Genomic DNA, 102,147 nt, shown 5'->3' with positions numbered 1-102,147 from the left:
TTGCCGGGCTGGCGAACGGTGTAACAACCCCCCCCCCCCCCGCGGGGGGGGCGGGGGGGGGGGGGGGGGGGGGGGGGCCGCCCCCCCCCCCGGGGGGGGGGGGCCCCCCCGGCCCCGCCCCGCGCCACCTCATAGTTGCCACGGGTTGATCCCCGTTTCACACTCCGACCCCGCCGAAGACCGATCCATCGGACCGAGCCTGAATCCCCGCCATGCCCCAACGCCAGGCCCCACCAGGACACGGCCCCGCCCCACGACCGGCATGCATGATCCGCACGAACCCGAAAAGACGCTTTGGGATCAAAAAACAGGTACGCCACGGCTGAGGCCTGCCGGACCCCGCGGGCCGAGAAGTGGTGGGTCGGCGGGGGCTGGGGCGATCAGCTATCGAAGGCAGGTCAGAACGAGCCTCCGGCGGGGGCGCTCAGGCTCCAGGATGGAGGAGGCGCCGTACGCGAGTGCCGGCAGAGTGTGGCGAGCGTGCGGGTGCTCCCATCCCATCTGCCATCGACCCAGGCAGAGCCGAGCAGACGCGGCCCATGGCGTCCAGGTCGTTCGTACAGTGGCGCGCTCCACCTGGACGCCATGAACCACGCCCGCTCCACGGTGTGTGGGCCGACGGCAGACGGGATGGGAGCTGGGGAGAGTGGGTGGTGAGGTAGCGGCAGTGAGTACAGTTCAGTCCCGGCAGGAATGATCAACAGACAGGACCGCCTGATCCCGTTTCCACGTGGAGCACTGGTTACCCGGAGTGTTGGAAGAGGTATGTCATGTTCGCGGTGATCTATCGTTGGCGGCTGCATGAGGGCAAAGAGCAGCAGTTCGCGTCGAGTTGGCACCGCATGACAGAGGAGATCCATAAGCGCTGCGGCAGCTATGGATCACGCCTGCATCAAGCCGATGACGGTACCTGGGTGGCGTACGCACGCTGGCCAGATGCCGCTACTCGCGAGCGGTGCCAGGGCGTAGATCCCGAAGCCCTCTCATCGATGCGTGAGGCGATGCAGAGGCTTTCCCTGAGATTCGATGCCAGGTGATCGACGATTTGCTGGCCGAACCTCGCAGCGTGGCCCACTGACAAGGGCGCCGCGCCCGCTGGTGCCCGTGCCGGAGAGCGTACCTGCTGGTCCAAGACCTGCGGCTGTACGTCCGGGGAAGCACCACCCTTTGGGCGCCCGCCGCCGGTGCCATGTTCTTGATCGCACGCTTCGACAGATGCGGCAGCGAGGGCTCGCAGGTAAGCGGCAGTAGGTGCCCGCTTGTCAAGGCAGCCTCAGTGTCTGACACCAACGGCTGACACCAACAAGCACGAACTATGGCGGTCAATGCCGGACCGTCACGACCGGCGATTCGGCGACCATCGGGGGACGACGAGGACGGTCGTGCCCTCATGATCGACCTGATAAGGATGAGGCCAGACCTCAAAGCCAGTGCCCGTAACGGCCGCCGTCCCCAATCGATGGACGGCGGCCTGCCGAGCCGCCCAGTCATTCCGGGTCTACCGACGTCACGCCTATGACTGCTGCATCGGCTACAACGGCAGCGAACTGCCTACGAACCACGGCAAGAGCGGTCCACCCAGACAACAGCACGAGTGCGCCCGCCGCAGGCCACAGGCCACCCGCCAGAAAGCCAAAAGCCGTCAAAGAAGCACCGCCCATGGCTACGGCAGCAGCGGCCGACTCGCTCCGAAGCTGTCGACGGGAGCGTCTGCTCGCCGAAGGCTTGACGAGTTGACGGCCAAGGAAGACCTGCACGGCGTTGATCACTGCCAGCAGAGCAGCAAGAGCACCGAAGATGCCGGAAACGAGAACGAAGGCGAAGGGCATGGCGTGAAGCTACACACTCAGAACTCGAACCCCACGCTCGGGTAAGGATGAACGCCAGGACCAAGATCCACCGACGCCCGATCGCACGGATGCGACCTCGTGCCAGATGCTTGCCAGATCCTCCGGGGAATCAAGGGGAACGTCGTGTTGCGGCAGGGGAGTCAGGAGACGGAGACCCGAGTGGATCTGTGATGCCGTACAGCAACGAAGTACAGCAACCCCAGCAACCGGCAGCGCCCAGCACCGGCCCCCATGGCCCTCACGGCGGCCTGTAAGACCTCCAATGACCGATCTCTGAGAGCTACGGATCAAATGCTGACGGCCCCCATGGAGCCTGCGAGAGACTAGGCCCATGGGGATCGACCTGGAGCTGCACTCCGCACGGCCAACGCGAAACTGGCGCAAATCCCGAGCAACACTTCTGCGTAGCTCGTACGGGCATGGGGACGCGTTGGCCGATGCGCTCGGCTCCCTGCAACTGCTAGGGGTGCCTGGGCGGCTCACCGCTGTTGATCCGTACGGAGACACGTTGATGAACGAGCAAGAGGCCGCCGTCGCACTCACCGAGATCAGCAGTCTGCGTCAACAGTGCAGCGATCAGCACCAGGTTGCTGCACTGGACGACCTCGCAACGCAATTACAGCAGTGCGCCAACACCCCCGGCAGTTACCTGTGGTTCCAGGGCGACTGAACGCGTGCCACAACCGTGCCAGAACGAGCGGGGAGTCACGGGGAACAGCAGCGTCCTCAGGCCGTGAAGCCCACGCCCTGTGGAGGGCTCATTTCGCAGATCAGCCACCGCGTCGACCAACCTCGCTCCTAAAGCGCGGCTTTGCCGCCAAAGGCCGTGATCCGGCACCATCCGGGGCCGTCTCTGGGCCGTCCGAAGGTGGCCCAGGACGACAGACGATGACAGTTGTCGACGGCTCTGCCCCTGCTCAGAGATGGCGGGTTGGGCGCCGTCGCAGGTGCTCATCCGTGAACGTAAGTTGAGGAACTCCAGAGCTTCGGCGCAGGATGACCGGCATGACCTCCAACGGCCGCCGCCCCCTCCTCAACCGCCGACTCGCCGAGTTCGGCACGACGATCTTCGCCGAGATGTCGGCCCTGGCCCTGAGCACCGGTTCGATCAACCTGGGCCAGGGCTTCCCCGACACGGACGGGCCCGAGGAGATCAGGGAGGCGGCCGTACGGGCGCTGCGCGACGGGCGCGGCAACCAGTACCCGCCGGGCCCCGGCGTGCCCGAGCTGCGTACGGCGATCGCCGCGCACCAGAAGCACCGGTACGAACTGGCGTACGACCCGGACCGCGAGGTGCTCGTCACGGCCGGTGCCACGGAGGCCATCGCGGCGTCGCTGCTCGCGCTGGTCGAGCCCGGTGACGAGGTCATCGCCCTGGAGCCGTACTACGACTCGTACGCGGCCAGCATCGCGATGGCGGGCGGGACCAGGATCCCGGTCACGCTGCGCCCGCACGAGGAGACCCGCGACGGAGTCACCCACCGGCGCTTCCGGCTCGACCTCGACGAGCTGCGCGACGCGGTCACCGACAACACCCGGCTGCTGCTCGTCAACACCCCGCACAACCCGACCGGCACCGTCCTGACCCGCGAGGAGCTCGGGGAGATCGCGAAGCTCGCCGTCGAGCGGAATCTCCTCGTCATCACGGACGAGGTGTACGAGCACCTGGTGTTCGACGAGGCCGAGCACCTGCCGCTGGCGTCCTTCCCGGGGATGCGGGAGCGGACGGTCACCATCGGCAGCGCGGGAAAAACCTTTTCCTTCACGGGGTGGAAGGTGGGCTGGGTGACGGGCACACCGGACCTCGTCACCGCCGTACGGTCGGCCAAGCAGTTCCTGACGTACGTGGCGTCGGGGCCGTTCCAGTACGCCGTGGCCGAGGCGCTGGCACTGCCGGACACGTACTTCGCGGCGTTCCGTGCAGACATGCGGGCCAAGCGGGACGTGCTGGCGGCCGGGCTCACGGAGGCGGGGTTCAAGGTCTTCCAGCCGGCGGGCACGTACTTCATCACCACCGACATCCGGCCGCTCGGCGAGTCCGACGGCTTCGCCTTCTGCCGCGCGCTCCCGGAGCGCGCCGGGGTCGTCGCCATCCCGAACGCGGTCTTCTACGACCACCGGGAGGCGGGCGCGCCCTTCGTGCGGTTCGCGTTCTGCAAGCGGACCGAGGTGCTGGAGGAGGCGGCGAAGCGGCTCAAGGCGGCCGGGTAGCACGGGGGCGCGGGACGGTGGAGAAGGCGCGCCGAAGTGGGGGAACCGTACCCGCCCAGGCGTGTAAAGCTCGCAAATACCCCGTAAGGGACGCACAGTTCGGGTGTGACCCACGCCAGTACCCTTCCGGCCCCCGCCGCCCCGAAGCCCGATGACGGGGGGCACGGCCGTCTGGCGCGCCCCGCGCACGGTCTGCCCCCTCTCGCGCAGGCGCTGGCGCTGTTCGCGACGGCGCGACTCGTCGGCGTACTCGTGCTCGCCGGAACCGCCTGGGCGGGCGGCAAGCGCCCCCTCGCCCTGCTCGGGCGGTCCTGGGACTCGCTCTGGTATCTGGGGATCGCGGCGCACGGCTACGGACGCACCCAGTACTTCAGGCCCACCGTCGTCCACAGCGACCTGGCCTTCTTCCCGCTGTATCCGGGGCTGATCCGCGCGGTCACCACACTGACCGCGCTGAGCGGCGGCGGGGCGGGGCTGCTGGTCGCCTGGACCTCCGCCGCGGTCGCCGCCTGCGGGATCTACGCGATCGGGGCCCGGCTGCACGGCCGCGCCGTCGCCACCGTGCTGGTCCTGCTGTGGGGCCTGCTCCCGCACTCGATCGTGCTGTCCCTGGCGTACACCGAGCCCGTCCTCACCGCTTTCGCCGCCTGGTCGCTGTACGCGGTGCTCACCGGGCGCTGGCTGTGGGCGGGCACGCTGGCCGCGCTCGCGGGCGTGTCGCGGCCGAACGGGCTCGCGGTGGCCGCGGCGGTGCTGGCCGCGGCGGCGTGCGAGGTCTGGCGGCGGCGTGGACGGGTTTCCCACAGGCTGTGGACGGGCGCCGCGCTCGCACCGGTCGGCTGGGGCGGCTATGTGCTGTGGGTGGGCCGGCGCGAGGGAGATCCGCTCGGCGGCTATTTCGAGGTGCAGCGGTTGTGGGGATCGCGCTTCGACTTCGGCGCCGGTGCGCTTCGCTTCGTCCAGCATCTGCTGATGCACGGCGACCGTTTCGTGTTTTCGATGACGATGGTGGTCGTGGCGGCGGCCGTGCTGCTGTACGGACTGCTGATCGCGGACCGTGCCCCGCTGCCCTTGCTCGTGCACAGCGGGGTACTGCTGCTGATCGCGCTCGGCGGCTCCGGGTTCTTCGAGTGCAAGCCGCGCTTCCTGCTGCCCGCGTTCCCGCTGCTGCTGCCGCTCGCCCGGGCGCTGGTGCGCACGGCAAGAGCCCGGCCCTGGCACGCCGTCCTGGTGGTCGGCGCCCTGGCCGGGCTCTCGTTCGCCTACGGCGCGTACCTGGTCGTCATCGCGCACACGCCGCTGTAAAACCTGGTGGGAGGACTACTCCTCGTCGTCGTCCTCGGGCTTCTCCGCCTCGTTGACTTCCTGCTCGAGGCCGAGCTGCTCGACGAGCCACTTGTCGAACTCGATGGCGGCCCGCACCCAGCTGACCGTCGACGATACGAAGTGCTCGAGGGCGACGCCGGTGCCGATCAGCATCTGTGCCTCGCCGATCAGGCGGACAGTGCCGTCGTCGTGCGTGTGGCTGTAGACCTTCGGCCACAGCGTGCGGCGGTTCCAGTCGTCGATGGACTCCAGCAGAGTCGGCTTCTCGTCGATCTGGTGCGGCCGGTCGTAGAACGTCCGCACCGAGAAGACCTGCTGGTCCCCCTCGCCGCGGAACATGAAGTACGTACGGAACTCCTCCCACGGCGCCGCGAGGTCACCCTCGTCGTCGACGACGTACTTCAGCTCCATCTGGTCGAGGAGCTGCTTCACGAGGTCCTGATCCGGGACGACGGGGCCCGCCGGTCCGCCGGGCTGCGGCTCGGGCTGGCCCCCGAAATTCGGAATCGAGGACGGGTCGATGCTCACCGTGTATTTCCCTTCGTACGGATGCTGCCATCCTCCCCCATCACGGGCGGTCAGTGGCAACCCCCACAGGCAAAGGCACGGACACCACCACCACGCGTGTGTATCCGCTGCGGCCAGTGACGACGGCGCCGCCGGGACCGGCGCCGTCGACCGCTGAGAATCAGCCCGTCCGGGCTACTGCGCGGCTGCCCCCACGATCAGGCCGGCCCCGAAGGCGTCCACCCGGACCGTGTCGCCGTCCTTGACCTCGCCCGCGAGAATCTCCTTGGCGAGCCGGTCGCCGATCGCGGTCTGGACGAGGCGGCGCAACGGCCGGGCCCCGTAGGCCGGATCGTTGCCCTCGTCCGCGAGCCAGGCCAGCGCCGCGTCGGTGACCTCCAGGGTGATCCGGCGCTCGGCCAGCCGCTTGGCGAGGCGGCCGATCTGGAGCCCGGCGATGCGCTCCAGCTCCTCCTTGTTCAGCGCCGAGAAGACCACGAGGTCGTCGAGCCGGTTGAGGAACTCCGGCTTGAAAGAGGCCCTCACGACCTCCAGGACCTGCTGCTTCTTCTCCTCCTCGGAGGTCAGCGGCTCGACAAGGAACTGGCTGCCCAGGTTCGAGGTCAGGACGAGGATGGTGTTGCGGAAGTCGACCGTACGGCCCTGTCCGTCGGTGAGCCGTCCGTCGTCCAGCACCTGGAGGAGGATGTCGAAGACCTCCGGGTGCGCCTTCTCGACCTCGTCCAGCAGGACGACGCTGTACGGGCGCCGGCGCACGGCCTCCGTGAGCTGGCCGCCCTCCTCGTAGCCGATGTACCCGGGAGGGGCGCCGACCAGCCGGGCGACGCTGTGCTTCTCGCCGTACTCGCTCATGTCGATGCGGATCATGGCCCGCTCGTCGTCGAAGAGGAAGTCCGCGAGGGCCTTGGCCAGTTCGGTCTTGCCGACGCCGGTCGGGCCGAGGAAGAGGAAGGATCCGGTGGGCCGGTCCGGGTCGGCGATGCCGGCGCGGGTACGGCGTACGGCGTCGGACACGGCCCGGACGGCCTCGCTCTGGCCGATGAGACGGCGGCCCAGCTCCTCCTCCATGCGCAGGAGCTTCTGGGTCTCGCCCTCCAGGAGGCGCCCGGCCGGGATGCCCGTCCAGGAGCCGACCACGTCCGCGATGTCGTCGGGGCCGACCTCCTCCTTGACCATGGTGTCCCTGGCGGCTTCCTCCTCCGCCTCGGAGGCCTCCTCCAGGTCCCGCTCCAGGGTGGGGATCTCGCCGTAGAGCAGCTTGGAGGCGGTGTCGAAGTCGCCGTCGCGCTGGGCGCGCTCGGCCTGGCCGCGCAGCTCGTCGAGCTTCTCCTTCAGCTCGCCGACGCGGTTGAGGGACTGCTTCTCCTTCTCCCAGCGGGCGGTCAGGCCCCGCAGCTCCTCCTCCTTGTCGGCAAGGTCGCGGCGCAGCTTCTCCAGACGCTGCCGGGAGGCGGGGTCGGTCTCCTTGTCGAGGGCCAGCTCCTCCATGCGCAGCCGGTCCACCGCGCGCTGGAGTTCGTCGATCTCGACGGGGGACGAGTCGATCTCCATGCGCAGCCGGGAGGCTGCCTCGTCGACGAGGTCGATGGCCTTGTCGGGCAGGAAGCGGGAGGTGATGTACCGGTCGGAGAGGGTGGCCGCGGCGACCAGCGCGCTGTCCGCGATCACGACCTTGTGGTGGGCCTCGTAGCGGCCCTTGAGTCCGCGCAGGATCGCGATGGTGTCCTCGACGGACGGCTCGGCGACCAGGACCTGCTGGAAGCGGCGCTCCAGGGCGGGATCCTTCTCGATCCGCTCGCGGTACTCGTCGAGGGTGGTGGCACCGACCATCCGCAGCTCACCGCGGGCGAGCATCGGCTTGAGCATGTTGCCGGCGTCCATGGCGGAGTCGCCGCCCGCGCCCGCGCCGACGACCGTGTGCAGCTCGTCGATGAAGGTGATGATCTGCCCGTCGGAGTCCTTGATCTCGGCGAGGACGGTCTTCAGCCGCTCCTCGAACTCACCCCGGTACTTCGCCCCGGCCACCATGGCGCCGAGGTCGAGCGAGACGAGCCGCTTGTTCTTGAGGGACTCGGGTACGTCGCCCTTCACGATCCGCTGGGCGAGCCCCTCCACGACGGCGGTCTTGCCGACGCCGGGCTCGCCGATGAGGACGGGGTTGTTCTTGGTGCGCCGGGACAGCACCTGCACGACCCGGCGGATCTCCTGGTCCCGGCCGATGACCGGGTCGAGCTTCCCGTCGCGCGCGGCGGCGGTGAAGTCCGTACCGAACTTTTCGAGCGCCTTGTACTGGCCCTCGGGATCCGGGGTCGTCACCCGGCGGCCTCCCCTGCTCTTCTGGAACGCCTCGAGCAGCTTCTTCGCACTGGCGCCCTGCTGGGAGAGTACGTCGCCGCTCGGGCCGCCCTTCGCGGCGATCCCGATGAGGAGGTGCTCGGTGGAGAGGTACTCGTCTCCGAGCTCCTTGGCCTTGTCGGCCGCCTCGGCGATGACGGCGAGCAGTTCGCGGTTGGGCTGCGGGGGCGCGACGGTGGATCCGGTCACGCTGGGCAGGCCGGCGAGGACGCGCTCGGCCGCGGCCCGTACGGCGGCCTGGTCGGCGTCGACCGCGGCCAGCAGGTCGGTGATGTTCTCGTTCTCCTGGCCACCGAGCAGCGCGAGCAGCAGGTGGGCAGGGGTGAGGTCGGGGTGCCCCTCGGACACGGCCCGGCTGGTGGCCGCGTTGATCGCGTCCCGGCTCCTGTTGGTCAGCTCGGCGTCCACGTTCGCGTTCTCCTCCTCAATACGACCCTGATGTACGGACTGACTCGCCCAACGTACACAAAGTTGAGTCTATTCCACTCAAGGACAGCCGGGGAAGCCATGGCGCTCACGGATGGGGATACATTTCCGACCATGAGTGCATACCCGGTGGACCCCCACGATCCCGACCCCGCGTACCTCACCTTCTGGCGGGAACGCCATCTGTGCACCCTCACCACCCTCCGGGCCGACGGCAGCCCGCACGTCGTGCCCGTCGGGGTTACATACGACCCCGAGGCGGGCCTGGCTCGAGTGATCACCAACAAGTCCAGCGCGAAGGTCGGGCACGTACTGGCCGCGGGGGCGCAGGGGGCGCGCGTCTCGGTCTGCCAGGTGGACGGGCGCCGGTGGGCGACGCTGGAGGGGCGCGCGAGGATCGCCACGGAGCCCGCCCGTGTCGCGGAGGCGGAGCGGCGGTACGCGGAGCGGTACGGGAGGGTGCCCTCACCGAACCCCGACCGGGTGGCGATCGAGATCACACTGACCTCAGCGATGGGACACGGCTGACGCACCCGGGCACGGCCGGTCGGCCCCGGCACGGGACACGACTCACGGTCCCCGGCACTGGAACGCGGCCGACCGGCCCCGGCGCGGGACACGACTCACCGGTTCCGGCGCGGGACACGGCTGATCGGCCCCAGCGCCGGAACGCGGCCGACCGGCCCTGGCATGGGACACGGCCGACCGGCCGCGGGCGCGGAACGCGACCGGCCGACCCTGGCCACAGGACGCGCCCGGCCAACCCCGGCCCCGGAGCACGGCCGATCGACCCGGCGACGGCTCGCGACCGACCGGCCCCGGGCACGGAACGCGACCGGCCGACCGACCCCGGCCACAGGACGCGACCGGCCAACCCCGGCCGCGGGACGCGGCCGATCGACCCCCGCCACGAAACCCGACCGGGCCTGCGGCGCGGTTGACCGGTCCCGCCCACGGGACATGGCCGACCGGTCCCGGCCGTGCGGAACGGCCGATTTCAGCCGTTGTGGAGATGGCATGGAGATGGGCGGATACCTGGACCTTTCGCCCAAAACTGCAGCGGCGTCACCGTGTTCAGGTCACGGTGACGCCGCTGCGGGGGGAAGTACCTGCGCGATCTACTACGACGGGGGAATCGCGTCAGGCACTGCGGGGGGTGGCTGAGATGGTCCTTACGTCCGGGACTTCCGGCTCGGCCAGCTGGTGGTCACGCTGGTCGAGGTTCACAAAGATCATTCCGTATCGAATGGCACATCGCACGGGCTGCGGCGCGCCGCGCGGGCGCCGCAGACACCGGTACGCCCGGACGTCCTCGTCGTCATCCCGGGTGACGACGACCGGCTCTCCGAACACCGTCACCATCAACGAGTCGCCAGTGTGGGGAATGGCGGTGGCCAGGTCGATGAAGTGCCAGCCGGATCGGTAGGCGGTGGCCATTTCTCGACGGAAGGAGCGGTCGTCGGGTGGAGTGGTCACGTCAGTTCCCAGCCCCCTCTGCCGTGTCCACGGGCGTGGTGGACACAGCGACCGCCGGCCACTTGCTGTCCGCTCGCGTGTCGCTCTTCGTACCGGATAGGCCACTCAGAGCTCCGATGGCCACAACGGCAGAGAAGGCAGCGACAAGCACTGAGCGAAGCATTCTGTTACGCATAGTCGGCTTCGTCCTCACTTGAAGGTCCCCTCTTCCCCCGTCGGATACGACGATGGCTCATTCGGGCACGTCATGGCCACACAATCGGTGCATCATGTTCCTGCACGTTCAGGACCCTGGGGGGTGGAGATTTGGTGACGAATCGGACTAAAGCGACACATCCCCATGCGGTGACCGAACTGTGCGAGGAAGGTGGCCGACTTTATGCGCACGCCCTGCGCACCGGACGTATCGCCCGTGAGGACGTAAAGTCGGCTTCCTGTCTGATGGAATTGTCCCTGCTGCACCCTGATCCCGACGACCCGGACTGGCTGCGACCCGTACCTCCGGCAGTCGCCCTGGCTCAGCGACTCAACCCCATAGAGCACGAGATAGCCGAGCGCAGGCGATGGTCAATCGAACTGTCCGATGCTTTCGAGCCGTTCATGGCGCTCAGCACGCAGACGACGGCGACCACGCACTCGATCACCGTGCTGGAGGGCGGCGACCGCATCAACGCGGCGCTCAACCTGGCCACGGCCCAGTGCCAGACCGAGATGCTCACGGTCCAGCCGAGCAACCGGTTCTCCGAACGCAGCGTCATGCAGGGGCTGGAGCGCGACAGGCCGCTGACGGAGCGCGGCGTGCGCATCCGGACGCTCTACCAGCACACCGTCCGCTACGACCTGGAGCGGCTGGCGTACGTGGAGCAGCTCTCGAACGGCAAGGTGGAGTACCGCACCATCGACGAGCTGGTCGAGCGCCTGATCATCTGCGACGAGACCGTCGCCTTCATCCCCACCCGTGACGACCAGCAAGTCGCCCTGGAACTCCGCAACCCGGGACTCGTCCGCTACCTGATCAAGGTCTTCGAGTTCATGTGGGGCCGGTCCGTCCCGCTGAGCGCCGGCGCCCCCTATGAAACGGCGCCCGACGGCATCACGGAGATCCAGCACTCCATCGCCAAACTCCTCGTGGAGGGGCACGTCGACGAGGCCATCGCCCGCCGCCTCGGCATGAACGTCCGCACCTGCCGCGCCCACATCGCTAAGCTGGCCACCGCCCTCGGCAGCGGCAGCAGGGCCCAACTCGGCTACCTCATCGCACAGTCGGGGATCCTTGACCAGGATCGCTGAGTGAGCGAGGAGGTGCACCACACATGACAGCCGAGGCACACAGCCACGGAGTGGACGAGATGTGCGAGGCCGGCCGCACCCTGCACGAACGCGCGTTGCGCAACGGCGGCGTACTCACCCATGAGGCTGTCCACATCGCCGAACTCACCGCGACCCCGGGCAGCGAGAGCCGGGCACGACTCGGCTACCTCATCGGGCGGTCGGGGATTCTCGACCAGGATCACTGAGCGGCAGCAGTTCCGCGGCGCGCGGAGGTCCGTCCAGGCCCGCCTGGGCGATCCGCACGCCCAACTGCGTACGACTCGCGGCGCCCAGGGTCTCCGAGAGGCGCGCGATGTGCGCCCGGCAGGTACGGACGCTGATCCCCAGCCGCTCCGCGACCACCGCGTCCTGATGTCCCTCCGCGAGCAGCGCGGCGATGGACCGCTCGCGGTGGGTGATGCCGTCGATGCCGGTGTCCGGGAGCGGCGCGGCGAGCGGGATCGCGAGGCGCCACAGCCGCTCGAAGACCGTGACCAGGTAGTCGACCAGTGCCGGGTGCCGCAGTTCCAGCGCGATCGTGCGGTCGGAGTTGGCCGGGATGAACGCCACCTTGCGGTCGAAGAGGATGAGCCTCTCCACGACCTCGTCGAGGGTACGGGCCTCCGCGGTTCCCCCCATCAGCTCCATGTAGTTGTGAAGGCCCTGGCCGTGCCGGGCCACGTGCGTGTACAGGTCACGCATCCGCACACCCCGTCGGCGCATCTCCAGCGCCCGGTGCAGCCCCTCGGAGAGTTCGTCCTCGCGCCGGATCCCGCCGGGCTGCACGGTCAGCACCTCGGTCGTACAGGCCTCGGTCGCCTCGTCCATCGCGGCCCGGATCCGCGGCAGCCCGTCCAGGACGCGGATCGCCACGCCCTCGCCCGGCGCCTGGACGCGTCCGCCGAGCCCGCCGTACCACTCGAACGCGGCCACGGCGTCGCCCACGCGCGCCTGGCCGGCGCTGATTTCCTCGTACACGCCCCGCAGCAGCCGTGTCATGACCTCCTGCGGCGAGGTCGGCACTAGCCACCCCATGTCGTCGGGGTCGGGGTGGAGCAGCGCCAACTCCAGGAGACAGGGCACCGCTTCCGCGTCCCCGCGCGGCACGCGTCCGCGCCGCACGGCCCGGGAGTACACCCGGTCCCCGGCCTCGCACAGTCGGTCAGCGCCGTGCGGATGCCTGTCCGTCCCGTGCCCGGCCATCTCCCACCCCTGGCTCCAGCATCCTCGCGATGCGACGCCTCCGCGCCGTCCGCAGCGCAACTATGCGCGGCCCCGACCGCCATCGCAACACGGCTGCCCTCGTCACGCGCCCCCTCTCACCCACATACGTCCCGGAATATCCCCGCCTCCGTGGGGCGCTCTGCAACAACATGATGGTGGTGGTGGTACCGCGCGGTCCGGTACATCGTGGAGGCGTGGGACAGGGCGATCACGGCGCACTGACTGGCCCTGGCCGAACGCGCCCCGCTCGGTCAGGGCCGAGACGTCTGAGCGGCCGGGTGAACTGCGCTCCCTGGCAGACCGGATGGCCCGCACGTTCACCGTCGGCCCCTGAAGCGCACTCGGTGAAGGACCCGTTGGGCCTCCTCCAGCACCTCAGGCCGCGGCCCAGCTCGTGAGCAGGGCCTCGCGGGCCGCCCGCCAGGGCGTCACGCCGTCGCCCTCGACGCTGCCCCACTCCAGCAGCCGCGCCACGTCCGCCGTACCGTCCACGAACCGGTTCAGCAGCGCCACCGACAGCTCGTACTCGGACTGGACGTACCCCCCGACGGCCGCGGTGTACACCGTCAGCTCGGCCTTCTCCTCGTCCGTCCGTACGTGGAGTTCGAACGCGGGCGGTGCCTCACCGCCGCCCGTCGCCACGTCGAGGACCGTGTCCATCACGTTGTTCACCAGCCACCGGGTACTGGAGCGCACCCGCACGTCGTGGACGGTGACCGCGCGGACGTCCGCCCAGGGCCAGAACCCCTCCTGGCCCGTGCCCACGGCCTGAAGCCCCTCGGGGGTGAGCCGCACCCCGCGCCCGTACCCCTCGGGCTCGGCGCCCACGAACACGCTCTCCTTGGTGATCCAGAACAGGCCGATCATGGCCACGGGCTCCTCCTGCACAACGAGCACATCAAGTACGACAAACACGGTCCCCCTCTGAGACACCGGCGGGCCCGGAATGGTTCAGCCGGGACGCGAGAGTCAGGACTGCCGAACACACGTACAGATGCCTTATGTTGCTCCTCGTGACGGAACTGGTCTTGCGCGCCCGCCGCACCACGGCCCTCTTCGACCGGGACGCCGTGCTGTTGGACCGGGGAGGGAATCGGCTGCGTATCCCCCTCGTCGCGATCGAGACCGTCCGTACAGGCGGAGGATCGAGGCGGCGCGTCATCGAGATCGTCCTGACCTCCGTCGGCGCCAACCCCGTCGTCCACACGCTGAGCCCGCCGAACACCACCGCCGCGACCGCGTTCGCCGACGCGGTCAACGCCGCGCTGCCCGTCCGGGACTCCGTTGAACCGCGTGCGGACGGGGCGACGTTGGTGACCACCGTGCCCGTGCCACCGCGGACGGAACGGAAGGACCGCTGGACGACATCCCGCGAGCGGAGGGTGCAATGGGCGTTCGGCGCGCTGTTCGCACTGGGGACGGCCCTCGCCGCGGCCACCGGGGAGTGGCCGTTCGTCGTCCTCTGGGTCACCTCCTACGCGCCGTTCCTCGTCGGGTGCGCGCTCACACACATCGTGTACCGGGCCACGGTGGACTGGTGGCTGCTGCGGCGCCGCGGCATCACCGTCCTCGCCGTCTACAAGGACCGCGACTACGTCGGCGATGTGCTCGTCAAGACGTACTCGTTCACCGACACGGCAGGCGCGGAGCGGACGTTCAGCGGAAGCGGCCGGCTCGTGTCGAGTGACCCGGAGCGGATCGAGGTGACCTACGACCCCTGCGCCCCGAAGCGGATGACCACGCGCGACGGGCCCGCCGTACGCACGCTCTCCGTCCTGGCGTATGTGCTCCTGGGCCTGCCCGTCGCAGCGGTGACCGCCGCGTACCCACCCGTCTCGCTCATCGTCCTGCTGTCCGCGCTCTAGGGCCTGTCCGGCGGTGTGTCCCTGTTGTCCCTGTTGTCCTCGGCATCGCCCTCCCGTAACCGCCTCAAGCGCGGCCGGTGCGGCATCAGGTCGCGTATGCGGGACTCGCCCGCGCCCACCACGGGCAGCCGTAACTCTTCGGTCTGCCGCTCGGGGAAGCGGAGCAGTCGCGCCGGCGGCACGGGGAAATCCTCGCTGTCCGGGTGCTGGCCGGGACCGTTGGAGGGCCCGGGGCCGTCGGGCCGGTCGGGGGACGTCGCTCGGGCATGTTCGGTCCAGCCCGCGCGGAACCAGCCCAGCTGGTCCCGCTGCACCTCGTCATCGGTGAGGATGCGCACGCCCTCCGTACCGGCCCGCCGGATCTTCTCCCCCAGCTCGATCAGCAGGCCGCCGACGGTGTACGCCACGGCGTCCGGATCCGGTGCGGTGGCCGGTCCGTCCGTTCCCTCCTCCGGTGGGCGTGGATCACGTGCGTGCGAGTCGCGCGAACCTCGCGCACGCGGGTCGCGCGCATGCGGGTCTCCCCCCTCGTGCCCCACCTGCACACCTCTCTTCACCGCTGCTCCGAATCCCCCTGCCGAAGCGTCACTCTCGTCTGCGTTCCTCCGGCAGGAACTGGCCAACCACCTTCACGAAAAGTTCTTGCAGCTCCGACGGAACTCCGAGCAGCCGTGCCGCCTCCGCCGGGCTGAGTGACGCAGCCGGGCCCCCGGCGGTTTCGCCGATCCGCGGGTCGAGCGGAAGATCGTCCTCCGACAGCCGACCGGACCGGATCAACATGTCCCTCAAGGGAACGGCCAGAACCGTCGCCAACCGGCGCATCGTCTCCAGATCCGGCATGCTTTGCCGCTGCAACAGCCGGCTGACCGCGGCCCGGTGGACCCCCGCGTCGTCGGCGAGCTTGGACTTGCCACCGCCCCGCGGGCTGTCGATGTCGTAGCCACGCCTGCGCATCAGTCCTTCTATCCAGACCGCGAACTCCTCCAGGCCGTCGGCCCTGGGCGTTCGGCCACTGTCGGCACGATGGCCCTGGTCGTTGTAGGCGTTGGCCCACGAGCTTGCACCCATGTGGTGGCTCTCCCCTCGTCGCGAGGGAAGAGTACCGAGCGCGCGCGCACCTCTGGGAGTGCGCGCTCGCACGCATTCGTAAAGTTCTGACATGCGCGAGCGCTCTCGTTGCGGCATATGCGGCTGGTACAGGCGCTGTTGACACCTCCCGAGTGGACTCCGACCCCGGCGCCGACCCTGATTCCGGTCCAGCGCGACTCCGGAGCGTAGTCACTTGCGCACGCGCTCGCACCGTGTAACTCTGATCGCGCGTTCGCAACTGTCGAACATATGTTCCCACACCTGGGGAGGGGTTGCACGTGCCCAACCAGCCGACCGCATCCGCCACTGCCATGAGCTGGTGCTTTCCCTCTGTACGCGAAGAACTGGACTGGCGCCGCGCCGCAGCCTGCGCCGATCTTCCCGAACACTCCGTGTTCACCCGCATCCCCTCCGAGGCCGAACCGGTATTGCGCGCCTGCAATCAGTGCCCGATCCGTCACGAATGCGAGACGGTCGTCGATCCCGCCCACACCTGGTTCGACGGGGTCAGCGGGGGACGGCTGTGGCGCAACGGGCGCGAGGTGTCGCGTGGGATGCCGCAGTCGCAGGGCGCACCGGGGGGAGCCGCACGATGAACCGCGAACTGCCCGGTGCCGTCTGGATCGCCTCGCTCGTCCGCCGCTTCCCCGACCTCGTCGACGAGTTGACTCCCGCTGCCCACGGGGGGCTGCGGGAGCGCCGCGGGGTCGGGCCTGTCGCGGGGACGACCCTGCCCGTACGGCTGCACATCTCGGACGCCGTACGGGACATCACCGACGGAGTGGTCGAACTGGAGGAGGCCGTACGGGAACGGCTCGGGCTGCGGGCCGTGCCGCCCGCCCCCGTCCCGGTGCGGCTGCGCCGGATCGCCGGCCTGCTGGAGCGCGTCGCCGCGGACTCCGTCCTCGCCGCACATGTGGAGGACGAGACCCGGCGCATGGCCGCCCGTTGCGCACGGGCGCTCGGCGACCCCGAACAACTGGTACGGCTGCCGGGCCGCTGCCCCACCTGCGACTCGGTCTCCCTCCGGGCCTTCCCGGAACGCGCCGAGGTGCGCTGCGTCAATCCCGTGTGCGGACAGGTACTCGAACCGGAGGCCTCGTGAACTCCCCCCTGATCACCACCGAGTTGGCGGCGGACGAGGCCGGGGTTTCCACGGCCACGATCCGCAAATGGGTCCAGCGAGGCCACCTGCGCCCGGCCGACACCCGGGGCCGACGCCGGCTCTACCGCCTGGAGGACGTGTTCGCGGCGGAACGCGCGACGCACCGGGCGGGCAGGAACCGCTGACCGTCCCTCCCCACCCATCAAGGGCCCCGCCGCGCCGCGGCGGGGCCCTCATGGTCCTCATGGCCCTCATGGCCCTCGTAGTCCACGCCTTTGCTCCGACCCGGGGGCGCGCGCTGCGGGCCGTGCGCGGTGGGCCGTGCGCGGTGGGCCGTGCGCGGTGGGCCGTGCGCGGTGGGCCCGAACATGCCCGATGAATACCCGTACCGAATAGACCAGTTGCACGATCCGGGCGGTCGCGTCACACTCGATGCAGCGGCAGAGCTGCGCCCACCCTCAGCGGGGGCGACGGACCTGCCGCTTTGTGTTGCCCGGAAACGGGCCCCCGCCCGGCACGAAGCCGGGCCCCGAAGGGAGCGTCCATGTGGCCATCCTGACCTTTCCCGACGCCGAGCAACTCGTCGTCGACTTCCTCAAGAACCGGGCCGAGCTGACCGGTGTCGTCGTCGACAGCCGGCCGCCCGCCGGGTTCGACGGCACCCAGAAGATCGTCCTCGTCTCGCACATGGGCGGCGCCTGGGTCGACGACCAGCATCTCGACCAGCCGCTGCTCGACCTGGAGGTGTACGGCCCGGACAAGCCCACGGCACACACCGTGGCGCTGTCCGCCCGTGCCTGCGTGCTGGAGCTGGCCGACACCGTGTACGGCTCCGCGGCCGTCGTCGACGTCGCCGAGACCGACGGGCCGCGCTGGCTGCCCGACTACACCCGCTCGGCCGCCAACCGCTACCGCTCCACGATCCGGCTCCTGCTGCGCCTCGGCTGAGCCCGCCCCACCTCGCACCAAGGCCTCACGTCCCTTACGTACACAAGGAGTTCGCATGGCTACGAACAACGGCAAGGAAATCCGTGTCGCCGGTACCGGCCGGATCCTCGTCGCCCCCGCCGGTACCACCGCGCCGGTCAAGTCCGACGACGCCTGGCCGGCCGGCTGGGTGGAGCTGGGGTACACCTCCACCGACGGCATCAAGCTCAACAAGAAGGACAAAATCGACCCGGTCGACACCTGGCAGTCGGCGAGCCCGGCTCGCTTCGTCTACTCCGACCGCGATCTGACCGTGAAGTTCCAGCTGCTCCAGATGAACAAGAGCACGCTCTCCTTCTTCATGGGCATCCCGGCCACCAACATCGCGCAGACCTCGGTCGGCGGCACGACGGTCGTGGACACCTACGAGTTCCTGGTCCCGAGCACCCCGGCCAAGGACGAGCGGGCGCTCGGCATCGAGTTCACGGACGGAACGGACGCCGTGTACCGCTTCATCCTGCCGCGCGGCCAGGTCACCGAGACCGAGGAGATGGGCTTCACGCGGACCGGGTCGGTGAAGCTCGGCGTCACCTTCACCGCGCTGGAGGCGGAGACCGCCAACCGCGAACTGGCCAAGTGGATCATGAAGGACAAGGCGTACGCCGCCCTGTGACGGTCCTTGCGATCCACCTTCCGTGACGGGCGCCCCGTAGGGCTCGTCACCCGGGGCGGCGGGCTCCCCCACCCGTCGCCCCGGCCCCTCTCCACGTACCTCTGACAAGGGAGATCCCCGATGGCCGGATTCAACGTCAACGCGGCCCGCGCCCAGCGCCTGGAGGCGCTCGGGCGCAGCTGGCCCTTCGAACTCGACGACGACAGCTTCGAGCTGCCGACCGAGCTGACCCGTACGACCGCGCGCGAGCTGCGCGGCCTCGACGACAACGACGTGGACGGGCTGCTGTATCTGCTGCTCGGGGAGCGGCAGTTCGCACGCTTCGAGAAGCACGACGTCACGATGCAGGACATCGCGGCCATCCTGGAGGCCTACGGCAAGGAGACGGGGCTGGGCCTGGGGGAAGACTGAGCCTCGGCGAGCTCGTCGAAGAGCACGCCGAGGCCCTGGAAGCGGATCTGCTCCGCCACTACGGGGTCGACCTGCTGGACTGGCACCGCGGCCACCTCTCCTCGCGTCGGCTGGCGGTCCTGGTCCAGCATCTCCCGAGGGACAGCGCACTGGCCCGCGCGCTGCACGGCGAGGCCGCCGACTGGTCCCTCACGGACCATCTGCTCGCCTCCGTCGTCGACCAACTCGCCGAGGCCAACTGGATGTTCGCGACGGTCAACCGGGACGAGGACAGCGAACCACTGGAACACCCGGAGCCGGTACCGCGTCCAGGGCAGTCCGCGCATCCGATGTCCGGCGGGGAAAGCGAACGGGGCGACGGGAAAGATCACCGAATGCCCACGAAGGCCGAACTGGCGGCGTTCTTCCACTGACCCAGCCGTCGTCGGCCTTCACCTGAGAAGTCATCCGGTGGCGACGAGCCCGAGAATCGCACCGACCACCAGAACTCCCATGGCGGACGTAATGAGCGTGTCATATCCGATACGACGCTCGGCCTCGAAAGAAATCATGGCCCGTCCCGGTTTCCTCCTGTCGTAATAGACCTCGACTTCGTCATCCACCTCCAATGGGGCCGCCGCATATTTGGACGACCGCACCAGAAATTCAGAGTCCCCCGTCGGCGAATACCGCACGACGGCACCGACATAGCCACCGGCGGGCCAGAAGTGTTCGACACACACGCCTACGGTCCGGCCGCCCGCCGACTCCAGCGCACGCCCTCTGAGCAGTGCGAACAGATTAACGCAAACAACCAGAAGCGGAACAAACAAGGCAATTAAGAGAAACATTCTGATGGCGAGCATCGCACCCCTCGAATCAATCGGGCACACATTTCCCGAAACGGACGAATTGTGGCATCACTTGAATCTCGCGTCAAGGCACTGGAAGACAGTGCCACGAACCAGAAGGTAGCCGCTCACGACTATCAGGATCTCAAAAAGGAGATCACCGCAGTAGCCAGCGACCATACGGCTCTCAAGGGTGAACTCATCGGCCTCGTGGCCTCCTTCACCTTGATCAATCTGTCCCTCCCCTCGCTGTTCAACCTGGAAAAACTGCTGGAGTCGAAACTCCGTATCGGGCACAACGAATGGGGCCTCATCAGCCGCATCCCGGCGTCCCCCGTCGGCACAGGGGCGCGCGGACCCATCGGACCGCAAGGGCGGCAGGGGGCGGACGGACGAAGGGGACCCCGCGGTGAGCGGGGAGCGGCGGGGCCACGCGGCCCACGAGGGGCCCGAGGGCCGGACGGCCGCGCCGGCGCCCGGGGTGTCCAGGGCCCCGACGGGCGTCTCCCCTCCACCGCGGAGCTGGAGCGCATGACGCGTGCGGCCGAGACGGCGACGAGCTCCTTGGAAGGCGCGATCCGCCGGGCCAACAGCCTGGGCTCCACCCTGGGCGGCTGAGTCGACCCACGCATGGAAGGTGACAGACATGACTCTCAGACAATCCGTGCTCAACGTGGCGGACAGTCTCCAAAGGCTCCGCGGTGGGCTGGACAGCACGGCCAGGGCGATGAGCGGACTGCAGCGAGGAGCCTCCGCCGCGGCAACGCCGCTGGCGCGGGTGGACTCGGTATTCACCCGGGCCAACACCGCCGTGGGCAAGCTGCGTGGCTCACTGACCAGCACCAACACCGCCCTCGGTAAATCCAGGAGCGCCACCGACAAGTTCAAGACCTCCCTCGACAAGCTCAAGTCCTCCGCCGACAAGACCAAGGCCGCCCTCAAGGACGTGAAGAACCAGGCCGACGCGGTCGAGAAGTCCGTGGGGAAGGCCGGGAAGAACGCCGACAAGGGCGGGAAGTCCATGGGGGGCCTGGGGAAGGGACTCAAGGGGGCGTCCACCGCGCAGAAGGGGCTCAACCTCGCGATGAGTGCCAACCCGTTCGGGCTGGTCATGACGCTGCTCACCCCGCTCATCACGCAGTTCGTCAACATGGACAAGGTCACCGCCCTCGTCCGCAAGGGCCTCACCGCCGCCTGGAGTCACATCAAGTCCTCCTCGCAGTCCGCCGCGAAGATCCTCGGGCCGCTGTTCAAGGGCGTGGTGAACGGGTTCCTGACCCCGACCCGGATGCTGGTGCGCGGGCTCAACGTCCTCATCGGCGGCCTGAACCACGTGAAGTTCAAGGTCCCCGACTGGGTGCCCGTCATCGGCGGCAAGGGCTTCGCCTTCGATCTGTCCCCCATCCCGGTGCCGCAGCTCGCCCAGGGCGGCATCGTGCGCGCCCGCACCGGCGGCACCCTCGCCCTCGTCGGCGAGGGCGGCGAGCACGAGGCGGTCATCCCGCTGTCCCGGCTGGAGCGGATGCTCGGCTCCGGCGGCGGCCTGCGCCGGCTCGCCGCCGCCGTCGAGGCGCTCGCCGACCGGCCCGTCCAGATCGACGTGGACTCCCAGACCATCGCACGCGCCGTCCAGCTCGGGCAGCGCAAGCTCGCCCGGAGGTGAGGCAGGGACATGGCAAGGAATCTCTGGATCGGCAAGCCCGGACTTCTCCGGGAGATCGACCAGGCGGCCAAGAGCTGGGACCGGTCGGCGGAACTCAACGTCACGGAGTTCAAGTCCCTGGAGGGGCGGATCACCACCGTGGCCCCGGCCCGTACCGTCCGCCGGCTCAAGTTCTCCTGGGACTCCCTCGCGCCCGACGACGCCCAGCACCTCTCCCGGCTCGCCCGCCGGATCAACGGGCCCGGTCTGCTGGGCAGCGCGCAGACGTCGTACGGTCCGCTCGCGGTGCTCGACCCGGCCTCGGTGAACCTGCTCGACCCCTACCAGGCCGCCGCGCAGAGCGAGAGCAACGGCACCGACCACTGGTTCGCCATCACCGGCACCCTGGTCGTCAGCCCCCTGACCGGGGACACCGTCGTCGCCGACTTCCAGGAGAACACCCGGATCGGCTGGCGGCACGGCGTGTGGACCGGCTGGCCGGTGATGCCCGGCATGCAGGTGTCCTGGCTGGTCCCGGCCGACTGGAACCCGGCACTCGCCACCGCCCAGCTCGACTGGAAAGCCGCCGACGGGGCATATCTCAGCAGCTCGTCCGCGAACGGACCGAGCGTCTCCGGCATCGCCCCGGCCGGGGCCGCCTTCGTCACCCCGGTCGGCGGACCCGGCGCGGCCGGTCCCGCGGGGCTGGCCGGAGCCTGCCTGACCATCGGCGAGGCCCCGGCCGCCCACGCGCTCGGGGAGGGCTGCCCGGCGATGTCCATGACCGCGTACAGCGACGTCCCGTCCGCCCGGCTGCCGTACCGCAACGTCAGCGTCGACCTGGTGGAGGTGCGCGGTGCAGAACTCTGACGAAACGCTCGCCGCCGCGCTCGCCGCCACCGAGCGGATCCCGGCCCACTCCACCCGGCTCGGCGGCCGGGAGATGGGCGGCCAGGTGCAGTCCTGGAAGGTGGAGCGGGCCTACAGCACCGATCTGCCCGAGGCGCTGCGCGCCTTCTCCGGGAGTGCCTCGGCCCAGCTGGAGCTGTCGCTCGGCGGCAGCGGTGCGCCCGCGCCCCGGCTGTACTCGGCCTGGTCGGCCCGCGGCAGCGGCGACGTCGTACGGCCCGGGCAGTCCGTGGTCCACGCGGCGGGCGCGAACGACCGCACCGTCCCCGCCTTCCGCGGCGCCGTCCGGTCCCGCACGGCCGCGTCCGGCAGCGACACCGTCACCGTCCAGGCGCTCGACGGCGCGGAACGGCTGCGCGGACCCGCGCAACTGCCACGGCCCTACCACGGGCTGCGCTACGGGCAGCCCGTGGCGACCGCGACCTGGTGCGTCGACGAGATCCTGCGCCAGGGCGGCATCCACAGCTGCCCGCCGCCCCGCGCCCCCGGCGTGGCCGACGACAGCACCCGGCCGTTCACCGCGCTCTATGCCGCACTGCACGGCGGTTTCAACGCCACGTACGGCCAGCCCGAGACCTTCCCGGCCCCCTCCGCGTACTCCTGGGTGCGGGACGGGGCGCCGTACGAGATGGCGCTGATGCCGAAGGCGGCGGGGCTCACGGCATCCTGGATGCCGCGCTCCCGCTTCGTCGTCGCGGGGAAGGTGTTCCAGGCCGAGCTGCATGTGAACACCGCCCTCGCGGTGGGCAATGAACTGGAACTCAAGCTGATCTTCGACCGCAGCGCCGGCGCGTACGGGAACTACGCCCTGAACGTCTACTTCGCCACCGGCGTCGTGAAGATCACCTCGGGCACGGTCGGCGGCGGCGGTCTGGTCGCCAGTTGGACCATTCCCAAGCTCGCCTCGCTCAAGGGCGTGTGGCACCTCGGGTTCACCGTCGACACCCGGGCCGGTGCCGTCGGCGGGAACACCCCGGCGACCGTGTACCCGCGGCTCACCGCACCCGACGGGGAGTACGTCACCCCGCCGACGGCCCCCTTCACCTTCTCCGACGCCTCCTCGGTGCAGCCCCCTTCCGAGCTGTACCAGATCAGCCTGAAGACCGACGTGGCCGTCGAATGCCTCCAGGTCACCGACCGCTCCTGGCCGGACCTCGACTCGTACACCGCCGAGGAGTGGGAGCAGAAGGGCCGCTGGGCCAAGGGCGCGGTGCTCGACGACGCGACGGTGCCGCTCTACGACGTGCCGAAGATCTCCGGCTCCCAGTGGGACGCCCTCACCGAGATCGCCCGCGCCACCATGTCCACCGCCGAGTTCGACGAGCAGGGCGTCTTCCGCTGGCGCGGGCCCGGCCGGTTCCGGACGGTGCCCGCCGGGCCCGATCTCACGGTGACCACCCGGCGCGACATCGCCGCCCTCACCGTCTCCGAGGAGATCGACGCCTGCCGCAACCACTGCGAACAGCCTTACCAGGACTGGACCGGCATCAGCCACACCTACAGCGACACCGTCACCGACACCGTCGTGCGGGAGGTCAGGCCGGGCGGCTGGGTGGAGGTCGCGTACGCCATCGCCGAGGAGGAACTCGACGTCGGCCCGCTCCAGATCGAGGACGACGTGGCACCCGTCGGCGGCCACCGGGTCCGTTTCGGCAGCGCGGCGGCCGGCGGCACCTCGGTGAAGGGCGCGGTGACGGTCAGCTCGCGGCGCGACGGCCCGAACTACCTGGTGCGGTTCGCAAACCACGGCACGGCGAGCGTCTGGACGGTCACCAAGGACGGCAAGCCCTCCGTGCAGATCGTCCCGCAGAAGCGCACGGGCGATCCCCGGCAGCGGTCGTTCGCCTGGTACAACACCACCAGCCAGGCCGCCTACGGCAAGCAGGTCTACCAGGCGCCCGCGACCGACTGGGTGCAACAGCAGCAGGTCGCCTCGGACCTCTCGCACGCCATGCTCGACGCCGGCCGTTACCCGGTCCCGGTGCTCGGCGAGGTCGAGGTGCTGCACGATCCACGCATCCAACTCGGTGACGTGGTGCGGGTGGTGGACACCAGCGGGGCCACGCTCGACACCCTCGCCTGGGTCGTGGGCATCCGCACCACCTGTCAGGCGGGGGCCGCCCCCCAGCAGACGCTGACCCTGCGCGGTACCTCCTACAACGGCGTTCCGACCGACTCCGGGCTCACCCCGGACCCGCCGGTCGATCCGGAGTACGGCAACCAGCGGACGTACGCCCTGATCGACGCCCAGAACGCCACACTCGACGCTCTGACCACCAGCAGGATCACCTACCGCGAACTGCTCAAGGCGCCGGGAGGTGCGGCATGAGCGAACTGCCCCCGGAAGAACCGCGCGTGGAAGAACCGCGCGCGGCGGAACCACCGCCGGAGACCGCCGACGACGACGCGAACGTGGCGCATCCGGTCCCGGTCGACAGCGCCGCGACCCGCGACGGCGACGGCGGCACACCGGCCGGCTCACTCCCGCCGTCCCTGGGCGACTGACCGCCCCCTCGTCCCGTACGCGCGCCCCGTACGCGATCAGTCGTCCCGTACGCACTCCAGGATCCAGGAGGAAGCCGTCATGGCCCTGCTCACCCCGCTCGGCAGCCTGCCCTACCCGCAGCCGGCCGACGCCGCGAACATCCCCGTGCACATCCAGTCGCTCGCGGAGGCCGTCGACGGCCGCACCGTGCTGCGCTTCGCGGACGCCGCGACCCGCGACGCCAAGGTGACCGCCCCGGTGGCGGGCATGCTCTGCTGGCTCGGCACGCCCAAGCAGTACTGGTGCTACACCGGCAGCGCCTGGACGCAGCTGGCGCCCGGCCCGGTCCACAAGGCCAACACCACGGCCGGTACGACGACGTCGACGGCGTACGTGGAGACCCTCACCGGCTCCACCGGCGACCCGACCACCGTCACCTTCACCGCTCCGGCCTCCGGCGCCGTGCTCGTCTCGGTGGGCGCGCGCATCAGCAGCAGCGCGGCCACGGCCTGCCACATGTCGGCGAACATCCGGCTGAACACGACGGTCGCGCTCGCCGCCGCCGACACCCGCGCGGCACTCGCCGTCGGCACCAACCAGTGCTCCGTCACGACCCAGTTCCAGGTCACCGGGCTCACCGTGAACGGCGTCTACACCGCGACCGCCGCCTACAAGTCGGCCGCGACCACCAGCACCGCGACCTTCGCCAACCGATTCATCACCGTAACTCCCGTGATGTGAGGCACACATGGCCACACCACTGACCGCCGACGCCCTCGCCCGCGCCCTGCGCGACGAGGGCGTCGCCCTTTCCGAGAGCGACAACTGGCGCACCCACAACCGCAACAGCCGAGGCGCCTGGGGCCCGGTCCACGGCGTCATGCTCCACCACACGGCAGGCACCGACAGCCTCCGCCTGTGCCGCGAGGGCACCGCGGACCTGCCGGGCCCGCTCTGCATCGGCCTGATCACCAAGGACGGCACCGTCCACCTGGTCGGATACGGCCGCACCAACCACGCCGGTTCGGGCTCGACCGCGGTCCTGGAGGCCGTACGGGCCGAACGAGCCGTACTGCCGGCCCCCGGACCCGACGCCGTGGACGGCAACGCCCGCTTCTACGGCTTCGAGATCGAGAACCTGGGCAACGGGCGGGACCCCTACCCGGCAGCCCAGCTCGCCGCCGTGGAACGGCTTTCCGCCGCGATCTGCCGCGCCCATGGCTGGTCCGCGTCCAGCGTGATCGCGCACAAGGAGTGGACGCGCCGCAAGATCGACCCGTCGTTCTCGATGTCCGGGATGCGGCAACGGGTGGCGGCCCGGCTCGGCTCCCGACCGGTCTCGTACGAACCCTTCCCCGGCGCCGCGTTCTTCGCGCTCGGCCGCCGCAGTCCGCTGATCACAGCCGTCGGCGAACGGCTGGTCGCGGAGGGGTGCGGGCGCTACTCGACCGGCCCGGGCCCGGTGTGGACGCAGGCCGACGTCCTGTCGTACGCGACCTGGCAGCGCGGGCTCGGCTACGTCGGCAAGGACGCCGACGGCACCCCGGGCCGCACCAGCTGGGACAAGCTGCGCGTCCCGCGCGCCTAGGGGGCCGGACGTACCCGAGAAGCACTGGAGCACCCGAAAGGAGCCCGGAGATGAGCGACGCCGGCCGCAGAACCCTGCGTACGACACTCCAGACCCTGTTCGCCCTGATCACCGTCCTGCCGCTGGTCGCCGACGACCCACTGATCCGGGACGTACCCGAGCTCACGGCCGTGGTGGGCGGCGCCGCGCTGCTCAGCCGGGTGATGTCGATGCCCGCGGTGGACCGGCTGCTGCCGGGGTGGCTGCGCGGGCCCTCCCGCGGAGAAACCGCCGATGCCGACGACTGAGGCCGAGAGCGTCGCCCTGGAACTGGAGCGGCTGCGCCGCTCGGTCGACGTCGGGTTCGCCACCACCCGCGGCGACCTCGCCCTCCTCCTGCAACGCGCGGACCAGACCGACAAGACCCTCGACGAACACGAGTCCCGCCTCGACGCCCTGGAACGCACCCGCTGGCCCCTGCCCTCCCTGGCGGCCGCCACCTCGTGCACGGCGCTGGCGCTGACGATCTGGCAGTCGATGGGACGCTGAACCCCGGTCCGCCGAACGCGCGGGAGCCCCTCGCCCAGGGCTCCCGCGCGTTCGTCTACTTGAGGCCGATCGCCGTGCAGTCCGCCTTGGTCGAGGCCGTGCAGATCTGCTTGACGGTGTAGATGTTGTCCTGGATCACCGTCTCCTTGATGTTCGCCTTGGTCAGGGCGACCACGGGCATCAGCTGGGAGGGGATCTTCTTGTTCGTGGGGCTGTCGACCTTGTCGCGGGTGAGCGCGTCGAACTCGATGCCACGCCCCTGGACCTTCGCCACGGCCATCTCGGCCGCCGCGGAGGCCTCATCGGGGTAGGACTTGTAGACGCTCATGTACTGCTCGCCCCGGACGATCCGCTGCACCGCGTCCAGCTCGGCGTCCTGGCCGGTGACCGGCGGCACCTTGCTGACGCCCATGGTCTTCAGGGCGTCGATGACGGCGCCCGCGAGACCGTCGTTGGCGGAGTAGACACCGGCGATGTTGCTGAGGCCGATGGCCGAGATGGCCTTCTCCATGTTGGCCTTGCCGACGGCCGGATCCCAGTCCTTGGTGTCGTACGACTTGGAGATGACGACCTTGCCGTTGAGCTCGCCCAGGGCGCCCGACTTGAACTGCGCCGCGTTCGGGTCGGTGGGCGAGCCGTTCATCATGACGATCTTCTTCGTGGAGGCGTTGGTGCCCAGCGCCTCCAGGAGCGCCTTGCCCTGCACCTGGCCGACGAGCTCGTTGTCGAAGGAGATGTACGCGTCGATCGGGCCCTGCGCCAGACGGTCGTAGGCGATGACGGGGATGCCCGCGTCCTTGGCCTTCTGCACATCGCTCGCGATGGCCTTGGAGTCCACCGCGTCGACGAGGATCACATCGACCTTGTCGTCCACCATCTGCTGGAACTGCTGGCTCTGCTTGGAGGCGTCCTGCCCCGCGTTGGCGTAGTCGACCTTGCCCTTGCCGTTGGTCAGCTTGGCGACCTGCTGCTCGATGATCGGGTAGTCGAACTTCTCGTAACGGGTGTTGGCCTTCTCCGGGAGGAGCAGGCCAACCGTGATGTCGTCACCCTTGGTCGGGCTCGCCTTGGTGTTGCTGCCGCCGATCCCGTCCACGACACCGCAGGCGGCGAGGGAAACGGTCATCGCGGAGCAGGCCAGGGCTATGGCGGTACGACGAAGCCGGGTGTTACGAGTGTTCACATCAGGTGCCTTCCGGGCGAGGTAGCTGCTTTGCGACCCAGGTGGCTGAAAGCCAACGCGGCGATCACCTCAGCGTCAAGGAGTAACCACTTAACGAGATGGCAACAGCATTCTGTGTTCCCCAAGTGAACACGATGGGAAGGGGGTGCGCCGCCACTTCCACAGAACCCCTCTGATTGACTTGCGTCACGCGCTCCCCGGCGACATACAACCCACCCCCGCACCCGGGAGTCTCGAAGGTGGCCGCGCACACCGCAGCACGAACCAGGGGAAGCATGAGACCAGTTGGGCGGAGTGGACCGGCGCTCGCCGCGACGCCGACGATCGCCACCACCGGGGGTCTGCTCGCCGTCTCGGGTGCGCCCGCCTCCGCCGCGAGCAGCTGCGCATCGCCGGTGTACAAGCGGCAGTTCTATGCGAACACCACCTTCTCTGGCATACCGAAGAAAACGGACTGCGATGCCGCGGTCAGCGAGAACTGGGGCACGAAGGCACCCGCCTCCGGCCTCCCGAAGGACAACTTCGGCGTCCGCTGGACCGTGACGAGGGACTTCGGTTCGGGAGGCCCCTTCGCCCTTCCCGTCACCGCCCAGGACGGCATCCGCGTCTACCTCGACGGCACCCGCAAGGCCGACCTCTGGAAGAACGTCTCCTCGACGGTCAAAAAGACCGTCAACGTCACGATTCCTTCCGGAAAGCACACCCTCCGCGTCGACTACGTCAACTGGACCGGCGCCGCCAACGTCTCCTTCGGCTACACCCGCCGCACCACCGCCACCGTCGACAAGGTCAAACCCCTCACCCCGAGCGGGACTTCCGTCTCGTACGACACGGCGGGCGGCAACGCCAAGCTGAGCTGGGCGAAGAACAAGGAGATGGACCTCGCGGGGTATCGCGCCTACCGCCGTCCGAAGGGCAGCGCCACCTGGACGGGAGTGGGTACGACGACCGCCACCTCGTACACCGACACGACCGTGCCCGCGACCGGCGACACCTACTCCTACGAGGTCCGCGCCCACGACAAGGCGGGCAACGAGTCGGCGGGCAACGCGGACCAGGCCGTGACCACCCTCGACCGGACGGCGCTCGCCGCGCCCGCCGGGCTGATCGCCACCTCGGTGTCCCGCGGGCTGCAGCTCGACCGGAACGGGGTCACGGGAGCGGTGTCCTACCGCGTCTACCGGGCGACGACCGAGAACGGGGTGTACGCCCGGATGGGCAGTACGGACAAACTCTCGTACCTGGACACCTCGGCCGTCGAGAGCGTCGCCTCCTCCTACCGGGTGACCGTTCTCGACGCGGCGGGCAACGAGTCCGCGCGTTCCGCGGCCGCCGCCGGCGAGCGCGAGGACCTCACCCGCCGCCCGCCGTCACCGGGCTGACGGTCACCCCGACCGCGTACGGCTTCGAGCTGGAGTGGGACAAGAACCCGGCCACCGACCTCGGGCGGTACACCGTCTACTGGGGCGAGCTCTGGGGCGACGAGGGCAACCGCCTGACCTGGTCCGGGCTCGGAGCGGGCCAAGAGGAGTCCGCCGAACCCGCGCAGGGCTTTCGCATCTATCGGTGGAACCCCGCCACCGCCGCGTACGAGAAGGTCCACGAGGCCTCGGCCGGAGCGTTCGAGTACTTCGACACCGGCACGAAGCGCGGCACCACGTCCTCCTACTGGGTGACCGGTGTGAGGGCCGACGGCACCGAGACCCTGCCCGCCGGCGACTGGACGGTCACCGAACCGGCGCGGTGAGCCGAGGAACGCCGAAGGGGGTGGGGAGGTCGACGACCTCCCCACCCCCTTCGGTAGCTGGAACTAGTCCGACTGCCTCTTCGGACGCCAGACCACCAGCGCGCTCGTCTGCTGGACCTCCTGGTACGGGACCAGGTCGCGGCGGTACGAGGCGTGCACCGCGGCCTCGCGCTGCTGCATCGCGGCAGCGGCGCCGTCCAGGGCCGATTCCAGTTCCGCGACGCGGGACTGGAGGGCGGCCACCTGGTTCTCCAGCTCGATGATGCGCTTGATGCCGGCCAGGTTGATGCCCTCGTCCTGGGAGAGCGCCTGCACCGTGCGGAGCAGTTCGATGTCGCGGGCCGAGTAACGCCGGCCCCGGCCGGCGGTGCGGTCCGGGGAGACCAGGCCGAGGCGGTCGTACTGGCGCAGGGTCTGCGGGTGCAGGCCGGAGAGCTGGGCCGCCACCGAGATGACGTAGACCGGGGTCTCCTCGGTCAGTTCATAGGGGTTTCGACGACGGCCGTCCATCTGCTCATGCTCCCTTCGCGGCCTGGAACAGCTCGGCCCGTGGGTCCTCGCCCGCGGTTGCCTCGCGATACGCCTCCAGGGCGTCGCGAGCCTTGCCCGACACGTCCGTGGGGACCGCGACCTCGACGGTGACGAGGAGGTCGCCACGCGTACCGTCCTTGCGGACGGCACCCTTGCCGCGGGCCCGCATCGTACGGCCGTTGGGCGTGCCCGGGGGCAGCTTCAGGGTGACCGGGGGGCCGCCCAGGGTCGGTACGCGCACCTCGCCGCCGAGTGCCGCCTCCGCGAAGGTGACGGGCACGGTGACGGTGAGGTTGTCGCCCTTGCGGCCGAAGACCGGGTGGGCGTCCACATGGACCGTGACGTACAGATCGCCTGCCGGGCCGCCCCGTTCGCCGGGTGCGCCCTTGCCGCGGAGGCGGATGCGCTGGTTGTCGCTCACCCCCGCCGGGATGCGGACCTGCATCGTGCGCGAGGACTTGGCGCGACCGCTGCCGTGGCAGATCTCGCAGGGGTTCTCCGCGATGAGACCGCGGCCCTTGCAGTCCGGGCAGGGGTCCGTGAGCGAGAAGCCGCCGCCGGAGCCGCGCGCGACCTGACCGGTGCCGACGCACGTCGGGCACACGCGCGGTGTGCCGTTCGCGTCGCCGGTGCCCGAACAGGCCTTGCAGGGCGCCTGGGACGTCATCCGCAGCGGGACCGTCGCGCCGTCCACCGCCTCGGTGAAGCTGAGCGTCACCTCGGTGTCGATGTCCTGGCCGCGCCGGGGCTGGGTCCGCGTACCCGTGCCCGCGCCGCCGCGGTTGAACAGGCCCCCGAAGACGTCACCGATGCCGCCGCCGAAGCCACCGGCACCCCCCGCTCCGCCCTGGGCGCCGCCTCCGAAGAGGTCGCCCAGGTCGAAGTTGAAGTTGCCGCCGCCCGCGCCGGGACCCGGACGGAAGCCGCCGTTGCCGAAGAGGGCGCGTGCCTCGTCGTACTCCTTGCGCTTCTTGGGGTCTCCGAGCACGTCGTTCGCCTCGGAGATCTCCTTGAAGCGCTCCTCGGCCTTGGCATTGCCCTTGTTGGCGTCCGGGTGGAACTCGCGGGCGAGCTTCCGGTACGCCTTCTTGATCTCTGCCTCGGTGGCGTCCTTGGGGACGCCGAGGACCTTGTAGAAGTCCTTCTCGATGAAGTCCTTGGTGCTCATCCTCGACGCCCCTCCTCTCTCATGCGTTCAACGTCAGCCCTCGTCCGGGCCACCGCTCTCCTTGTCGTCGGCCGCCTCGGCGGAATCCTGGGAGTCCGCCTTGCCGGTCTGCGCCCCCGGCTGGGGTTCGGCGACCGCCACCCGCGCGGGGCGGATGGTGCGCTCGCCGATGCGATACCCCGGCTGCAGAATCGCCACGCACGTCGTCTCCGTGACGTCCGGCGCGTACGAGTGCATCAGGGCCTCGTGGATCATCGGGTCGAAGGGCTCGCCCTCCTTGCCGAACTGCTGGAGGCCCATCTTCGCCGCGACGGTCTCCAGCGACTCGGCCACCGACTTGAAGCCGCCGACCAGTTCGCCGTGGTCCCGCGCGCGGGCGATGTTGTCGAGCACGGGCAGGAGTTCGGTCAGGAGGTTCGCGATGGCGATCTCCTTGACCGCGATCCGGTCGCGCTCGACCCGACGGCGGTAGTTCTGGTACTCGGCCTGGAGCCGCTGGAGGTCCATCGTGCGCTCGCCGAGCGCCGTACGGACCTGGTCCAGCTGTGCGGTCAGACCGGCCATCTGTGCTGCTGATGCGTCCCCGGCCGGGGCCGCCGCCTCCTCCGTGGAGGGGGTGGCGGCCTGCGGCTCGGCGTCGTCAGGGGTGGCGCCGGAGGGGACGTCAGGCTTCTCTTCGAAGCCCGGGGTCTCCTCCGTCACGCGGCACCGTCCTTACGGTCCTCGTCGACGATCTCGGCGTCGACGACGTCGTCATCGGCCTTGGCCTGCTCGGCGCCGGGGGCACCTTCGGCGCCACCGGCGGCCTGCGCGGCCTGGGCGTCGGCGTACATGGCCTGGCCGAGCTTCTGGGAGACCGCGGCGACCTTCTCCGTGGCGGTGCGGATCTCGGCGGTGTCCTCGCCCTTGAGCTTCTCCTTCAGCTCGGCGATGGAGGCCTCGACCTCGGTCTTGACGTCACCCGGGACCTTGTCCTCGTTGTCCTTGAGGAACTTCTCGGTCTGGTAGACGAGCTGCTCGCCCTGGTTGCGGGTCTCGGCGGCCTCGCGGCGCTTGTGGTCCTCGTCCGCGTACTGCTCGGCCTCCTGGCGCATCCGGTCGACCTCGTCCTTCGGCAGCGAGGAGCCGCCGGTGACGGTCATCTTCTGCTCCTTGCCCGTGCCCAGGTCCTTCGCGGTCACGTGCATGATGCCGTTGGCGTCGATGTCGAAGGCGACCTCGATCTGCGGGACACCGCGCGGGGCCGGCGGCAGACCGGTCAGCTCGAACATCCCGAGCTTCTTGTTGTACGCCGCGATCTCGCGCTCGCCCTGGTAGACCTGGATCTGGACGGACGGCTGGTTGTCCTCGGCGGTGGTGAAGATCTCGGACCGCTTGGTCGGGATCGTCGTGTTCCGCTCGATGAGCTTCGTCATGATGCCGCCCTTGGTCTCGATGCCTAGGGACAGCGGGGTGACGTCGAGGAGCAGGACGTCCTTGACCTCACCCTTGAGGACACCGGCCTGCAGGGCGGCGCCGATGGCGACGACCTCGTCCGGGTTGACGCCCTTGTTGGCGTCCTGGCCGCCGGTCAGCTCCTTGACGAGCTCGGCGACGGCGGGCATGCGGGTGGAGCCACCGACGAGAACGACGTGGTCGATCTCGGAGAGGTTGATGCCCGCGTCCTTGATGACGTTGTGGAACGGCGTCTTGCAGCGCTCCAGAAGGTCCGCGGTGAGCTGCTGGAACTGAGCGCGCGTGAGCTTCTCGTCCAGGTGCAGCGGGCCCTCGGCGGAGGCCGTGATGTAGGGCAGGTTGATCGAGGTCTCGGTGGACGAGGACAGCTCGATCTTCGCCTTCTCGGCGGCTTCGCGCAGACGCTGGAGCGCCATCTTGTCCTTGGCGAGGTCCACGCCGTGACCGGAGCGGAACTGCTGCACCAGGTAGTCGACGACACGCTGGTCCCAGTCGTCACCACCGAGGTGGTTGTCGCCGTTGGTGGCCTTCACCTCGACGACGCCGTCACCGATCTCCAGGAGGGACACGTCGAAGGTGCCGCCACCGAGGTCGAAGACGAGGATCGTCTGGTCGTCCTTGTCCAGGCCGTACGCGAGGGCGGCGGCCGTGGGCTCGTTCACGATGCGCAGGACGTTCAGGCCCGCGATCTCGCCGGCCTCCTTCGTCGCCTGGCGCTCGGAGTCGTTGAAGTAGGCCGGGACGGTGATGACCGCGTCCGTGACCTTCTCGCCCAGGTAGGCCTCGGCGTCGCGCTTCAGCTTCTGCAGGATGAAGGCGCTCATCTGCTGCGGGTTGAAGTTCTTCCCGTCGAGCTCGATCTTCCAGTCCGTGCCCATGTGACGCTTCACGGAGCGGATGGTCCGGTCCACGTTCGTGACCGCCTGGCGCTTGGCCACCTCGCCGACGAGCACCTCACCGTTCTTGGCGAAGGCGACGACGGACGGCGTGGTCCTGGCGCCCTCTGCGTTGGTGATGACGGTGGGCTCGCCGCCTTCAAGAACGCTGACGACGGAGTTAGTCGTGCCCAGGTCGATGCCGACCGCACGTGCCATTTCAATTCCTCCAGCAATGACTTGAGTGGAACGGACTCAAGTGTGCACCACTCTCATTGCTGGGTCAACAGACATGAGTCGCAGGGGCTCAAGTCTTATCTCTTGCTTACACGCAGGTGTGCTTGTACACGTGGTTCGACCTGCGGCTTCTCGGTCAACCGACTCCCGGACGCGGGGACATGCCGTCCCCCGTAGGTGGGGATCCGAAGCAGCGCGAGTACGCCGACACCGGCGCCGCCCGCCACCCACAACGCCGCCGTCGCGCTCACCCATCCCATGTCGATCAGCATCCCGACGAGTGCACCCGCGAAGCCGGTGACCCCCACGACGATCGCGGCGCCCCGAGGCGTGACACCGAGGCGCCGCAGCCGGTGGACCAGATGATCGGGGGCGCCGCGCAGCAGCGGACGCCCGGCCCGCTGCCGCGACACCAGCACCAGCACGGCGTCGGCGGTCGCCACGGCCGTCAGCGCGAACGCGGCGCCCACGCTCGACCCGGCCCCCCGCCCGGCGTGGACCAGTACCGCCGCCGAGGTCAGCACGAACCCGACGAACAGCGCGCCGCAGCGCCCGGGCACGATCCGGGCCGGGGGCCAGTTGTGCATCAGGAACCCGGTCAGCGCGGCGGCCAGCACGCTCAGCAGCGCCGCGAGCCCGTCCATGACCTCGGCAGCCGCACAGCCGCTCAGCGCGAAGGCGGTCGCCACCGCGACCGTCCCCATCACTCCGTCGGCGTGATCGAGCGAGGTGAAGGCATGGGTGGCGAGGGCGATCCAGCCGACGGCCACCACCCCGACCACCGGGCCGAGCTCGCCGTAGGGCACGGTCAGCGCGGCGGCGCCGGTCACGACGGCCGCCTGGAGCGGAACCCGCACAAGAGGCGGCGGGGGCCACAGGTCGGCGACGAGCCCGAGGGCACCGACCCCGATCCCGGCGGCCAGCAGCCTCGCGGCCGCCGGCCCCAGTGGCGCCACGTCCGTCCAGTCCCCGACCCCGGCGACGAACGCCGTGACCGCCACCACCGCGACCCCGCCGAGCAGCGGCACCGCGCGTGCCCGCCGCCGTTCGACCACGCCGAGGCGCAGGGCGAGGAGCCGCAGCAGGGCGGCGAGTACGGCGGCGAGGAGCAGGGCGGAGGCGGCGGCGACGATTCCGTACAGCACGCAGCCAATTTAGTGTTAAATGTCGTAAATACGCCGCAGATCACACGATCGGGTTTACGTGTCGGCCGGAGACCTCGGCACCTGTCGGCCGGTGACGTGCGCAACTGCCGGTCGGTGACTTCGGCGACTCAGGTGGACCTCAGCGACGCAGATCACCGCACCGCTGGCTACAGTGCGGCGGAAGATATGGGTAGTCTCAGACGGACTGCATAAGTTACCGCTTAGTAATCGGCTGAAGGTCGGCCTTCAGCTCCCTCCCTCGCAGGCCCGAGGAGCCCCCAAATGCAACTCGCCGCGATCATTGTGTCGCTGGTACTCGCCGTGGTCGGCGTGGCGCTGTTCTCCCGTGCCATCGCGCAGATCTACCGGTTCGTACGGCTCGGCCAGGACGTCCCCGCGGGCACCCGCACCGACGACTGGACCGCGCGCACCGTCACGGTGGTCCGGGAGTTCCTCGGCCACACCCGGATGAACCGGTGGGGGGTGGTCGGGGTCGCGCACTGGTTCGTGGCGGTCGGCTTCTTCTCCCTCGTCGCCACGCTGGTGAACGCCTTCGGGCAGCTCTTCCAGGCCGACTGGGCGCTGCCCATCATCGGGCACTGGCTGCCGTACGAGATCTTCGTCGAGTTCATCGGCCTGATGACGACCCTCGGCATCCTCACGCTCATCGTGATCCGCCAGCTGTCCCGGCCCGACCGGCCGGGCCGCAAGTCCCGCTTCGCCGGGTCCAACGCCGGCCAGGCCTACTTCGTCGAGTCGGTCATCCTCATCATCGGCCTCGCGATCATGACCCTGCGCGGCCTGGAGGGTGCCCTCGCCGACGTGCACGGCTACGAGGCCGCGTACTTCGCCTCGTACCCGATCGTCGCCGCCTTCAAGGGGACGAGCGTCGGCACGCTCCAGAACCTGATCTACCTCACCGCGATGATCAAGATCGGGACGTCCTTCATCTGGATGATCACGGTCTCCCTCAAGACGGACATGGGTGTCGCCTGGCACCGCTTCCTCGCCTTCCCGAACATCTGGTTCAAGCGGAACGCGAAGGGCGAGACCGCCCTCGGCGCGCTGCTGCCGATGACGAGTGACGGCAAGGCCATCGACTTCACCGACCCCGGCGAGGACGACGTCTTCGGCGTCAGCCAGGTCGAGCAGTTCTCCTGGAAGGGCCTGCTGGACTTCTCCACGTGCACCGAGTGCGGGCGCTGCCAGTCGCAGTGCCCCGCCTGGAACACGGGCAAGCCGCTCTCCCCCAAGCTCCTCATCATGTCGCTGCGCGACCACGCGCACGCCAAGGCGCCCTACCTGCTCGCGGGTGGCGGCAAGAACATGGAGGGCGAGGAGAAGGCGTCGGCGGAGCAGCTGGCCGACGTGCCCGCCGCCGCGCTCGCCGAGGCCGAGCGGCCCCTGATCGGCACGTTCGAGGAGAACGGCGTCATCGACCCCGACGTGCTGTGGTCCTGCACCACGTGCGGCGCGTGCGTCGAGCAGTGCCCCGTCGACATCGAGCACATCGACCACATCGTCGACATGCGCCGCTACCAGGTGATGATCGAGAGCGCGTTCCCGTCCGAGGCGGGCACGATGCTCAAGAACCTGGAGAAGAAGGGCAACCCCTGGGGTCTGGCCAAGAAGCAGCGCCTCGAGTGGACCAAGGAAGTCGACTTCGAGATCCCGGTCGTCGGACGCGACATCGAGGACCTGTCCGAGGTCGAGTACCTGTACTGGGTCGGCTGCGCCGGCGCCCTGGAGGACCGCGCCAAGAAGACCACGAAGGCCTTCGCGGAGCTCCTGCACATGGCGGGCGTCAAGTTCGCCATCATGGGCGGCGACGAGAAGTGCACCGGTGACTCCGCGCGCCGTCTCGGCAACGAGCCCCTGTTCCAGGAGCTCGGCATGGAGAACGTCGCCGCGCTGAACATGGCCTTCGGTGAGGATGACGAGGACGAGTCGACGAAGAAGCCGAAGTCGGCGAAGAAGATCGTCGCGACCTGCCCGCACTGCCTCAACACGATCGGCAACGAGTACCCGCAGCTCGGCGGCGACTACGAGGTCATCCACCACACCCAGCTGCTCCAGCACCTCATCGACGAGGGCAAGCTGCTGCCGGTCACCCCGGTGGACGGCCTCATCACCTACCACGACCCCTGCTACCTGGGCCGCCACAACAAGATCTACACGCCGCCGCGCGAGATCATGTCGGCCGTCCCGGGCCTGCGTCAGCAGGAGATGCACCGCCACAAGGAACGCGGCTTCTGCTGCGGTGCCGGTGGTGCGCGGATGTGGATGGAGGAGCGGATCGGCAAGCGCATCAACAACGAGCGCGTCGACGAGGCTCTGTCCCTCAACCCCGACATCGTCTCGACGGCCTGCCCGTTCTGCCTCGTCATGCTCACGGACTCCGTGAACGGCAAGAAGAACGACGGCCAGGCCAAGGAGTCCATCCAGGTCGTGGACGTGGCCCAGCTCCTTCTCGACTCCGTCAGGACGCCGGTCGATCCGGCGGGGACGGCCGAGGCGGAGAGCGAGCCGGAGCCTGAGCCGGTGAAGTAGCCGGGCCTTTCGAGAGAACGACACCCCATGTCCCCGGTTCAGCCCGGGGCCATGGGGTGTCGTCGTATTCAGTTCAGGTGATTCGGGTGATTCAGGCGATTCAGCCGTCGGCCGCGGCTCTCGGCGACGCGGAGTGCGTCATGGAGGGCCCCGGTCAGGCACTCGGCGAGGAAGCGGAGATCGCCCGGCGGGGTGTCCGGGAGCATGTCGTGGGCGTGCGCCAGGAGTTGCGTACCCATACCGAGCTGGATGGACTCCGTGGCGTCGGCCAGGCGGGACACGGGTCCGCCGTGGTCGTCGGTGATCAGATAGCAGGCCTTGTCCTCGGCACCGGACCAGGGCAGCAGACGTGGCTCTCGTCGCGCTTCCGCGTCCATCAGGCGACCTCCAGCCCGTGGATCCAGTACGGGCCGGGCGTGTCCAGCCCCAGGGTGGCCAGGGCCAGTTCGCGGCGCCGCTCACGCTGCTCGTGGACGGTCACGTACGGGCGTACGGCGACGGTGGCGGTGCCGTCGAGGGGGATGTCCAATCCGTACGGGCTGCGGTGGGCGGGGAGCGGGGTCCTCGGCCTTGACGGGACGGCGCGTGCCGGGCGGGGCGGGCGGACGCGGTGCGCGCCGCGTGGGATGAGCAGGAGGCTCACCCAGGCGGTGAGGCGGTGGATAAGGTCGGTCATGTCATCAGCTCCGTTCAGGGTTCAGCTGGTGGCCGTGCCCCGGGACGGCTCCATCCGTCGTCGGGGTTCTTCGATCACCCTACTGCGGTGTACTGCCGTATGAGCGGTTAACTGTGAATCGCATGGAATACGGTCGTCTGCGCATGGTGGTGCGGTGATGGAATTTGTTGCCGATATCCCCCGCTGGCGCCAGGTGGCCGAGGTGATCCGCCGCCGCATCGAGGACGGGACCTACCCGCCGCGCACCCGTATCCCCTCCGTCGTGGAGATCACAGCGGAGTTCGGCATCGCTGCCGTGACCGCGCAGAAGGTGCACAAGGGCTTGCGTGCGGAAGGGCTCATCTACACGGAACCGGGCCTCGGCTCGTTCGTCGCCGAGCAGCCCGCGAAGCCTGCGGACTCGTAGCGCGGGGTTCGGGGCGCAGCCCCGAGGGATGGGACGGGTAGGGGCGGCGGGGGCGAAAGACATCCCCGCCCCAGCCGGAGTCCGTACGCGCGAAAACCGCGACGCCGAGCCCGGTCGCGTGCGGGCTCGGCGTCGCGGTGGACGTAGGGGCGGCTACTTCGCGGAGCGGCCCCGCTTCGAGTCGCCCGTCACGTTCGCGATCCACTTGAGGAAGTCGCCCGGGTCGACGTTCGAACCGTGCCCCTCGTCCCAGTAGTAGAGGTGGTTGACGTCGTCGCCCAAGCCGTCCAGCGCGGCGGCGAGGTTCGCGGAGACCGTCAGCGAGGTGTCGGAGTCCTTGGTACCGAGGCGGATCCACCAGTGCCTCGACCGGCCGGGGTTCTCCTCCCCGATGTGGTGCATCGGGTTCATCAGGTCGAGCTTCTCGGGGATGTCGCTCGCGACCCGCTTGGTGGCCAGGCCTGTGGTGTCGTTCTTCGCGCCGTACGCCGTGAAGTGCCGCGCCTCGGTGGTGCCGGCGCCGAACTCGTTGTTCTCGCCCGCGGACAGGTCGAACGCGTCGAAGGCCGGTGTCGTCTTCTTCCGCGCGCCGACGTGGGTCAGGAAGTCGGCCCAGGTGAAGGTCGCCCTGCCGCCGGACCACGTGATGAACGTGTTCGCGGCCAGGTACGTCGCGCGGTCGGCCTCCGACAGCGCCGCCAGGTACTTCGTGGCGGACGGCTGGAGGTAGGTCTCCACCATGTAGGCGTCGTAGTTGCGGGCCGTGAGCGGGCCGAAGCCGTTCAGGCCCCGCAGCCTGAGGGAAGCCTGGTACTCGGCGAACTGGGCCCGCAGCGCCTTCGACACCGTCTGGTCGACGACCTTGCCGGTGCTCGCCGTGACGTTGGTGCCCCAGTTGAACTCGTACGCGCCGTCGGCGTGCTCGAGGTCGGTGATGGGGCACCAGGCGCCGGTGGCGAAGATCGCGTCGGAGGCGTCGGCGGCGCCGAGCTCCTTGAGGTACTTGTCGTAGACCGGGCTGTCGCCGGACGCGCCGAGCAGGGAGGACAGGGCGCCCCCCGCACTCGTACCGGTGGAGACGATCCGGTCGGTGTTGCCCGGGATGACTCCCTTGTTGGCGCGGACGTAGCGGACCGCGGCCTTCAGGTCGACGATGGCGGCCGGGGCGGTGCCGTAGTACGTGCCGGCGGAGTCGGTGAGGGTCCGGCCGCGCGCGCCGGGCTCCACGACGACGTAACCCGCCGCCAGGCCCAGCTTCCCGAGGTTGACCATCCCGCCCTGGGCGTTCACCATCGCGTTGCCGCCGGACTGCACCTCGCCCGTGCCCGCGCTACTGGAGGCTGAGGGGGCGGCGGACGCGCTGGGGGACGCGCTGCCACCGGCGCCGCCCGTGGGCATGCCGCCGGTCATCTCGGCGCCGCCCACGCCGGTGGCGTCCGCCACGGACGACGGCATGTAGCCGCCCACCGAGTTGGCGAAGACGATCGGAGCGTTCGTCGCGTCCACGGCCTTGCCGTCGATCGTGACGGGGACACTGACGTTCAGGCTCTGGTACTTCGCGTCCACCGGACGTGCGACGTAGGTGATGGCCTTCCAGAAGTGGTACACCACCGTGTGGTCGGTGCCGTCGGCGTCCGTGATGGTCGTCGTCAGCTCGGTGTAGGCGCCCTTGTCGAAGACCAGGGAATCCGACGCACCCGAGGACTTCGAGCCCGTGCTCGACGCGTTCGCGCTCAAGGCGAAGCCGCCGACTGCGGCGACTCCGGCGGTCGCGCCGATGCCCATGACGACGGTCCTGCGCTTCACTGCCCTGTGCTTCACGGAAGCCTTCTCCCTGTTCACGGCGGCCATGAGGCAGCCGAAACGGCTGGTCAGGGGCTTGCGGGCCGCTTTTCACGCCGGGCGTCGCCCCCGTTTGTCCGGTCCTTGCGAACGTAAAATGAGCCGCTCAACATTGTCAACAATTCTGTAAAACTCATCGCTGACACACAGCGCTCAGCAAGGTGGCGATACCGCTCCCGTCGAATCCGGCGCATCATGGCGAGGTTGTTGTCCGTGGGGCGGATGAGGTGAACGGTGGGCGAGGGAAAAGCCGGTGTACGGGCCGCGGCGATCAGCTGTGTACTGCTGCTCGGCGGATGCGCGGGCACCGGGAACAGCGGTTCCGCGCGACACGAACCCGTGACCGTCGCCAAGGCCCCGGCCCAACTCCCCGTCCCCCGCGGCAAGGGCGGCAAGGCCGCCGACGACTTCAACGGCGACGGCCGTCGCGACCTGGTCCTCAATGACCTCGTCAAGAGCCCGGACGATGCCCACGGCGACGACGCGGGCATCGGGATCGTCTACGGAACCGGAACCGCACAGGGACTCGCGCCCGGCGCACGGCAGTTGCTGAACCCGGCGCGCCAAGCGGCCCGTACGAAGGGCCGGTCGCCCGCCGTCTTCGACGCGGAGGCGAGCTGCGACCTGGACAGGGACGGTTTCACCGATCTCGTCGTGTCGACGGACCCGCCGTACGACGGGCAGGGCCGGCCCCCCGTCCCCCTCCAGATCCTCTTCGGCTCCCCGGCCGGACTCACCGGCAGGGCGGTCGAGCTGGTCATACCGGCGGCGGCCCGCGCCGGCAACGACTGGCCCGACCAGCCCGTGTGCGGCGACTTCGACGGCGACGGCGCCGAGGACCTGGTCGTGCACGCCTCGGACGGCCGACTCAGCTATCTGCGCGGCCCGTTCACCAGGAAGGGCGCCCCGCGCGCGGCGGGCAGGCCCCTCCCCTCACCCGGCACCGTGCCCACCGGACCCGCCCTCGACGTGAACCGCGACGGCTACGACGACCTTCTCGTCCGTACGGCGGAAGGCCCCGCCACGTCCGCGCTCGTCCTCGGCGGCCCGGCCGGCCCCACCCGCACCGGCACCGCCCTGCCGAGCGGCATCGACGTCGCCCTCGGCCGCTTCGGCAGGGGCCGCGCCCTCGACGCGGCGGTCGGCTCCATGGACGGAACGTATCTGCGCTACGACCTCCCCACCGCTGTACGCGACAGCATCAGCACCCCCGGTTCGGTGCTGGACGCCGGGGACTTCGACGGGGACGGCGTGAGCGAACTCGTCTCCAGCGGAGCGGAGTTGCGGATCCTGCGGGGGCGTACGAGCGGACTGTCCGCGACGGGGATGGTGACCGTGCCGCCACCGGGCCGGGGCACCACACGGGTCCTGACCGTCGCCGACTTCACGGGGGACGGGCGGGCGGACCTGGTCGTGCGGACGTACGACGGGGAGACGAAGGACACGGTCGCGGTGTACGCGGGCAGCAAGGAGGCGCTGGTGACGGCGAAGCCGACGGTCACGTTCTCCACGTCCGAGTTCCTGGGAACCTCCTGAACCGCCAAGACCACCCACCTCGTTGGCCCCGGAACGGGCCCCGGAAAATAATCAAACTCACGTACAACCCTCAGCCCCCGTTCAAGGTCTTCTGTTCGCCGACCATCCCCCGAACCCCGGGACAACTCCCGGTGAACGCGGGCGGTCCGCACCCCATTGACTGGGAATGCCCGCCAGGCATCCCCGCATGCCGCAGGAGACCCCCGCATGCACAAGCAGTACCCGCAGCACCGCACTCACGCCTTCAGACTCGCCCTCGCGACGGCCACCGCGGCCGCGCTGACGGGCGGTCTGCTCACCTTCTCCGCCGCGACGGCGACCGCCGCGGACTCCACGAAGGTCCCGCAGGCCGACTTCAACGGCGACGGAATCGGCGATGTCGCCTTCTCCGCCTCCGGCGCCTACGTGAGCGGTCAGAAGACCGCCGGCCAGCTCGTCGTCCTCTACGGCACCCACAGCGGCGTGTCCGGCGCCAAGCGCTCCACACTCAGCCAGAACACCGCCGGGGTTCCCGGCACCGCCGAGGCCGGGGACGCCTTCGGCGCCGACACGGCGTACGCGGACTTCAACGGCGACGGTTACGACGACCTCGCCGTGTCCTCTCCGCACGAGAAGTTCGGCAACGACACCGACGCCGGTGGCCTCGCCGTCCTCTGGGGCTCCCCGAGCGGCCTCACCGGCAAGGGTGTGGCCATCGCCGACCCGGCCGGCTCCTCGCACGACTACTGGGGCAAGACCCTCGCCGCGGGCGACTTCGACGGCGACGGCAAGGCCGACCTGGCCGTCGGCAACTCCTCCAGCACGATCTACGTCTATCGGGGCGGCATCACCTCCACCGGCGCGGCCGGCCTCGCCCGCACCACGATCAAGCCCCCGATCCAGTCCGGCGGCAACGCCCTCGGCCCACGGAACCTCACCGCCGGTGACATCAACGGCGACGGCCGCACCGACCTGGTGGTCGACGGCTTCGAGACCAAGACCGACTACGGCTGGAACACGAACTACTACGTGCCCGGCACCGCGAGCGGCCTGAACGTCTCCGCCGCCAAGGCCCTCAAGCCCGGCATCATCACCGCCATCGGCGACATCAACAACGACGGCTTCGGCGACATCGTCAGCGGCGCGTCCTGGGACAACAAGACCGAGGACGGCACGACCATCCCGGACTCCGCGCTCGGCGGAAAGGTGAACATCACCTACGGCTCCGCGTCCGGCCCCGCCGCCACCACCGGAATCACCCAGAACACCGGCAGCGTGCCCGGCAGCTCCGAGAAGGCCGACAACTTCGGCTACGAGCTGGACCTCGGCGACATCAACGGCGACGGCTACCAGGACCTGGTCGTCAGCGCCCCGTACGAGGACCTGAGCGGTGTCGCGGACGCCGGCATGGTCACCGTCCTGTACGGCTCCGCGCACGGCGTCAACACCTCCTCGGGTGCCCAGGCCTTCGCCCAGAGCACTCCGGGCGTCCCCGGCAACGACGAGAAGTTCGACCTCTTCGGCCTGGACACGAAGCTCGACGACGTCAACGGCGACGGCAAGGCCGACCTCCTCGTGGGCTCCTACGAGAACGGTGGCGACGGCAGCGTCACCTACCTGCCCTCCAACGGGTCCAAGATCACCACGACCGGCTCCCGCGCCATCTGGCCGGCCGACGCGGGCGTCTCGACGACGGGCACACCGGCGTTCGGCGCCAACTTCGCGGACTGAGTCCAGCCGCCCTTCAGCCGGGCCCGCACCCACGGGCCCGGCTTCCGCCCTCCCGCAAAACCCGGGGCCGTGCCCCCGTAAGGGACACCCGTGCTCCTCCCCTTAGGGGATGTCACAGCTCGGACCCAAACCCCCCTCCGATGGCCCGCACCCCGCACGTCACAGTGCGGGACCAGGTACGTTCGATTACGTGGCTGGATTCAGGATCGGACGCGGCCGGGACGACCGAGCCCCGCAAGCGCGACCGCAACAACACCGACCGTCGTACGGACAGCAGGCTCCGCAGGGAGGCCAGCAGCCGTACGGCTACCCGCCCGCGCCCTCGCAGCAGCAGCCGTACGGAGGGCAGCAGTACGGCGGCGGACAGCAGGGCGGCAGCGGACAGCAGGGCGGGCAGCCGGGCTGGCCCCAGGCGAACGGCGGCGGTCACGGCGAGCCGGAGTACTTCGGCGACGGTCACCCGCAGCAGGGCCCTGACCCGTACGCGGCGAACAGCCCTGGTCACACCCAGGCCTTCTCGGTCGGCGAGGACCCCTACACCCAGGGCGGGACCTACCGCGCCGGCCAGGCGGCGGCCCCGCCGATCGGCCCCCGTCTGCACTGGAAGGACCTGCTGAGGGGCATCGTCACGGCCCCCAACCAGACCTTCCTGCAGATGCGCGACTACACGATGTGGGCCCCGGCCCTGATCGTGACGTTCCTCTACGGCCTGCTGGCCGTCTTCGGCTTCGACGGCGCCCGCAAGGACGCCATCAACGCCACCCTCTCCAACGCCGTCCCGATCGTCCTGACGACGGCCGTGGCGATCGTCATCAGCACGTTCATCCTGGGCGTGGTCACCCACACCCTGGCCCGCCAGCTCGGCGGCGACGGTGCCTGGCAGCCCACGGTCGGCCTCTCCATGCTGATCATGTCCATCACGGACACCCCGCGCCTGATCGTCGCCATGTTCTTCGGCGGCGACGCGTCCTTCGTGCAGCTCCTCGGCTGGGCGACCTGGGTCGCGGCGGGCGCCCTGCTGACCCTCATGGTCAGCAAGTCCCACGACCTCCCGTGGCCGAAGGCACTGGCCGCGTCGGCGATCCAGCTGATCGCGATCCTGTCGATCATCAAGCTGGGCACGTTCTAGCGAGGACACGCGGTACACCGCGTACGGTCGAGTACGTACGAGAGGGCCCCCGGCACGGAACCACTGCCGGGGGCCTTCTCCATCCCTTGCCGGAGCGAGTCGCCGTTCGGGTTCGGGCAGCGGCTGGTCGGTGGATCGTGGCGCGGTATGACGGTGTGTCTGTAGGGCTGCACAGGGCGGGTGTGGCTTGATCGTCGGGCGGTCCCGGCAGGGACCTGAGCATCAACCGACGTCCGCGGCACACCCTGAGTGCCGCGCTCTTTGTCGAGGAGTCCCCCATCGTGAGACCGACCCTGCAACATGCCGTGCTGCGACGACGTGGTGCCGAAGCCACTGGTGAGCGGCTGCGGCGTCCGGCCCGGCGTGCTGCCGTCCTGCTCGCCACGGTGGCGCTGCCGGCGGCACTGGTGGTGCCCACGGCCACGCCCGCTGCGGCGGCGGCGCCCGTGACCGTCACCTTCAACGCAGGCGCCAACCAGCCCTTCACCGTCCCGCCCGGCGTCACCCAACTGACCGTCACCGCCACGGGCGCCGCGGGCCAGAACGGGCCCAACGGCGGCGCGGGCGGGACCGGCGCCACCGTCACCGGCACCGTCACCGTGCCGCCCAGCACCACCGCCCTCTATGTCAACGTGGGCACGGGCGGAGGCGCCGGCGGCGGATCGGCGGCTGCGGGCGGCGCCGGCGGCGGTGCCAGCGACGTGCGCACCTGCAGCTCGGCCGCCCCCGGCTGCACCCTGACCGGCGTCCCCGGCACCGACCCCCGTCTCATCGTCGCGGGCGGAGGAGGCGGCGGCGGAAGCGGCTTCCCCGGATTCCCCGTCGTGGAGGCCACCGGCGGAGACGCCGGAATCACCGGGGGGGCCGGCGGCCAAAGACCGAACAGCGGCCAGGGCGGCGGCGGCGGAACCCAGACAGCCGGCGGCACGGGCGGCGCCGCATGCGCCTACGCCGGTACATCCGGCACTCCGGGCACAGGCGGTGCGGGTGGTAACGGCGGAGGCGCCTTCGGGGCCGGCGGAGGCGGGGGCGGCTGGTTCGGTGGAGGTGGAGGCGGAGGCTGCAACAAAATCACGAACCTCCCCTCGCTCAGTGACGGTCCCGGTGGCGGTGGCGGCGCGTCGAACCGCGTCCCCACGGGTGGTACCTCCGGACCTGCCGCGGGGCCGGCCAAGGTGACCATCACCTATGAGCCGGTGCCCCCCACCTGCGCGACCGCCACGCCGACCATCACCGGCACCAACAACAGTGACTTCCTGGTCGGCACGCCCGGCGACGACGTGATCTTCGCTCTCGGCGGCAGCGACGTGGTCGACGGCCGCGGTGGCAACGACCTCATCTGCGGCGGCGACGGCAACGACCAGCTGTCCGGCGGCGACGGCAACGACCGCATCGAAGGTGGCAACGGCGCCGACAGCCTGAACGGCAACAACGGCAACGACGCCCTCTTCGGCGGTCCCGGCAACGACGCCCTCTTCGGCGGCCCCGGTACCAACACCAACGACGGCGGCACCGGCTCCAACGCCTGTTTCAACCCCTCCACCGGACCCGGCTGCCCCTGACCCACCCCGCACACCGCCGACCTGATCGGCGAACATCACAAAACCCACGGACACCAGAAAGTCCACGGACATCGGGCACCCGAACGGCCCCCGACCGATTCACCTGGTCAGGGGCCGTTCGGCCTGCGGAGACGGTTACCCTGCGTCAGGGCAGCGATCCGCGCTTCAACATCAGCAAGCTCGGACGGAGCCGGTCGAGGCCGGCGAGGGCTCGAAGAAAGCACCACCCGAGGCAGCCACAGCCGGCCGACGCGGCGGATTTCGCGTGCCGAATTCAAGGTGCCGGACCGGTTCACCGACCGCCGCTGGTCCCGATCTGGATCCTCGTCAGCGCAAACAGGATCAGCAGGTCGAGCGTCATCACGAAGATGGACCACGCCGGATAGTACGGAACGAACATGAACTGGGTGATCAGGCTGACCCCTGCCACCGCTGCGCCGGCCCCGCGACCCCAGCTCTGGTTTGTCAGAACCCCCAGGCCGGCAATGACGAGTGCCACTCCGATCACCAGGTGAATCCAGCCCCAAGCTGTCAGGTCGAACCGGTAGGCGTACCTGGACGCGGAGAACAAGGTGTCCTGTGCGATGCCGGATGCGCCCATGAGAATGCTGAGCGGCCCGCTGAGCATCATCGTGGCCCCAGCGAACATGGACGCGCCGTTGATCATTTCGCTGCCGTCGGGCCCCCCGTGCCCCCGCCGTGTCCTGTTCGGCACCGTTGTCATGGCCGCAGCCTCCCTGTACAGCGCGGTCACCGACGCACACTGCCCGTGCGTAGTCAGCCACGCTCCCCTGACAGCATCACCGCATTCCTTCGGCACCGCGACTGCAACCCGCGTCACCATCACGGCATTGCCGCAGGCGCCGCAAAGGGGACGCGTACCCCGTCGCACCAGCTTCCGCCCGTCGCGTCCGGTGATACTCAGCCATGAGCAGATGCGCCGAGGTCATCGTGTTGGCCAGCGAGGCAGAAGAGATCATGGAACCGCTGACCCGGCGGGACGACAACCGCGAGTGGTCTGGACAGTTCACCAATATCGGGCACGGCATGTTCGGCGGCTGGGCCATCGAGTTCGCGCGACGGAGCAGCTGGATCGGACTCCTGGAACACCTGGAGTCGCAGCCTTGGCCATCCCCACACTCGGTACAAGTACTGATCCACGACGAGGAGGACGACTGCTTCGGCCTGTGGATGATGCACGATGGCCGACTTGTGGAGGTGCCGCTGCCGCGCACCAGCCGCTACTTCTGGCGGGACCACTACACGGGCAAGGTAGACCCGGACTCCCCCGGGATTCTGATGCGCACGGACAGGTCCGGTGGCTCACCCGAAGGGGACTGACTGCCCGACCAGCCAGTCGCGTCCGACATGGCTTCTGCCCCATGCCCCCACCGTCAGGAAGAGGCAGATCAGAGCGCTTCTCGAGACGGCGTGATCGGCTCGCCCGCCTTACGTACTACTGGCAAAACACTCCAGGGGAAGTTGATCCAGTCGTCGGTCCGCTTCCACACGTACTCGCACTTCACCAGCGAGTGGGACTTCTCATAGATCACGGCGCTGCGGACCTCGGCGACGGTGTCGACGCAGAAGTCGTGCACGAGCTTGAGCGTCTTGCCGGTGTCGGCGACGTCGTCGGTGATCAGGATCTTCTTGTCGGAGAAGTCGATGGCGTTCGGGACGGGAGCGAGCATGACGGGCATGTCGAGCGTCGTACCCACACCGGTGTAGAACTCCACGTTGACCAGGTGGATGTTCTTGCAGTCGAGGGCGTACGCCAGTCCACCCGCGACGAATACACCCCCGCGGGCGATGCTGAGCACTATGTCGGGCTGGTACCCGTCGTCGGCGATGGTCTGGGCGAGCTCACGGACCGCGACCCCGAACCGCTCGTAGGTGAGGTTCTCGCGCCCGTCGGGCACGCTCATGTCCGCGCTCTCCCCGCTCCCGCTCACACCTGGGTCCGATGGAAGTTGAGGAAGGACCGGGAGGCGGTCGGCCCGCGCTGGCCCTGGTAGCGGGAGCCGTACCGGTCGCTGCCGTACGGGAACTCGGCCGGCGAGCTCAGCCGGAACATGCACAGCTGCCCGATCTTCATGCCCGGCCAGAGCTTGATCGGAAGCGTCGCGAGATTGGACAGCTCCAGGGTCACGTGCCCGGAGAAGCCGGGGTCGATGAACCCGGCGGTGGAGTGCGTGACGAGCCCCAGCCGCCCGAGCGAACTCTTGCCCTCCAGCCGCGAGGCGAGATCCACGGGAAGCGAGATCACCTCGTACGTGCTGGCGAGCACGAACTCCCCGGGGTGCAGGATGAACGGCTCGTCCCCCTCGGGCTCGACGAGCCGAGTCAGATCGGCCTGCTCGACGGAGGGGTCGATGTGTGGATAACGGTGATTCTCGAACACCCGGAAGTAGCGGTCGAGCCGCACGTCGATGCTCGAGGGCTGCACCATGAATTCGTCGTACGGGTCGATGCGCACCCGACCGGCGTCGATCTCGGCCCGGATGTCCTTGTCTGAGAGAAGCACGCCCCGAGGATACGCGGGGACTGTCAGCATTTCGCACAGTCCCCGCGCCCCAGGTCCTACCGCTGGTCCTCCTGCTGAGTCCTACCGCTTCTCGAGCGTGACCGGAACGACGCTCCGGAGCCGCGCACACCGCGGACACCGGACCAATCGACCGGGGCCGAGTCGCTCGGCCTGCTGCATCGGGAACGAAGCGGTGCTGAACACGTGCCCCTCGGCACAACGGACGACGGTGCGCTCCATCAAGTCCTCAGAGTCCCTTCCCCAAGAGCCGCGTCTGACTGACGACGAAAGCCACATTACGGGATCAAAGGGATGGCCCTCCAAGCGGCACTCCGGTCCCGCCCAGGCCCTCTTCCACCCCTCCACCGTACGCCCCAACTCCCGCCCCCCGCACCCATGTCCACCCCCCGAAACGCACACCGGCCCCTCGGCTTCAGCGCCAGGGACCGGGCATGAGGTAGAGTGAGCGGGCATTGGACACCGGGTGACCGGCGTCTTACGCGGGTGTAGTTTAGTGGTAGAACATCAGCTTCCCAAGCTGAGAGTGCGAGTTCGATTCTCGTCACCCGCTCCAGAGAGAAACCCCAGGTCGGTGGCCTGGGGTTTGTTTGTTGTCTGGTCCGATTCGGGGTAAGCATGCCCTTCGTGTGCCCTAAGTTCCGGCATGTGGGCCGCCCGAGGGGTGCTCAGGTGCCACTCCAAGCCACTCGCACCCCATTCGTCTCACATGGTGAGATGTATTCCGTGTGACCCGCGCCGCGACGCGCGCAAAGGACGGTCAAGTCACTTAAGCAAACGGCTGCTTGCGGGCCAGACCGTAGCTTGGGATCACTCGGGACTGCGATTCCGTCGATCCTCAGCGGCAGCGTGAGTGGGTGGTTCACCATGCGCGCCGTGCCCCTCGGGTACGACCGGTCGGGGCGGTGTGATCGCTGGCACTCATGCCAGCCACCGAAGGGCCGATCAGTCGATGCGGTCGCTCAGGCCCAGCACCCTCGGGAAGTCACTGGGGAAGTCTCTTGGCATGCCCGGCACGTCGATGGTGCGCCCGTACACGCCGGCCAGGAACTCGACGGCGCCGACCGGGAACTCGATCCAGTCCGCGTTGTCCGTGCGGACGACCACCGGCCATGCGTCCGGGTCCGGGGAGCTCGTCCTCCAGTAGAAAGAATCCCCCGCATTGGAATCCGCCCAGCCGATCAGGCCTCCCGGCTGCGGGAAGGGAACGTAGCCCTCGGTGTCGCCCATCTCGTACAGATCCTGAAGGATCTCGTCCTCCCTTGCCCCGGACGCCCATGACACCTCGGTGCCGGGCAAGGGAACGGACACCATGAGGAAGTCGTCGACCACCAGCACCGGGTACGCCTCCGCCAGAGAGCGGAAGTCCGAGGGCAGCGCCGTCCCGAGGACCGCCTCGAGGGCAGCCCAGTCCACGCTCCGTCCCCCAGGCACACGCCACCGTGTCATCGACGCAAGCGCGGCCTCCAACTCTTCGACCCTCAGCATGCCGTCTGCCGATCCGTGCTGTTCTGGACCACGATGGTGTCGAACCATACTTCCGAACTGGGCGTCCCAGCACTTGCCGTTGACCGCCATCCGCGTACCCGATCTCCAAACGGTGCCGAAGAGCGGCGGCGCTTTCGACCTCCGGAGCGACGGTCAGATCCAGGTGGGCACGTGCCCCTCGGCATAGCGGGCGCCGAAACCGCCATGGGGCAGGATCTCGTCGATGGCGGCCAGGTCGGCCTCGGTCAGGGTGACGTCGGCGGCGCCGGCGTTCTCCTCTATGCGCTGGGGGCTGCGCGTGCCGGGGATGGGCACGACGTGCTCGCCGCGCGTGAGCAGCCACGCCAGGGCCAGTTGGGAGACGGTGACGCCCTTGGACGCGGCCAGGTCGGCGAGCCGGTTGACGGCCTCGACGTTCTTCTCGAAGTTGCCCGGAGCCCAGCGCGGGTCGGAGTTGCGCATGTCCGTGGCGTCGTATTCCCCGGCGGGCTTGGCGGTGCCGGTGATGAAGCCGCGGCCCAGCGGGGAGTAGGCGACGAAGCCGATGCCGAGTTCGTCGAGGACAGGGAAGAGCTGCTCGACGTCCCGCTCGAACAGGGAGTACTCGGTCTGCAGGACGGAGACCGGCTGCACCGCGTGCGCGCGACGGATGGTCTCCGGGCCGGCCTCGCTCAGGCCGAAGTACTTCACCTTGCCCGCGTCGATGAGTTCCTTGACGGTGCCGGCGACGTCCTCGATGGGCACATCCGGGTCGACGCGGTGCTGGTAGAGGACGTCGATGTGGTCGGTGCCGAGGTAACGCAGGCTGTTGTCGGTGACCTTGCGGATGTTGTCGGGGCGGCTGTCGAGGCCGAATCCCTCGGAGAGGTTGGACAGGTCGAAGCCGAACTTGGTGGCAAGGACCACCTCGTCACGGAAGTCCTTGACCGCCTTGCCGACCAGGGTCTCGTTGGAGCCGGTGCCCCAGCCGTAGAGCTCGGCGGTGTCGAAGAAGGTGACGCCCAGGTCGTGGGCGCGCTGGATGGCTGCGACGCCTTCCTGCTCGTCGCCGGGGCCGTAAGCCATGGTCAGGCCCATCGAGCCGTAGCCGATCGCCGAGACCTCCAGGCCCTGGCCACCGAGTGTCCTGTGCTGCATGACGCACTCCTCAGGTCAAACCAAAATGTTTGCTTTGACCGTACGCCCTGCGGGTGGCCCTTGCCAAACAAATCTTTTTGGTTAGGTAGGCTTACGACATGGCCTCTTCGACCAGCGCAGACTCGACCCGTGACCGCATCGTCGCCGCGGCCCGGGCCGAGTTCGCCCGGTACGGGATCGCCGGCGCACGGATCACGCGCATCGCCAGGGCCGCGAAGACCAGCTCGGAACGCCTCTACGCGTACTTCCGCAGCAAAGAGGCCCTCTACGGGTTCGTCGCCGAACAGGAGATGGCCGCGGTGGCCGAGGCGACTCGCCTGGACCCCACCGACCTGCCCGAATACGCCGGGCGCGTGCACGACTACTTCATCCGCCACCCCGACCGCTTCCGGCTCATGAGCTGGGGCCGACTGGAACTCGCCGGCGACGACGCAGACGCCGCCACCCAGGAAGCCGTCCGCCGGAAGGCCGAGCAGCTCCGCAGGGCCCAGGAAGCCGGCCACCTGGATCCCGCCTGGGAGCCCATCGACATCCTCGTCTTCGTCAACCAGATCGCCATGGCCTGGGCCGGCCAGCTCGATCTCCTGGACGCGGCGGCCGACCAGGTCCGCGACCCTTCGCCGGCGGCCCGGCGTGCCGCCGTCGTCGCGGCCGTCCAGCGCCTCTTTCCCGCCACCACGGGCGACACCAGCGCCGACGCCCCGGGCAGTGGCAGCGCGTAGCCGCCCTTTGCGCACCACTCGGTCGTCGGTCCCGGTACGCCCTTGACCGCCGCGCGGTCGGCGCGGATCGAACCGCTGCTTCCGGACCGGGCACCGAAGCGAGGCGGCGGTGTCCACCCCGGGGAGGCCCGCGTCGCGGGGGGCCGCTCCGAGCCACCTCCGCCTCTAGTTGCTCGGCCGCCCCTGAGCCCTCCTCCATGTGCTCTTGCAACGGAGACCTTCCGGCCAACGCTCGCGACGGCGTGCCCATAGCGTGCCCTGAAGACCGGTAAACCACGGTCAACAACGGTGCTGCCCCCCTCTCAGCTGCGCGAGCGTCCCCTCGCCGTCAGCACCCCTTGGTAAGAGTCGGGTAAGATCCGGCCACTTGTGCGAGGGCACGGACCCTCGTAGGGGAGGGAACATCACGTGGGCAGACACGCCCTGAGACGGGGCGGTCTGGCCGCCGCCGTCTCCTCACTCGCGGTCGCCGTCGTGGCCGCGTCCGTCGTCGTCCTGTCGGAGGGCGGCGGCTCCGCGGAAGCGGCCGAGGCCGAGGCCGGCACCACCGCGATCACCTTGGCCGACCCCAGCTCCACCACACCGCGCACCGACCGCCCGTACGCCGCGGGCGACTCCGGCTTCCTGCACCGGCAGACCGGCAGGACCGGACTGCTGTGGACCGACTACGCGACCGGCAGGACCGTCACCGTCGAGAACGCCAACGGCGTCTACACCCCGGGCACCGGCTGCACCTACATCGGCTCCGAGTGCCGTGACGCCTGGTACGGCTCGGACAGCGACCTGGTCGCTCTGCCGACCACCGCCAACGACGCGTACGCCACCCTGTGGGATCCGGCGACGGCCACCTCCAGGAAGGTGAGCTGGAACGGCTCCCTCCAGTACGGCCAGGGCTACTACCGGGCCCTCGCCGGCGACACGATCGTCACCACCCACTCCCTGATCGACAAGGTCGACGGCGAGTGGCGCACCCGCAAGGTCACCGGTGACGCGACGAGCGTGGGGACCGAGGACGTCCTCGCGGCGGACTCCGCCGGTGTGCTCTGGTCGTTCGGCACCGGCAGGATCAGCTACATCGACGTCGATTCGGCCGTGAACACCTATGCGTTCACCGACGCCACCTACGCCTCGCACTACGTGATGAGCGAGGACCGCATCGGCTGGTACCAGGCCGGCACCGCCGAGCTGCACCTGAAGTCCCGCACCGACCTCACCGCCGCCGAGCGGGTCGTCACGCTGCCCGCCCACCCGGGCGCGCTCGACGGCGACCCGGTCCTGGTCGGCGACTGGCTGCTGCTGCCGCTGTCCTCCAGCTCGCTCGGCTCCCGGCTGCTCGCGGTCAATGTCGACGACCCCTCGGTACAGCAGACCCTGCTGGCGAGCGCCGGCGAGTACACGCTGACGGCGGGTGACGGCAGTGCGCTGGTCACCGGCGGCACCGACGCCACCGACTGGTGGGTGCGGCGGGTGAGCCAGGCCGAGGACGGCACGCTGCAGCTGACGAAGGTCCAGCAGGCCCCGGCGGTGGAGAACGCCAAGACGGGCATCGCGCTCAGCCGCGGCAGCCTGAGGGTCGCCGAGGACGACCCGAAGGCCACCGCGGACACCACCTCCGTGCGCACCCTCACCACCGACGGCTCCGCCACGCTGACGGCGTCCGAGGCCACGGCGAGCGGCTCGATCTACGAGGCCCTCTGCCCGTACGAGGGCACCACGTGCTCGGCGCTGTGGGGGAACCTCGACGCCCGGGACGTCTACCTCGACGCGAACGGCGGCACCGACGAGGGCGAGGGCCTCGGCGACGACCGACTGGCGGAGATCGGCGGCCACGATCTGGACTTCGGCAGCCAGGGCGGCCACATCGTCGACGTCTCCGACGACTACGCCGTCTTCGACTCCGGCGGCACCACCCCGGCGCAGTACGTCGGCGAGTTCGGCCAGGGCCAGAAGCTGAAGCGGTCCGTGCGCGCCGCCGCCCTGAACGGCTCCACCCTGTGGAGCGCCGGCACCGTCGGCAAGCTGACCTCGTACAGCATCCCGCAGGCGAAGACGCTCACCACGGTGACCGTGCCGGGCCTGGCCTGCGTGCCGAGCGAACTCCAGGCGGCCGGACGCTGGGTGTACTGGGCCTGCGGGACGGACTCGGCGGGCGTGTACGACACCAAGGCCGGTACGTCGAAGGCGGTCACCCCCGGCGACGTGCTGCTCGGCGACGGCTTCACCGTCCGCCACGACCACGGCGCGGACACGCTCGTCCTCACCGAGGCGGCCACCGGCACCACCCGCACGATCGCCTCCGGCCTGGCCGACAAGGGCCTGACCGTGGACCGCCGTTACCGTTGGACGGTCGACGAGTACACCGGTCTGGTCGCCTGGTTCGACGACTACGAGCGCACCCACGTCACCACCACGGGCATCGCCCCGTCCGCCGTGACGGCCTTCGAGACGTCGGTCGGCGACTACGTGGCCCCGGGAGTGTCCTTCCAGGGCGCCTGGGTGCTGTCCCGTCCGGCCACCTCCTGGTCGCTCACCTTCACCTCGGTCCAGAGCGGCGCGAACGGCAAGATCACCCGCACGCTCACCGGCGGCGCGACCCCGGGCCGGGTGACAGCCACCTGGAACGGCAAGACGGCGAGCGGGAGTTACTTCCCCAACGGCCACTACACCTGGACCCTGAAGGCCACCGGCCTCGGCACCGCCATCCCGAACACGGTGACCAGCGGCGAGGGCTACCTGCAACGCGGAGCCGCCGTGCGCCGCGACTTCGTCAGCCCCGAGGGCCCGGACGGCCGCGGCGACCTGCTCACCCTGAACTCCTCGGGCGGACTGACCTTCCACAGCGGTACGGGGACGGGCAAGTTCGGCGACAAGTACACGGGCACCGGCTGGCCCACGACCGTCATGGCGGTCCCCTTCGGCGACCTCAGCGGCGACCGCTGCAACGACGTCCTCGTCCGCTACAGCAGCGGCGCGCTGCGGCTGTACAAGCCGGGCTGCGGGGCGGCGGTCAAGCCGTCGACGTCGTACACGACCCTCGCGACCAGCGGCTGGACGCAGTACAACGCCCTCACCTCGCCCGGCGACGTGAGCGGTGACGGACGCCCGGACCTGATCGCGAGGAACTCGTCCACCGGAGCGGTCTACCTCTACAAGGGGACGAGCGACGGCAAGCTCGCCTCCCGCGTCAAGCTCTACGACAACTGGAAGGGCTACAAGAAGATCATCGGCACCGGTGACATCACCGGCGACGGCAAGGCCGACCTCCTGGCCCAGGACACGTCCAACAACGTCTACCGCTACAACGGCAAGGGCGACGGCACGTTCGCGGCCCGCGTCAAGGTGCTGTCGAACTGGGGCGGCTCGTACAACGCGGTCGTCGGGGTCGGCGACATCACGGACGACGGCAGGCCGGACCTGGTCTCCCGCGACACCAGCGGCAAGGTGTGGCGCAACAACGGCGACGGCAAGGGCTCGTTCGGCCCGCGCACGCAGATCGCGAGCGGCTGGAGCGGCTACAAGTTCCTTTCGTAGGCGGTGGGTTTGGTCCTCCAAGGGCGCCCGGGGCTTGATGCCACCGGGCGCCTTTGCACGTCCCGCCTCATGCCGGGGCGCAGTTCTCGTCGCACCCCGGGAGGGCATCCGCCGACTTTCCACCCCGGTGCCCTGTCCGGGCCGGGACGACCGGGCTGAGCGGCTCCGTCGTCAGCGGGTGCTCGTGGTGCCGATGTCGACGATGTGGTTGTAACGCTCCACCAGCACGAAGAGCTTGGTCTTCTGCGTCGTCTCCCCGCTGCCGAAGGTCAGGGTGACGATGACCTCATGGCCGTTACCCACGGTGCCGTTGTCGGTCGCCGTCCACTTCGTCGGGACGTTTTGGGCACGCAGGACGCCGTCCGCCCCGTTCTTCTTCTCCCAGGTCGTGAGCCGCTTGGCGAAGTCGGGTGTCAGGTAGTGGTTGCGCAGCGCCGTGGCCAGCGTGATGTCCGGGTCCGTGTAGTCGCCCTTCGCGTCGATGTACGCGCCGTAGAAGTCGGCGACCCGGGTCACAGCCTGGCCGGACATGCCGCTGACCGACTGCACTGCGGCGGTGGACCTCTTTGCGGGCGCATGGACGGACGCCTGTGCCGGCATCTGTGTCGACACAGCGAGTCCGACAGCCAGGACGAGGCCGGCGGCGACGGCCGCCCGGCGGCTCGGGCGACGGTGTGCGAGGGACTTCCTGCTCATGTGGGTCTTCCTCTTCTGGTCCGTAGGTGGTTGCTGTCGGCCGGTTGCGGTTTTCGTGCCGAAGGCGCCTGCCGACGGCGGAACCGTTCCACCCCTGCTGAACTGCGAAAGCGCCCGCCGACCGTTCGAGCAGATTCAGCAGGTGGAACTGCTGGAGATCTTTATTCCGGTGACGCTGTAAGCGTTCGTGAACGCGGTCTCGAAATTCGGCGGCAGGCAGATCGAGGTCCCGTCCTGGAGCCGTAGATACGCCACGTCGTCGTTCCGGGTGTTCACGACGTGGTAGTGCGGGCGGGATCTGACCGTCTGGTAAGAACTGGTGACATCGCGGTACTTCGTGATCGGCGTGCCTGCGTCATAGGCGTGCTCGTCCACGTAGAAGCAGACATAGGGGTACGGGCAGCCGTGGGTGGGGGCCTCCGCTTGGGCAGCCGATGCGCCGGTCACGGACATGGCCGCGGCGGCCACGACCGCGCCCGCGAGGCCTGCCGCCTTTCGGATGACGGACTTCATCAAACCTCCAAGAATCAGGTAGACCGTCTGACGCGACAGCCGTGGATCGTGATCCGTCGCTGATGCCGCCGTTCCACCGTGCGTGCCTGCGTGTCGGACGTCGCTCAACGCCGGTTGGTCCTCCACAGCCGTGGCCGGTGCGACACCAAGAGCATCAGCGGGCAACGGAGTCCGGCGCAACGACTGCCGCCCCTTTGGCGACGGTGGAACCATCCCAGCCCATCTGACGTGCAGAGATATGAGTACCTGGGATACGGGATCGCGGGCGGAGGACGGAGGAAGGGTGTCGATGCGGGACGATGTCGAGGAGTTCGCGGCGCTGCTGCGCCGGCTGAAGGACCGCACGGACCGGAGCTACGGCTCCCTGGCCCGCCGCCTCAACATGAACACCTCCACACTGCACCGGTACTGCGCGGGCGAGACGGTGCCGCAGGACTTCGCGCCCGTGGAGCGGCTCGCGGCCTTCTGCGAGGCGACACCGAAGGAGCGGCTCGAGCTGCACCGGCTGTGGTTGTCGGCGGTGGCGGCTCGGCAGCGGGTGTGTACGGCCGATTCGGCGGCGGTGCCGGCACCGGACCCGGCCGGGGCACTCGTCGAGGAGAGCGGCTCCGAGGAGCAGCCCGGGGATGGTCCCGACCCGGACGACCCCGCCCCTTCCCCCGCTGCCCGCCCCTGGTATCGCCGTCGGCGGGTCCTGACGTCCACCGCCGTCGCCTGCGCGCTGCTCGCCACTCTGGCCGGCATGTCCGTCCTGTCGGACGACCGCTCCTCCGAGGCGGACGCCTCCCACCCCGCGGGCTCGCGGACGACCGCCCCCGACGCACCCCACCGTTCGACGAAACCGTCGGCCATCGCCTCCGCCTCCCCTTCCGGGAGCTCCGCGTCGCCCGGCCCCCGGCAGAAGACCCCCACCTCGGCCGCGCGGCAGACCACCGGCCTGCCCCTCGCCTGGAGCGCCGACTCGCTGGTCTGGGACAAGGGCTGCGACCACGACTACGTCATCGACAAGCTGCCCGCACAGGTGCCTCCGCCGCCGGTGGAGCAGGACGCCGGGGTGTGGGCGGCGACGCAGGGCGCGGTGCACGGGCGGCATACGATGGTGCAGATCTCGGTGCAGGGGCAGTCCCCCACGGCCGTGGTCCTGAAAGCGCTCCACGTACGCATCGTCAGCCGCGGCAGCCCGGCCCCCGGGAGCGCGTACGCCATGGGCGGGGGTTGCGGCGGCGACCTCACGCCCCGCCGCTTCACCGTGAACCTCGACGCCGACCGCCCCATGACCCGCCCGAAGGACGGCGTCGACACCGAACACACCATCCCCGCCGTGCACTTCCCCTACCGCGTCTCCGCCGAGGACCCGGAGGTGCTGCTGGTCGACGCGACGACACAGGACTACGACGCCCGCTGGTACCTCGAACTCGACTGGTCCTCCCAGGGCCGCACCGGCACGATCCGCATCGACGACCATGGCCGCCCGTTCCACACCACCAGCATCAAGGCAATGCCGCACTATTGGTACGGCACGAACGACGCAGGCGGACGTGCCTGGGTCCCGTACGACGGCTAGAGACGAGTAGCTCCGATTGCGGGGTTCTCAGATGCGGGGTCGAGAGGCGCGTCGTCTGGCGTGAAATCGTGGACCGGATGAGGTGTGCGCACGCAAGGCGAGAACGAGGGCGGCGGCGAGACTGCCGACGAACTCGGGCAAGGCGGCGCGGAGTACTACATCCACCCCGCGTCGTGCGACCGCGCTGCGGCGAGCTGTTCCTCGCACAGTCGTAGCCCTTGTCGCCGTGGAGTTTGACGGGCCGTCACCGACGAGGTCCGGGGCGGGAGCGGATGGGCGCGATGCCCCGCGCAAGGGGTTCGAGGGCCTGGCTCCCGACGGGGATCTTCCGCAGTCATCCGTCGTGAACCAGTGCTAGAGTTCGCCCGCTTGTTCGGGGGGATGGGGCCCTCCGTCGGGGAGGGGAAGCAAGTGGTTCGGCATACCTTCATGCGTGGCTCCCTTGTCACGTTCATCGGGTTGGCGCTCTGTGTGTCCGCTGTGCCGCTGGTGGCGCCCGCGCACGCGGATACCGCAACGGAGGTCATCGTTCCGGCCACCATGCGCACGGCTCCGCGCACGACGTATCTGCAGAGCGCGGGGGCTTCCGGCTTCCTCGAGTACCGCTCCACCGCCGAGGGTTCCGGTCTCTGGTGGACCAGCTACGACGGCAGCCGAAAGCCGGTGGAAGGTGGCGAGCGACTCGGGCCGCGCACTGCGGGTGCGTACGGCACCGGTTCGGACGTCGTCGCGCTACGCCCGTCCCAGAGCACTGGTGGGCAGGTCCTGCTCCGGGACATGGGAACCGGTACGACTCAGACCGTGGCCATCCCGGCGGGCCAGAGCTATCTGCAGACGTACGGACGTACCGTCCTGACCAGTACGTCGACAGGTGGGGAACGAACCCAGCTGTTCCTGCTGCACAACGAGAACGGCAGCACGGTGCAGAAGCCCGTGACCGGACTCCCGGACGGGACGGTCTTCCCCTTCTTTCCCAAGGGTTCCGCCTCCGGCATCCTCGTCAACTACTACGGCCCGGACCGGGTCCTCCAGTACGCCTGGGTGGATGCGGAGACCGGTGCCGCCACGAACGTGCCTCCACTGGTGGCGAACCTGGACACCGTGGTGGGATCCGACTACCTGGTGAGCTGGTACGGCACGTCCCGGGTGCGGGTGTACGCCAAGGGTGCCTACGACGCACCGACTCACGAGGTCGCGTTCCCCCACACCTCCGAGAACAAGATCCTCGGCGTCGTCGGTGACGCGCTCGTCGTCGCGCGGCGCAGCGGCTCCTCCGTCTGGAGTGTGTCGGCGCTGCCCTTCGACGGCTCCGCGGAGCTGCCCCTGTTCAAGCGGGCGGATCCCGCTACCGTCATGGCCCCCGACGGCGGCCTCGTCCTCGCCGGCGGGGAGTCCTCGCTGGACTACGGCATCGCCAAGGTCGAAGCGGGGGCCGACGGTCTGCCCCGGGTCCGCCGGATCGTGGACCTTCCGCCGGTGCCCGTCGGGATCGAGTCGCTCGATCTGAGCGACGGTGAGTTGATGACCTACGAGTCCGGCGACGGGGCGACGCACCTGTACAGCCGCTCGCTGGGCACGACGGAGGCTCTGACGGCGGGCACGCGCACGGACCGGGGAGCGACCCAGAGGTGCGGGGTCACGGACGGGGACTTCGGGAGCTGTCCCGACCTGATGGGTACCGGTGATGGTCGGGCGGTCATCCAGAACACGGCCGGGGAGGTCTCCGTGCTGGACCGGGGTCAGCCCCTTCCCGGCACCGTGGTGACCTCCGGCCTTCAGGACAACCAGGGCCTCGTGGACGTCGCGGGCCGGTATGCGGCCTGGCGTGGGCCCACGCCCGCGGGAGACGGCCTGGTGGTGACGGATCTGGACACACGGAAGGTCGTGCTCACCCGTACCGGCGCGGCCGGTGCGGCCCCCTCCGCCCTGTGGGGGGAAACGCTGTGGACGGCGGTGGACGGCACCGTCACGGCCACGGAGGTGCGTTCGGGCAGCACGATCACGTCGTTCCGGGTGGTCGGCAGCGGCTGCGGGGTGGGTGGCTTCCAGGCTGTGGGGCGCTGGGTGTACTGGTCCGGCTCGTGCGCTCTTCCCCAGGGCAGCGTGCAGAAGGCCTTCGTGTACGACACCCGCAGGAAGACGCTCATCGCCGTGCCCACCGGCGGACAGACGCGCCTGGGCGACGGCTTCCTGGTCACGCGTGACTCCACATCCGGAGCGCTGACCCTCACCGACGTCACGAGCGGCTCCGCGGTGAGCCGGACCCTGGCGGCCAAGGCCGGAAAGTGGGACGTCGATCCGTACACCGGCCTGGTCGGCTACGTGGACCCGGCCTCCCAGGACATCCACGTCCTACGGAGTGGCGTCCCCGCCACGGACATCGCGGTCCTGGGAGCGAGGACGGAACCCTCGGTCGGCCTGATGGACTCGTCGTCCTCGTGGGACGGCACGTGGTGGCTGTCGAAGCCGGCCGCGTCGTGGACGCTGGTGCTCAGGAACAAGGCGACCGGTGCCACCGTGCGCACACTGTCCGGTGGCGCCGCGCACGACGCGTTCCATGCGTCCTGGAACGGCAGGACGTCGACGGGCGCGTATGTGCCGAACGGCACGTACAACTGGACGCTGACGGTGGCCCCGGCCGACAAGCACGGTGCGTCGGCGACGGCGTCCGGCACGCTGAAGCTGACCGGTGGTACCGCGGTGAGACGCGACCATGTCGGGTCCGACGGCGTCGGTGACCTGCTCACGCTCACCTCCCAAGGTGCACTCTCCTTCCAACGGGGCGACGGCGCCGGGAAGTTCTCGACGAAGACCTCGGCTTCGGGATGGCCTGCCTCGATCACGGCGGTGCCGTTCGGAGACCTGAACGGGGACCGCTGCAACGACGTGCTCGTGCGGTTCAGCAGCGGTGCGCTGCGGGCGTACCGCCCGGGGTGCGGCAAGGCCCTGACGACCTCCACGCCGTACACCACGCTGGGAACGTCGGGCTGGAACCAGTACAACGTGCTGACCTCACCGGGCGACATCACCGGTGATGGCCGGGCGGACCTGATCGCCCGCCAGGCGTCCACCGGTGACATCTACCTGTACAAGGCCACAAGCAGCGGAAAGCTCTCGGCACGGGTGAAGATCTTCTCCAAGTGGTCCGGTTACAAGAAGATCATCGGCGTCGGTGACCTCAACGGTGACGGGTACGGGGACCTGCTGGCGCAGGACACGTCGAACAAGCTGTGGCGGTACGCGGGCACGGCGACCGGCGGCTTCAGGGCGCGGGTCAAGGTGGCCGACAACTGGGGTGCCTCCTACAACGTCGTGGTGGGCGCCGGCGACATCACCGGGGACGGGAGGGCGGACATCGTCTCCCGCGACACCTCCGGCAAGCTGTGGCGCAACAACGGCGACGGCAAGGGCTCCTTCGGTCCGCGCACCGGGATCGCCACTGGGTGGCAGGGCTACAAGGCCCTGTACTGACCGTCCGTGACAGGTCGCGTCCCAGGGAGTGCCCGTCGAACCACGAAGGCGGCGGCGTCGTGTGTCGTCGAGCCACCGCCGGGGAGAGCCCTCGGCTTCGCCGTCCCCCGACGAAGTCCGCCGGGGCTTCTGCGGAAGCGGGCGGGGCTTTCGGCCCCGCCCGTGGTCGCGAGGGTCGCCTCAGTGGCGCGCTCGTGGCAGCGCCCGCGTGCGGCCGAGGTTTCCCAGCCGTGGAGCGGAGGGCTTCGGTATGCGGGCGGCCGAGCAACCCATCGCCCTCGGCTGCCTCCAGGCCCCGTCGAGAGGGTCGGGCATACCGCGTCTCGGACGTGGCCACCGCACCACCCGGAGGCTTCGACACGCTCCGGGAGTCCTGCGGTGGCCACCAGTGACGCCGAGGGGAAGGTCACCGGCTGTCCAGTTGGTTACAGCCCGACCGGGTTGAGGTAGGTAGCCGGGTGGGTGGCGCCGTCCTGCTTGAGGATCTGGCCGCCGAACGGCCACTTCAGGGTGAAGTGTGTCGTCTCGTTCGGCGGGGTGACCAGGAACTTCGCCGGAACGAACTTCTCCTTCTGCGGCGTGGACGCGGACACCGGGAGCAGCGTGATGCTGAAGTCCACCGTGTCCCCCTGCTCCAGGGTCATCTTCTCGGGCTTCGCGGAGGAGCGCGCCAGCGACCAGGTGCCGTCGGTCTTCTGAGCGCCGATCATGTCGACACCGGCGAAGCCGGACAGGGTGCAGGTGTGCTTGCTCTGGTTGGTGAACCAGATGTACGCCTGGGTCTGCTTCGTGGTCTGCCCCATCTCCGGCTTCGCGTCATCCCCCGTGGCGAAGCCGGCCTTCAGGTCGGCGGTGTGGCAGCGGGGCGGTGCGGCCTTGGCGGGGGCGGCCGAGGCCGGGATGGCGGCAGCGGCAGTGCCGGCGACGACGATCGCTGCAACGGCCACGGCGGTCAGCTTGCTCTTCATGGAGTTTCGGGTTCCCCTCTAGTACGAATCGGCTCTCATACGAACCGGCGCGCGAGGTCAGTGCGCGCCTGCACACCTGAAGATGTGCAATACCCGGGGGAGGTTCGCTGTGCCGGAGAACCCTCATGAACGATCGAGATCAATTCCCGTTCCGCCGTCGAAGTTGCCCTAAAGGGCAGACCCGAAGAACTCTGCCGTGACGAAACAACCTGGTGAACGCACCTGGCCGCAAGCCCGCTGCGGTGCGTGCACCGACGAGATCGACCGGATGCTCACCGAGCCGCTGTCTTCGTCTCATCTGCACGCTATTGCACAGCTGTGACAGTGAGCGCACAGCTCCAGCACCCTCTGTCGGAAGACTCCTCTCATCGCGAAGGGCGGCAAGCCGAGCGGACCGGTTCAGGTCCCGGGGACGGCGGGCGGTTCCCGCGAACTCTCGTCGCAGCGTCATTCACTTCCCTGGGGGAACCTCGATGTCCGCTCGTAACCGTCGCAGCACCGCAGCCGTCATCACCGCGGGTGCCGCCGCACTGCTCACCCTGTGCGGCACGGCCGAAGCCGCGTCCGCCCGGACGGTCACCGTGCCCAGGGGGCTGACCATCAGCGACGGCACCCGCCACGTCGTCGTCAACGGCAAGTCGATCGACTTCGGCACCGTCGTCCGTGACCTGGCCTGGAACCCCAGCGGCAGCAAGGCCGCCTTCATCGACGGCCACGGCAACCTCGTCGTCTCCAACCCCGACGGCAGCCACCGCGTCACCGTCGCCGCCAACCCGGGCGGGCAGACCTGGTCCCACCCCACCTGGCAGGTCGCCGCGGCCGACAGGACGAACCAGATCCCCGCGAAGAACAACCTCATCTTCGCCGCCAAGATCCACGGCAAGACCGTTCTGGAAGGCGTCAAGGCCACCAGCAACCACGGCAAGCCGGCCAAGATCAGCTTGAACGGCTACGCGGGAGACGGCGCCGTCCCGCAGACCGACAACGCCTGGCCCAACGTCGGCGGGGCCTACGGCACGGCCGTCTACGAGAACACCCACACCGGCGAGGTCTACCTCCGCGACGACTACCTGCGTCAGCAGGGCGGCGCGCTGGCCAAGGGCTCCGAGCCCGCGCTCTCCCCCGACAATGAGGAGGTCGTCTTCGTCCGCTCCGTCCACGGGCACGACCACCTCTTCGTCGAGGACTTCGGCGGCAGCACCAACGTCGTCAAGGACATCACCCCCGGCGCCACCACCAACTACACCGAGCCCACCTGGTCGCCCAACGGCAAGACCATCGCCTTCCGCGCTCCCACCGGCACGTACACCGTCACCAAGACCGCCCACGGCTTCGGCAAGCCCGTCAAGGTCTCCAAGCACACCGGCCTGCCCGCCTACCGCGGCTGACCGCCACCCGACCTGCCGCCGGAGCGGGCGAGTTCGGCCCGTAGCTCCGCCAGGTGCTCGTCGGCCGTGTCATGCGGCAGGTACTCGACCACATCGAGAAAACGGAACAGGACCTGGGACGGGGTGACGGCGAACTCGTAGTCGCCGAAACCCACCACGGCACCCAGCTCCCCCCGAACGGCACCCCGGACGACATGCGCGGTCATGTCGTCCGGGCTTTCCGCTGTCAGCCCCCGGCGCGCGTTGGGGCGAGCCAGGTACGGGCAGACCATCGAGGCGTAGAGCATGCACGCGCGGTGCCCCGGACCTTCCAGTGTCGCCGCCATGTTGCGGTACGGCCGCCCGGCGGCAAGCGCCTCGCGAATCGCGGAACTCTCCGCGGCGCCGACCACCCGCCACACCGGACCCTTGGGCATCAGGGTGTTGCAGACGGAACACAGACGCTGTCGCGCGCACGCGGCGCTGCGCCCGTAGTCGGTGATCGCGAACTGGGGCTCGTCGCCCTCCCACGGGGTGATGGCGGGTACGGGATAGCCACGGCTGTCACGAGGTCGGGCCTCGACGGTCGCCGGCATGGGAACGGAATCGAATCGCACACCTCATGGTGAACCAAAGGCCCGCGCCACCGCGACGGTTGCTGGCCATGAACCGGCCCAGTAGCGGCCCGGTGTCCTCCTCGCACCGCTGCCGCACCTCACGATGCCGTGCCGGGAAGCCACCCCAGCACACCGTCGGAGGCTGGATTGCAGAGCCTGTCAGTGGCGCTTAGCGTGAGGTAGGGGACCCCAGGGGCTCTCCGGTGCGGTGCGTACGGACGAAAGGTCGCTCATGCCACAATCCATGCGCGCGCTCGTAGCCGGAAGGGTCGGCGAGCCGGCCGATGTCCTGCGGCTGGAATCCCGCCCTGTTCCCCTGCCAGAAGCCGGTCAGGCGTTGATCCGCGTGAAGGCGACTCCGATTCACGCCAGTGATCTGCACGTGCTGCGCGGCCGCTACGGTTTCTCCCCCGAGTTCCCCACGGTCGGGGGTCACATGGAATGCGTGGGCCGTGTTGAGGCCCTGGGCCCGGATACCGAGGAACTGAAGATCGGCGCGCGCGTGGTGGCCGTTGCTGTCCCGGCGGTACCCGGGCCGCAGGTGGCCGGCACGTGGCAGGAATACCTTGTTGCCCCTACACGAAGGCTCCTGCCGGTCCCCGATCATCTGAGCGACTCCAGCGCCTGTCAGCTCGCCGTCAACCCGTTGACCGCGCTGCTCCTGGTGACCCGCGAACTCGACGTACAGCCGGGCGAATGGTTGTTGCAGACGGCCGCGGGCTCCACCGTCGGCCGGCTCGTCATTCAACTGGCCAGGCATCTGGGTGTACGCACGATCAATGTCGTGCGGCGGCGCGATGCCGTCGAGGAGATCAAGGCGCTGGGCGGCGACGAGGTCATCTGCACTGAGGACGAGGACCTGTTGCAGCGTGTGTCCGAGATCGCAGGACCGGCCGGCGTGCGCAAGGCCATCGACTGTGTCGCGGGCCATGTGGGTGCCCAGGTGTCCCAGGCACTGGCTCCGGGAGGGGAGGTCGTGGTCTACGGCGCGCTCTCCACCCATCGGCAGACCGACCCGGCAGCGCTGACGATCCCGCTGTCGGCACGCTCGGTCATCTACGAGACCAAAGCAGTCCGTGGCTTCTGGCTGAACCGCTGGTTCGGCACCACCTCACCGGCGGATGCGCTGCGCGCGCTGTCCGAGGTCCGCGGTCTCGTCGCTGATGAAGTGCTGAGCATCCCCCAAGGCGAGCCGTTCCCGCTCGAACGCTTTGCTGAGGCCATCTCGTTCGCCGAAGCACCCGCACATGGCGCCAAACCGCTCTTCGTCTTCGAGGACGGCCGGGACGAGGACGACAGGCAGGACGCGGCAGGACAGCTCGGAGGCCGAGCGGGCTGACGCTCGGTCAGGCCGCTCGGCCTCCCTTCGGTACATGGCGGCTCACGGTCCGGGCGGGCGGGTCAGCGGGTGACCATCACGGCGTCCAGGGCGACGGTGGATCGTCCGGGTGTGCTGCCGGGGAGGATCCGCAACTGCACCTTGTGGGTCGTGATCGCGGTGCCGAGTGTGCGAGTGAACACCACTTGCCGGTAAGCGGCCTTCGCGGCGTAGGCGTTCACCGTACCGACCGTGCGACGGCCCGAGGGCTTCGGCCTCATGAAGGGCTGCCGGGGCGGATCGTGAGGTAGGTCCACTGACTCCATACGCCGGTGGTCTGTGCGTCCTTGGCCGGTGGGGTGTAGTGGCCGCGGATCCGGTAGCGGTCGTTGCTCGCGAAGAGCTTCAGAGCCCGGCTGTAGCCGTACCACCCGTCGTCGTACAAGGGCACGCACCTCTGTGAGGTGGCCTGATGCCAGGCCCCCGAGTAGTAGTGCTCGAGGTACATCGTTGTGCAGCCACCGGACTGATGGGGAGTGACCTGGAGGTCGAAGCCCATGGTGACTTCGGACTTGTAGAAGACCTGGTAGGTGGTGGATCCGATGCGGGTGGTCGCGAGCGGCCACTGCATCTGCGTCCGGACCGTCGGCGTGAGGGTCGCGGTGGTGGTCGCCGTGCGCGGCGCGTAGTGGTAGTCACCCGCGAAGGCCGCGCTGAAGACGGTGTTGCGGGTGACCTTGTAGTACGCGACGAGGTTCCCGTGCGCGTCGGCCTTGCCGCTCTTGAGCTGCGCCCGCGGCTTGCCCGCGGGCTGGTCGTACAGCGTCACGAGACGGGAGTTGTACGTGGTCCCCAGGTGCGCGGTGACCTTGACGGTCGCGCCGGAGTGGTACGACTTCGCGTCGGTCGTCACGCTCAGGCTCGGAGTGGTTCGGGACACCTGTACCTTCGCCGACGCCGTGACCGGTAGGTAGGACGTGCCACCGTCGTAGGTGAAGGCGTAGGTGTTCGCACCGCCGACCTGCGGGGTGTCGTGGAAGGCGAAGCTGCCGTCGGCGGCGAGGGGCACGGTGCCCGCCGAGTAGCCCGAGGGGTGTGCCAGGTCGGTCTTGACGACGTGGACCGCGCCGGTCCTCACCTGCGCGTGCGGCCAGGTCAGACGCCCGGTGACGGTCGTCGGCGCGGCTCGGCCGGCGGTGGAAGGGGCGGTCGCCGTCATGGTGGGCGCGTACTTCGCGACGGGCATGTCGAAGGTCTGGGCGGCCGGGCCGTAGTGGCCGCTTCCGGAGTAGTCGACGCGGAAGCTCAGTGGACCGGTGAGGGGAGCGGTGCCGGAGACGTAGTAGGAGCCGAAGAAGTCGGCCGGCCCGCGTGCCGGGGTGGTCGTCGGGTCCGGGATGAGCACGCCGTCCGGATCGGCGGCGTCGTAGCGGGTGATCCGTACGGCGCCCGGAATCATGGATTCTCCGGCGCCGAGGCTGAGGGGCGAATCGAAGCCCGCCCGGAACGAATAGGCCTCGCCGGGGGCGAGCGGAGTGGTGGTCGCTCGTCCGTTGAGATGGACCCACGCGGTTTCCGGGTCACGCACCGTCCGGAGCCTCGGTGTTCCCCCGGAGGCGTCCACGCCCACGGCGTAGAGCCGGCTCCCGTCCGGTGCCCAGGCGAGGCCGTGTACGGCCAGGCTCACCGGATACCCGTAGGTGTACTGCTGGTAGGAGCCCTCGCCCGTTTCCGGGGATGTCTCGAACGCGTAGGAGTTCTCGCCGTTGGCCACGGTGCCGTCCGGGGCCACGGCGACAGCACTGGGGCCCACCGGCGTGGCGAATCGCCCGTCCACCGCCAGATCCGAGGTGCGGTACCGATGGTCGCTCGCGCCCAACCAGGACGAGACCGCCAGGTGCAGCCCGTCCGCCGTGACCGCGAAGTCGCTCAGGTCGGGGACGGGCAGCGCCTTCGCGGCCTGCCGGGTCAGCACACCGCCCACGGCCCGGTAGGTGACGAAGGCGGAGGTGTCGCCCGTCTGCACGGCGGCCGCGAGTACGCCGGAGGGTGTCGGGGTGGTCGCCAGCATCGGTGATGCCGGCCAAGTGCCGGAATCCTGCCGCAAAGTGACCGTACCGGACCCGTCGACGGACCCGATGCCGCCGTCGCCTGCCGTGCCGTACCCGAACCAGACGGTGCCCCCGGCGACGGCCAGCGAGTCCGGACGGGTGCCCGCGCCCGTGCCGTAACGAGCCGACTCGGTCAGGTTCTCCGTGCTGATCGCCGCGATCGCGTCCTGGTCCGGGAGAGCCGCGTACAGCGCGGATCCGTCGCCGGACAGGGCGAGACCGGTGGCACCCGGCTCACCACCGATCATCGTGGGGTTCCCGCCGTCCAGGTCGGTGACGAGAATGCCGTCGGTGCCGGCGCCGCCGCTGATGAACAGGTGTCCGTGCGGAGCGTCCACGACCATGTGCGCGAAGTGCGCGATCGGCAACGGTACGTCCGACGCCGCGTACGAGTCGACCGCGCCGGGACCGATGACGGTCGTCAGTCCCAGGAGCAGCGCCGCGGCGGTCGGCGGCGAGAATCGCACCAGTTTCATGAAAGGCCCCCACATAACCTTCACGATCAAGGAGCGCAACCTAGCACGGGGAAGGCCGGGTCCCGGCAGGGGGTGAAGGTCAGGAGCCGGTCCGCGGCGCACGTGCCGTCGCTTTCCAAGTCGAGGGCCCTCACGGCGCATTGGGGCGGCGGACCGGAGGGGGCCGTGGAGAGCCAAGAGACGGGACAGGCCGCCGGAGCAGGCTCCTGCCGGTCGGGCAGGGGTGGGTGCTTCCCGGCTGGGGGGATGCCGTCGTTCCCTCGATCAGCGGCCCGGCCGCGGTACCGACGCCTCCCCCCAGGCATCCCACCCCGGTCTCAGGGGGCGATCTTGTCCAGGCGAGCAGACAATGAGCGCGAGGGAAGCCGGAACTTGGTGGCGCGGCTGAGGGCCGCCTGCCCCTCGGTCGAACGCCGGTCCCGGAGGGTGCTCAGGTGATGTCGGACAAGAGAGCCGAACGCATAGCGGATTTCATCGGGCCACTGATCGGGCCACTACGGGTGGAACCGGGGTCGAAGGTACGCCTGGCCCGGGACTTCGATCCTCGCTACAAGGCCGGTCTGAAGAAGCGGGACGGGATCGAGCTGCTGCGGACCGGGGTGTCGGTGCTGGCCGAGTACCAGGAGCGGCTGGCCGCCCAGGACACGTACGGCGTACTGCTCTGCCTCCAGGCACTCGACGCCGGAGGCAAGGACGGGACGATCCGCCACGTGATGAGCGGCGTCAATCCCCAGGGCGTACGGGTCAGCAGCTTCAAGGTGCCCTCCACCGAGGAACTCGACCACGACTACCTGTGGCGTTACGCCCAGCGGCTGCCCACCCGCGGCGAGATCGCCATCTTCAACCGCTCGCACTACGAGGAGGTTCTCGTCGTGCGAGTCCACCCTGAGAACCTGGTCCGGCAGAAGCTGCCGGACGACACACTCGGGCCGGGCGTATGGGACCGGCGCTACCGGGAGATCAACGACTGGGAGCGCTACCTCACGGACAACGGGTTCAAGGTGGTGAAGATCTTCCTGAACCTGTCCAAGGAGGAGCAGCGCACCCGCTTCCTGAAGCGGATCGACCTGCCGGAGAAGAACTGGAAGTTCTCCGCGGCCGACGTCCGGGAGCGGCGCCGGTGGGACGACTACCAGCACGCGTTCTCCGAAATGCTGTCGGCCACGAGCACGAAGTGGGCGCCGTGGTACGTCGTGCCGGCGGACCGGAAGTGGTTCGCGCGGATCTGCGCGGCGGCGGTCCTCGCGCACACCCTGATGGACATCGATCCTCAGTACCCCGAGGTGGGGGAAGAGGCGCGGAACGAGCTGCTCGTCACCAAGCGGGAGTTGGAGCAGGAAGCCCCGGCCGGGGCCCCGGCCGATCCGTACGCCTCCCGGCATCCGTCGGCCGCTCAACCCACCATCCGCGGCCACGGATCGGAGGCAGAACGATGACGGTGCGGTCGGATTCCGTGGGAGAACAGCCTCGGGCTGCGGGGGACAGCTGGTGCACGCACGCTCCTGAGGAGGTCTTAGCGGCGTTCGGCGTCGATCCCGCGGTCGGTCTCTCCCCGGGACGGGCCGCGCAGCTCCTGAGCGCGCACGGCCCGAACTCGCTGCCCGAGGAGAAGCGAATTCCGGCCTGGCACCGGTTCCTGAGGCAGTACCGCAGTTACATGCAGATCGTCCTCGTGGCGGCGGCGGTCGTCTCCCTGCTCATCGAGCAGTGGACCACCGGGATCCTGCTGATCGTCCTGACCCTGCTGAACGCGGTCGTGGGCCTGCGTCAGGAGGGCAAGGCCGAGAGCGCGATGAACGCGCTGCAGTCGATGATGAAGGCCACGGCGCGGGTGCGCAGGGACGGGACGGAGTCCGAGATCCCCTCCGACCAACTGGTCGTCGGCGACATCGTGCTCATCGCCGCCGGGGACCAGGTGGCGGCGGACGGACGCATCATCGAGGCCAGCGCCCTGCAGATCGACGAGTCGGCGCTCACCGGCGAGAGCGTTCCCGCCTCGAAGGACGCCCGCACGCTGCCGGGCCTGGGACCGGCACCCGGCGACCAGACGAACATGGCGTTCATGAACACCCCGGTCACCCACGGCAGCGGCGTACTCGTCGTGACCGCGACCGGCGCCGGAACCGAAGTCGGCAGGATCTCCGGGATGCTGTCGGCCACCGAGAAGGAGGTACCGCCGCTCACCAGGGAGCTCGACGCTCTGACCCTGTGGATCACGGGGGCGGCGGGCCTGACCATGATCGTGATGTTCGCCCTGGGGCGGCAACGGGACCAGGCCTGGGACGTTCTGTTCGTCAGCGCGGTCTCGCTGGCCATCGCCGCCATCCCCGAGGCCCTGCCGACCGTGACCCAGGCGATCCTGTCCGTCGGCAGCCTCAACCTGGCGAAGTGGAACGCCATCGTCAAGGAACTGCCGTCGGTCGAGACCCTGGCGTTCACGTCGGCGATCAACTCGGACAAGACCGGCACCCTGACGATGAACCAGATGACCGCCGTCGAAGTCGTCACTCCCACCGACCGCTACACCGTCTCGGGCACGGGCTACGGACTCGAGGGGAAGATCCACCATGCCGCGGGGTCCGCCACGGGCATCGAGGACGCGATCCTGCCGTATGTGGTGGCCAGCGACGCGAAGCTGGTGGACGGCAAGGTGGTGGGTGATCCCACCGAGGGCGCGCTGCTGGTGCTCGGGCACAAGGCCGGGCTGGACATCGACGCCACCAGGGAGAGGCTTCCCCGGCTCGCCACGCTGCCGTTCGACCCGGGCTACAAGCTGATGGCCACCTTCCACTCGGCGGTCGACGCCTCCGGGCGGCAGGTCGTCCGATGCTTCGTGAAAGGCGCGGTCCCGGCGGTGGTGGTGCGGGCCGCCACCGCGCTCGCGGCGGGCAGGACCATCCCGTGGGACGCCGAACTGGTCGCACGTGCCGAGGAGCAGACCGAACGGATGGGCGGCGAGGGTCGCCGGGTGATGGCCGCGGCCACCCGTGACCTGGACCCGGCCGGCTTCGATCCGGACGGCGACCTGCTCGCGTACGTCACCGAGCTGCGGATGACCAGTCTCGTCGGCATGGTCGATCCGCCCCGCGAGGACGCCAAGGCCGCCATCGCCGGCGCCCAGGCGGGGCACATCCGGGTCCGCATGGTGACCGGTGACGACGTCACCACCGGTGCGGCGATCGCGCGGCAGCTCGGCATTCCCGGCGAGGCGGTCCTCGGCACCGATTTCGCCGCCATGAGCGAGGACGAGCAACTCGCCCGTATCGACGGCATCGGTGTGGTGGGGCGCGTCGCGCCGGAGCACAAGGTGCTGCTCGCCGACACGCTCAAGAAGAAGGGCGATGTCGTGGCGATGACCGGGGACGGCGTCAACGACGCGCCCGCCATCAAGGCCGCCGACATCGGCATCGCCATGGGCAGCGGCACGGATGTGGCGAAGAACGCCGGACGCATGATCCTCTCCGACGACAAGTTCGCCACCATCGTCTACGCCGTGGAGCAGGGCAGGAGAATCTACGACAACCTCACCAAGTACATCCGATTCGTCCTGCTCCTGCTGGTCACCTTCGTACTGACCTTTCTCGGCGCCACCGTCTTCAACATCGCCGCCGGTGAACCCTTCACCCCGCCGCAGGTGCTGTGGATCCACTTCGTGGTCAACGCCTCCTTCGGCTTCGCGCTCGGCTTCGACCGGGAGAGCCCCGGGCTCATGCGACGCAGGCCGCGCCCCCGAGGGGAGTCGGTGCTCACCCGGCCCGTACTGGTCACGGTCGGAATCGGCGGACTGGCGATCACCGTCGTGCTGCTCGGACTGATCAAGCTCGGTCAGGCCCACTTCGACAGCGTCGAGATCGGTCGGTCGATCGCGTTCACCGCCTTCGCCCTCTGTCTGATCGTGGCCGCGTTCGAGTGCCGCAGCGAGACGGATTCGGTGCTGACGACGTCCACCTTCGACAGCAAGCAGATGAACTGGGTGGCACTGGCCCAGTTCGCCCTCGCGGTGCTGGTGACCCAGCTGGACGGCTTCCGCCGCATCCTCGGGACGACGCAGATCAACGCGCGGCAGTTCGGCTGGGCGCTGCTGGCCGCCGTCGCACTCCTGCTCCTGTGGGAACTGGGCAAGCTCCTGGCCCGTCGGTCACGAGGCACCTGACGCGCCGCGCTGGGGGGCGGCGGCGACGAAGGCGGTGCTACTTCTGATGGTCCCGTCCCTCCGGGCGGGAAGGCGGCCACTTGTCGAGTGTCTCGTCCGGCGCGAGCCGGGACAGCGCCTCCGTCAGGCGCCCGCAGGCCTCTCCGATCTCCCGGAGGGTGCGCTTCTGCTCGGTGATGACCGCCGAAAGCAGCAGGGCCGTCAGTGACACGGTGCCGTTGAAGGCCTGCAGGATGACCATCTTGGCGAGGAGATCGTGACCGGCGAACGGCCCCGACCCGGCGGCACCCGCGTCGATCGCGATCACGGAAGCGATCAGCGCACAGGGCGCGGCGCCGACCAGCTGGAAGCGGAAGGCGGCCCAGATCAGGAAGGGGACGACGAGAAAGAGAAGGGCGACCGTGCTGTGCGTGGCCAGCACACTCACCGCGGCCGTGCCACCGAGCAGGGCGATCGCCTCGACCCAGCGCAGGACAGGTGCGCCGCGTGGCCATCGGACGGTGCGCGCGGCCAGCAGCAACGGCGCGATGACCAGGACCCCCATCGCGTCGCCCGTCCACCACACCGACCAGGTCGGCCAGAAAGCATGGGCCGGCAGCGCGCCGGAGGCCACCAGGGCCGCCGTACCGACCGTCGCGCTGATCACCATCCCGCTCAGGGCCCCGAGGAAGACCAGCGCCAGCGCGTCCTGCAGCCGGTCGAGTGCGGTGCGGAACCCCACACGCTGCAGGAGGAGGTAGGCGCAGACCGGAGCGAGGGTGTTGCCGGCCGCGATGGCGAGCACGGGGAGGATCGACGGCCCGAGCAGCACGTTCACCACGAACGCTCCGAGAGCGATTCCTGGCCACATGCGAAGGCCCCAGAGCATCAGGACGACGACGGCGACGCCGGTGGGCGGCCAGAGCGGCGTGACCTGCCCTCGTACCAGTTGCTGCTCCAGCCCGATCTTGGCACTGACGTAGTAGGCGGCCGCGACGGCAGCCAGCTGCAGGCCCTTGACGGTGTACCGCCGGAGCCGCTCGCCGTGCGCCGCATCGCTCATCCTCGCCCACCACAGCGATCAAACGGGGCGAAGCGTGCCGCACCGGGGTCGTGTCTGCCACGCCTGCCGCTCATTTTTCGCCCTGCCGCTGTTGCTGGGACCCTCCGGAACACCACTCGTCCCGGAGCCCTCCGTAACGGAGGACAAGGACCGCGGCGTCGTCGCTGTGGCCGGTGAGATCCGCCACCTGGATCACCTGCGCGGCCAGCTCGTCGGGGTCGGTGTGACAGGCGCCGTTGACCAGGCCGGCCACCTGGTCGAGGCCTTGCTCGATCGGATAGCTGGGGCCTTCCACCACGCCGTCGGTGAGCAGCACGAAGGCACCCACGCCGGTGAGCGGTCGGCGGGTCGACGGGTAGCTCTCTCCGGCCTGGATGCCCAGCGGCAGACCGCCGTCGTTCAGGACGATGTCGCAGCAGCCGTCCGCTACGGCCCAGACGGCGGGGATGTGCCCGGCGCGGGCGTCGGCGAGCTCGCTCGTGACCGGGTCGAATCGCAGGAACGAACAGGTCACGAACAGCCCGCAGTCCATGGCGACGAGCAGGTCGTTGGTGCGCCGGAGCACCTCCGCCGGGTCCGTGGTGGCGGTGGCGACGGCGCGCAGACAGGTGCGCACCTGCCCCATGAGAGCCGCGGCCTCGACATCGTGGCCCTGTACATCTCCGATCACGAATCCCACCGAGCCGTCCGGCATGAGGAAGCCGTCGTACCAGTCGCCTCCTATGTCCAGGCCGTCCCGTGCAGGTGCGTACCGTCCCGCCACGTGGAGGTATGGCAGGACCGGCAACTCGGCGGCGAGGACCTGGCGCTGCAGCGCGGCAGCCAGTTCCACGCGGGCCTGCTGGACCTTGATCTGGTCCAGGATCCGGCCGGTGAGATCACCGAGCGTGTTCAGCAGCTCTGCGGTCCCACTGGACGAATCGGTGCGGCGGCGAGGCATGGCATCACACTTCAGTTTTTTCCGCATTTGCGCCGTAGGTCACGATTTCACGGTACCCCTGTTACAGGCAGCGCATCCTCCCCGCGCACGCCGCGCAGTCACTGCTACGACCAGCCAAAACGGAGCACTGCGGTCAGCTCACGGTGTCCTTCACCGCGGGGCTGTACGCGGCGGCGGAGGTGGCCGGGACCACGGTGCCGAAGGAGGCGGCGGCGATCTGCTGGACGTAGCGGATCTCGGTGCCGTCGAGGTTGGTCGGGTTGACGGAGTAGATGATCTTGCGGGAGAGGTCGCGGGTGGCGAACACGCCGCTGGTCCAGCCGGGGCGGGAACCGGTCTTGCCCCAGACCACGACACCGTTGGAGGCCTTCACCCTCATGATGCCCATGGTCATACAGGCACGCCCGGCGTCGGCCTCGGTGCGGCACTGGCTGCTGTGGAAGCTGGGGACGTCGGGGACGGTGAAGAGCTCGGCCTGCTGCGCCGAGGGGAGGAAGCGGCCACGGAAGAGAGCGGTCATGAAACGGTCGAGGTCGGCGGGAGTGGAGATCATGCCGCCCTCGGCCCAGGGCCAGGGACTCTGCTCGGTGACATCCACCGGGTGCGTGGTGCCGTCCGGGGACATGACCGTCAGGTAGCCGTGGGAGTGCGGGCCGGGCAGGCGCGGGTCGTCGGCGTCGGGGACGTAGGTGTCGCGCAGTCCGAGGGGCCGGGTGATACGGGATCGCACCTCGTGGGCGAAGGTGTGCCCGGTGATCTTCTCGACGAGCAGGCCGGCGACGTAGTAGTTCATCCCGTTGTACTGCTGCGCGGTGCCCGGCGCGAACTGCATCGGCTGGCCCGCCATCAGGTCGACCACCTGTCGCGGGGTGAAGCTCTTGAGGCGGTTGGCGGCGAACCACTCGGGACTGCCGTCGCCGAAGTCCGGACTCGCGACGCCGCGCGGCAGGCCACTGGTGTGGTTGAGCAGCTGACCGACCTCGACGGGCGGCAGGTCGGCGGGCAGGACGCCCGGCAGGTACTGCTGGACGGGCTTGTCCAGGTCGATCCGGTGCTCGGCGGCGAGCTGGAGGACGACGGTGGCGGTGAAGACCTTGGAGATGCTGCCGATCCGGAGGTGCGCGCCGGGCGGGACGCCCCGACCGGTCTCCAGGTCGCCCACGCCCGAGGTGCCCGACCAGTGGCCCGCGCTGCCGGTGATCCGCAGCAGCGCACCGGTGACATCCCCGTTCGGCAGGCCACCGATGGCCGCCTGGAGCTTGACCGGGTCGAGCCCGGGTAACGGCGCGCGGGTCGCGGCGACGGTGGCGGGCGCTGGTGCCGGAGTGACGGCAGAGGCGGGAGCAGCCGTACCCGCGGCCAGGGCGACCAGCACAGCGCCGGACGCGGCCACGGTGGACCAACGGGTGCGGGCGGCAGAGGAGTTCACAGTGAGGCTCTCCAGAGTGACGGCGATCGGGCCGGCGGACGAACGGCCCGGCCACGAGTCTCTTCCGCCCCGGCACCCCGGCTCATCAGGGAACGCCCCTGAGCGAACCCTGACCACACCCCGACGACTGACTGCGGGTCAGGAGAGGTCGAGGCCGCCGGCCACCTCGGCGACGGTGAGCACGTCACCAGCCGGTGGGCGTCCTCGTCCTGATCCGGCTCCTGGAGCGTTCGCCCTGCTTCGCCGCACTGCGCCGGGCGATCGACTCCGTCGGCCCGGACAGATCCGCGCGCCGGCACTGTGGACCAACGACCGGATGGACCGGGTGGAGAAGGCGCGGAAGGACGACGACGCTGCGAAGGGCCGTGCCTGAACGGACGCGGCGGTGGGATCCACACGGGCCGGCCGCCGGGCAACCGGCCCCGGGCGGTTATCAGTTCGGGAGAAGTTGCTGGCCGCCGTCGATGTCGTACGTCGCGCCGGTGAGCGCGTCGTTGCACATGATGTGTACGGCGAGAGCGGCGACGTCGGCCGGACCGACCACCCGTCGGATGGGAAGCGTGGTCCGCAGTTCCTCGCGCCGGGCATCGAGCCGGTCCCCCAGCAGCGAGGCCGACAAGGGTGTGTCGACGAATCCGGCGGCGATGAGATTCACCCGGACCGGCGCCATCTCGAGCGCCAGGTTGGCCACGAGGGCAGGCAGAGCCGCGGTGGCGGCCGACGCCACGGCCATGCCGACACCGGGGCGTCGGCCGCCGGTGCCTCCGATGAACAACAGGGTGCCACCGGCGCGGATCTTGTCACGGCTGTAGAGGGCGACCCCGAGGGCCAGGGCGATGCGCTCGTCGAAGGCGCGGCGGGCGTCGGCGAGGTCCATGTTCTCCAACGGCATGTAGTAGGGGCCGCCTGCTGTGACCAGTACATGGTCGACCGGTCCGGCCAGATCCTGGAAGAACCGCTGGAGGCGGTCGGTGTCGGTCGCGTCGAACGCGGCCGTGCCGACGGGTTCCAGCTCCAGCGCGGCCTTCCGCAGCCGTTCCGGGTTACGGCCGACCAGGACCAACCGGCCGCCGTCCGCACGTACCTGGCGGGCGGCCTCGAGTCCGATACCCGCGCTGGCACCGATGACCACGACCGTCCGGTCGGCGAGGTCGGACCGGCGGTGGGTGCCGGGAACACCGGGTGCGGCGGTCATGAGGAGGGTCCGTCGTCGAGAACGGTCGCGCCATGGCTGTGGCCATGGTTGCTGTCTGCCATCCCTGCCTCCGGATATCGGCCTGGTCCTACGGTCGCGGGCACGTGGTGTCAGCGGGACGGACTCAGCTGCCTGATGAGGCGTCAAGGGTGATGTGGAAGGTGAGGTTCCGTACCGCCTCCCCGGCGGGGACGGTGTGGACGTAACCCCGCGCCGAACTGAAGGTGCCCGAACCGCCGGTGACGGCGACGTCGACGGAGCGGGCCGGCGGCAGACGGAGCAGCGCCTGCGAGGTGATCTGCCCCTTCGGCAGAGCGAAGGTGCCGACGCACTGGAGTTCGCTCGGATCGAGGTGGACGTAGACGCAGAGCACGCTGTGGTCGCCGATCTTCTGGCCGCCGCGGTACAGGTCCTCGGCGATGACGAGCTCGTCACCCCGGCTGAGCCCGTCCTTGCCCAGGTCGATGGATTCGGACTGGGTTTGTTTGGCGACCAACTGGAATGTCTGCGTGCGCTGTTGGGTGTCCGGTCGGCTGGGCGGGGTCGATGTCGCGGCCGACGCCGGCGGGGCGACGACGAGGGCGGCGGCCAGGCCCGCGACCGCACTCAGGCAGCGCTGACTGATCCTGCGCATGGTGGGTCTCCCACGGGGGGCGGATATGTGCCCTTCCTTCCCAACGTACCGGTTCGTACGTCCCCTCGCGCGACGTCGCCCACGGGACCACCCACAGCGTCTCCCGCGGCGAGGCGGCGTTCGCTATGTGGCTCGCCAGCCGGGTTCGAGGCGGTCAAGGAGGACGCGGAAGGCCGCGTCGGCCTCGTCCCAGTCGCCGTCGGCCAGGGGCCCGACGACGAGACCGAAGCACGCGTCGACCAGCAGGGCGGCCTCCGTGCGCGCTCGCGCCTCGGGCAGGCCCATGTCGCGGAAGACGGAGGTGAGCAGGCCCGTCCACTCGCCGAGCAAGTCGCGCATGACGGGTCCGTACCGGTCGGGGTGGAGCAGACCGGTGACCATGACGGTCGCGACCGCGCGCGTCTGCCTCAGGCGGTCGCGACCGCCCGCGTCTCCCTCTTACGGGCGCGGTAGGCCGCGGCCTTGATCTTGTTGCCGCAGGACTCCATGCCGCACCACTGCCGACGCATGCCTCGCGAGCGGTCGACATAGATCCGGGTGCACTCCGGGTTGCCGCACTCCTTGAGCAGCGGCACGTCCGGTCCGCCCAGCAGCTCGACGGCGAGCCGCGCCACGGTCGACAGTGCTTCCTCCGGGGTCGCCGCCGTCCACCGGCCCACCGGGGTGAGCTGCGGTGTCGCCGGGGCGTTTTGGGCCGCGGCGTTCAGCACGGCCAGGGCCTCGTCGTCGTACGCGTCGCCCAGCCGGCGGGCGGTGACCAGCGCGTAGACGGCCTCCCGTACCGCCGTCGCCCGCCCGACGTCGGAGTCCTGGCTCCCGGAGACGGAGTCGACGACTCCGGACTCCCGGTACCAGGCGTCGAGGCGGTCCGGCGAGGCGAACATCTCGAACCGTAGCGAGCGGCGGGCGCGGAGTGTCGCGGCGAAGTCGAGGGCCGGGTTTCCGCAGACGAAGACGTGATCCAGATTCACATCACCATCTTGACAGGTGATGCGCGAGGCCGGAACATCTGGGCATCATCACCAGTTGAGTAGGTGACTGGTCGATGTCGACGGCCGGCGTGCACCTACCGGAGCGAGGTACGCGAGATGACACGGACAGAGCGGACGAAGACGGCCCCCGACGCCGCGGAGGCGGCACGCCGGGCGCGGTTCGGCACGCTGCCTGAGCGCGTTCGGGTCGAGGACACGGTCGAGGAGCGGCCCGCCACGGTGCCCGATCCGGCGCGAGACGCGTACAGCGCGGACGAGTGGCTCGTCCGTTACTGCCTGTGAACAGAAAGGAGTCCGGGATGACGACGAGAACACCACAGGCCCTCAAAGCGCTGACAGCGATCCTGGCAGTGCTGGTGATCGGCTTCGGCTGCTTCACTCAGGTCTTCTGACCACGCAGGATTCCCCATGCTCCCCCGAGTGCCGCGTGTCCGGTGATCCGTTACGCTGACCGCCGCTGACCTCAGGGGGAGACATGTTCGGCAAGCGGCTGCTGGTGGCCGGAGCGACCGCGATTCTCATAGCTGGGCTGGGCGCGTGCGGCGGCGGTGGGGGCGGCGCACGCGGTGTGGACCCGGGAGCCGTGGCCGATGCCGGTCAGGGCAGTGCGGGCGCCGCCCAGGAGGCCTCGCCGAGCCCGGACACCGTCTCCGGACTCAAGGACTCGGTCCGCCATCTCCCCGCGAAGACCACCAGGGCCACCCGCCCGCACCTGGTCAAGAAGTGCACGTCCGCCACCCGGCAGGTCAGGCACACGCAGCGCACGGGCACGGGCACGCACAGGACGACCCGCACCTGGTACACCACGGAGCGGTACCAGAGCTGCAAGAAGGTCCGCGGGGGCACCGAGACGTACACGCGAACCGTCCGGTCGCAGCGGTGGTGCGTGCGCCTGGACGACGTCGAGGGCGACACCGCCAGGGACGACGTCTGGTACCAGGTCACCCCCGCCACCTACGACGAAGCCCGCGGCGTGGACGAGCACGCCCGCCTGGAGTTCACCCCGGCCGGCACCGGCTGCTGACCACCCGCTGAAGCGGATGACGCCCCGGCCGTGATCCCGGGCCGTGTCCACGCCCGCCCCACCCCGCCGGACAGCCCGGTTCCGGGGCGGCAGCGTCATGTCGCATGGCAGCTCGTGGAGAACCGTCGCCGGAATGGCGGGATGATGGTCGGCATGCGCATCCGTATCGACGCCGTCGACCTGCCCGGCCGCACCTGTCCGGCCCCCGTCGGCAGCGGTGCGCCGACGTACGGCAACATCCACGTGGCCGTACAACGCCGGGACCGTCCGGCCGAACTCCTCGAACCGCAGCCCGGCGACGCCGCGTCCGCGACCTGGACCCTGGAGTGCACCGCGCTCGCCTCGCCGACCGGCACGGACGTCAAAGGGCCCTACGTGCAGGACCGTCTGGGCCGCCGGTTCATCTACCTGTCGTGGGGCACGGTCGACGAGTCGGGCGTCTTCAGCATGTTCCGGCGCGCCAAGCTCATGCTCGACGTCGTCCCCGCCGAGGTGCTCGCCGCCGCCGCGCGTGAGGGCCTGCTGGTCGGGCGCCTCGGGCTGACCGACGCTCACGGCAACCCCCTGTGCGCGCGGGTCGAACCCCCGCGCATCACGTGGACCGCCGAGACCTGGACCGCCGAGCCCGCCTCGTAGCCATCCAGGGCGGTCCCGGCCAACCAGGCTGCAGGGCAGGCCTGTTGAGGACCCTCAGCGGGTCGCGGTGCCCTCGTCGACCGGGCGGGCCGACGCGGTCTCGGAGGCGCTCTCGGACCGGGGCGCGGCGGAGGGCACGGTGGAGGGTGCGGAGCCGTCGTGCTTCATGGCGCCGGTCTCGCTCTTGAGGATGCGCATCGACTTGCCCAGCGCGCGGGCGGTGTCGGGCAGCTTCTTCGAGCCGAACAGCACGATGATCACGATGGCCACGATCAGCAGGTGCCAGGGTTCCAGTCCGTTGCGGAGCATCCCGCCCACCTCTTCCCTTCACTGTTGCTACGTTGCGCAACTTTACAACCATCGGAGGGTGCCGAGCGTCCCCTACGTATGAGTCGGACGGATGAGAGCACACGTGTGACGACCAGCGACCAGGCGCGGCCGCCGCGCCGCAGACGGGGCCCACTGCGGATCGCCCTCGTCGTGGCCCTGTCCCTGCTCCTGCTCGGCACGGCCGGACTCGGCTGGATCTATCTGAAGCTGAACGGCAACATCGACACGTTCGGCGCCGACGGTCTCTCCAAGGACCGCCCGGCCGGTTCGACGAAGGGCGAGAACGTCCTCGTCATCGGCTCGGACGCGCGCACGGACGGAAACAGCGCGCTGGGCGGCGGCGACAAGGGCGACATCGGCCGTTCCGACACCGCGTTCCTGCTGCACGTCTACGCCGACCACCGGCACGCCGTCGCCGTCTCGATCCCCCGCGACACACTGGTCACCCTCCCCCCGTGCAAGCTCCCGGGCGGGAAGTGGACCAGGGCGCGGCCGAACACGATGTTCAACGAGGCGTACTCCGTGGGGCAGACGGCCAAGGGCAATCCGGCCTGCACCCAGAACACGGTCGAGAAGCTGACCGGCCTGCGCGTCGACCACACCGTCGTCATCGACTTCAAGGGCTTCGCGGCACTGACGCGGGTCGTCGGCGGGGTGAAGGTGTGCCTCCCGCAGGACGTGTACGAGAAGGACCTCAACCCCAACCGCGCCACCCGGGGTGGACTGCTCTTCAGGAAGGGTGAGCAGAAACTCTCCGGGCAGCGGGCGCTGGACTACGTCCGCATCCGGCACGGCATCGGCGACGGCTCCGACATCGGCCGCATCAAACGCCAACAGGCCTTCGTCGCCAGCCTGGTGAAGAAGGTGAAGAGCGACGGTCTCACCCCCACCGGACTGCTGCCGCTCGCCGACGCCGCGACGAAGTCGCTGACCGTCGACCCGGGGCTGGGTACGGCGAAGCGGCTGATCTCGTTCGCGATGTCCCTGAAGAACATCGACCTGCACGACACCAAGTTCGCGACCATCCCGTGGCGTTACCAGGGGGAGCGGGTCGCGATCGTCCAGCCTGACGCCGATCAGCTGTGGGCCGCGCTCAAGGCCGACCGCACCCTCGACGGCACCGACGCCGGTGGCAAGAAGGGCGAGCAGGGCGGGCCGACCGCCACCGCGGCCACCTCGCCCGACGCCGCCGCGGAGGTCTCGGGGGACGGTATCGACGTCGCCGTCTACAACGGCACCACCACGCGCGGCCTGGCCTCGCGCGCCGCGACGGCCCTCACCGAGCACGGCTTCACCGTCACCCGTACCGCGAACGCGGTCGACCGGGACCGCGCCGACACGGTGATCGAGTACGGCGCGGGCCTGCGGACCCGGGCCCAGACGGTCGCCCGGCTCTTTCCCGGCGCCGAACTGAACTCCGTGCCGGGCGCGGGCGTCGACGTCGTCCTGGGCCGGACCTACGCCGCCAAGGGCAGCACGTCGGCCCCGGCCTCACGCGCGTCCACGCCCACCGCCCTGCCCACTTCGGTGGCGCGTGACGCGCGCTCCGCCGACGACGACGTGTGTTCCAACCTGTCCTACGGATAGACCGCGTCCGCCGGAGACGGAGTGGTCCCGGACGAAGGAGTGGTGGACGAAGGCGTGACGGACGAAGGCGTGGCGGGTGAAGGCGTGGCGGGTGAAGAAGTGGCGGGTGAAGGCGTGGCACGTGGAGGGGCGACGTGCGAAGGGGTGGCCTGCGGGGTGTTGGCCGCCCGCACGATGACGTAGAGGGCCAGGGCGAGGACCAGCAGAGTGACCCACCGCCACCGCGTCCAGGATGCGGCCATGTCCCGCCTTCTCTCTTCCGCCCGTTCACCGGTACGCCGAGGCGAAGCGCTTGGAGGGAAGAGTAAGCCCGCGTCACCCTCCGTCGTGGCTGCGCTCGCCGCGCGCCCCTTGATCACTGGGGGAGATCATGCCGTCGTCCTCGGAGCGACGGCGTTCGTAGCGTGACCGGGCGGCCACCAGCCCCACCGCGTACAGGCCGAGGACCGCGGCGAGCAGCAGGTAGTAGAGGGCGGGCAGTGCGGTCATGCCCAGCGGCGGGCCGAGCGGGGAGAGTGGCAGCGCGAGGCCGGCGGCGGTGAGGGCGGTCGCGCCCCAGCCGACGGGACCCGGTTTCCGCCGGCCCTCGGCGCCCCGGCGGCCGAGCCGCAGCAGGAGCATCACCAGCGCCTGGGTGAGCAGGTTCTCGGTGAACCAGCCGGAGTGGAACACGGACTCGTCGTTCGCCGTCCCCGGCCCGTGCACGGCGAGCGCGAGGACGCCGAAGGTCGCGAGGTCGGCGACGGCGTTCAGCAGGCCGAAGCCGGTGATGAAGCCCAGCAGGTCGCGCGAGCGCAGCACGGTGGGGCGCTTCAGGGTGCCCGGCGCGGGGCGGTCGTAGGCGAAGGCGAGCTGGGCCGCGTCGAAGCACATGTTCTGCACGAGGACCTGCGTCGGCAGCATCGGCAGGAAGGGCAGCAGGATGCCCGCCGCGAGCATCGCGATCACGTTGCCGAGATTGGAGGAGAGGGTGACCCGCAGATAGGTGCCGATGTTGCCGCTGGAGTAGCGGCCCGCGGTGATCGCGTGCGAGATCGCGGTGAGGTCCTTGTCGGCCAGCACCACGTCGGCGCTCTCCCGGGCCAGGTCCGTGGCGTCGCGCGGGCAGATCCCGACGTCCGCGGCGTGCAGCGCGGGCAGGTCGTTGACACCGTCGCCGAGGTAGCCGGTGGCATGTCCGCGTGCGCGCAGCGCGACGGTGATACGCGCCTTGTGCTCGGGCGTGCAGCGGGCGAAGACGGTGGTGCGGTCGGCGAGTTCGCCGAGTTCGGTGTCCGTGAGACCGTCGAGGTCGGCGGCGGTACGTACCTCCCCGGGGGCGAGGCCCAGGTCGCGGCAGGCGCGGGCGGCCGTGCCCGGGTGGTCCCCGGTCAGTACCCGTACGGCGACGCCCTGGCCGGCGAGCACCCGCAGCGCGTCGGCCGCGCTCGGCACCAGTGCGTCCCGCAGCGTGACGAACCCCTCGAAGGTCAGGCCGCGTTCGTCAGCCGGGGTGTAGTCGCGGTGGCGGGCGGGGCGTACGGCGGTGGCGACCGCCAGGACGCGCAGCCCGTCGTCCGTCAGCTCGTGGGCGCGGGCGAGCAGCCGTGTGCGCTCCTGCGGATCCAGCGCACAGCGCTCCAGTACGGCTTCGGCGGCGCCCTTGACCAGGAGGGTGTGGGAGCCGAGGGTGCCGGGGGTGCGTACGACGGCGGTGGTGAGGCGGCGTACGGGATCGAAGGGCAGCGCCGCGATCCCGTCGTACGCCGTCAGGTCGTCCTCGTCGGCCGTGTGCAGGAGCGCCTCGTCGAGGGCGTCGGGTGCCGGCAGGTCGGCGAGTTGCAGTGTCCACCAGGCGGCCGCGGCCGCCTGGCACAGTACTTCGGGCGCGTCCTTGCCGTCCGCGTCCAGCGCGCGGTCGACGACCGGCCGGTCCTGGGTGAGGGTGCCGGTCTTGTCCACGCAGAGGACGTCGATGGCGCCGAGGTCGTGGAGCGCGGGCAGCCGCTTGACGATCACTCCGTGCGTACGGGCCAGCAGCGACGCCCCGCGGGCCAGGCAGGTCGTGATGATGACCGGCAGCATCTCCGGGGTCATCCCGACCGCCACCGCGACGGCGAACGGCAGGGTCTCCAGGCCCCGCCCGCGCAGGGCCGCGCCCGCCATCAGGACCAGCGGCGGGGTGAGCAGCATGAACCGGATGAGGATCCAGGAGATGCCGTGCACGGACCGGTCGAAGGCGCTCGCCTCCCGCCGCCCCGGGTCCCGGTGGCCCTCGGCGAACCGCGTGTGCGCGCCGGTCGCCACGACCACGGCGGTACCGCTGCCGGAGGCGACACTGCTGCCCTGGAAGCACAGCTGCGGTTGTTCGAACAGCTCTCCCGCCGTGGGGCCCGGCGCGTCGACCGGGTACTTGGCGACCGGCGCCGACTCTCCGGTGAGCGCCGCCTGGTACACGGTCAGCCCACCGGCCCGCAGCAGCCGTACGTCGGCGGGGACCAGGTCGCCGGGACCGAGCCGGATCACGTCCCCCGGCACCAGCTGGTCGACCGGGAGGTCACGGTCGGTGGGCACTGCGTCCGCGGCGGTCCTGCGCAGCACGGTGGCGGTGCTGGCCACCAGGTCGCGCAGCGCCGCCGTCGAACGGTCGGCCCGGTGCTCACCGGACGACCGCAGCACACAACTGACCACGACCAGTACGGTGATCACGCTCGCGGTGCCCCACGAGGCCACGAGCGCCGAGACCAGGCCGAGGCAGAGCAGTACGGCGGTGAACGGATCCCGCAGACTGCGCAGAAACCGCTCGAACCAGGGAACGGGCCGCCGGGCCGGCAGAGTGTTCTCCCCGAACCGGGCGAGGCGTTCGTCGGCCTGCGTCTGTGTCAGCCCCCGTGGGCCGCTGTCCAGCCGCCGGAGCAGCTGGAGCGCGGTCGGCTCGCCGTGTTCCTCCCCGCCCGAAGTTCCTTGAAGGACCCGGGGTTTCTCCGCCGCCGGGCCGTCCGCGGAGGCGGAGCACTCGGCGCCTCCTCCCGCCGTCACGGACGTCTCAGCCACCGATCCCGCGCAGCCTGCGTACGGGTGCCGATGCCTCCTCGGCCCGTGCGGCCAGCTGTCCGACCATCACGCGCACCACGGTCACGACATCGGGACCGTCGACGTAGTAGACCTGTCGGCGGCCTTCGCGCCGGGAGCGGACGAGGCCCGCGAGCTTCAGCTTCGACAGGTGCTGGCTGACGGCGGGCAGAGCGCCGCCGACACGCTCCGCGAGGTGGGTCACGTCGCTCTCGCCCTGCGCGAGGGCCCACATGATGTGCAGCCGGGGCGAGGAGGCCAGCAGTCCGAACGCGGCGGCCGCGTCCGCCAGCACCTCGGCGGGCGGATCATCGAAGCCACCGGCGTATGCCGTCACAGTCTCTTCTCCCGTCCCGCCCCGGGCATCCGTGCCCGCGTCCGCGCCGACCCAGTTTAGGCGCCTGTCCCCAGGGCGCCGCCGCCGAACCGGCAGCTGCTCACGGTGCCGAGTCCTTGGTTCCGGTGGCTGCGCGGTAGGCCTGGGTGGGGGTCATGGCGACGCCGTCGAGACTGACGGTCTTGTAGGGGCTGACCTTGGCGCAGGTCTTGGACTGGTCGGCGGTCTCGGCGTGGGCGTTGGCGGTGGCGGTCTTGGTGTCGGCGGGGGCGGGGGCGGGGTAGGCGGTGCCGCTGGTCCAGTCGGTGCCGATGACCAGGGTCAGACCGGTGCCCGTGGCGTCGCTCTGCTTGAGGTGGGAGGACGGCAGGCCCAGGGCCTTGGCGGCGGTCTGGGCCTCGGCCTTGTGCCCGCTGCCGTAGGTGAGGGTGGTCGTGGACGTGGTGCCGGCGGCGTTGCCGGTGGTGGTGCCGGAACTGAATCCCTTGTCGAGCAGGGCGGTGGCGACGGCCGAGGCCCGGCCGGTGACGGTGGTGCCGTTCTCCACGGTGACCGCGATCTGCGCGGCGGGGACCGTGGAGGCGGAGGCCGGGGCTTTGGCTGTCGCGGAGGCCGCGGCGGTCTTGTCGCCCGACGAGTTGGTCAGGGACTGGTCGTTCGCGATGGTGGCGAACAGGCTCTGGGCCGTGGCGGCGGGCACGAGCCGGTTGCTGTCGCCCGGGTCCGGCGCCGTCTGCATGGTGGTGAAGGTGATGCGCTTCGCCGGGACCTTGTCCACGTCGGCGGCGAGCCCCATCAGCTTCCTGATGCTGCCCAGACCGGTGTCGACGGTGAGGGCCTTGGTCGCGGCGTCGGCCAGCCGGTAGACGGCGGTCGGGTCGGTGAGGGTGCCGGCGCTCTTGAACTTGCGGATCATCGAGCTGAGGAAGAGATGCTGGGAGTAGGTGCGCCCCAGGTCGCTGCCGTCGCCGAAGCCGTGCCGGGAGCGGACGAACTCCAGGGCCGCCACGCCCTTGAGGGTGTGCGTGCCCTCAGCGAGTTTCAGGTGTGAGTAGGTGTCGTAGACGTCCTTGTCGACGCAGGCCGACACCCCGCCCACCGCGTCGGACATCTTCACCACGCCGGAGAAGTCGAGCTTGACGAAGTGGTCGATGGGGATGCCGGTGAGCCGGTGGACGGTGGCCACCTGGCAGGCCGGCCCGTACTGCAGGGCGCTGTTGACCATGCCGGTGTAGCCGTTCGTGGAGACGCCGGTCTCGGTGTCCTTGCAGGCGGGGACGGTGGTCACGGTGTCGCGGGGGATGCTCATCACGGTGGCGTTGGAGCGGTCGGCGGATATGTGCATCACCATCTCCACGTCCGCGTTGGACCCGGACTGCACACCGGTCCGTGAACAGCCGCCGCCGAGCTTGCAGTCGCTCGCGTTGGTACGGCCGTCGCTGCCCATCACCAGGAGGTTGATCGGGGTCCTGCCGAAGGAGTCGGCCTTCTCCTTGCCCGCGCTGTCGCCCGAGCCGTCGGTCAACGGAACGCTGTGGAGATTGCCGTTCAGATGCTCGTAGAACCACCACCCCGCCCCCGCGGTGGCCAGGACCAGCACCGACAGCGATATCGCGGCCGTCCGCAGGATCCGCCTGCCCCGGCCCATAGGCCGGGCCCGGCGCCCCGCGCCGGGCTTGGGACGCGCACGGGATCCCGTCCGGGAGGGCGCGGAACGGGGGGGCGCATGACCGGAGGTCGCGGAACCCGAGGTGTGGCGCTGCCGGGGCACCCCGCGTGCGTGGCTGCGTGTGGCGTGGCCGGCGGGGGCGTCCCCAGGGTCAGTCATGTTCGCACTCCCACGACGGTCGGGCCGTTCAGGCATACGTCAGGCGTTGCGGGGACGCCTCACTTGCACGGTTGCGCAATATAACAACCCGGCCTGAGACCCGGCGCGGCTCCCACCCACCACCCCTAGAGAGGGCTCCGGACGCGCGGGCGTTCCGACGTCCGGAGTCATCGGTCGTCACAGCGGTCCCGACTCATGACCGAGATGTGGTGAAGTCGTGGTGAGCACTGGGGTCCGGGCCCGCTATGTTCGGTGCGATCATCCGAGATGCGGAGCCGGTGTGCAGAAGACTGATGAACGGGCCGTGGGTGCGGACGGACCGTCCACGGCGGCGGACATGGCCGTCGCGGTCCCCGCGGCGAGGGCGAGTGCCGGCGGTCCCGGGCGCGACTGGCCCCGCCACTGGCCCCTTCTGCTCGGAGCGTGCGCGCTGTCCGGGCCCGCGCTCTACGTCCTCGGCCGGTGGATGGAACAACCGGCCATGCAGGCCTGGCGGACCGTCTGTCTCGCCGTCACCGTGCAGGCGCTGCCGTTCCTGCTGCTCGGCACGGCGCTGTCCGGCGCGATCAACGCGTTCGTGCCGGCCCGGGTGTTCACCCGGCTGCTGCCCCGGAAGCCCGTGCTCGCCGTCCCGGTCGCCGGAGTCGCCGGAGTCGTCCTGCCCGGCTGCGAATGCGCGTCGGTGCCGGTTGCCAACAGCCTGATCGGCCGGGGTGTCACCCCGGCCGCCGCGTTCGCGTTCCTGCTCTCGGCGCCCGCCATCAACCCGGTCGTGCTGACCGCCACCGCCATCGCCTTCCCCGGCCACCCCGAGATGGTCCTGGCCCGGCTGCTCGCCTCGCTCGCCACCGCCGCCGTGATGGGCTGGCTGTGGCTCTTCCTGGGCCGCGACACATGGCTCAAGCCTGTCGTGCGGCACACCGGGCACCAGCCCGAGCAGAGCCGCCTGCGGGAGTTCCGGCGCGGCTTCCAGCACGACTTCCTGCACGCGGGCGGCTTCCTGGTCCTCGGGGCCATGGCGGCGGCGACGTTCAACGTGGCGGTCCCGCGCACCGTGCTCGACGCGTTCTCCGGCTCTCCCTGGCTGTCGGTGCTGTTCCTGGCCGCGCTCGCCATCCTGCTCGCGGTGTGCTCCGAGGCCGACGCGTTCGTCGCGGCCTCGCTCACCGGTTTCTCGCCCGTCGCCCGGCTGGCGTTCATGGTCGTCGGGCCGATGGTCGACCTGAAGCTGATCGCCCTTCAGGCGGGCACCTTCGGCCGGGCCTTCGCGGTCCGTTTCTCCACGGCCACGACGGTCGTCGCGATCCTGTGCAGCGCGCTCATCGGAGGAGTCCTGCTGTGAAACGCCCCCTCCAGGTGACCCTGCTCGTCCTCAGCGGCCTCGGCCTGCTGCACGCCTCGCTCTTCACCGACCTGAGCCTCAGGTTCGTCAAGGAGGGGATGCGTCCGATGCTGGTCGCGTCGGGGGTGCTGCTGCTCGTGCTGGGCGTGGCGGAGGCGTGGTCGAGCCAGAAGCCGGGCAGCGGCGACGCCGCCGACCGCCACGGTCACGACCAAGACCATGACCAAGACCAAGACCAAGACCAAAGCCACAGCCACAGCCACGACCACTCCACCGTGCCCCGTATCGCCTGGCTGCTGTTCCTCCCCGCGCTGAGTCTGCTCTTCTACGCGCCGCCGGCCCTCGGCGCGTACACCGCCGCGCGCGAGGCGCCCAAGGCCGTCACGGAGCAGAGGTACTTCGATCCGCTGCCCGCGACCTCGCCGGTCCCGCTGACGCTCACCCAGTTCACCAGCCGGGTGCAGCAGGACCACAAGCGGGACATCGGCGGCCGTAGCGTCCGGATGACCGGTTTCGTCACGCCCGACAAGGGGGCCGACGGCTGGTACCTGACCAGGATCATCTTCACCTGCTGCGCGGCGGACGCCCAGTCCGTGAAGGTGCGGATCCACGGGGCGGCGGCGCTGCCCGCCGACACCTGGGTGAGCGTCACCGGGACGTGGCACCCCGGCGGAACTCTGGGCACGAGTTCCGCCCCGGCCGCGCTGGACGCCCGTACCGTCAAGAAGGTCGCCAAGCCGGTGAACGCGTACACGGACGCCCTCCCGCTGTTCTAGGCCGGCCGTCCCGCTACGCCGGCCGAACCAGGCCCACGTCATACGCGAAGATCACCGCCTGGACCCGGTCCCGTACGCCGATCTTGGCGAGGACACGGCTGACGTGGGACTTGACGGTGGACTCCGCGAGGGACAGGCGGTCGGCGATCTCGGCGTTGCTCCAGCCGGAGGCGATGGCGGTCAGGACCTCGCGTTCGCGGTCGGTGAGGGCGTCGAGCCGGCGCTCCTGCTCGGGGGTGTGCCCCGGGCGCCGCTCGGTGTAGGCGTCGATGAGTTTGCGGGTCAGGCCGGGGGCGATCACGGCGTCCCCGGCGGCCACCGCACGGATTCCGGCGACGAGTTCGTCGGGCAGCGCGTCCTTGAGGAGAAAGCCGCTGGCCCCGGCGCGCAGCGCGGCGTAGGCGTACTCGTCGAGGTCGAAGGTGGTCAGGACCAGGACGCGGGAGCGGCCGCCGGACTCCACGATGTGACGGGTGGCCTCGATGCCGTCCATGCCGGGCATCCGGACGTCCATCAGGACGACGTCGGGGCGCAGTTCGGCGGTCGAACGGACCGCCTCGGCGCCGTGGGTGGCCTCGCCGACCACGGTCAGGTCGGGGTGCTGTTCCAGGAGCATGCTGAAGCCGAGGCGTTGCAGGGCCTGGTCGTCGACGATGAGCACGGTGGTCATGCCGGTTGGTTCTCCGTGGGAGCGGTGGTGGGGATCAGGAGGGCGCGAACGGTCCAGCCGCCGCGGGTGTTCGGGCCCGCGGTGACGGTCCCCTGGTAGAGAGCGGCCCGCTCGCGCATGCCGACCAGGCCGCGTGCGTCGTCCCGGGCGGCGTCGGCGCGCGGGGTGCGGGGTGGGCCGGTGTCGTCGACGGTGAGGCGGACGCGGTCGCGGTCCACGCTGACGCCGACATGCGCGGTGGTGTCGGGCGCGACGTGCTTGAGGGTGTTGGTCAGCGCCTCCTGGACGATGCGGTAGACGGCGAGTTGGATACCGGGGGCGAGGCCCGTCAGGTCGCCCTCGGTGTCCAGGGTGACAGTGAGGCCGGCGGCCCGGACCCGTTCCAGGAGGGCGGCGAGGTCGGCGAGGCCCGGTTGGGGGGCGAGCGGGGTGCCGCCCGGCTCGTCGCTCCCGTCCCCTTCCTCACCGATGACGGCGAGCAGGCGGCGGAGTTCACCGAGGGCGCCGCGTCCGCTGTCGGCGATGATCCGCAGGGTGTCGGCGCCGCGCTTGGGGGACTTCTCGGCGAGCCCGGCGGCACCGCCGGCCAGGCCGACGATGACGGCGAGGGTGTGGCCGAGGATGTCGTGCATCTCCCGGGCGACGCGGGCGCGTTCGGCGGCGGCGGCGAGCCGGACCCGCTGGTCGCGCTCCACCTCCAGGCGGACGGCGCGTTCGTGCAGGGCCCCGACGTACGCGTTCACGACCCGGCCGACCAGGCCCGCCGCGGCGACGGCCGCCACCAGGGCCGCCTGCACGATCGCCGACACCGAAGTCCCCAGGAACGGGCTGACCGGCTGGTCGGCGGCGCGGGCGACGACCCCTACGGACGTCTGTGCGACGGCGATCGCCATACAGACCACCAACTGGGCGGGCCCGACCGTGCGGCCCACGTTGAGCAGCGCGACGATCCGCCCGGCCTCGGCGCCCGTGCTGACGTCCATGACGAGGCCCACCACGCCGACGGCGGAGGTGAGGGCGAAGACCAGGACGGGCCGCTGCTGCCGCCACAGCAGGGGAACGCAGTATCCGGCGATCACCGCCAGCACCACAGGGACGCCGCGGCCGTTGCCGTCCGCCGTGTCCCACAGGGCCGGGACGCCCAGCGCCGCGCACAGCAGCGGCGCCATCACCCGCTTGACCCACGGATGGGCCAGGTCGGCCCGTCTCACCCGGGTGAGCCACTGCAGGACCGCGACGTCCGAGCGGTGCTGCGCCCCGCCCAGCAGTGCCTCGGGCGTGACAGGGCGGGAAGCCGGCCCGGGCGCGGTCGATGCGGTCACGTCGTACGCCCTCTCGGTACGGGAAGCCGTCCGCCGAGCCCCCGGGGGAGTGGGGATCGGCGGACGGGGCGCGATGGTCACGGCCGGTACGGCCGTACGTCCTGTCGCGGATCGTACGGCCGGCAGGTCACCGCCTTGCGGTGGGAAGGGGCTCGGCGTCCCGCGTGCCCTCGGTGTCCTGCGCCTGCGCCTTCGTCTTCGCCTCCGCCAGCAGATGGCGCAGTTCCTCGCCCTCGACATCCACGTTGGGCAGGACGCGGTCCAGCCATCCCGGCAGCGACCAGGCGCGGCGGCCAAGCAGCGCCATGACGGCGGGCACGATCGTCATCCGGACCACGAAGGCGTCGAGGAACACGGCGACGGCGAGACCGAGGCCGATCGACTTGATCAGCGCGGTGTCGCTGAGCAGGAACCCGGCGAACACGGAGATCATGATGACCGCCGCGGCCGTGACCACGCGGGCGCCGTGCCGGAAGCCCGCGACCACCGCCTCGGTGGGCTCGGCACCATGGACGTACTCCTCCCGCATCCGGGTGACGAGGAAGACCTGGTAGTCCATCGCGAGCCCGAACACCACACCGACCAGGAAGATCGGCAGCAGGCTCACGATCGGCGCGGTCTCGTCGACGCCGAGGGCGCCCGCGAACCAGCCCCACTGGAAGACGGCGACCACGACGCCGAGGGTCGCCAGGACGCTGAGCAGGAACCCGGCGGCGGCCTTGAGCGGGACCAGGACCGAGCGGAACACCAGGAGCAGCAGCACCAGGGCCAGGCCGACGACCACGGCGAGGTAGGGCACGAGGGCGTCGCCGAGCTTGGCGGAGATGTCGATGTTGAGCGCGGTGGTGCCGGTGACCATCAGTTCGGCACCGGTGTCCGCGTGCAGGGCGGTGCCGCGGTCGCGGATGGCGGAGACCAGGTCGACGGTGTCCTGGCTGCTGGGTGAGCTCTTCGGGACGGCGCGGATCAGGGCGACGTCACCGGCCTGGTTGAAGGTGGCGGGGCTGACCGAGGCGACGCCCGGCATCGTGCCGAGCAGGGTGACCGCGTCCTGGGCGGCGCCCTTGGCGTCGTCGCTCGTACGGGCGTCGACGACCACGGTCAGCGGCCCGTTGTAGCCGGGCCCGAAGCCCTTGGTGATGGTGTCGTAGGCGATGCGCTGGGTGGAGCCGGGGGCGGCCGAACTGTCGCTGGGCATGGCCAGTTGCAGCGACAGGGCGGGAATGGCCAGGGCGAACAGGGCGGCCACCGCGACGGCGAGAACCCTGACCGGGTTGCGGGTGACGAACCGCGCCCAGCGCACGCCCGCGGGTTCGCCCTCGCCGCGCTCCTCGATCGCCCGCATCCGGCGGGTCTTGAGCTTCCCCTTCATGATGCGGGGACCGGCGAAGCCCAGCAGGGCGGGCAGCAGGGTGAGCGCGATGAGCACGGCGATCGCGACCGCGCCCGCGGCACCGAGACCGATGTCGGTGAGCAGGCCGACGCCGATGATGCTGAGCCCCGCGAGCGCGATGACCACGGTCAGACCGGCGAACACCACCGCGGAGCCGGCCGTGCCGAGCGCGCGTCCTGCGGCCTCCTCCGGTTCGTGCCCCTCCCTGATCTCGCCGCGGTAGCGGGAGACGATGAACAGCGCGTAGTCGATGGCCACCGCGAGGCCGAGCATCAGCGCCAGCGTCGAGGTGGAGGAACTCAGATCCACGAACGCGCTGGTGAGGGTGATCGCGGACACCGCCACCACGATGCCGAAGACCGCGGTCAGCAGGGGCAGCCCGGCCGCGAGCAGCGAGCCGAAGGTGATGACCAGCGCGACGGCGGCGACCGCGAGGCCGATCAGCTCACCGGCGCTCTGCTCGGACTTCACCTGGACGGCGTTGCCCCCCATGCTCACCGCGAGCCCCGCCTTGTCGCCCCGGTCGGCCACGGACTTCAGGTCCTCGCGGGCCCGGTCGGTGACGTCGGCCTGGGCGACCTTGTAGGTGACCTGGGCGTAGGCGACGGAGCCGTCCTTGCTGACGGTGCCGCTGGTGAACGGGTCGGCGACGTCTCCGACCTGGGAGGCCTTCGTGAGGTCGGCGACGAGAGCCTCGACCTCGGCCTTGTCGTCGCCGGACGTCAGCTTCCGCCCGTCCGGGGCCTCGAACACGACGCGGGCGGTGGCTCCGGCGGCCGAGGCCTGCGGGAACTCCGTCCCCAGCAGGTCCAGCGCCTTCTGGGACTGGGTTCCGGGAATGGTGAAGGAGTCCGATGTACCGGCCGACACACTGGCGGCACCGATGCCGACGGCCGCCAGGACGGCTATCCACAGCATGAGGACAAGTCGTCGCCGCCGGAACGCGAACCGGCCGAGACGATAGAGGAACGTGGCCACGAATGACTCCCGGAGCGGGGAAGAGAGGCCGTCGTGGCCTCCTGAATCCAGGCTAGGAACGCCCGGTCGCCACTCGGCGGCACTCCGGAGGTGAATACGGCCCGGCGGTTAGTACTTCCGTCCCATACGCATGTCATCCGGCCGGTGTACGACGCCGCCGAGCCTGCCCCTCGCCGGCGCCGGGGTCTTACGGACCCGTGACGTGACGGGCGCGGTACTGCCGTGCGCGGCCGTCGCGGTCCTAGCGTTCTGCGTATGCGAGTACTGGTCACCGGCGGTGCCGGGTTCATCGGGTCCCATGTCGTCGAGGCGCTGACCGCGCGGGGGCACGAGGCGGTCGTGTTCGACCTGTGCGACGGCCTGGACGTACGGGACGCCGAGGCGGTCGGCGCGGCGCTGACGGGCGTGGACGCCGTGTGCCATCAGGCGGCGATGGTGGGGCTGGGGAAGGGGTTCGACGACGCGGTCGAGTACGTGTCGCGCAACGACCTCGGCACGGCGGTGCTGCTCACCGCGATGGCCGACGCCGGGGTCCGCCGCCTCGTGCTCGCCGGGTCGATGGTCGTGTACGGCGAGGGCGCGTACGGGTGTGAGTGGCACGGGCCGGTACGTCCCGGGCCCCGGACCGTCGCCGATCTCGACGCGGGACGGTTCGAGCCGCGCTGCCCGCGGTGCGGCGAGGAACTGACACCCGGCCTGGTGCGCGAGGACGCTCCGGTCGACCCCCGGAACGTGTACGCGACGACCAAGCTGGCCCAGGAACATCTGGCGGCGGCCTGGGCCCGGTCGACGGACGGTTCGGCGGTGTCACTGCGCTACCACAACGTGTACGGGCCCAGGATGCCGCGCGACACCCCGTACGCGGGGGTCGCCTCGTTCTTCCGGTCCGCGCTGGCCCGGGGCGAGGCGCCGCGGGTCTTCGAGGACGGCGGGCAGCGACGGGACTTCGTGCACGTACGGGACGTGGCCGCGGCCAATGCGGCGGCCCTGGAGGCGGGTTCGCGCTCCGGGGCCCTCACCGTCTACAACACCGGGAGCGGCGAGCCGCACACGGTCGGCGAGATGGCCCTGGCCCTGGCCACCGCCCACGGCGGACCCGAGCCCGTGGTGACCGGGGAGTACCGCCTCGGCGACGTACGCCACATCACGGCCGACTCCGCACGGCTGCGCGCCGAGCTGGGCTGGAAGCCCGAGACCGGCTTCGCGGAGGGGATGCGGGAGTTCGCGACGGCGAGGCTGCGCGGGGAGTAGGGGAGTAAGAGGGTAGGGGAGCGGCGGCCGGGGCGCTCCTCACGCCCTCACCGTGGGCGGCCCCTTCACGCCCTCGCCATGGGCAGTGTGACCTCGAAGCGGCAGCCTCCGGGGACGTTGTGGACGGCGGCCTGGCCCTGGTGCGCCTCGACGATGCCCCGGACGATGGCCAGGCCCAGGCCCGCTCCGGCGGGGGGTGTACGGGCGTGGGTGCCGCGCCAGCCGGTGTCGAAGACGCGCGGGAGGTCCTCCTCCGGGATGCCGCCGCAGCCGTCGGTGACGGACAGGACGACCCCCGCGTCCGAGCGCTCGGCGGCGACCGCGACCGTGCCGTCGGCCGGGGTCCGCCGGATCGCGTTGACGAGGAGATTGCCCAGCACCCGGCTCATCTCCTTGCCGTCCACCTCGACCGGCACCGGCTCGATACGGTCCCCGACCAGGCGTACGCCGTACTCGCGGGCGAGCGGGTCCGCGCCCGCGAGGGCGTCGCCGACGAGGTCGTAGAGGGAGATGCGGGAGGGCGACAGGGCGAGGGTCCCGGCGTGTATGCGGGAGAGTTCGAAGAGGTCGCCGACCATGTCGTTGAGGCGTTCGACCTCGGTGCGGATCTGCCGGAGGTAGCGGGCCGGGTCGGCGGCCACCCCGTCCTCCAGCGCCTCCGACATCGCCCGCAGTCCGGCGAGCGGGGTGCGCAGGTCGTGCGAGATCCAGGCGACGAGTTCACGGCGGGAGCTCTCCAGCGCGCGTTCACGGTCGCGGGACTCGGCGAGCTTCGCGCTGGTCGCCTGCAACTCCCGGCTCAGCGCGGCGAGTTCGGCGGTCGCCGCGCCGTCGGGGGCCGCGAAGTCGCCGCCGTCGCCGAAGGAGCGCGCGGCGAGGGTGAGCGCCCTGCTGCGGGCCACCACCCAACGGCCCAGCAACAGCGCCGTCGCCAGGGACACCACCGCCGCCATGGCCACCACGGTCGTGACCACGCCCAGATCGTGCGAGGACAGGAACATCGCCCAGGCGACGGCCAGCGTCCCCGCGAGCATCGCGGTGACCGCCACGGCGGCGACGACGGCGAGGGACACGGTCAGCGACCGCCGCCGGATCAGCCACAGCGTCCCCGCGCCGAGCAGCCCGGCCGCGGCGGCGCCGAGGAAGGCGTACAGGGCGATGAGCAGCATGTCGTGCGTGGAGTGCACGGTCTGCATGGCTTGCGTGACCTGCCCGGCTTGCGTGACGTGCATGTCGTGCAGGGAGTGCGTGACCTGCATGGAGTGCATGGAGTGCATGGTCAGACCGCCTCCTCGCGGGGAGTCGGGGCCCCGTGGGGCGTGGGCTCCTCGAAGCGGTAGCCGACCCCCCAGACCGTCTGGATCAGCCGCGGTCTGCCCGGATCCTCCTCGACCTTGCCCCGCAGCCGGCGCACGTGGACCGTGACCGTCGACAGGTCGCCGAAGTCCCAGCCCCACACCTCGCGCATCAGGTCCTCGCGGCTGTACGCCCGGCCGGGATTGCGGAGGAAGAACGCGAGCAGGTCGAACTCGCGGATGGTGAGGGCGAGGTCCTCGCCGTTCCTGGTGGCGCGGCGGGCGTCGGGGTCGACGGCGAGACCGGCCAGCCGGAGGGGGCGAGTGCCCTCGGCAGGGCGGCTGCGGCGCAGTACCGACTCCACCCTCAGGACCAGTTCACGGGGGCTGAAGGGCTTGGTGACGTAGTCGTCGGCGCCCACCTCCAGGCCGAGGATCCGGTCGTCCTCGTCACCGCGCGCGGTGAGCATGATGACCGGCACGGGCCCGCGGCCGCGCATCCTGCGGCACACCTCCAGGCCGTCCATCCCCGGCAGCATCAGGTCCAGCACCACCAGGTCGGGCCAGTGCGCGGCGGCCCGGGCGAGCGCGGCGGGTCCGTCCGCGGCACGGTCCACGACGTACCCGGCGCGGTCGAGGTAGCCGGAGACCACCTCGGCGACGGTGGGGTCGTCGTCGACGACGAGGACGCGGGCGCTCTGCCCGGGCCCACCCGGGGCGGGTCCGGTACCTGCGGGTTCGTACGGCTGCTGCATGGATCCAGCGTCCCACCGGCCGCACCCGCCTGCCGCGATCCCGCCGCGACGTCCGCGTTTCGTAAGGACCTGAAGTCCGATATCTCCCTTTCGCGTTCGTAGGGTGAAAGCCGTGACGACCTCTCCCCAACCCGAGCCGGACAAGGCCCCGGACACGGACCCGGCGCCCGTCGACGCGGTCCTCCCCTCTCCGGTCGACGTGATCCTCCCCTGTCTGAACGAGGCCGAGGCCCTCCCCTGGGTCCTCGCCCGCATCCCCGCCGGGTGGCGCGCGCTGGTCGTGGACAACGGCTCCACGGACGGCTCGGCGGAACTGGCCCGCGGCCTCGGCGCGACCGTCGTGCGCGAGACGCGCCGCGGGTTCGGCGCCGCCTGCCACGCCGGTCTGCGAGCCGCCACCGCCGACATCGTGTGTTTCTGCGACTGCGACGCCTCGCTGGACCCGGCCCGGCTCCTGCCCTTCGTCCGCGAGGTGCGGGACGGCGAGGCCGACCTCGTGCTCGGGCGGCGCCGCCCGCAGGGCCGGGGCGCCTGGCCCGCGCACGCCCGGGCCGGCAACCTCGCCCTCGCCCGGATGCTCCGCCGCCGCACCGGACTGCGCCTGCACGACCTCGGCCCCCTGCGTGCCGCCCGCCGCGAACCGCTGCTCGCCCTCGGCCTCACCGACCGCCGCAGCGGCTACCCGCTCCAGATGGTCGTGCGCGCCGCCGACGCCGGCTGGCGCGTCACCGAGCACGACGTGCCGTATCTGCCGCGCACCGGTGCCTCCAAGGTCACCGGCACCTGGCGCGGCACCTGGCAGGCGGTACGGGACATGCGCCGCGTCCTCGCCGAGCCGCCCGCGCCGTCGCGCCCCGCCCACGCCGCCCTCACGCCTTCCCTCGCCTCCACGGATTCCCGTTCCCAGGGAGGAACCAGCCAGTGACGACGCTCCTCGTCATCGCCAAGGAACCGCGCCCCGGACGGGTCAAGACCCGCCTCACCCCGCCCTTCACGCCCCGGGAGGCGGCGCTGCTCGCCGAGGCGTCCCTCGCGGACACCCTGCGCGCGGTGGCGGCGACCCCGGCACGGCGCCGGGTGCTCGTGCTCGACGGAGCGGCCGGCGACTGGCTGCCGGCCGGCTTCGACGTCGTACCGCAGTGCGCGGGCGGCCTCGACGAACGGCTGGCCGCCGCCTTCGCGGGCTGCGCCGGGCCCGCGCTGCTCATCGGCATGGACACCCCGCAGGTGACGCCCGCGCTCCTCACCGTGGACTTCGCCGGCTGCGACGCGTACTTCGGCCCGGCCGAGGACGGCGGCTTCTGGGCCCTCGGGCTCGCCGCCCCCGACCCGGAGCTTCTGCGGGGCGTGCCGATGTCGACGCCCACGACGGGTGCGGTGCAGCGGGAGCGGCTCGTCGCCGCCGGGCTGCGCGTGCGCGACCTGCCCCGCCTCCGGGACGTCGACACGGCCGCCGACGCGGAGGCGGTCGCCGCCCTCGCGCCGCCCGGCAGCCGCTTCGCCGCCGAGCTCGGACGTCTGCGGACGGCCACCGGACGATGAGCACCGCGCACGGGACGACGACACCACCGGGGGTGCCCGGCCCGCGCCCCTGGTCGGCCGACCCCTACTCGGACGCCCTGGTCACCGGCCGGGGCCCGCTCTTCCTCCGGCGCACCGACGGCTGGCTGCTGCCCCTGGAGGTGGAGCGCTGGTGCGCACGGGCCGACGCGGTGGACCTGACGGTGCTCGCGCGCTGCGAGGGGACCGTGCTCGACGTGGGCTGCGGGCCGGGGCGGCTCGTCGCCGAACTCGCCGCCCGGGGGCGGCCCGCGCTCGGCATCGACGTCAGCGAGGCGGCCGTCGCGCACACCGCCCGGCTCGGCGGACAGGCCCTGCGGCGCTCCGTCTTCGAGCCGCTCCCCGGTGAGGGCCGGTGGGACACCGCGCTCCTCCTCGACGGCAATGTCGGCATCGGCGGCGACCCGGCCGCCCTGCTCCACCGGATGACCCAACTCCTCGCCCCCGGCGGACTGTTGATCGTCGAGACCCTCGCGGACGTGGACGTCGACGAACGGGTCAGCGTCCACATCGTCCGGGTCGCCGACCCCCGGAGCACGGCGGGGCCGGCCTTCCCGTGGGCCCGCCTCGGCACCCCGGCCCTGCTGCGACACGCCCGCCGAGCAGGCTGGCACCGAGACGCTCAGTGGTCGGCCGGGGGCCGCTCCTTTGTCGCCCTGCGCAACCGCTCCGACCTCGCCGACCGCGCCGACCTCAGCGAGCGCAGCACGAGCAGCACGGCGGAACCCCCGAACAGCACCGCCGTGATCAACAGCCAGCGAGCCAGGAAGCCGTCGCCCGAGAGCCCGGTGGCCAACCGGTAGTGCTCCGCCATCTGCCCGCTGATCAGCGGAAACCACATCAGCAGCAGAAGCGCCGAGAACGCGGCCGGGAACCGGACGTAGAGCGTCCACTCCCGGCGGCCGACCGCGCCGAGGCCCCTCGCCACGGCCCGGTCGGCCCCCGCGTACAACGGAACGAGCACCACATCGTGGAGGACCGCCGCGCCCACGAACCACAGCGCCACCCCGAACCAGTCCCCCGCGAGCAGCCGCACCCCGGCGTACCCGGCGAGCGCGAACGAACAGGCCAGCAGCAGGATCTGCAGCGGACTGCCCAGGACGGGCTTCCCGAACGGCCGCCGCATCACAGGTCGCCCGCTCTCAGGCCGTCGCATCACAGGTCGTCGCATCACAGTTCTCCGAACGTCATCCGGGCCACCCACTTGGTGTTGAGCACGCCGGGCGCCGCGGGGACGATGATCCGCGCGGGATAGCCGTGGTCGGGGGTCAGGTCCTCGCCGTTGGCGAACAGGGCCAGCAGGGAACGTGGGTCGCGCACCTGGTTGTCGCGCAGGGCCGCGTGCCGGAAGGCCCCGTGCCGCTGCAACGACTCCACCAGCACATCGGGCGCCGCGCCCGCCTCGTATCCCACCAGCGCCGCGAGGTCCCGCAGCCGCACGCCCCGCCACCACTGGTCGGAGGTCGACCAGCCCTCCACGCAGGCGATGGGCAACGCGGCGCTGTGGAGCGGGAGTTTCAGCAGCTCGTCCCGGCTCAGCCGGACCGTGCGCCCGCGCCCCTCGACGACCAGTCGCCATGTCTCCCCGGACGTCTCCCGCATGTCGATGCCGACCGCCTCGGCCGTCTTGTTGATCTGGAAGCCGCCGGGTCCCCCGCTCGGTTCGGGGCCGCCGTGCGGCACGAGCACGGCCGTCTCCCGCAGCGGCCCGTCGAAGCTGCGGCCCGCCGTCGTGGCGAACAGCACCAGCGATCCCCCGCCCACGAACCCGAGAGCGCCGCGCCGCGAGACGGTGGGCGGGCCGGGATCCGGTGCCACCAACTCATCATCCGTCTGCGGACGTTGATCCTCATCGCGGAGATGACGCAGATTGCGCAGCGCCATGGGCACCCGCAGCACGGCGTGTGCCACGAACGCGGCGATGAACACCCAGGCCCCGTAGAAGTGCAGCGGATAGAAGGAGCCGGGGAAGATGTAGTCGAGCTGGACGTTCAGCACGCCCGTCGTGAACTCGAACAGCGCGCCGCCCACCAGCAGGAGCAGCGAGATGCGCTCCAGCGCGTGCGCGAGCGACCTTGCGGGCGGCAGCGTGAAGAGTTTCGGCACGACCGACCACAGCTTCGCCAGCAGTACCGGGATCAGCGTGATCCCGAGGGTGACGTGGACGCCCTGGGTGAGGCGGTAGAGCCAGGACGGGTTCGTCGGCCAGGAGAAGAGATAGAAGCCGAGCAGCCCCTTGTCCGGGGTCATGTCGTTCACCGGTGACAGGTTCGGGTTGTAGGCGGCGTACGACACGAGACCCGTCACGAACAGCACGGTGATGCCGCCGAGCAGGACGACGCCGAGCACCGAGGTGAACCAGGGGCCACGCACTGGGCTGCGCCAGAACGCGGGGGAGGAGGGAGACCGTGGCATGCCTCGACCGTAGGACCGCGACACCCCCCGAACGGGTCCGCGAACCATGACGAAACTCTGACGTCCGCTCCCGTGGCGGCTCCGGCGGCCGGTCCGCGGCCTAGCGTGCGCATGTGAACCGCGATCTGCCCCAGGACCTTCACCCGAAGCTCGACCGGCGCCGCGACCGGCGCCGCGATC

The 102,147-nt window shown here is 70.2% G+C and carries 98 protein-coding genes and 1 tRNA gene (1 of these 99 running past the window's edge); 52 read left to right on the top strand and 47 right to left on the bottom strand.

The features are described 5' to 3' along the window. The first annotated feature begins 770 nt into the window (after nt 1–770). Nucleotides 771–1,037, top strand: a complete 267-nt coding sequence (locus ACIRA5_RS17585) for an antibiotic biosynthesis monooxygenase (RefSeq protein ID WP_403691621.1) — start codon at nt 771–773, stop codon at nt 1,035–1,037. Between the two features lie 450 nt (nt 1,038–1,487). Here the strand turns inward: ACIRA5_RS17585 and ACIRA5_RS17580 are convergent, their stop codons facing one another. Continuing rightward, nucleotides 1,488–1,829: a hypothetical protein gene (locus ACIRA5_RS17580; RefSeq protein WP_403691619.1), complete on the bottom strand. Its 342-nt coding sequence runs from the start codon at nt 1,827–1,829 to the stop codon at nt 1,488–1,490. 352 nt (nt 1,830–2,181) lie between these two features. Between ACIRA5_RS17580 and ACIRA5_RS17575 the strand changes: the two genes are divergently transcribed. From ACIRA5_RS17575 to ACIRA5_RS17565, 3 genes are all read left to right on the top strand, one after another. Next, complete coding sequence (locus tag ACIRA5_RS17575; protein WP_391773357.1) at nt 2,182–2,520, top strand: hypothetical protein; 339 nt, start codon at nt 2,182–2,184, stop codon at nt 2,518–2,520. A 326-nt stretch (nt 2,521–2,846) separates the two neighbouring features. After that, entirely contained in the window at nt 2,847–4,061 is a 1,215-nt protein-coding gene (locus ACIRA5_RS17570) for a pyridoxal phosphate-dependent aminotransferase (RefSeq protein ID WP_403691617.1), read from the top strand. A 105-nt stretch (nt 4,062–4,166) separates the two neighbouring features. Continuing rightward, complete coding sequence (locus tag ACIRA5_RS17565; RefSeq protein ID WP_403691615.1) at nt 4,167–5,366, top strand: hypothetical protein; 1,200 nt, start codon at nt 4,167–4,169, stop codon at nt 5,364–5,366. 15 nt (nt 5,367–5,381) lie between these two features. Here ACIRA5_RS17565 and ACIRA5_RS17560 read toward each other — a convergent pair whose 3' ends face one another. Together ACIRA5_RS17560 and clpB are read right to left on the bottom strand one after the other, a co-directional pair. Beyond that, on the bottom strand, nt 5,382–5,915 hold the full coding sequence (locus tag ACIRA5_RS17560; protein WP_075033056.1) for a YbjN domain-containing protein: 534 nt from the start codon (nt 5,913–5,915) through the stop codon (nt 5,382–5,384). A gap of 174 nt (nt 5,916–6,089) precedes the next feature. Next, nucleotides 6,090–8,678, bottom strand: coding sequence for an ATP-dependent chaperone ClpB (gene clpB / locus ACIRA5_RS17555; protein ID WP_403691614.1), 2,589 nt, complete (start codon nt 8,676–8,678; stop codon nt 6,090–6,092). 132 nt (nt 8,679–8,810) lie between these two features. Here clpB and ACIRA5_RS17550 point away from each other — a divergent pair, with 132 nt between their 5' ends. Continuing rightward, complete coding sequence (locus ACIRA5_RS17550; protein ID WP_403691613.1) at nt 8,811–9,224, top strand: pyridoxamine 5'-phosphate oxidase family protein; 414 nt, start codon at nt 8,811–8,813, stop codon at nt 9,222–9,224. 612 nt (nt 9,225–9,836) lie between these two features. Here ACIRA5_RS17550 and ACIRA5_RS17545 read toward each other — a convergent pair. Continuing rightward, a complete protein-coding gene (locus tag ACIRA5_RS17545) occupies nt 9,837–10,172 on the bottom strand; it encodes a hypothetical protein (RefSeq protein WP_095853469.1) in 336 nt (111 codons plus the stop codon). A 306-nt stretch (nt 10,173–10,478) separates the two neighbouring features. On the opposite strand from ACIRA5_RS17545, the gene ACIRA5_RS17540 reads away from it, so the two are divergent. Together ACIRA5_RS17540 and ACIRA5_RS17535 are read left to right on the top strand one after the other, a co-directional pair. Beyond that, the gene (locus ACIRA5_RS17540) at nt 10,479–11,462 is read left to right on the top strand and encodes a helix-turn-helix transcriptional regulator (protein WP_403691611.1); all 984 of its coding nucleotides are present in this window, start codon (nt 10,479–10,481) and stop codon (nt 11,460–11,462) included. Nucleotides 11,463–11,485: 23 nt separating this feature from the next. Beyond that, on the top strand, nt 11,486–11,689 hold the full coding sequence (locus ACIRA5_RS17535) for a hypothetical protein (protein ID WP_403691609.1): 204 nt from the start codon (nt 11,486–11,488) through the stop codon (nt 11,687–11,689). On the opposite strand, the gene ACIRA5_RS17530 is transcribed toward ACIRA5_RS17535, so the two are convergent. Together ACIRA5_RS17530 and ACIRA5_RS17525 are read right to left on the bottom strand one after the other, a co-directional pair. Then, entirely contained in the window at nt 11,652–12,686 is a 1,035-nt protein-coding gene (locus tag ACIRA5_RS17530) for a LuxR C-terminal-related transcriptional regulator (protein ID WP_403691608.1), read from the bottom strand. The two genes, ACIRA5_RS17535 and ACIRA5_RS17530, sit on opposite strands and share 38 nt — an antisense overlap. 396 nt (nt 12,687–13,082) lie before the next feature. Next, complete coding sequence (locus ACIRA5_RS17525) at nt 13,083–13,574, bottom strand: hypothetical protein (protein WP_403691929.1); 492 nt, start codon at nt 13,572–13,574, stop codon at nt 13,083–13,085. A 146-nt stretch (nt 13,575–13,720) separates the two neighbouring features. Between ACIRA5_RS17525 and ACIRA5_RS17520 the strand changes: the two genes are divergently transcribed. Beyond that, nucleotides 13,721–14,572, top strand: a complete 852-nt coding sequence (locus tag ACIRA5_RS17520; RefSeq protein WP_403691606.1) for a hypothetical protein — start codon at nt 13,721–13,723, stop codon at nt 14,570–14,572. On the opposite strand, the gene ACIRA5_RS17515 is transcribed toward ACIRA5_RS17520, so the two are convergent. Both ACIRA5_RS17515 and ACIRA5_RS17510 read right to left on the bottom strand, forming a co-directional pair. Then, the gene (locus tag ACIRA5_RS17515) at nt 14,569–14,979 is read right to left on the bottom strand and encodes a hypothetical protein (RefSeq protein WP_403691604.1); all 411 of its coding nucleotides are present in this window, start codon (nt 14,977–14,979) and stop codon (nt 14,569–14,571) included. The two genes, ACIRA5_RS17520 and ACIRA5_RS17515, sit on opposite strands and share 4 nt — an antisense overlap. Nucleotides 14,980–15,157: 178 nt before the next feature. Beyond that, complete coding sequence (locus ACIRA5_RS17510; protein WP_254650757.1) at nt 15,158–15,526, bottom strand: helix-turn-helix domain-containing protein; 369 nt, start codon at nt 15,524–15,526, stop codon at nt 15,158–15,160. Nucleotides 15,527–15,939: 413 nt separating this feature from the next. Between ACIRA5_RS17510 and ACIRA5_RS17505 the strand changes: the two genes are divergently transcribed. The 7 genes from ACIRA5_RS17505 to ACIRA5_RS17475 all read left to right on the top strand — a co-directional run bounded on the left by ACIRA5_RS17505 (nt 15,940) and on the right by ACIRA5_RS17475 (nt 19,190). Then, nucleotides 15,940–16,257 (top strand): hypothetical protein, encoded by a 318-nt coding sequence (locus tag ACIRA5_RS17505; RefSeq protein ID WP_403691602.1) that lies wholly within the window; start codon nt 15,940–15,942, stop codon nt 16,255–16,257. Then, complete coding sequence (locus ACIRA5_RS17500) at nt 16,254–16,766, top strand: hypothetical protein (protein ID WP_403691601.1); 513 nt, start codon at nt 16,254–16,256, stop codon at nt 16,764–16,766. The genes ACIRA5_RS17505 and ACIRA5_RS17500 overlap by 4 nt, the downstream gene beginning before the upstream one ends. Continuing rightward, the gene (locus tag ACIRA5_RS17495; protein WP_351294971.1) at nt 16,763–16,951 is read left to right on the top strand and encodes a MerR family DNA-binding transcriptional regulator; all 189 of its coding nucleotides are present in this window, start codon (nt 16,763–16,765) and stop codon (nt 16,949–16,951) included. The genes ACIRA5_RS17500 and ACIRA5_RS17495 overlap by 4 nt, the downstream gene beginning before the upstream one ends. Before the next feature lie 361 nt (nt 16,952–17,312). Beyond that, nucleotides 17,313–17,714 carry a hypothetical protein gene (locus ACIRA5_RS17490; protein WP_403691599.1) on the top strand — a complete coding sequence of 134 codons (402 nt, stop codon included), beginning with the start codon at nt 17,313–17,315 and terminating at the stop codon, nt 17,712–17,714. 55 nt (nt 17,715–17,769) lie between these two features. Beyond that, entirely contained in the window at nt 17,770–18,366 is a 597-nt protein-coding gene (locus ACIRA5_RS17485) for a phage tail protein (RefSeq protein ID WP_403691597.1), read from the top strand. Nucleotides 18,367–18,486: 120 nt separating this feature from the next. Then, nucleotides 18,487–18,777 carry a hypothetical protein gene (locus tag ACIRA5_RS17480; protein WP_403691596.1) on the top strand — a complete coding sequence of 97 codons (291 nt, stop codon included), beginning with the start codon at nt 18,487–18,489 and terminating at the stop codon, nt 18,775–18,777. A gap of 47 nt (nt 18,778–18,824) precedes the next feature. Further along, entirely contained in the window at nt 18,825–19,190 is a 366-nt protein-coding gene (locus ACIRA5_RS17475) for a hypothetical protein (RefSeq protein WP_403691928.1), read from the top strand. Nucleotides 19,191–19,220: 30 nt separating this feature from the next. On the opposite strand, the gene ACIRA5_RS17470 is transcribed toward ACIRA5_RS17475, so the two are convergent. After that, nucleotides 19,221–19,622 carry a DUF3592 domain-containing protein gene (locus ACIRA5_RS17470; protein WP_403691595.1) on the bottom strand — a complete coding sequence of 134 codons (402 nt, stop codon included), beginning with the start codon at nt 19,620–19,622 and terminating at the stop codon, nt 19,221–19,223. A gap of 48 nt (nt 19,623–19,670) precedes the next feature. On the opposite strand from ACIRA5_RS17470, the gene ACIRA5_RS17465 reads away from it, so the two are divergent. The 9 genes from ACIRA5_RS17465 to ACIRA5_RS17425 all read left to right on the top strand — a co-directional run bounded on the left by ACIRA5_RS17465 (nt 19,671) and on the right by ACIRA5_RS17425 (nt 26,759). After that, nucleotides 19,671–20,225, top strand: coding sequence for a hypothetical protein (locus ACIRA5_RS17465; protein WP_403691593.1), 555 nt, complete (start codon nt 19,671–19,673; stop codon nt 20,223–20,225). Nucleotides 20,226–20,253: 28 nt separating this feature from the next. Continuing rightward, the gene (locus ACIRA5_RS17460; RefSeq protein ID WP_403691592.1) at nt 20,254–21,270 is read left to right on the top strand and encodes a hypothetical protein; all 1,017 of its coding nucleotides are present in this window, start codon (nt 20,254–20,256) and stop codon (nt 21,268–21,270) included. Between the two features lie 9 nt (nt 21,271–21,279). Then, on the top strand, nt 21,280–22,119 hold the full coding sequence (locus ACIRA5_RS17455; protein WP_403691590.1) for a hypothetical protein: 840 nt from the start codon (nt 21,280–21,282) through the stop codon (nt 22,117–22,119). Continuing rightward, nucleotides 22,106–24,487 (top strand): hypothetical protein, encoded by a 2,382-nt coding sequence (locus tag ACIRA5_RS17450; RefSeq protein ID WP_403691588.1) that lies wholly within the window; start codon nt 22,106–22,108, stop codon nt 24,485–24,487. The genes ACIRA5_RS17455 and ACIRA5_RS17450 overlap by 14 nt, the downstream gene beginning before the upstream one ends. Beyond that, on the top strand, nt 24,484–24,663 hold the full coding sequence (locus ACIRA5_RS17445; RefSeq protein WP_403691586.1) for a hypothetical protein: 180 nt from the start codon (nt 24,484–24,486) through the stop codon (nt 24,661–24,663). Before ACIRA5_RS17450 ends, ACIRA5_RS17445 begins: the two co-directional genes overlap by 4 nt. A gap of 79 nt (nt 24,664–24,742) precedes the next feature. Next, on the top strand, nt 24,743–25,384 hold the full coding sequence (locus ACIRA5_RS17440; protein ID WP_403691584.1) for a hypothetical protein: 642 nt from the start codon (nt 24,743–24,745) through the stop codon (nt 25,382–25,384). A 7-nt stretch (nt 25,385–25,391) separates the two neighbouring features. Further along, nucleotides 25,392–26,231 (top strand): peptidoglycan-binding protein, encoded by an 840-nt coding sequence (locus ACIRA5_RS17435; RefSeq protein WP_403691583.1) that lies wholly within the window; start codon nt 25,392–25,394, stop codon nt 26,229–26,231. Between the two features lie 50 nt (nt 26,232–26,281). After that, on the top strand, nt 26,282–26,518 hold the full coding sequence (locus tag ACIRA5_RS17430; protein ID WP_403691581.1) for a hypothetical protein: 237 nt from the start codon (nt 26,282–26,284) through the stop codon (nt 26,516–26,518). Further along, on the top strand, nt 26,505–26,759 hold the full coding sequence (locus ACIRA5_RS17425; protein ID WP_095853492.1) for a hypothetical protein: 255 nt from the start codon (nt 26,505–26,507) through the stop codon (nt 26,757–26,759). Before ACIRA5_RS17430 ends, ACIRA5_RS17425 begins: the two co-directional genes overlap by 14 nt. Before the next feature lie 55 nt (nt 26,760–26,814). Here the strand turns inward: ACIRA5_RS17425 and ACIRA5_RS17420 are convergent, their stop codons facing one another. After that, nucleotides 26,815–27,942 (bottom strand): sugar ABC transporter substrate-binding protein, encoded by a 1,128-nt coding sequence (locus ACIRA5_RS17420; protein ID WP_403691579.1) that lies wholly within the window; start codon nt 27,940–27,942, stop codon nt 26,815–26,817. 275 nt (nt 27,943–28,217) lie between these two features. On the opposite strand from ACIRA5_RS17420, the gene ACIRA5_RS17415 reads away from it, so the two are divergent. After that, complete coding sequence (locus tag ACIRA5_RS17415; RefSeq protein WP_403691577.1) at nt 28,218–29,324, top strand: fibronectin type III domain-containing protein; 1,107 nt, start codon at nt 28,218–28,220, stop codon at nt 29,322–29,324. Nucleotides 29,325–29,752: 428 nt separating this feature from the next. Here ACIRA5_RS17415 and ACIRA5_RS17410 read toward each other — a convergent pair whose 3' ends face one another. From ACIRA5_RS17410 to ACIRA5_RS17390, 5 genes are all read right to left on the bottom strand, one after another. Beyond that, entirely contained in the window at nt 29,753–30,199 is a 447-nt protein-coding gene (locus tag ACIRA5_RS17410; protein WP_054231331.1) for a heat shock protein transcriptional repressor HspR, read from the bottom strand. Nucleotides 30,200–30,203: 4 nt separating this feature from the next. After that, nucleotides 30,204–31,388 (bottom strand): molecular chaperone DnaJ, encoded by a 1,185-nt coding sequence (gene dnaJ, locus ACIRA5_RS17405; protein WP_168509826.1) that lies wholly within the window; start codon nt 31,386–31,388, stop codon nt 30,204–30,206. A gap of 33 nt (nt 31,389–31,421) precedes the next feature. Then, nucleotides 31,422–32,090 (bottom strand): nucleotide exchange factor GrpE, encoded by a 669-nt coding sequence (grpE, locus tag ACIRA5_RS17400; protein WP_352051750.1) that lies wholly within the window; start codon nt 32,088–32,090, stop codon nt 31,422–31,424. Beyond that, nucleotides 32,087–33,937 carry a molecular chaperone DnaK gene (gene dnaK / locus ACIRA5_RS17395; RefSeq protein WP_067374231.1) on the bottom strand — a complete coding sequence of 617 codons (1,851 nt, stop codon included), beginning with the start codon at nt 33,935–33,937 and terminating at the stop codon, nt 32,087–32,089. Before dnaK ends, grpE begins: the two co-directional genes overlap by 4 nt. Nucleotides 33,938–34,032: 95 nt before the next feature. Next, nucleotides 34,033–35,100, bottom strand: a complete 1,068-nt coding sequence (locus ACIRA5_RS17390) for an MraY family glycosyltransferase (RefSeq protein WP_403691575.1) — start codon at nt 35,098–35,100, stop codon at nt 34,033–34,035. Between the two features lie 282 nt (nt 35,101–35,382). On the opposite strand from ACIRA5_RS17390, the gene ACIRA5_RS17385 reads away from it, so the two are divergent. Further along, nucleotides 35,383–37,650, top strand: coding sequence for a (Fe-S)-binding protein (locus ACIRA5_RS17385; protein ID WP_403691574.1), 2,268 nt, complete (start codon nt 35,383–35,385; stop codon nt 37,648–37,650). Nucleotides 37,651–37,718: 68 nt separating this feature from the next. Here ACIRA5_RS17385 and ACIRA5_RS17380 read toward each other — a convergent pair whose 3' ends face one another. Together ACIRA5_RS17380 and ACIRA5_RS17375 are read right to left on the bottom strand one after the other, a co-directional pair. Continuing rightward, entirely contained in the window at nt 37,719–38,027 is a 309-nt protein-coding gene (locus ACIRA5_RS17380) for a hypothetical protein (RefSeq protein WP_403691572.1), read from the bottom strand. Then, nucleotides 38,027–38,326 carry a hypothetical protein gene (locus ACIRA5_RS17375; RefSeq protein ID WP_403691570.1) on the bottom strand — a complete coding sequence of 100 codons (300 nt, stop codon included), beginning with the start codon at nt 38,324–38,326 and terminating at the stop codon, nt 38,027–38,029. Before ACIRA5_RS17375 ends, ACIRA5_RS17380 begins: the two co-directional genes overlap by 1 nt. 157 nt (nt 38,327–38,483) lie before the next feature. On the opposite strand from ACIRA5_RS17375, the gene ACIRA5_RS17370 reads away from it, so the two are divergent. Continuing rightward, on the top strand, nt 38,484–38,732 hold the full coding sequence (locus ACIRA5_RS17370; RefSeq protein ID WP_403691927.1) for a GntR family transcriptional regulator: 249 nt from the start codon (nt 38,484–38,486) through the stop codon (nt 38,730–38,732). A 153-nt stretch (nt 38,733–38,885) separates the two neighbouring features. Here ACIRA5_RS17370 and ACIRA5_RS17365 read toward each other — a convergent pair whose 3' ends face one another. Continuing rightward, nucleotides 38,886–40,517, bottom strand: a complete 1,632-nt coding sequence (locus tag ACIRA5_RS17365) for a subtype B tannase (protein ID WP_403691926.1) — start codon at nt 40,515–40,517, stop codon at nt 38,886–38,888. Nucleotides 40,518–40,808: 291 nt separating this feature from the next. On the opposite strand from ACIRA5_RS17365, the gene ACIRA5_RS17360 reads away from it, so the two are divergent. The 4 genes from ACIRA5_RS17360 (at nt 40,809) to ACIRA5_RS17345 (ending at nt 46,511) form a co-directional block, all read left to right on the top strand. Continuing rightward, nucleotides 40,809–42,110 carry an FG-GAP repeat domain-containing protein gene (locus ACIRA5_RS17360; RefSeq protein ID WP_403691568.1) on the top strand — a complete coding sequence of 434 codons (1,302 nt, stop codon included), beginning with the start codon at nt 40,809–40,811 and terminating at the stop codon, nt 42,108–42,110. A 207-nt stretch (nt 42,111–42,317) separates the two neighbouring features. After that, on the top strand, nt 42,318–43,820 hold the full coding sequence (locus tag ACIRA5_RS17355) for an FG-GAP and VCBS repeat-containing protein (protein WP_403691566.1): 1,503 nt from the start codon (nt 42,318–42,320) through the stop codon (nt 43,818–43,820). 109 nt (nt 43,821–43,929) lie between these two features. Then, on the top strand, nt 43,930–44,949 hold the full coding sequence (locus tag ACIRA5_RS17350; protein ID WP_403691564.1) for a Yip1 family protein: 1,020 nt from the start codon (nt 43,930–43,932) through the stop codon (nt 44,947–44,949). Nucleotides 44,950–45,230: 281 nt separating this feature from the next. After that, nucleotides 45,231–46,511 (top strand): calcium-binding protein, encoded by a 1,281-nt coding sequence (locus ACIRA5_RS17345; RefSeq protein ID WP_403691562.1) that lies wholly within the window; start codon nt 45,231–45,233, stop codon nt 46,509–46,511. Between the two features lie 292 nt (nt 46,512–46,803). On the opposite strand, the gene ACIRA5_RS17340 is transcribed toward ACIRA5_RS17345, so the two are convergent. Then, nucleotides 46,804–47,265: a hypothetical protein gene (locus ACIRA5_RS17340; protein ID WP_403691560.1), complete on the bottom strand. Its 462-nt coding sequence runs from the start codon at nt 47,263–47,265 to the stop codon at nt 46,804–46,806. Nucleotides 47,266–47,438: 173 nt separating this feature from the next. On the opposite strand from ACIRA5_RS17340, the gene ACIRA5_RS17335 reads away from it, so the two are divergent. Beyond that, nucleotides 47,439–47,852, top strand: a complete 414-nt coding sequence (locus ACIRA5_RS17335) for a hypothetical protein (protein ID WP_403691559.1) — start codon at nt 47,439–47,441, stop codon at nt 47,850–47,852. 68 nt (nt 47,853–47,920) lie between these two features. Here ACIRA5_RS17335 and ACIRA5_RS17330 read toward each other — a convergent pair whose 3' ends face one another. Together ACIRA5_RS17330 and dcd are read right to left on the bottom strand one after the other, a co-directional pair. Then, entirely contained in the window at nt 47,921–48,436 is a 516-nt protein-coding gene (locus ACIRA5_RS17330; protein WP_403691557.1) for a phosphoribosyltransferase, read from the bottom strand. A gap of 23 nt (nt 48,437–48,459) precedes the next feature. Further along, nucleotides 48,460–49,035 carry a dCTP deaminase gene (gene dcd / locus ACIRA5_RS17325; RefSeq protein WP_261688281.1) on the bottom strand — a complete coding sequence of 192 codons (576 nt, stop codon included), beginning with the start codon at nt 49,033–49,035 and terminating at the stop codon, nt 48,460–48,462. A gap of 500 nt (nt 49,036–49,535) precedes the next feature. Here dcd and ACIRA5_RS17320 point away from each other — a divergent pair. Then, nucleotides 49,536–49,609: transfer RNA gene (locus ACIRA5_RS17320), tRNA-Gly, on the top strand. A gap of 389 nt (nt 49,610–49,998) precedes the next feature. On the opposite strand, the gene ACIRA5_RS17315 is transcribed toward ACIRA5_RS17320, so the two are convergent. After that, the gene (locus tag ACIRA5_RS17315) at nt 49,999–50,469 is read right to left on the bottom strand and encodes a hypothetical protein (RefSeq protein WP_403691555.1); all 471 of its coding nucleotides are present in this window, start codon (nt 50,467–50,469) and stop codon (nt 49,999–50,001) included. 225 nt (nt 50,470–50,694) lie between these two features. Continuing rightward, entirely contained in the window at nt 50,695–51,678 is a 984-nt protein-coding gene (locus ACIRA5_RS17310; RefSeq protein WP_403691553.1) for an aldo/keto reductase, read from the bottom strand. A 98-nt stretch (nt 51,679–51,776) separates the two neighbouring features. Here ACIRA5_RS17310 and ACIRA5_RS17305 point away from each other — a divergent pair, with 98 nt between their 5' ends. Then, nucleotides 51,777–52,400 carry a TetR family transcriptional regulator gene (locus tag ACIRA5_RS17305; protein ID WP_403691551.1) on the top strand — a complete coding sequence of 208 codons (624 nt, stop codon included), beginning with the start codon at nt 51,777–51,779 and terminating at the stop codon, nt 52,398–52,400. Between the two features lie 408 nt (nt 52,401–52,808). Next, nucleotides 52,809–55,931, top strand: a complete 3,123-nt coding sequence (locus ACIRA5_RS17300) for an FG-GAP-like repeat-containing protein (protein ID WP_403691550.1) — start codon at nt 52,809–52,811, stop codon at nt 55,929–55,931. 171 nt (nt 55,932–56,102) lie between these two features. Here ACIRA5_RS17300 and ACIRA5_RS17295 read toward each other — a convergent pair whose 3' ends face one another. Both ACIRA5_RS17295 and ACIRA5_RS17290 read right to left on the bottom strand, forming a co-directional pair. Beyond that, on the bottom strand, nt 56,103–56,627 hold the full coding sequence (locus ACIRA5_RS17295; protein ID WP_403691548.1) for a hypothetical protein: 525 nt from the start codon (nt 56,625–56,627) through the stop codon (nt 56,103–56,105). Nucleotides 56,628–56,762: 135 nt separating this feature from the next. Then, nucleotides 56,763–57,140 (bottom strand): hypothetical protein, encoded by a 378-nt coding sequence (locus tag ACIRA5_RS17290; RefSeq protein ID WP_403691547.1) that lies wholly within the window; start codon nt 57,138–57,140, stop codon nt 56,763–56,765. A 289-nt stretch (nt 57,141–57,429) separates the two neighbouring features. Here ACIRA5_RS17290 and ACIRA5_RS17285 point away from each other — a divergent pair, with 289 nt between their 5' ends. Further along, nucleotides 57,430–58,704, top strand: a complete 1,275-nt coding sequence (locus tag ACIRA5_RS17285; RefSeq protein ID WP_403691546.1) for a helix-turn-helix domain-containing protein — start codon at nt 57,430–57,432, stop codon at nt 58,702–58,704. Between the two features lie 429 nt (nt 58,705–59,133). Further along, complete coding sequence (locus ACIRA5_RS17280) at nt 59,134–62,175, top strand: FG-GAP repeat domain-containing protein (protein ID WP_403691545.1); 3,042 nt, start codon at nt 59,134–59,136, stop codon at nt 62,173–62,175. Nucleotides 62,176–62,600: 425 nt separating this feature from the next. Here the strand turns inward: ACIRA5_RS17280 and ACIRA5_RS17275 are convergent, their stop codons facing one another. Then, a complete protein-coding gene (locus ACIRA5_RS17275) occupies nt 62,601–63,143 on the bottom strand; it encodes a DUF4232 domain-containing protein (protein ID WP_403691544.1) in 543 nt (180 codons plus the stop codon). A gap of 473 nt (nt 63,144–63,616) precedes the next feature. Here ACIRA5_RS17275 and ACIRA5_RS17270 point away from each other — a divergent pair, with 473 nt between their 5' ends. After that, entirely contained in the window at nt 63,617–64,531 is a 915-nt protein-coding gene (locus ACIRA5_RS17270; protein ID WP_403691542.1) for a TolB family protein, read from the top strand. Here ACIRA5_RS17270 and ACIRA5_RS17265 read toward each other — a convergent pair. Continuing rightward, entirely contained in the window at nt 64,519–65,106 is a 588-nt protein-coding gene (locus ACIRA5_RS17265) for a hypothetical protein (protein WP_403691540.1), read from the bottom strand. The genes ACIRA5_RS17270 and ACIRA5_RS17265 overlap by 13 nt on opposite strands. A gap of 265 nt (nt 65,107–65,371) precedes the next feature. On the opposite strand from ACIRA5_RS17265, the gene ACIRA5_RS17260 reads away from it, so the two are divergent. Further along, nucleotides 65,372–66,466 carry a zinc-dependent alcohol dehydrogenase family protein gene (locus ACIRA5_RS17260; RefSeq protein WP_403691538.1) on the top strand — a complete coding sequence of 365 codons (1,095 nt, stop codon included), beginning with the start codon at nt 65,372–65,374 and terminating at the stop codon, nt 66,464–66,466. Nucleotides 66,467–66,528: 62 nt separating this feature from the next. On the opposite strand, the gene ACIRA5_RS17255 is transcribed toward ACIRA5_RS17260, so the two are convergent. Together ACIRA5_RS17255 and ACIRA5_RS17250 are read right to left on the bottom strand one after the other, a co-directional pair. Beyond that, nucleotides 66,529–66,687, bottom strand: coding sequence for a hypothetical protein (locus ACIRA5_RS17255; RefSeq protein WP_403691537.1), 159 nt, complete (start codon nt 66,685–66,687; stop codon nt 66,529–66,531). Between the two features lie 35 nt (nt 66,688–66,722). Continuing rightward, nucleotides 66,723–69,032 (bottom strand): YncE family protein, encoded by a 2,310-nt coding sequence (locus ACIRA5_RS17250; protein ID WP_403691536.1) that lies wholly within the window; start codon nt 69,030–69,032, stop codon nt 66,723–66,725. Between the two features lie 437 nt (nt 69,033–69,469). Between ACIRA5_RS17250 and ACIRA5_RS17245 the strand changes: the two genes are divergently transcribed. Beyond that, on the top strand, nt 69,470–70,468 hold the full coding sequence (locus tag ACIRA5_RS17245) for a polyphosphate kinase 2 family protein (protein ID WP_403691535.1): 999 nt from the start codon (nt 69,470–69,472) through the stop codon (nt 70,466–70,468). Then, nucleotides 70,465–73,185 carry a cation-translocating P-type ATPase gene (locus tag ACIRA5_RS17240; protein WP_403691533.1) on the top strand — a complete coding sequence of 907 codons (2,721 nt, stop codon included), beginning with the start codon at nt 70,465–70,467 and terminating at the stop codon, nt 73,183–73,185. Before ACIRA5_RS17245 ends, ACIRA5_RS17240 begins: the two co-directional genes overlap by 4 nt. Nucleotides 73,186–73,222: 37 nt before the next feature. Here ACIRA5_RS17240 and ACIRA5_RS17235 read toward each other — a convergent pair whose 3' ends face one another. The 7 genes from ACIRA5_RS17235 to ACIRA5_RS17205 all read right to left on the bottom strand — a co-directional run bounded on the left by ACIRA5_RS17235 (nt 73,223) and on the right by ACIRA5_RS17205 (nt 79,396). Next, nucleotides 73,223–74,227: an MASE1 domain-containing protein gene (locus ACIRA5_RS17235; RefSeq protein WP_403691532.1), complete on the bottom strand. Its 1,005-nt coding sequence runs from the start codon at nt 74,225–74,227 to the stop codon at nt 73,223–73,225. Between the two features lie 70 nt (nt 74,228–74,297). After that, entirely contained in the window at nt 74,298–75,167 is an 870-nt protein-coding gene (locus tag ACIRA5_RS17230) for a PP2C family protein-serine/threonine phosphatase (RefSeq protein WP_403691530.1), read from the bottom strand. 133 nt (nt 75,168–75,300) lie between these two features. Beyond that, nucleotides 75,301–76,596: a serine hydrolase domain-containing protein gene (locus ACIRA5_RS17225; RefSeq protein WP_403691528.1), complete on the bottom strand. Its 1,296-nt coding sequence runs from the start codon at nt 76,594–76,596 to the stop codon at nt 75,301–75,303. A 433-nt stretch (nt 76,597–77,029) separates the two neighbouring features. After that, on the bottom strand, nt 77,030–77,791 hold the full coding sequence (locus tag ACIRA5_RS17220; RefSeq protein ID WP_403691526.1) for an SDR family oxidoreductase: 762 nt from the start codon (nt 77,789–77,791) through the stop codon (nt 77,030–77,032). 124 nt (nt 77,792–77,915) lie between these two features. Continuing rightward, complete coding sequence (locus tag ACIRA5_RS17215) at nt 77,916–78,425, bottom strand: hypothetical protein (protein ID WP_403691525.1); 510 nt, start codon at nt 78,423–78,425, stop codon at nt 77,916–77,918. A gap of 123 nt (nt 78,426–78,548) precedes the next feature. Continuing rightward, on the bottom strand, nt 78,549–78,764 hold the full coding sequence (locus tag ACIRA5_RS17210; RefSeq protein ID WP_403691524.1) for a hypothetical protein: 216 nt from the start codon (nt 78,762–78,764) through the stop codon (nt 78,549–78,551). A 68-nt stretch (nt 78,765–78,832) separates the two neighbouring features. Continuing rightward, complete coding sequence (locus ACIRA5_RS17205) at nt 78,833–79,396, bottom strand: CGNR zinc finger domain-containing protein (protein WP_403691522.1); 564 nt, start codon at nt 79,394–79,396, stop codon at nt 78,833–78,835. A gap of 117 nt (nt 79,397–79,513) precedes the next feature. Between ACIRA5_RS17205 and ACIRA5_RS17200 the strand changes: the two genes are divergently transcribed. The 3 genes from ACIRA5_RS17200 to ACIRA5_RS17190 all read left to right on the top strand — a co-directional run bounded on the left by ACIRA5_RS17200 (nt 79,514) and on the right by ACIRA5_RS17190 (nt 81,077). After that, a complete protein-coding gene (locus ACIRA5_RS17200; RefSeq protein ID WP_403691520.1) occupies nt 79,514–79,699 on the top strand; it encodes a hypothetical protein in 186 nt (61 codons plus the stop codon). A gap of 193 nt (nt 79,700–79,892) precedes the next feature. Next, nucleotides 79,893–80,441 (top strand): hypothetical protein, encoded by a 549-nt coding sequence (locus tag ACIRA5_RS17195; protein ID WP_403691518.1) that lies wholly within the window; start codon nt 79,893–79,895, stop codon nt 80,439–80,441. Nucleotides 80,442–80,594: 153 nt separating this feature from the next. Then, nucleotides 80,595–81,077 (top strand): DUF5990 family protein, encoded by a 483-nt coding sequence (locus tag ACIRA5_RS17190; protein ID WP_403691517.1) that lies wholly within the window; start codon nt 80,595–80,597, stop codon nt 81,075–81,077. Nucleotides 81,078–81,131: 54 nt separating this feature from the next. On the opposite strand, the gene tatA is transcribed toward ACIRA5_RS17190, so the two are convergent. Beyond that, nucleotides 81,132–81,386: a Sec-independent protein translocase subunit TatA gene (tatA, locus tag ACIRA5_RS17185; RefSeq protein WP_403691515.1), complete on the bottom strand. Its 255-nt coding sequence runs from the start codon at nt 81,384–81,386 to the stop codon at nt 81,132–81,134. 78 nt (nt 81,387–81,464) lie between these two features. Between tatA and ACIRA5_RS17180 the strand changes: the two genes are divergently transcribed. Continuing rightward, on the top strand, nt 81,465–82,994 hold the full coding sequence (locus ACIRA5_RS17180; protein ID WP_403691513.1) for an LCP family protein: 1,530 nt from the start codon (nt 81,465–81,467) through the stop codon (nt 82,992–82,994). Here ACIRA5_RS17180 and ACIRA5_RS17175 read toward each other — a convergent pair. The 4 genes from ACIRA5_RS17175 to ACIRA5_RS17160 all read right to left on the bottom strand — a co-directional run bounded on the left by ACIRA5_RS17175 (nt 82,985) and on the right by ACIRA5_RS17160 (nt 88,210). Continuing rightward, a complete protein-coding gene (locus tag ACIRA5_RS17175) occupies nt 82,985–83,236 on the bottom strand; it encodes a hypothetical protein (protein ID WP_403691511.1) in 252 nt (83 codons plus the stop codon). The genes ACIRA5_RS17180 and ACIRA5_RS17175 overlap by 10 nt on opposite strands. 73 nt (nt 83,237–83,309) lie before the next feature. Next, a complete protein-coding gene (mgtA, locus tag ACIRA5_RS17170; RefSeq protein ID WP_403691509.1) occupies nt 83,310–86,027 on the bottom strand; it encodes a magnesium-translocating P-type ATPase in 2,718 nt (905 codons plus the stop codon). After that, nucleotides 86,020–86,382: an ArsR/SmtB family transcription factor gene (locus ACIRA5_RS17165; protein WP_403691507.1), complete on the bottom strand. Its 363-nt coding sequence runs from the start codon at nt 86,380–86,382 to the stop codon at nt 86,020–86,022. Before ACIRA5_RS17165 ends, mgtA begins: the two co-directional genes overlap by 8 nt. A gap of 100 nt (nt 86,383–86,482) precedes the next feature. Further along, complete coding sequence (locus ACIRA5_RS17160) at nt 86,483–88,210, bottom strand: LCP family protein (protein WP_403691505.1); 1,728 nt, start codon at nt 88,208–88,210, stop codon at nt 86,483–86,485. Between the two features lie 280 nt (nt 88,211–88,490). Between ACIRA5_RS17160 and ACIRA5_RS17155 the strand changes: the two genes are divergently transcribed. Together ACIRA5_RS17155 and ACIRA5_RS17150 are read left to right on the top strand one after the other, a co-directional pair. Beyond that, entirely contained in the window at nt 88,491–89,552 is a 1,062-nt protein-coding gene (locus tag ACIRA5_RS17155) for a permease (RefSeq protein WP_403691504.1), read from the top strand. Then, on the top strand, nt 89,549–90,328 hold the full coding sequence (locus ACIRA5_RS17150; RefSeq protein WP_403691502.1) for a TIGR03943 family putative permease subunit: 780 nt from the start codon (nt 89,549–89,551) through the stop codon (nt 90,326–90,328). Before ACIRA5_RS17155 ends, ACIRA5_RS17150 begins: the two co-directional genes overlap by 4 nt. A gap of 13 nt (nt 90,329–90,341) precedes the next feature. On the opposite strand, the gene ACIRA5_RS17145 is transcribed toward ACIRA5_RS17150, so the two are convergent. The 3 genes from ACIRA5_RS17145 to ACIRA5_RS17135 form a co-directional block, all read right to left on the bottom strand. Then, nucleotides 90,342–90,998, bottom strand: coding sequence for a response regulator transcription factor (locus ACIRA5_RS17145; protein WP_352053537.1), 657 nt, complete (start codon nt 90,996–90,998; stop codon nt 90,342–90,344). Continuing rightward, the gene (locus ACIRA5_RS17140; RefSeq protein ID WP_403691500.1) at nt 90,995–92,320 is read right to left on the bottom strand and encodes a sensor histidine kinase; all 1,326 of its coding nucleotides are present in this window, start codon (nt 92,318–92,320) and stop codon (nt 90,995–90,997) included. Before ACIRA5_RS17140 ends, ACIRA5_RS17145 begins: the two co-directional genes overlap by 4 nt. Before the next feature lie 127 nt (nt 92,321–92,447). Beyond that, nucleotides 92,448–94,691 carry an MMPL family transporter gene (locus ACIRA5_RS17135; protein WP_403691498.1) on the bottom strand — a complete coding sequence of 748 codons (2,244 nt, stop codon included), beginning with the start codon at nt 94,689–94,691 and terminating at the stop codon, nt 92,448–92,450. A gap of 255 nt (nt 94,692–94,946) precedes the next feature. On the opposite strand from ACIRA5_RS17135, the gene ACIRA5_RS17130 reads away from it, so the two are divergent. Beyond that, complete coding sequence (locus ACIRA5_RS17130; protein ID WP_403691496.1) at nt 94,947–95,942, top strand: NAD-dependent epimerase/dehydratase family protein; 996 nt, start codon at nt 94,947–94,949, stop codon at nt 95,940–95,942. Nucleotides 95,943–96,007: 65 nt separating this feature from the next. Here ACIRA5_RS17130 and ACIRA5_RS17125 read toward each other — a convergent pair whose 3' ends face one another. Together ACIRA5_RS17125 and ACIRA5_RS17120 are read right to left on the bottom strand one after the other, a co-directional pair. Beyond that, nucleotides 96,008–97,138, bottom strand: a complete 1,131-nt coding sequence (locus ACIRA5_RS17125; RefSeq protein ID WP_403691924.1) for a sensor histidine kinase — start codon at nt 97,136–97,138, stop codon at nt 96,008–96,010. A gap of 83 nt (nt 97,139–97,221) precedes the next feature. After that, nucleotides 97,222–97,992 carry a response regulator transcription factor gene (locus ACIRA5_RS17120; protein WP_403691494.1) on the bottom strand — a complete coding sequence of 257 codons (771 nt, stop codon included), beginning with the start codon at nt 97,990–97,992 and terminating at the stop codon, nt 97,222–97,224. Between the two features lie 103 nt (nt 97,993–98,095). Here ACIRA5_RS17120 and ACIRA5_RS17115 point away from each other — a divergent pair, with 103 nt between their 5' ends. From ACIRA5_RS17115 to ACIRA5_RS17105, 3 genes are read left to right on the top strand one after another with little or no spacing between them, the layout of a single operon-like run. Beyond that, nucleotides 98,096–98,917, top strand: a complete 822-nt coding sequence (locus ACIRA5_RS17115; RefSeq protein ID WP_403691492.1) for a glycosyltransferase family 2 protein — start codon at nt 98,096–98,098, stop codon at nt 98,915–98,917. After that, a complete protein-coding gene (locus ACIRA5_RS17110; protein ID WP_403691491.1) occupies nt 98,914–99,534 on the top strand; it encodes a DUF2064 domain-containing protein in 621 nt (206 codons plus the stop codon). The genes ACIRA5_RS17115 and ACIRA5_RS17110 overlap by 4 nt, the downstream gene beginning before the upstream one ends. Beyond that, the gene (locus ACIRA5_RS17105; RefSeq protein ID WP_403691490.1) at nt 99,531–100,355 is read left to right on the top strand and encodes a class I SAM-dependent methyltransferase; all 825 of its coding nucleotides are present in this window, start codon (nt 99,531–99,533) and stop codon (nt 100,353–100,355) included. Before ACIRA5_RS17110 ends, ACIRA5_RS17105 begins: the two co-directional genes overlap by 4 nt. A gap of 367 nt (nt 100,356–100,722) precedes the next feature. Here the strand turns inward: ACIRA5_RS17105 and ACIRA5_RS17100 are convergent, their stop codons facing one another. Continuing rightward, complete coding sequence (locus ACIRA5_RS17100; RefSeq protein WP_403691489.1) at nt 100,723–101,967, bottom strand: molybdopterin-dependent oxidoreductase; 1,245 nt, start codon at nt 101,965–101,967, stop codon at nt 100,723–100,725. Between the two features lie 113 nt (nt 101,968–102,080). Here ACIRA5_RS17100 and ACIRA5_RS17095 point away from each other — a divergent pair, with 113 nt between their 5' ends. Further along, on the top strand, nt 102,081–102,147 hold the 5' portion of the coding sequence (locus tag ACIRA5_RS17095) for a hypothetical protein (protein WP_403691487.1). The gene runs 1,331 nt beyond the window's last position; only the first 67 of its 1,398 coding nucleotides appear in the window; its start codon is at nt 102,081–102,083; its stop codon lies beyond the right edge, outside the window.

The sequence above is a fragment of the Streptomyces sp. NPDC096311 genome (assembly GCF_044763085.1).
Classification (GTDB): Bacteria; Actinomycetota; Actinomycetes; order Streptomycetales; family Streptomycetaceae; genus Streptomyces.
The sequence above is the reverse complement of the archived record's forward strand: the minus strand, read 5'-3'. Positions and strand labels throughout refer to the sequence as shown.

Bases quoted from the DNA above. Each gene is read 5' to 3' on its own strand.
- ACIRA5_RS17585 (WP_403691621.1), top strand. From the start codon at position 771: ATGTTCGCGGTGATCTATCGTTGGCGGCTGCATGAGGGCAAAGAGCAG.
- ACIRA5_RS17580 (WP_403691619.1), bottom strand. From the start codon at position 1,829: ATGCCCTTCGCCTTCGTTCTCGTTTCCGGCATCTTCGGTGCTCTTGCT.
- ACIRA5_RS17575 (WP_391773357.1), top strand. From the start codon at position 2,182: ATGGGGATCGACCTGGAGCTGCACTCCGCACGGCCAACGCGAAACTGG.
- ACIRA5_RS17570 (WP_403691617.1), top strand. From the start codon at position 2,847: ATGACCGGCATGACCTCCAACGGCCGCCGCCCCCTCCTCAACCGCCGA.
- ACIRA5_RS17550 (WP_403691613.1), top strand. From the start codon at position 8,811: ATGAGTGCATACCCGGTGGACCCCCACGATCCCGACCCCGCGTACCTC.
- ACIRA5_RS17535 (WP_403691609.1), top strand. From the start codon at position 11,486: ATGACAGCCGAGGCACACAGCCACGGAGTGGACGAGATGTGCGAGGCC.
- ACIRA5_RS17530 (WP_403691608.1), bottom strand. From the start codon at position 12,686: ATGGCCGGGCACGGGACGGACAGGCATCCGCACGGCGCTGACCGACTG.
- ACIRA5_RS17525 (WP_403691929.1), bottom strand. From the start codon at position 13,574: ATGATCGGCCTGTTCTGGATCACCAAGGAGAGCGTGTTCGTGGGCGCC.
- ACIRA5_RS17510 (WP_254650757.1), bottom strand. From the start codon at position 15,526: ATGCGCAGGCGTGGCTACGACATCGACAGCCCGCGGGGCGGTGGCAAG.
- ACIRA5_RS17500 (WP_403691601.1), top strand. From the start codon at position 16,254: ATGAACCGCGAACTGCCCGGTGCCGTCTGGATCGCCTCGCTCGTCCGC.
- ACIRA5_RS17485 (WP_403691597.1), top strand. From the start codon at position 17,770: ATGGCTACGAACAACGGCAAGGAAATCCGTGTCGCCGGTACCGGCCGG.
- ACIRA5_RS17480 (WP_403691596.1), top strand. From the start codon at position 18,487: ATGGCCGGATTCAACGTCAACGCGGCCCGCGCCCAGCGCCTGGAGGCG.
- ACIRA5_RS17470 (WP_403691595.1), bottom strand. From the start codon at position 19,622: ATGCTCGCCATCAGAATGTTTCTCTTAATTGCCTTGTTTGTTCCGCTT.
- ACIRA5_RS17460 (WP_403691592.1), top strand. From the start codon at position 20,254: ATGACTCTCAGACAATCCGTGCTCAACGTGGCGGACAGTCTCCAAAGG.
- ACIRA5_RS17455 (WP_403691590.1), top strand. From the start codon at position 21,280: ATGGCAAGGAATCTCTGGATCGGCAAGCCCGGACTTCTCCGGGAGATC.
- ACIRA5_RS17445 (WP_403691586.1), top strand. From the start codon at position 24,484: ATGAGCGAACTGCCCCCGGAAGAACCGCGCGTGGAAGAACCGCGCGCG.
- ACIRA5_RS17440 (WP_403691584.1), top strand. From the start codon at position 24,743: ATGGCCCTGCTCACCCCGCTCGGCAGCCTGCCCTACCCGCAGCCGGCC.
- ACIRA5_RS17435 (WP_403691583.1), top strand. From the start codon at position 25,392: ATGGCCACACCACTGACCGCCGACGCCCTCGCCCGCGCCCTGCGCGAC.
- ACIRA5_RS17430 (WP_403691581.1), top strand. From the start codon at position 26,282: ATGAGCGACGCCGGCCGCAGAACCCTGCGTACGACACTCCAGACCCTG.
- ACIRA5_RS17425 (WP_095853492.1), top strand. From the start codon at position 26,505: ATGCCGACGACTGAGGCCGAGAGCGTCGCCCTGGAACTGGAGCGGCTG.
- ACIRA5_RS17415 (WP_403691577.1), top strand. From the start codon at position 28,218: ATGAGACCAGTTGGGCGGAGTGGACCGGCGCTCGCCGCGACGCCGACG.
- ACIRA5_RS17410 (WP_054231331.1), bottom strand. From the start codon at position 30,199: ATGGACGGCCGTCGTCGAAACCCCTATGAACTGACCGAGGAGACCCCG.
- dnaJ (WP_168509826.1), bottom strand. From the start codon at position 31,388: ATGAGCACCAAGGACTTCATCGAGAAGGACTTCTACAAGGTCCTCGGC.
- dnaK (WP_067374231.1), bottom strand. From the start codon at position 33,937: ATGGCACGTGCGGTCGGCATCGACCTGGGCACGACTAACTCCGTCGTC.
- ACIRA5_RS17385 (WP_403691574.1), top strand. From the start codon at position 35,383: ATGCAACTCGCCGCGATCATTGTGTCGCTGGTACTCGCCGTGGTCGGC.
- ACIRA5_RS17380 (WP_403691572.1), bottom strand. From the start codon at position 38,027: ATGGACGCGGAAGCGCGACGAGAGCCACGTCTGCTGCCCTGGTCCGGT.
- ACIRA5_RS17375 (WP_403691570.1), bottom strand. From the start codon at position 38,326: ATGACCGACCTTATCCACCGCCTCACCGCCTGGGTGAGCCTCCTGCTC.
- ACIRA5_RS17370 (WP_403691927.1), top strand. From the start codon at position 38,484: ATGGAATTTGTTGCCGATATCCCCCGCTGGCGCCAGGTGGCCGAGGTG.
- ACIRA5_RS17365 (WP_403691926.1), bottom strand. From the start codon at position 40,517: ATGGGCATCGGCGCGACCGCCGGAGTCGCCGCAGTCGGCGGCTTCGCC.
- ACIRA5_RS17355 (WP_403691566.1), top strand. From the start codon at position 42,318: ATGCACAAGCAGTACCCGCAGCACCGCACTCACGCCTTCAGACTCGCC.
- ACIRA5_RS17350 (WP_403691564.1), top strand. From the start codon at position 43,930: ATGTCACAGCTCGGACCCAAACCCCCCTCCGATGGCCCGCACCCCGCA.
- ACIRA5_RS17335 (WP_403691559.1), top strand. From the start codon at position 47,439: ATGAGCAGATGCGCCGAGGTCATCGTGTTGGCCAGCGAGGCAGAAGAG.
- ACIRA5_RS17330 (WP_403691557.1), bottom strand. From the start codon at position 48,436: ATGAGCGTGCCCGACGGGCGCGAGAACCTCACCTACGAGCGGTTCGGG.
- ACIRA5_RS17310 (WP_403691553.1), bottom strand. From the start codon at position 51,678: ATGCAGCACAGGACACTCGGTGGCCAGGGCCTGGAGGTCTCGGCGATC.
- ACIRA5_RS17305 (WP_403691551.1), top strand. From the start codon at position 51,777: ATGGCCTCTTCGACCAGCGCAGACTCGACCCGTGACCGCATCGTCGCC.
- ACIRA5_RS17295 (WP_403691548.1), bottom strand. From the start codon at position 56,627: ATGAGCAGGAAGTCCCTCGCACACCGTCGCCCGAGCCGCCGGGCGGCC.
- ACIRA5_RS17290 (WP_403691547.1), bottom strand. From the start codon at position 57,140: ATGAAGTCCGTCATCCGAAAGGCGGCAGGCCTCGCGGGCGCGGTCGTG.
- ACIRA5_RS17285 (WP_403691546.1), top strand. From the start codon at position 57,430: ATGCGGGACGATGTCGAGGAGTTCGCGGCGCTGCTGCGCCGGCTGAAG.
- ACIRA5_RS17280 (WP_403691545.1), top strand. From the start codon at position 59,134: ATGCGTGGCTCCCTTGTCACGTTCATCGGGTTGGCGCTCTGTGTGTCC.
- ACIRA5_RS17275 (WP_403691544.1), bottom strand. From the start codon at position 63,143: ATGAAGAGCAAGCTGACCGCCGTGGCCGTTGCAGCGATCGTCGTCGCC.
- ACIRA5_RS17270 (WP_403691542.1), top strand. From the start codon at position 63,617: ATGTCCGCTCGTAACCGTCGCAGCACCGCAGCCGTCATCACCGCGGGT.
- ACIRA5_RS17265 (WP_403691540.1), bottom strand. From the start codon at position 65,106: ATGCCGGCGACCGTCGAGGCCCGACCTCGTGACAGCCGTGGCTATCCC.
- ACIRA5_RS17260 (WP_403691538.1), top strand. From the start codon at position 65,372: ATGCGCGCGCTCGTAGCCGGAAGGGTCGGCGAGCCGGCCGATGTCCTG.
- ACIRA5_RS17250 (WP_403691536.1), bottom strand. From the start codon at position 69,032: ATGAAACTGGTGCGATTCTCGCCGCCGACCGCCGCGGCGCTGCTCCTG.
- ACIRA5_RS17245 (WP_403691535.1), top strand. From the start codon at position 69,470: ATGTCGGACAAGAGAGCCGAACGCATAGCGGATTTCATCGGGCCACTG.
- ACIRA5_RS17240 (WP_403691533.1), top strand. From the start codon at position 70,465: ATGACGGTGCGGTCGGATTCCGTGGGAGAACAGCCTCGGGCTGCGGGG.
- ACIRA5_RS17235 (WP_403691532.1), bottom strand. From the start codon at position 74,227: ATGAGCGATGCGGCGCACGGCGAGCGGCTCCGGCGGTACACCGTCAAG.
- ACIRA5_RS17230 (WP_403691530.1), bottom strand. From the start codon at position 75,167: ATGCCTCGCCGCCGCACCGATTCGTCCAGTGGGACCGCAGAGCTGCTG.
- ACIRA5_RS17220 (WP_403691526.1), bottom strand. From the start codon at position 77,791: ATGACCGCCGCACCCGGTGTTCCCGGCACCCACCGCCGGTCCGACCTC.
- ACIRA5_RS17215 (WP_403691525.1), bottom strand. From the start codon at position 78,425: ATGCGCAGGATCAGTCAGCGCTGCCTGAGTGCGGTCGCGGGCCTGGCC.
- ACIRA5_RS17210 (WP_403691524.1), bottom strand. From the start codon at position 78,764: ATGCGCGACTTGCTCGGCGAGTGGACGGGCCTGCTCACCTCCGTCTTC.
- ACIRA5_RS17200 (WP_403691520.1), top strand. From the start codon at position 79,514: ATGACACGGACAGAGCGGACGAAGACGGCCCCCGACGCCGCGGAGGCG.
- ACIRA5_RS17195 (WP_403691518.1), top strand. From the start codon at position 79,893: ATGTTCGGCAAGCGGCTGCTGGTGGCCGGAGCGACCGCGATTCTCATA.
- ACIRA5_RS17190 (WP_403691517.1), top strand. From the start codon at position 80,595: ATGCGCATCCGTATCGACGCCGTCGACCTGCCCGGCCGCACCTGTCCG.
- tatA (WP_403691515.1), bottom strand. From the start codon at position 81,386: ATGCTCCGCAACGGACTGGAACCCTGGCACCTGCTGATCGTGGCCATC.
- ACIRA5_RS17180 (WP_403691513.1), top strand. From the start codon at position 81,465: ATGAGTCGGACGGATGAGAGCACACGTGTGACGACCAGCGACCAGGCG.
- ACIRA5_RS17175 (WP_403691511.1), bottom strand. From the start codon at position 83,236: ATGGCCGCATCCTGGACGCGGTGGCGGTGGGTCACTCTGCTGGTCCTC.
- ACIRA5_RS17160 (WP_403691505.1), bottom strand. From the start codon at position 88,210: ATGACTGACCCTGGGGACGCCCCCGCCGGCCACGCCACACGCAGCCAC.
- ACIRA5_RS17145 (WP_352053537.1), bottom strand. From the start codon at position 90,998: ATGACCACCGTGCTCATCGTCGACGACCAGGCCCTGCAACGCCTCGGC.
- ACIRA5_RS17130 (WP_403691496.1), top strand. From the start codon at position 94,947: ATGCGAGTACTGGTCACCGGCGGTGCCGGGTTCATCGGGTCCCATGTC.
- ACIRA5_RS17125 (WP_403691924.1), bottom strand. From the start codon at position 97,138: ATGCAGACCGTGCACTCCACGCACGACATGCTGCTCATCGCCCTGTAC.
- ACIRA5_RS17120 (WP_403691494.1), bottom strand. From the start codon at position 97,992: ATGCAGCAGCCGTACGAACCCGCAGGTACCGGACCCGCCCCGGGTGGG.
- ACIRA5_RS17105 (WP_403691490.1), top strand. From the start codon at position 99,531: ATGAGCACCGCGCACGGGACGACGACACCACCGGGGGTGCCCGGCCCG.
- ACIRA5_RS17100 (WP_403691489.1), bottom strand. From the start codon at position 101,967: ATGCCACGGTCTCCCTCCTCCCCCGCGTTCTGGCGCAGCCCAGTGCGT.